This is a genomic window from Kitasatospora papulosa, assembly GCF_000717245.1.
In the GTDB taxonomy this organism is placed as follows: Bacteria; Actinomycetota; Actinomycetes; order Streptomycetales; family Streptomycetaceae; genus Streptomyces; species Streptomyces papulosus.
Genome location: NZ_JNYQ01000001.1, coordinates 284,502 through 399,844, shown reverse-complemented (window position 1 = coordinate 399,844; position 115,343 = coordinate 284,502). Strand labels below are relative to the sequence as shown.

At 72.6% G+C, this 115,343-nt stretch carries 89 protein-coding genes, 1 tRNA gene and 1 pseudogene (2 of these 91 cut by a window edge); 50 read left to right on the top strand and 41 right to left on the bottom strand.

Annotated features, from left to right (window positions below):
- From IA22_RS0101695 to IA22_RS0101675, 5 genes are all read left to right on the top strand, one after another.
- Positions 1-443, top strand: the 3' end of a protein-coding gene (locus IA22_RS0101695) for an FHA domain-containing protein (RefSeq protein ID WP_030122535.1). 931 nt of this gene lie to the left of the window's left edge; 443 of the gene's 1,374 nt are visible here — the last part of the coding sequence; its start codon lies beyond the left edge, outside the window; its stop codon occupies positions 441-443.
- An 83-nt stretch (positions 444-526) separates the two neighbouring features.
- Positions 527-931, top strand: coding sequence for a globin (locus IA22_RS0101690; protein WP_015577180.1), 405 nt, complete (start codon positions 527-529; stop codon positions 929-931).
- 149 nt (positions 932-1,080) lie between these two features.
- Positions 1,081-4,407 carry an FtsX-like permease family protein gene (locus IA22_RS0101685; protein WP_030122534.1) on the top strand — a complete coding sequence of 1,109 codons (3,327 nt, stop codon included), beginning with the start codon at positions 1,081-1,083 and terminating at the stop codon, positions 4,405-4,407.
- A 1-nt stretch (position 4,408) separates the two neighbouring features.
- Entirely contained in the window at positions 4,409-7,180 is a 2,772-nt protein-coding gene (locus IA22_RS0101680) for an FtsX-like permease family protein (RefSeq protein WP_030122532.1), read from the top strand.
- Positions 7,177-8,133 carry an ABC transporter ATP-binding protein gene (locus tag IA22_RS0101675; protein ID WP_015577183.1) on the top strand — a complete coding sequence of 319 codons (957 nt, stop codon included), beginning with the start codon at positions 7,177-7,179 and terminating at the stop codon, positions 8,131-8,133. Before IA22_RS0101680 ends, IA22_RS0101675 begins: the two co-directional genes overlap by 4 nt.
- A gap of 82 nt (positions 8,134-8,215) precedes the next feature.
- Here IA22_RS0101675 and IA22_RS0101670 read toward each other — a convergent pair whose 3' ends face one another.
- The 7 genes from IA22_RS0101670 to IA22_RS0101640 all read right to left on the bottom strand — a co-directional run bounded on the left by IA22_RS0101670 (position 8,216) and on the right by IA22_RS0101640 (position 17,033).
- Entirely contained in the window at positions 8,216-8,911 is a 696-nt protein-coding gene (locus IA22_RS0101670; RefSeq protein ID WP_014156230.1) for a DUF8010 domain-containing protein, read from the bottom strand.
- Positions 8,908-9,330, bottom strand: coding sequence for an acyl-CoA thioesterase (locus IA22_RS0101665; protein ID WP_014156229.1), 423 nt, complete (start codon positions 9,328-9,330; stop codon positions 8,908-8,910). Before IA22_RS0101665 ends, IA22_RS0101670 begins: the two co-directional genes overlap by 4 nt.
- Positions 9,331-9,335: 5 nt before the next feature.
- Positions 9,336-11,000: an energy-dependent translational throttle protein EttA gene (ettA, locus tag IA22_RS0101660; protein WP_014156228.1), complete on the bottom strand. Its 1,665-nt coding sequence runs from the start codon at positions 10,998-11,000 to the stop codon at positions 9,336-9,338.
- Positions 11,001-11,207: 207 nt separating this feature from the next.
- Entirely contained in the window at positions 11,208-12,626 is a 1,419-nt protein-coding gene (locus tag IA22_RS0101655) for a Cys-Gln thioester bond-forming surface protein (RefSeq protein ID WP_030122530.1), read from the bottom strand.
- Between the two features lie 248 nt (positions 12,627-12,874).
- The gene (locus IA22_RS0101650; RefSeq protein ID WP_015577187.1) at positions 12,875-13,300 is read right to left on the bottom strand and encodes a single-stranded DNA-binding protein; all 426 of its coding nucleotides are present in this window, start codon (positions 13,298-13,300) and stop codon (positions 12,875-12,877) included.
- Positions 13,301-13,443: 143 nt separating this feature from the next.
- Positions 13,444-15,393, bottom strand: a complete 1,950-nt coding sequence (locus IA22_RS0101645) for a YfjP family GTPase (protein ID WP_030122529.1) — start codon at positions 15,391-15,393, stop codon at positions 13,444-13,446.
- Positions 15,390-17,033: a GTPase domain-containing protein gene (locus IA22_RS0101640; protein WP_014156224.1), complete on the bottom strand. Its 1,644-nt coding sequence runs from the start codon at positions 17,031-17,033 to the stop codon at positions 15,390-15,392. The genes IA22_RS0101645 and IA22_RS0101640 overlap by 4 nt, the downstream gene beginning before the upstream one ends.
- Before the next feature lie 319 nt (positions 17,034-17,352).
- Here IA22_RS0101640 and IA22_RS0101635 point away from each other — a divergent pair.
- Positions 17,353-17,425 (top strand) — tRNA-Arg (locus tag IA22_RS0101635).
- Between the two features lie 132 nt (positions 17,426-17,557).
- On the opposite strand, the gene IA22_RS0101630 is transcribed toward IA22_RS0101635, so the two are convergent.
- On the bottom strand, positions 17,558-18,358 hold the full coding sequence (locus IA22_RS0101630; protein WP_030122528.1) for an HAD-IIA family hydrolase: 801 nt from the start codon (positions 18,356-18,358) through the stop codon (positions 17,558-17,560).
- 120 nt (positions 18,359-18,478) lie between these two features.
- On the opposite strand from IA22_RS0101630, the gene IA22_RS0101625 reads away from it, so the two are divergent.
- From IA22_RS0101625 to IA22_RS0101595, 7 genes and pseudogenes are all read left to right on the top strand, one after another.
- Positions 18,479-19,744, top strand: a complete 1,266-nt coding sequence (locus IA22_RS0101625) for a phosphoribosyltransferase family protein (protein WP_030122527.1) — start codon at positions 18,479-18,481, stop codon at positions 19,742-19,744.
- Positions 19,745-19,947: 203 nt separating this feature from the next.
- A pseudogene (locus IA22_RS37430) lies at positions 19,948-20,412 on the top strand (GNAT family N-acetyltransferase); the annotation flags it as partial.
- A gap of 292 nt (positions 20,413-20,704) precedes the next feature.
- Positions 20,705-22,228 (top strand): sugar ABC transporter ATP-binding protein, encoded by a 1,524-nt coding sequence (locus IA22_RS0101615; RefSeq protein WP_030122526.1) that lies wholly within the window; start codon positions 20,705-20,707, stop codon positions 22,226-22,228.
- Positions 22,225-23,277 carry an ABC transporter permease gene (locus tag IA22_RS0101610; protein ID WP_030122525.1) on the top strand — a complete coding sequence of 351 codons (1,053 nt, stop codon included), beginning with the start codon at positions 22,225-22,227 and terminating at the stop codon, positions 23,275-23,277. Before IA22_RS0101615 ends, IA22_RS0101610 begins: the two co-directional genes overlap by 4 nt.
- Positions 23,261-24,313: an ABC transporter permease gene (locus IA22_RS0101605; protein WP_030122523.1), complete on the top strand. Its 1,053-nt coding sequence runs from the start codon at positions 23,261-23,263 to the stop codon at positions 24,311-24,313. The genes IA22_RS0101610 and IA22_RS0101605 overlap by 17 nt, the downstream gene beginning before the upstream one ends.
- Positions 24,314-24,366: 53 nt before the next feature.
- Positions 24,367-25,452 (top strand): rhamnose ABC transporter substrate-binding protein, encoded by a 1,086-nt coding sequence (gene rhaS / locus IA22_RS0101600; RefSeq protein WP_030122521.1) that lies wholly within the window; start codon positions 24,367-24,369, stop codon positions 25,450-25,452.
- Between the two features lie 18 nt (positions 25,453-25,470).
- Positions 25,471-25,785 (top strand): L-rhamnose mutarotase, encoded by a 315-nt coding sequence (locus IA22_RS0101595; RefSeq protein WP_014156217.1) that lies wholly within the window; start codon positions 25,471-25,473, stop codon positions 25,783-25,785.
- A gap of 82 nt (positions 25,786-25,867) precedes the next feature.
- Here the strand turns inward: IA22_RS0101595 and IA22_RS0101590 are convergent, their stop codons facing one another.
- From IA22_RS0101590 to IA22_RS33880, 10 genes are all read right to left on the bottom strand, one after another.
- The gene (locus IA22_RS0101590) at positions 25,868-27,454 is read right to left on the bottom strand and encodes a vWA domain-containing protein (protein ID WP_030122520.1); all 1,587 of its coding nucleotides are present in this window, start codon (positions 27,452-27,454) and stop codon (positions 25,868-25,870) included.
- Positions 27,455-27,580: 126 nt separating this feature from the next.
- Positions 27,581-28,468, bottom strand: coding sequence for an ABC transporter permease (locus IA22_RS0101585; RefSeq protein ID WP_030122519.1), 888 nt, complete (start codon positions 28,466-28,468; stop codon positions 27,581-27,583).
- Positions 28,465-31,224: an alpha/beta fold hydrolase gene (locus IA22_RS0101580; RefSeq protein ID WP_030122518.1), complete on the bottom strand. Its 2,760-nt coding sequence runs from the start codon at positions 31,222-31,224 to the stop codon at positions 28,465-28,467. Before IA22_RS0101580 ends, IA22_RS0101585 begins: the two co-directional genes overlap by 4 nt.
- Before the next feature lie 185 nt (positions 31,225-31,409).
- Positions 31,410-32,024 carry a DUF4291 domain-containing protein gene (locus IA22_RS0101575; protein ID WP_038271612.1) on the bottom strand — a complete coding sequence of 205 codons (615 nt, stop codon included), beginning with the start codon at positions 32,022-32,024 and terminating at the stop codon, positions 31,410-31,412.
- Between the two features lie 120 nt (positions 32,025-32,144).
- Positions 32,145-33,185 (bottom strand): aminoglycoside phosphotransferase family protein, encoded by a 1,041-nt coding sequence (locus IA22_RS0101570; RefSeq protein ID WP_030122516.1) that lies wholly within the window; start codon positions 33,183-33,185, stop codon positions 32,145-32,147.
- Between the two features lie 73 nt (positions 33,186-33,258).
- Positions 33,259-34,758, bottom strand: a complete 1,500-nt coding sequence (locus IA22_RS0101565; protein WP_030122515.1) for a CoA-acylating methylmalonate-semialdehyde dehydrogenase — start codon at positions 34,756-34,758, stop codon at positions 33,259-33,261.
- Positions 34,759-34,772: 14 nt separating this feature from the next.
- On the bottom strand, positions 34,773-36,686 hold the full coding sequence (gene iolD / locus IA22_RS0101560) for a 3D-(3,5/4)-trihydroxycyclohexane-1,2-dione acylhydrolase (decyclizing) (protein ID WP_030122514.1): 1,914 nt from the start codon (positions 36,684-36,686) through the stop codon (positions 34,773-34,775).
- A complete protein-coding gene (gene iolB / locus IA22_RS0101555; protein ID WP_030122513.1) occupies positions 36,683-37,570 on the bottom strand; it encodes a 5-deoxy-glucuronate isomerase in 888 nt (295 codons plus the stop codon). Before iolB ends, iolD begins: the two co-directional genes overlap by 4 nt.
- Positions 37,571-37,601: 31 nt before the next feature.
- The gene (locus IA22_RS0101550) at positions 37,602-38,492 is read right to left on the bottom strand and encodes a Cgl0159 family (beta/alpha)8-fold protein (protein WP_015577203.1); all 891 of its coding nucleotides are present in this window, start codon (positions 38,490-38,492) and stop codon (positions 37,602-37,604) included.
- Positions 38,489-39,673 carry a 5-dehydro-2-deoxygluconokinase gene (locus tag IA22_RS33880; RefSeq protein ID WP_038271610.1) on the bottom strand — a complete coding sequence of 395 codons (1,185 nt, stop codon included), beginning with the start codon at positions 39,671-39,673 and terminating at the stop codon, positions 38,489-38,491. The genes IA22_RS0101550 and IA22_RS33880 overlap by 4 nt, the downstream gene beginning before the upstream one ends.
- A gap of 168 nt (positions 39,674-39,841) precedes the next feature.
- Here IA22_RS33880 and IA22_RS0101535 point away from each other — a divergent pair, with 168 nt between their 5' ends.
- Positions 39,842-40,768 (top strand): sugar phosphate isomerase/epimerase family protein, encoded by a 927-nt coding sequence (locus tag IA22_RS0101535; protein ID WP_030122512.1) that lies wholly within the window; start codon positions 39,842-39,844, stop codon positions 40,766-40,768.
- A gap of 70 nt (positions 40,769-40,838) precedes the next feature.
- Here IA22_RS0101535 and IA22_RS0101530 read toward each other — a convergent pair whose 3' ends face one another.
- Positions 40,839-41,891, bottom strand: coding sequence for a zinc-dependent alcohol dehydrogenase family protein (locus IA22_RS0101530; RefSeq protein WP_030122511.1), 1,053 nt, complete (start codon positions 41,889-41,891; stop codon positions 40,839-40,841).
- A 141-nt stretch (positions 41,892-42,032) separates the two neighbouring features.
- Positions 42,033-44,294 carry an MMPL family transporter gene (locus tag IA22_RS0101525; RefSeq protein WP_030122510.1) on the bottom strand — a complete coding sequence of 754 codons (2,262 nt, stop codon included), beginning with the start codon at positions 44,292-44,294 and terminating at the stop codon, positions 42,033-42,035.
- A 158-nt stretch (positions 44,295-44,452) separates the two neighbouring features.
- Here IA22_RS0101525 and IA22_RS0101520 point away from each other — a divergent pair, with 158 nt between their 5' ends.
- The 3 genes from IA22_RS0101520 to IA22_RS0101510 all read left to right on the top strand — a co-directional run bounded on the left by IA22_RS0101520 (position 44,453) and on the right by IA22_RS0101510 (position 48,305).
- The gene (locus IA22_RS0101520) at positions 44,453-45,229 is read left to right on the top strand and encodes a TetR/AcrR family transcriptional regulator (RefSeq protein WP_030122509.1); all 777 of its coding nucleotides are present in this window, start codon (positions 44,453-44,455) and stop codon (positions 45,227-45,229) included.
- Positions 45,230-45,325: 96 nt separating this feature from the next.
- Positions 45,326-45,631 carry a heavy-metal-associated domain-containing protein gene (locus IA22_RS0101515; RefSeq protein ID WP_030122508.1) on the top strand — a complete coding sequence of 102 codons (306 nt, stop codon included), beginning with the start codon at positions 45,326-45,328 and terminating at the stop codon, positions 45,629-45,631.
- 238 nt (positions 45,632-45,869) lie between these two features.
- Positions 45,870-48,305: a heavy metal translocating P-type ATPase gene (locus IA22_RS0101510; protein ID WP_030122507.1), complete on the top strand. Its 2,436-nt coding sequence runs from the start codon at positions 45,870-45,872 to the stop codon at positions 48,303-48,305.
- A gap of 512 nt (positions 48,306-48,817) precedes the next feature.
- Here IA22_RS0101510 and IA22_RS0101505 read toward each other — a convergent pair.
- Together IA22_RS0101505 and recD2 are read right to left on the bottom strand one after the other, a co-directional pair.
- The gene (locus IA22_RS0101505) at positions 48,818-50,116 is read right to left on the bottom strand and encodes a citrate synthase (protein ID WP_014156200.1); all 1,299 of its coding nucleotides are present in this window, start codon (positions 50,114-50,116) and stop codon (positions 48,818-48,820) included.
- 197 nt (positions 50,117-50,313) lie between these two features.
- The gene (recD2, locus tag IA22_RS0101500; protein WP_030122506.1) at positions 50,314-52,545 is read right to left on the bottom strand and encodes an SF1B family DNA helicase RecD2; all 2,232 of its coding nucleotides are present in this window, start codon (positions 52,543-52,545) and stop codon (positions 50,314-50,316) included.
- A 146-nt stretch (positions 52,546-52,691) separates the two neighbouring features.
- On the opposite strand from recD2, the gene IA22_RS0101495 reads away from it, so the two are divergent.
- Both IA22_RS0101495 and IA22_RS0101490 read left to right on the top strand, forming a co-directional pair.
- Entirely contained in the window at positions 52,692-53,327 is a 636-nt protein-coding gene (locus IA22_RS0101495) for an SMI1/KNR4 family protein (RefSeq protein ID WP_015577214.1), read from the top strand.
- A 243-nt stretch (positions 53,328-53,570) separates the two neighbouring features.
- Positions 53,571-54,323 carry a class I SAM-dependent methyltransferase gene (locus IA22_RS0101490; RefSeq protein ID WP_030122505.1) on the top strand — a complete coding sequence of 251 codons (753 nt, stop codon included), beginning with the start codon at positions 53,571-53,573 and terminating at the stop codon, positions 54,321-54,323.
- Between the two features lie 51 nt (positions 54,324-54,374).
- On the opposite strand, the gene IA22_RS0101485 is transcribed toward IA22_RS0101490, so the two are convergent.
- Complete coding sequence (locus IA22_RS0101485; RefSeq protein WP_030122504.1) at positions 54,375-55,748, bottom strand: hydrogenase expression protein HypA; 1,374 nt, start codon at positions 55,746-55,748, stop codon at positions 54,375-54,377.
- A 217-nt stretch (positions 55,749-55,965) separates the two neighbouring features.
- On the bottom strand, positions 55,966-56,373 hold the full coding sequence (locus IA22_RS0101480; RefSeq protein WP_015577217.1) for a RidA family protein: 408 nt from the start codon (positions 56,371-56,373) through the stop codon (positions 55,966-55,968).
- Positions 56,374-56,499: 126 nt separating this feature from the next.
- Between IA22_RS0101480 and IA22_RS0101475 the strand changes: the two genes are divergently transcribed.
- Complete coding sequence (locus IA22_RS0101475; RefSeq protein WP_015577218.1) at positions 56,500-56,883, top strand: winged helix-turn-helix transcriptional regulator; 384 nt, start codon at positions 56,500-56,502, stop codon at positions 56,881-56,883.
- A gap of 248 nt (positions 56,884-57,131) precedes the next feature.
- Here the strand turns inward: IA22_RS0101475 and IA22_RS0101470 are convergent, their stop codons facing one another.
- The 3 genes from IA22_RS0101470 to IA22_RS0101460 are packed head-to-tail and all read right to left on the bottom strand — an operon-like array spanning position 57,132 to position 60,252.
- Complete coding sequence (locus IA22_RS0101470; protein WP_015577219.1) at positions 57,132-57,965, bottom strand: sugar phosphate isomerase/epimerase family protein; 834 nt, start codon at positions 57,963-57,965, stop codon at positions 57,132-57,134.
- Positions 57,962-59,104, bottom strand: a complete 1,143-nt coding sequence (locus tag IA22_RS0101465) for a dihydrodipicolinate synthase family protein (protein ID WP_030122502.1) — start codon at positions 59,102-59,104, stop codon at positions 57,962-57,964. Before IA22_RS0101465 ends, IA22_RS0101470 begins: the two co-directional genes overlap by 4 nt.
- Positions 59,101-60,252 (bottom strand): Gfo/Idh/MocA family protein, encoded by a 1,152-nt coding sequence (locus IA22_RS0101460; RefSeq protein WP_030122501.1) that lies wholly within the window; start codon positions 60,250-60,252, stop codon positions 59,101-59,103. The genes IA22_RS0101465 and IA22_RS0101460 overlap by 4 nt, the downstream gene beginning before the upstream one ends.
- Before the next feature lie 111 nt (positions 60,253-60,363).
- Between IA22_RS0101460 and IA22_RS0101455 the strand changes: the two genes are divergently transcribed.
- The 5 genes from IA22_RS0101455 to IA22_RS0101435 all read left to right on the top strand — a co-directional run bounded on the left by IA22_RS0101455 (position 60,364) and on the right by IA22_RS0101435 (position 69,978).
- On the top strand, positions 60,364-61,428 hold the full coding sequence (locus tag IA22_RS0101455) for a LacI family DNA-binding transcriptional regulator (RefSeq protein WP_014156188.1): 1,065 nt from the start codon (positions 60,364-60,366) through the stop codon (positions 61,426-61,428).
- Between the two features lie 205 nt (positions 61,429-61,633).
- Positions 61,634-64,702: a type 2 lanthipeptide synthetase LanM family protein gene (locus tag IA22_RS0101450; RefSeq protein ID WP_030122500.1), complete on the top strand. Its 3,069-nt coding sequence runs from the start codon at positions 61,634-61,636 to the stop codon at positions 64,700-64,702.
- Positions 64,699-64,896: a hypothetical protein gene (locus tag IA22_RS0101445; RefSeq protein WP_014156186.1), complete on the top strand. Its 198-nt coding sequence runs from the start codon at positions 64,699-64,701 to the stop codon at positions 64,894-64,896. The genes IA22_RS0101450 and IA22_RS0101445 overlap by 4 nt, the downstream gene beginning before the upstream one ends.
- Positions 64,897-64,973: 77 nt before the next feature.
- Positions 64,974-67,889: a helix-turn-helix transcriptional regulator gene (locus IA22_RS37970; protein WP_030122499.1), complete on the top strand. Its 2,916-nt coding sequence runs from the start codon at positions 64,974-64,976 to the stop codon at positions 67,887-67,889.
- Positions 67,890-68,100: 211 nt separating this feature from the next.
- Complete coding sequence (locus IA22_RS0101435; RefSeq protein WP_030122498.1) at positions 68,101-69,978, top strand: AfsR/SARP family transcriptional regulator; 1,878 nt, start codon at positions 68,101-68,103, stop codon at positions 69,976-69,978.
- Here IA22_RS0101435 and lanKC read toward each other — a convergent pair.
- The 3 genes from lanKC to IA22_RS37015 all read right to left on the bottom strand — a co-directional run bounded on the left by lanKC (position 69,965) and on the right by IA22_RS37015 (position 74,279).
- Positions 69,965-72,580: a class III lanthionine synthetase LanKC gene (gene lanKC / locus IA22_RS0101430; RefSeq protein WP_030122497.1), complete on the bottom strand. Its 2,616-nt coding sequence runs from the start codon at positions 72,578-72,580 to the stop codon at positions 69,965-69,967. The genes IA22_RS0101435 and lanKC overlap by 14 nt on opposite strands.
- Positions 72,581-72,654: 74 nt before the next feature.
- On the bottom strand, positions 72,655-73,950 hold the full coding sequence (locus tag IA22_RS0101425) for an MFS transporter (protein WP_015577226.1): 1,296 nt from the start codon (positions 73,948-73,950) through the stop codon (positions 72,655-72,657).
- Positions 73,951-74,123: 173 nt separating this feature from the next.
- On the bottom strand, positions 74,124-74,279 hold the full coding sequence (locus IA22_RS37015) for a hypothetical protein (protein WP_015577228.1): 156 nt from the start codon (positions 74,277-74,279) through the stop codon (positions 74,124-74,126).
- 361 nt (positions 74,280-74,640) lie between these two features.
- On the opposite strand from IA22_RS37015, the gene IA22_RS0101415 reads away from it, so the two are divergent.
- From IA22_RS0101415 to IA22_RS0101385, 7 genes are all read left to right on the top strand, one after another.
- Complete coding sequence (locus IA22_RS0101415; protein ID WP_014156180.1) at positions 74,641-75,726, top strand: radical SAM protein; 1,086 nt, start codon at positions 74,641-74,643, stop codon at positions 75,724-75,726.
- Positions 75,723-76,457 (top strand): iron-containing redox enzyme family protein, encoded by a 735-nt coding sequence (locus IA22_RS0101410; protein WP_015577230.1) that lies wholly within the window; start codon positions 75,723-75,725, stop codon positions 76,455-76,457. The genes IA22_RS0101415 and IA22_RS0101410 overlap by 4 nt, the downstream gene beginning before the upstream one ends.
- Entirely contained in the window at positions 76,454-76,699 is a 246-nt protein-coding gene (locus tag IA22_RS0101405; RefSeq protein ID WP_030122496.1) for an aroma-sacti cluster domain-containing protein, read from the top strand. Before IA22_RS0101410 ends, IA22_RS0101405 begins: the two co-directional genes overlap by 4 nt.
- Positions 76,700-76,786: 87 nt before the next feature.
- Positions 76,787-79,906: an adenylate/guanylate cyclase domain-containing protein gene (locus IA22_RS0101400; protein ID WP_030122495.1), complete on the top strand. Its 3,120-nt coding sequence runs from the start codon at positions 76,787-76,789 to the stop codon at positions 79,904-79,906.
- Between the two features lie 3 nt (positions 79,907-79,909).
- On the top strand, positions 79,910-80,791 hold the full coding sequence (locus tag IA22_RS0101395) for a S8 family peptidase (protein WP_014156176.1): 882 nt from the start codon (positions 79,910-79,912) through the stop codon (positions 80,789-80,791).
- Positions 80,792-80,795: 4 nt separating this feature from the next.
- Positions 80,796-81,377, top strand: a complete 582-nt coding sequence (locus tag IA22_RS0101390) for a GAF domain-containing protein (protein WP_030122494.1) — start codon at positions 80,796-80,798, stop codon at positions 81,375-81,377.
- 110 nt (positions 81,378-81,487) lie between these two features.
- Entirely contained in the window at positions 81,488-82,276 is a 789-nt protein-coding gene (locus tag IA22_RS0101385) for a sugar phosphate isomerase/epimerase family protein (RefSeq protein WP_030122493.1), read from the top strand.
- Position 82,277: 1 nt separating this feature from the next.
- On the opposite strand, the gene IA22_RS0101380 is transcribed toward IA22_RS0101385, so the two are convergent.
- Positions 82,278-83,180 (bottom strand): EamA family transporter, encoded by a 903-nt coding sequence (locus IA22_RS0101380; protein ID WP_030122492.1) that lies wholly within the window; start codon positions 83,178-83,180, stop codon positions 82,278-82,280.
- A gap of 99 nt (positions 83,181-83,279) precedes the next feature.
- Here IA22_RS0101380 and IA22_RS0101375 point away from each other — a divergent pair, with 99 nt between their 5' ends.
- The 3 genes from IA22_RS0101375 to IA22_RS0101365 all read left to right on the top strand — a co-directional run bounded on the left by IA22_RS0101375 (position 83,280) and on the right by IA22_RS0101365 (position 86,888).
- A complete protein-coding gene (locus IA22_RS0101375; RefSeq protein WP_014156172.1) occupies positions 83,280-84,188 on the top strand; it encodes a LysR family transcriptional regulator in 909 nt (302 codons plus the stop codon).
- 148 nt (positions 84,189-84,336) lie between these two features.
- The gene (locus tag IA22_RS0101370) at positions 84,337-86,175 is read left to right on the top strand and encodes a glycoside hydrolase family 3 protein (RefSeq protein WP_030122491.1); all 1,839 of its coding nucleotides are present in this window, start codon (positions 84,337-84,339) and stop codon (positions 86,173-86,175) included.
- A gap of 110 nt (positions 86,176-86,285) precedes the next feature.
- Positions 86,286-86,888 carry a membrane protein gene (locus IA22_RS0101365; protein ID WP_030122490.1) on the top strand — a complete coding sequence of 201 codons (603 nt, stop codon included), beginning with the start codon at positions 86,286-86,288 and terminating at the stop codon, positions 86,886-86,888.
- Between the two features lie 45 nt (positions 86,889-86,933).
- Here IA22_RS0101365 and IA22_RS0101360 read toward each other — a convergent pair whose 3' ends face one another.
- The 3 genes from IA22_RS0101360 to IA22_RS0101350 all read right to left on the bottom strand — a co-directional run bounded on the left by IA22_RS0101360 (position 86,934) and on the right by IA22_RS0101350 (position 92,851).
- The gene (locus tag IA22_RS0101360) at positions 86,934-88,406 is read right to left on the bottom strand and encodes a S28 family serine protease (protein ID WP_030122489.1); all 1,473 of its coding nucleotides are present in this window, start codon (positions 88,404-88,406) and stop codon (positions 86,934-86,936) included.
- Positions 88,407-88,483: 77 nt separating this feature from the next.
- Positions 88,484-88,936, bottom strand: coding sequence for a hypothetical protein (locus IA22_RS0101355; protein ID WP_030122488.1), 453 nt, complete (start codon positions 88,934-88,936; stop codon positions 88,484-88,486).
- 108 nt (positions 88,937-89,044) lie between these two features.
- Complete coding sequence (locus IA22_RS0101350) at positions 89,045-92,851, bottom strand: ABC transporter ATP-binding protein (RefSeq protein WP_030122487.1); 3,807 nt, start codon at positions 92,849-92,851, stop codon at positions 89,045-89,047.
- 226 nt (positions 92,852-93,077) lie between these two features.
- Here IA22_RS0101350 and IA22_RS0101345 point away from each other — a divergent pair, with 226 nt between their 5' ends.
- Both IA22_RS0101345 and IA22_RS0101340 read left to right on the top strand, forming a co-directional pair.
- Positions 93,078-93,467, top strand: a complete 390-nt coding sequence (locus IA22_RS0101345) for a type II toxin-antitoxin system RelE/ParE family toxin (RefSeq protein ID WP_030122486.1) — start codon at positions 93,078-93,080, stop codon at positions 93,465-93,467.
- Entirely contained in the window at positions 93,467-93,874 is a 408-nt protein-coding gene (locus tag IA22_RS0101340; RefSeq protein WP_014156165.1) for a helix-turn-helix domain-containing protein, read from the top strand. Before IA22_RS0101345 ends, IA22_RS0101340 begins: the two co-directional genes overlap by 1 nt.
- A 12-nt stretch (positions 93,875-93,886) precedes the next feature.
- Here IA22_RS0101340 and IA22_RS0101335 read toward each other — a convergent pair whose 3' ends face one another.
- From IA22_RS0101335 to IA22_RS0101325, 3 genes are all read right to left on the bottom strand, one after another.
- Positions 93,887-95,569, bottom strand: coding sequence for a thiamine pyrophosphate-binding protein (locus tag IA22_RS0101335; RefSeq protein ID WP_030122485.1), 1,683 nt, complete (start codon positions 95,567-95,569; stop codon positions 93,887-93,889).
- Positions 95,566-96,534 carry an agmatinase gene (speB, locus tag IA22_RS0101330; RefSeq protein ID WP_030122484.1) on the bottom strand — a complete coding sequence of 323 codons (969 nt, stop codon included), beginning with the start codon at positions 96,532-96,534 and terminating at the stop codon, positions 95,566-95,568. Before speB ends, IA22_RS0101335 begins: the two co-directional genes overlap by 4 nt.
- Before the next feature lie 101 nt (positions 96,535-96,635).
- Positions 96,636-98,099: a sodium:solute symporter family protein gene (locus tag IA22_RS0101325; RefSeq protein ID WP_014156162.1), complete on the bottom strand. Its 1,464-nt coding sequence runs from the start codon at positions 98,097-98,099 to the stop codon at positions 96,636-96,638.
- A gap of 125 nt (positions 98,100-98,224) precedes the next feature.
- On the opposite strand from IA22_RS0101325, the gene IA22_RS0101320 reads away from it, so the two are divergent.
- On the top strand, positions 98,225-99,694 hold the full coding sequence (locus tag IA22_RS0101320; RefSeq protein ID WP_030122483.1) for a PucR family transcriptional regulator: 1,470 nt from the start codon (positions 98,225-98,227) through the stop codon (positions 99,692-99,694).
- A gap of 119 nt (positions 99,695-99,813) precedes the next feature.
- On the top strand, positions 99,814-100,812 hold the full coding sequence (locus tag IA22_RS0101315) for a hypothetical protein (protein ID WP_038271719.1): 999 nt from the start codon (positions 99,814-99,816) through the stop codon (positions 100,810-100,812).
- Between the two features lie 60 nt (positions 100,813-100,872).
- Here IA22_RS0101315 and IA22_RS0101310 read toward each other — a convergent pair whose 3' ends face one another.
- Positions 100,873-101,493, bottom strand: a complete 621-nt coding sequence (locus tag IA22_RS0101310) for a DUF7691 family protein (protein ID WP_030122481.1) — start codon at positions 101,491-101,493, stop codon at positions 100,873-100,875.
- A 131-nt stretch (positions 101,494-101,624) separates the two neighbouring features.
- On the opposite strand from IA22_RS0101310, the gene IA22_RS0101305 reads away from it, so the two are divergent.
- Positions 101,625-102,035 carry a RidA family protein gene (locus IA22_RS0101305; protein WP_030122480.1) on the top strand — a complete coding sequence of 137 codons (411 nt, stop codon included), beginning with the start codon at positions 101,625-101,627 and terminating at the stop codon, positions 102,033-102,035.
- 13 nt (positions 102,036-102,048) lie between these two features.
- Here the strand turns inward: IA22_RS0101305 and IA22_RS0101300 are convergent, their stop codons facing one another.
- Complete coding sequence (locus IA22_RS0101300) at positions 102,049-102,357, bottom strand: hypothetical protein (RefSeq protein ID WP_030122479.1); 309 nt, start codon at positions 102,355-102,357, stop codon at positions 102,049-102,051.
- Between the two features lie 362 nt (positions 102,358-102,719).
- Between IA22_RS0101300 and IA22_RS0101290 the strand changes: the two genes are divergently transcribed.
- The 8 genes from IA22_RS0101290 to IA22_RS0101255 all read left to right on the top strand — a co-directional run bounded on the left by IA22_RS0101290 (position 102,720) and on the right by IA22_RS0101255 (position 112,615).
- Positions 102,720-103,514: a helix-turn-helix domain-containing protein gene (locus IA22_RS0101290; protein WP_015577246.1), complete on the top strand. Its 795-nt coding sequence runs from the start codon at positions 102,720-102,722 to the stop codon at positions 103,512-103,514.
- Positions 103,504-103,728: a DUF397 domain-containing protein gene (locus tag IA22_RS0101285; RefSeq protein ID WP_015577247.1), complete on the top strand. Its 225-nt coding sequence runs from the start codon at positions 103,504-103,506 to the stop codon at positions 103,726-103,728. The genes IA22_RS0101290 and IA22_RS0101285 overlap by 11 nt, the downstream gene beginning before the upstream one ends.
- 335 nt (positions 103,729-104,063) lie before the next feature.
- A complete protein-coding gene (locus IA22_RS0101280) occupies positions 104,064-105,356 on the top strand; it encodes an ABC transporter substrate-binding protein (protein WP_015577248.1) in 1,293 nt (430 codons plus the stop codon).
- Between the two features lie 31 nt (positions 105,357-105,387).
- On the top strand, positions 105,388-106,329 hold the full coding sequence (locus IA22_RS0101275; protein WP_030122478.1) for a carbohydrate ABC transporter permease: 942 nt from the start codon (positions 105,388-105,390) through the stop codon (positions 106,327-106,329).
- Between the two features lie 14 nt (positions 106,330-106,343).
- On the top strand, positions 106,344-107,171 hold the full coding sequence (locus tag IA22_RS0101270) for a carbohydrate ABC transporter permease (protein WP_014156150.1): 828 nt from the start codon (positions 106,344-106,346) through the stop codon (positions 107,169-107,171).
- Positions 107,168-108,220 carry a LacI family DNA-binding transcriptional regulator gene (locus IA22_RS0101265; protein WP_030122477.1) on the top strand — a complete coding sequence of 351 codons (1,053 nt, stop codon included), beginning with the start codon at positions 107,168-107,170 and terminating at the stop codon, positions 108,218-108,220. Before IA22_RS0101270 ends, IA22_RS0101265 begins: the two co-directional genes overlap by 4 nt.
- A 52-nt stretch (positions 108,221-108,272) precedes the next feature.
- Entirely contained in the window at positions 108,273-110,207 is a 1,935-nt protein-coding gene (locus IA22_RS0101260) for a glycoside hydrolase 5 family protein (RefSeq protein ID WP_030122476.1), read from the top strand.
- An 80-nt stretch (positions 110,208-110,287) separates the two neighbouring features.
- The gene (locus tag IA22_RS0101255; RefSeq protein ID WP_030122475.1) at positions 110,288-112,615 is read left to right on the top strand and encodes a glycoside hydrolase family 3 N-terminal domain-containing protein; all 2,328 of its coding nucleotides are present in this window, start codon (positions 110,288-110,290) and stop codon (positions 112,613-112,615) included.
- A gap of 22 nt (positions 112,616-112,637) precedes the next feature.
- Here IA22_RS0101255 and IA22_RS0101250 read toward each other — a convergent pair whose 3' ends face one another.
- Both IA22_RS0101250 and IA22_RS0101245 read right to left on the bottom strand, forming a co-directional pair.
- Positions 112,638-112,979, bottom strand: a complete 342-nt coding sequence (locus IA22_RS0101250) for a DUF5713 family protein (RefSeq protein ID WP_014156146.1) — start codon at positions 112,977-112,979, stop codon at positions 112,638-112,640.
- A gap of 107 nt (positions 112,980-113,086) precedes the next feature.
- On the bottom strand, positions 113,087-113,524 hold the full coding sequence (locus IA22_RS0101245; RefSeq protein ID WP_030122474.1) for an Asp23/Gls24 family envelope stress response protein: 438 nt from the start codon (positions 113,522-113,524) through the stop codon (positions 113,087-113,089).
- Positions 113,525-113,801: 277 nt separating this feature from the next.
- On the opposite strand from IA22_RS0101245, the gene IA22_RS0101240 reads away from it, so the two are divergent.
- The gene (locus IA22_RS0101240) at positions 113,802-114,959 is read left to right on the top strand and encodes an acyl-CoA dehydrogenase family protein (protein ID WP_014156144.1); all 1,158 of its coding nucleotides are present in this window, start codon (positions 113,802-113,804) and stop codon (positions 114,957-114,959) included.
- Between the two features lie 21 nt (positions 114,960-114,980).
- Positions 114,981-115,343, top strand: the start of a protein-coding gene (gene tesB / locus IA22_RS0101235; protein WP_015577256.1) for an acyl-CoA thioesterase II. The gene runs 513 nt beyond the window's last position; 363 of the gene's 876 nt are visible here — the first part of the coding sequence; it begins with the start codon at positions 114,981-114,983; its stop codon lies off the right edge, out of view.

The following is a 115,343-nucleotide window of genomic DNA, read 5'->3' as shown; positions in this document are numbered from 1 at the left end:
GTCAAGGCCCCGCCCAGGGCGGACCGGAGCAGGGTCCGGGCAGCTGGACCGCCGTGATCGCGCCGGATCGTGACTACTTCCTGGCCATGATGCAGCGCAGCGGTCCCGAGGCGACGGGGCTCAACCTGCCCGCGTACTCCCCGGAACAGCGCCTCGCCCTCACCGGCGGCCAGATCACCATCGGCCGCCGGCGGCACAGCACCGGCGAGTCCCCCGACATCGATCTCGCCGTACCGCCGGAGGACCCGGGTGTCTCGCACCAGCACGCCGTGCTGGTGCAGCAGCCGGACGGCGGCTGGGCCGTCGTCGACCAGAACTCCACCAACGGCACCACGCTCAACGGTGCCGAGGACCCGATCCAGCCGTACGTCCCCGTCCCGCTCCAGGACGGCGACCAGGTGCACGTCGGGGCCTGGACGACGATCACGGTCCGTCGCGACTGATCTCCGGGCGCCCGGTGCACGTCCGTACGGACCGGGGTCCTAGGACCCCGGTCCTCGGCCGGTGCGTCTGCGACGATGGACGGGTGACTGAGATTCCGCGCGACACGCTTCAGGAGCAGACCTTCTACGAGCAGGTCGGCGGCGAGCAGACGTTCCGGCGCCTGGTGCACCGCTTCTACCAGGGCGTCGCCGACGACCCGCTGCTGCGTCCGATGTATCCCGAGGCCGATCTGGGCCCGGCGGAGGAACGGTTCGCGCTGTTCCTGATGCAGTACTGGGGCGGTCCGCGCACCTACAGCGACCGGCGGGGGCACCCCCGGCTGCGGATGCGGCACGCCCCGTTCCAGGTGGACCGGGCGGCGCACGACGCCTGGCTCGGTCACATGCGGGTGGCGCTCGACGAGCTCGGGCTCTCCCCCGAGCACGAGCGGCAGTTGTGGGACTACCTCACCTACGCCGCCGCCTCCATGGTCAACACCGCGGACTGAACCTGTGTGCGGAATCCGGTACTCCCCGGCCGCATAACGGTCACGATCCCATCAAGGTGCGCCCACGGGCGGTTTCCAGCAGCAGGTGCACTCTGAAAGCATCTGTTGTACGCCGGGGGGCGTGCGGCTGCTGAGGTTCGGGGGATCAGGTGACGGGGTTCGTCCTTCTGCGGGTGCGCGCGCACCGGCTCCTGCTCACCGCAGCCCTGCTGGCCGTCCTGCTGACCACCTGTGTGCTGGCCGGGCTCACCGCGTTCTCCGGCTCGATGGGTGACGCCGCCCTGCGGCACACGCTCACCCACCGCTCCGCCGAACAGGCCGCCCTCCATGTCTCCGCCGACGTGGACCGCGAGGAGCGCGCGGAGGCCGACTCCGCGGTGCGCCGTGCGGCCCGCGACACCTTCGACGGACTGCCGGTGACCGTGCGGAAGCTGGAGAGCTCGGGTCCGTACGCCCTGCCCCGCGAAGTCCGGGCGCCCGCCGCGCGGCGCGGCCAGCCCGACCTGACACATCTCGCCTCGCTGGACCGCAGCCGGGTCCGCCTGGTGGCGGGACGCATGCCGGACGCCGGGGCCGGGGACGCCGAGAAGCCGGTGCAGGTGGCGCTGCCGCGTACCGCCGCCGAGGCGCTGGACCTGGAGCCGGGTTCCCGCCTCACGCTCACGGACCGGCTGAGCGAGACCCCGCTCCGGGTCGAGATCACCGGTCTCTACGAGGCGTCCGACCTGGACGACCCGTACTGGCGGCTGGACCCGCTCGGCGGGCGCGGCGCCCGCAAGGTCGTCTTCACCACGTACGGACCGCTGCTGGCCGACCCGGCCGTCGTGGGTTCCGGGCGGGTGAGCGCCGGACCGGTGTCCTGGCTGGCGTCCGCCGACTTCCGCACCGTGACGACGGACCGGACCGAGGCGCTGCGCCGGGCGTCGGCGGACGGCCCGGGGAAACTGTCCGACTCGGCGGTGTTCGGGGACGGGGCCACGGTGCGGACCTCGCTGCCGACCGTCCTCGACCAGATCGAGCGGGCGCTGCTGGTGTCGCGTTCGACGATCATGATCGTCGCCGTGCAGCTGGTCCTGCTCGCCGCGTACGCCCTGCTGCTGGTGGCCCGGCTGCTGAGCAGCGAGCGCGGCGGTGAGACCGAACTGCTGCGGGCCCGGGGCGGGTCCAGGGGCCGGATCGCCGGGCTGGCCGCGGTCGAGGCCCTGCTGCTCGCGGTGCCCGCCGCCGTCGTCGCGCCGCTGCTGGCCGGTCCGCTGACCCGGCTGCTGGCGGACCGGAGCACGCTCGGCCGGATCGGGCTGCGGCTCGACGGCGGGGTGGACGGCACGGTCTGGCTGGTGGCCGGCGCCGTCGCGCTGGCCTGTGCGCTCGCCGTCGTCGCCCCCGCGCTGGCGGCGGGTGCGGGAGAGCGCCGCGGCGCCCGGGCGGCCGCGCTGCCCACCCCGGTACGGGCGGGCGCCGACATCGGCCTGCTGCTGATCGCCGGGGTGGCGTACTGGCAACTGGACCGGCGGACCGGGGCGTCCGGCAGCGGTGCGCTCAGCGGCGACCGCGAGGGCGAGCTCGGCATCGATCCGCTCCTGGTCGCCGCTCCGGCGCTGGCGCTGCTCGCGGGCACCGTGCTGACCCTGCGCCTGCTCCCGCCGGCCGCCCGGCTCGCCGAGCGTCGTGCGGCGGGCGGCCGGGGGCTGTCCGCGGCGCTGGCCGGCTGGCAGTTCAGCCGCCGGCCGCTGCGCGGCGCGGGCCCGGTGCTGCTGCTGGTCCTCTCGGTCGCGATGGGCATGCTGGCCATCGGCCAGAGCGCGTCCTGGGACCGTTCGCAGGGCGACCAGGCGGACTTCAGGTCGGGCGCCTCGGTGCGCATGGTGGGCACGCTGTCCGGCGATCCGGCGAAGGCGGCGGCGTACTCGGACCTGCCGGGCGTACGGAGCGCGGCCCCGGCCTACCGCACGACGGCCGATCTGTCCGGCGGCCGGACGGCCGAGGTGCTCGCCCTGGAAACCGCGCACGCGGACGAGCGGATGCTGATGCGCGCGGACCTCTCCGGTACGGCGCCGCAGGAACTGTTCGACGCGATCGCTCCACGGAGCACGCCGCGGACCGGGGTCGTCCTGCCCGAGGGCAGTGAGCGGGTGCTGTTCGACGTGCGGGTCCGTGACACCACGGCGCCGGACGGGAGGTCACCGTCGGGCGCGAAGGGCATGGTCAGTGTGGTGCTGGAGGACCGTTACGGCCTCGGCTACCGGGTGGGGGCGGGCAGCGTCCCCGTCGACGGCCGTGCGCACGGTCTGTCCTTCCCCGTCTCGGCGTCGGGCGGCCTGGCGGTGACGGGCTTCGAGCTGGACAGCGACGTGCCCGAGGGCCGCGCCGAGACACGCGTGGTCTCCCTGACCGGGCTCCGGGCCCTCACCGCGCGCGGGGACGAGCAGTCGGCCGCCGCCTCGGACGGGGTGCGCTGGCAGGCGAAGGCGACCATGGCGGCGGCCGGGGAGGAGCAGGCCGCGGAGCCGCCGGGGGCGGTGACGGGCTCGGGTGCCTCACCGGCCTTCCGGTACGAGACCGGTTCCGTCCCCGCGGACGGCGGTTATCACGGCGACCCGGTCAGCACGCTCCGCGTCACCGCGGTACGCCCGGCGGCGCCCGCGCTCAACGCCGTGGCCACCGACGCGTATCTGAGGTACGCGGGCGCCGGGACGGGCCAGGAGGTCGACCTCACGCTGGCGGGCAACACGGTCCGGGTCACCCTGGTGAAGGCCGTGCGGGAGCTGCCGACCACCGGCCCCGGGGCGGTCTCCGGAGCGCCCGGGGGCGTCTCGGCGGACTCGTCCGCGAAGCCGGGCGGCGGTCTGCTGCTGGACCTCAGGGCGGTGTCGGAGGTGCTCGCCCACCGGGAGGGCGCCGCGCTCGCCCCCACCGAGTGGTGGCTGAGCACCGCACCCGGTGCCGCTGCGCGGGTGGCGGCGGAGCTGCGGGCGCTGCCCGGCACGGATCCCGCGCAGGTGCGGGTGCGGGACGAGGTGGCCAGGGAGCTGGCGGACGACCCGCTGGGGGCCGGGCCGCAGGCCGCGCTGCTGGCCGTCGCCGTGGTGGCCGCGGCACTCGCGGCGGTCGGGTTCGCCGTCGGGCTCGTGGGCGCGCAGCGCGAACGGGCCGCCGAGTTCGCGGTGTTGCGGGCGCTGGGTGCCCCGCGCCGACGGCTGGCGCGGATGACGGCCGCCGAACAGGGCGTGCTGATCACGCTGGCGCTGCTGATCGGCCTCGCCCTCGGGGCGGTGCTCACCAGGGCCGTCGTACCGCTGGTCGTGCTGACCGGGCAGGCCGCGCGGCCCGTGCCGGACGTGCTGGTGATGCTTCCGGCGGGCCAGGTCGCGGTCCTGCTCGCCTCGGTCGCCGCACTGCCGCTGCTGATCGTCGCGGTGCTCACACTGCGCCGCGGCGATCCTGCGGTGTCGCTGCGCCACCAGGGGGACAACTGACATGAACGCCGCCAAGATCCAGGCCGCCTGCGCCCCTTGGGTGCGTACGCGGCTGCGCACCGCCCCCGGTGTCTCCGCCGCCCTGGCCGTCCTGGTGTTCCTGACCGCGTTCCTCGCCGCAGTCTTCCCGCGCTCCGTGGACGCGTACGAGACGAGGGCGCTGCGCCACGACGTCACGGCCGCCTCCCCGGGACAGAGCGTGCTCGAGGTGACGACACTGCCGCCCCCGCTCGGCCTGGCTCCGTCCGTGCGTGAGTCCGCGATGCGGGAGAAGGTGCTGGCCCGGGCCCACGGTGAGCTGATCGGGGCGCTGCCCGCCCCGGTGCGCGCGGACGTGCCCGCGTCCTCGTACGGGGTGCACACCACGAAGCCCCTCGTCGCGGACGAGCCGTGGCTGCCCCGTCCCGACGCGGTGCCGCCCCGGCTCACCTATGCCGCGCCCTCGGCGCTGCAGGAGCACAGCACCCTGCGTTCGGGGCGCTGGCCCGTCGCCCGGGACGCGGTGACGCTGGAGACCCGCGAGGTGGAGGCGGCCGTCACCGAGGAGACGGCGGGCGAGCTGAAGATCGAGCCGGGCTCCACCGTCGCGGTGCCCACCACCACCGGTACGCCGCTGACCGTGCGCGTCACCGGCATCGTCACCCCGTCGCAGCCGAGGAGCGGCTACTGGGCGGTCGACCCGCTGTTGCGAGCCCCCTCCCTGGTCAGGGACCCCGGGTCGCCGACGCCGGTCTTCTACTGGCGGGCCACGCTGCTCCTGGCCCAGGACACCGGCCCGGCCCTGCTCGCCACGACCGGTGAGCCGGAGATGTACTGGCGGCTCGCCCCCGACGCCACGGGGCTGACCGCCGCCGACGTGCCCGCTCTGGAGAGCGGCATCGCGGCCGTCGAGAACGGCCCCGGACTGCTGGAACTGCGCGACATCGCCGGGCCGAACACCACGCTCACCACCGGCCTCGACGCGATCCTCGGCGCCTACTCCTCGACGCGGGCCGCCATCGGGCCCGTCGTCACCGTCGCCGCCGTGGGCATCGGGGCGGTGGCCGCCGTCGTCCTGCTGATGACGGGCGGTCTGATCGGCACCCGCCGCCACCACGAGCTCGCCCTGCTGCGGTCCCGTGGCGGGTCCCTGCGGGGCATCGGCGGGCGGCTGCTGGCCGAGACGGCGGTGTCCGCCGTTCCGGCGGCGGCGCTGGGGCTGGCGGCGGCCGTCCTCCTCGTCCGGGAGGCGCGTTTCCTGCCGGCGCTGGTCGGCGCGGCGGCCGTCGGGGTCCTCGTCTGCGTGGTGCTGCCGCTGCGCACGACCCTGAACCACCGCAGGCCGGTGCTGCACGGCGCCCGCGACGACGTGACGCACGCCAGGCCCTCCCGCCGCCGTACGGTGGCCGAACTGACCGTCCTCGTCCTGGCGATCGGCGCCGTCGCCGCGCTGCGCCGCCGCGGCACGTCGACGGGATCGGGGGCGGATCTGCTGGTCAGCTCCGCACCCGTCCTGGTGGGGCTGATCGCCGCCCTCGTCCTCGTGCGGCTGTACCCGCTGCCGCTGCGGCTGGCGGCGCGCCCCGTGGCCCGGATGCGCGGAGCCGTCGGATTCCTGTCGCTGGCCCGCGCGGGCCGCGCCTCGTCGAGCGGCACCCTTCCCCTGCTGGCCCTGCTGATCGCCCTGACCACGGCGGCGTTCGGCGGCTCGGTGATCGCGGGGGTCGCGGACGCGCGGGACGAGGCGGCGCTGCGGGCGGTCGGCGCGGACGCCAGGATCAGCGGGGAGGGCGCGCTGTCCCCGGTCTCCGACGGCTTCCTGCGACAGGTGCGGGACGCGGACGGGGTGAAGGACGTCGCACCGGTGCGCATCGAGTACGGGACGCCGCTGGCGGCCTCCGCGGACGTCCGGTCGGACACGAAGCGCGCCGCGCTGGTGGGGGTCGAGCCGGATTCTTACGCGCGCCTGGCTCGCGGTACCGGGCTTCCGGCCTTCCCCGTCGCCTCGCTGGGGAGCGGGCCGGGGCGGGACGGGGCGCTTCCCGCGGTGGTCTCGCCCGGGCTGGCGGAACGGTTCGGCGACCGGCCGCACACCGTCCGGTCGGAGGCGGGGGACATCACGGTGCGGGTCGCCGGGGTGCTTCCGCGCACCTCCGCGGTGACCGACTCGGAGTTCATGGTCGTCGACGCGCGGAAGCTCGCGAAGCCGGGCGCCACGACGCTGCTGGTCACCGGTTCCTCGCTCGACGGACGGCAGCTGCGGGCCGCCGCGCGGGAGGCCGGACCGGAGTTCGGCGTGCGGCTGCGGTCGGCGGAGCGGGACAGGTTCGTCGACACCCCGATGCAGTCGGGCGCCGAACGGATCTACGGAGCGGCAGTCGTGGCGGGTGCGGGATACGCGCTGCTCGCCGTACTGCTCTCCCTGTTGCAGACCGCGCCGGAGCGCACCACGCTCCTGGCCCGGCTGCGCACCATGGGGCTCACCACCCGGCAGGGGCGGCGCCTCCTCGCGTTCGAAGCGATGCCCCAGGCGCTGCTGGCGGCGTCCGGCGGGCTCCTCGTCGGCTGGGCGACCATCGCCCTGCTGGCGCCGGGTATCGACCTGGGGGCGCTGGCGCTGGCCGGCGGCGACCCCTCGGCGCAGCACACCGCTTCGCTGCGGGCCGACCTCCCGTCGCTCGCGCTTCCGGCGGTCGGCGTGGTCGTCCTCGCCGCCGCCGTCGCCGGCGTCCAGGCGTGGTGGGCGAGCCGCCGTGGCTCGGTCAAGGAACTCAGGGCAGGAGACACCCGGTGACATCGTCGACAGAGACCACGCTGGCGGAACTCGAGGAGCGCGCCGCCGCGCGCCGGGACCGGCCTTCCTACGGGCACGACGCCCTGATCGCCTGCGACCGGCTGGTCCGCATCTTCTCCACGGACGGCGTGGAGGTGCAGGCGCTCCAGGGTCTCGACCTCCTGGTCACCGAGGGCGAGCTGATGGCCCTGGTGGGCGCCTCCGGCAGCGGGAAGTCGACGCTGATGAACATCCTGGCGGGTCTGGACGTCCCGACGGCGGGGTCGGCGAAGGTGGCGGGCTGCGACCTGCTGGCGATGGGGCAGAAGGAGCGGCTGCGCTACCGCAGGGACGTCGTCGGTTTCGTCTGGCAGCAGACCTCCCGCAATCTGCTGTCGTATCTGACCGCCGCCCAGAACATCACGCTCCCCATGCAGCTGCGCGGCGGCGGCCGGAACCGTGAACGGGCGGCGCGCGCCGAGGCGTTGCTCTCGATGCTGGACGTCGCGGACTGCCGCGACCGCCGCCCCGCCCAGATGTCCGGCGGTCAGCAGCAACGGGTGGCGATCGCGGTGGCGCTCGCCAACAACCCTTCGGTGCTGCTCGCCGACGAACCGACCGGTGAGCTGGACTCCGCGACCGGTGAGCAGGTGTTCGCCGCGTTCCGCCGGGCCAACGAGGAGCTCGGCACGACGATCGTGATCGTCACCCACGACCAGGCGGTGGCGAGCGAGGTGCGCCGTACGGTCGCGATCCGCGACGGGCGTACGTCCTCCGAGGTCCTGCGGCGCACCGAGGTGGACGCGGCGACGGGGCAGGAGTCCCAGGTGGCACGGGAGTACGCGATGCTCGACCGGGCGGGCAGGCTCCAGCTGCCCGCCGACTACACCGAGGCGCTGGGGATGGAGCACCGGGTGATGCTGGAGCTGGAGCAGGACCACATCGGGGTGTGGCCGGACGCGCCGAAGGAGTAGGCCCGGCGGCCGGACGCACCGAAGGAGCAGGGGCGACCACGGAGGCCCGTGGCCGGTTGCTCCGGCGGGAGGGAGCCGGTCCTCAGACGGTCCCGACCGTCACGGCGAGCGTGCCGAGGCCGCTGCCCGTGCCCCGCAGGGCGATCGAACCGAACGGCGTACGCAGCCGGAGCCAGGCGCCCGCGGTGAGCAGCGCGACCGGGAGATCGGGGGCCGGGCGGAGGAAGCCGAGGGACTGCGCGGCGTGCACCGCGCGGAGCGGCAGCTCCGTGTCACCGACGGTGCGGGACCAGATGTCGCGGCCTATCAGGTCGCGCTCCTCCCGGGTGCGCCGGTCCTCGGGCAACGCCGCGTCGCGGGACCGGAACTCGGCCACGGCGTCGGCGAGCCGGGTGCGGAGGTCGACCGGTCCCGGCAGCCCGGGGCGTTCCCGCCAGCCGCCACGCGGCGGCAGCATCCCCGCCCACGGCGGGCCGGTCACGGCGGACGGGAGGGCGCGCACGCCGGCCCCGCCGTCGGCGTCCTCCGTGTCCAGTGATTCGAGGAGTTCGCCGGCCGAGACCGTGACGTCGAACTCGTGGGTCTCCGACAGCCGGGCCGTCCGGATCGCGAGGACCTCGAACGACGGCGGCCTGCCGAAGACGGCCAGTGCGCCGCCGCCCGCCTGGAGGCGGACGGCGGCGGCCCGGTCGTAGTGCAGCAGCCGGCGGAGGAAGGCGGCGAGATCCACCGCCTCCCTCACGTCGGCGAACCGCGGGGACCGTACGGGCACTGTCATGCGACGGCGGGCTCCTGGTCGAGGTACTCCTGCAGGAAGAGCTTCTCCTCGGCCGTGATCCGCCGGGGCCGTCCCGCCGCCAGGTCGTAGGGCACGACGACCGTCGACGCCCTGACGTAGACCTGCTCGGGGTCCTTCACCTCGTAGGCGATGGTGAGTGACGCGGCGGTCATCTTCGTGACCCAGGACTCGATGGTCACCGGCGCGTGCCGGTGCACCAGCGGGCGCACGTAGTCGATCTCGTGCCGGGCCACGACGGAGCCGCCCGAGAAGGACGGCGAGCCGTCCCCCGGCGCCAGCCGGAACATGAAGTCGATGCGTGCCTCCTCCAGGTAGCGGAGGAAGACCACGTTGTTCACGTGGCCGAAGGCATCCATGTCCGACCAGCGGAGCGGGCAGCTGTAGATGTGACGGGCCAAGTCGATCAGCCTCGCGTGAGCTTCTTGTAGGTGGCACGGTGCGGGCGGGCCGCGTCCGCGCCGAGGCGCTCGACCTTGTTCTTCTCGTACGACTCGAAGTTGCCCTCGAACCAGTACCACTTGGAGTCGCCCTCGTACGCCAGGATGTGCGTGGCGACGCGGTCCAGGAACCAGCGGTCGTGGGAGATGACCACGGCCGCACCGGGGAACTCCAGCAGCGCGTTCTCGAGCGAGGACAGGGTCTCGACGTCGAGGTCGTTGGTGGGCTCGTCGAGGAGCAGCAGGTTGCCGCCCTCCTTGAGCGTCAGCGCGAGGTTCAGGCGGTTGCGCTCACCACCGGAGAGGACACCGGCAGGCTTCTGCTGGTCCGGGCCCTTGAAGCCGAACGCGGAGACGTACGCCCGCGAGGGCATCTCGACCTGGCCGACGTTGATGTAGTCCAGCTCGTCCGACACGACGGCCCAGAGGGTCTTCTTCGGGTCGATGTTGGCGCGGGACTGGTCGACGTAGGAGATCTTGACCGTGTCGCCGACCTTGATGGCGCCGGAGTCGGGGGTCTCCAGGCCCTGGATCATCTTGAACAGCGTGGTCTTGCCCGCGCCGTTCGGACCGATGACGCCGACGATGCCGTTGCGCGGCAGCGTGAACGACAGGTCGTCGATGAGGACCTTGTCGCCGAAGGCCTTCGAGAGGTTCTCGACCTCGACGACGATGGAACCGAGCCGCGGGCCCGGCGGGATCTGGATCTCCTCGAAGTCCAGCTTCCGCATCTTGTCCGCCTCGGCCGCCATCTCCTCGTAACGGGCGAGACGTGCCTTGGACTTGGTCTGCCGGCCCTTGGCGTTGGAGCGGACCCACTCGAGCTCTTCCTTGAGCCGCTTGGCGCGCTTCTCGTCCTTGCGGCCCTCGACCTTGAGGCGGGCGGCCTTCTTGTCGAGGTACGTGGAGTAGTTGCCCTCGTAGGGCAGGGCGCGGCCGCGGTCGAGCTCGAGGATCCACTCGGCGACGTTGTTCAGGAAGTACCGGTCGTGCGTGACGGCGACGACGGCGCCCGCGTACTTCGAGAGGTGCTGCTCCAGCCAGTTCACCGACTCGGCGTCGAGGTGGTTGGTGGGCTCGTCGAGGAGGAGCAGGTCCGGGGCCTCGATGAGCAGCTTGCAGAGCGCCACACGGCGCTTCTCGCCGCCGGAGAGGTTGTTGACGGGCCAGTCGCCGGGCGGGCAGCCCAGGGCGTCCATGGCCTGCTCCAGCTGGGCGTCGAGGTCCCAGGCGTTGGCGTGGTCCAGGTCCTCCTGGAGCTTGCCCATCTCGTCCATGAGCGCGTCGGAGTAGTCGGTCGCCATCAGCTCGGCGACCTCGTTGAAGCGCTTGAGCTTGCCCATGGTCTCGGCGGCGCCGTCCTGGACGTTCTCGAGGACGGTCTTGCTCTCGTCGAGCTTCGGCTCCTGCATGAGGATGCCGACGCTGAACCCGGGCGAGATGAAGGCGTCACCGTTGGACGGCTGCTCCAGGCCCGCCATGATCTTCAGCACCGTGGACTTACCGGCACCGTTGGGCCCCACGACACCGATCTTCGCGCCGGGCAGGAAGTTCAGGTTGACGTCATCGAGAATCACCTTGTCGCCGTGCGCTTTGCGCGTCTTGCGCATGGTGTAGATGTACTCAGCCAAGAGAAACCGTCCGGCAGCAATAGAGGTGTGGGCAGATACACCCATCTTGCCTGACGTCCGTGCCCGGATGGAAACCCGTCCGGTCCCCGGTACGGGCCGGGCCCCTTTCCGCGGCCCTGCCGGAGAGGCCCGGGACACACGAAGGGCCTGGTACGGAGGTCCGTACCAGGCCCTTCACCGGCGCATTCCCGCTGCGCCTGTGCTCAGTCACTCACCGCTGGTCTGCGGCTTCTTCCGGCGGAGGAGGAAGACCGCGCCGCCGCCGAGGACGACGAGGGCGATGGCGACACCCGCGATGACGGGGGTGGCGCTGGAACCGCCGGTGGCGGCGAGGTCACCCTCGGTGGCCGGGGTGCTCGCGGCAGGCGCGGGCGACGGCTCGGAACCGGTCTGCGTCGTGGTGTCGTCACCCGGGGCGGGGGTGCCGGCGGTCTCGCAGTCCAGGACGCCCTTGAAGTTCTTGGTGAAGCCGCCGGGGCCGGTGATGGTGAAGTCGTAGGCCTCGTCCTCGCCGACCGGGACGGTCACCGTGCGGGTCTCGCCGGCCGGGATGGTGTGCTCGGTGCCGGCGAGCTCGAAGGTGAACGCCTCGTCACCGGTGTTGCTCGCGGTGATGTCGACGCCGCCCTTGGCGCAGTTCTTCTCCGCGGTCACCGCCGGGACGGCGCCCTTCTCGGCCCAGGTGGCGGTCGCCGTCGCGGAGACGGTCGACTCGCTGGAGCCGGCGAGGATCATGGTCTGGCTCTTGATGAGTCCGGCGAAGACCCGGCCCACGGGCACGGACGTGGTGGCCTGGACGGTCAGCGAGGCGGAGCCGTCGGTGGCGTCGTCCGGGACCGAGAAGTAGAGGTCGGAACCGTCGGCGGCCTCGGTGAGGGGCTTGCCGTCCTTGTCGGTGACCTGGACACCGCTGGCGGCGGCGTCGGCGGGCGGTGCCACCGAGACCTGGCCGGCGTCGGTGTGGACGGTGATCGGACCCAGCTTCTCACCGGCCTTGCCGGAGACGGCGGCCGGAGACAGTCCCACGGACGCCTTGGGCTCCGCGACGTTCTCGGCGTTCGCCTCCAGCCAGTCGGCGAGCTTCTCGGCGTTCTCGTCCTTGGCCGTCACGTCGGCCTTGTCCGAGAAGCGCCAGATGGCGACCTGGGTGCCGGCGGCAGCGGTCTTCGCGTCGAGCTGACCGGTGCCGGCCTCCTTGGCGAGCGCATCGAAGTCGTTGACCTGGGGGTAGGAGTGCTGCAGGATCCAGCGCACCTTGCCGGCGTCCGAGTTGGCGCCGAGCGAAGACTGGTCCCAGGGGGTCTCCAGGTACTTCGCGCCGTCCTTGGTGGGCGTGTGGAAGTCGATGCAGTACGTCTGGATCGTGCCGCCGCCGTCGACCTTCATCTCGAACAGGCCGGCGGGCAGCTCCTGGGGCTTCTTGCCCTTACCGGTGTTGAGCTGCGCGGTGCCGTAGGTCTTCAGACCGTCCAGTGTGGCGACCGCACCACCCTGGTGCTGACCCGACTCGTCCCCCGGCGCGGCCGAGGCGGCCGTCGCTCCGACGATCGTTCCCGCGGCGACCAGCCCGGTGGCCAGCATCGCGGCAGCCGCCCTGGCGAGACCGCGGCCCTTGCTCCGGCCCACTGGGGAGCCCTCCGTCGCCGCCGTCGACGACGCAGTGAACGCTGAAGACACAGAAATCACAGAATTCCCCTCCGGGCGAGGCCTTCACGCGTGGTGTGCGTGTGGGAGGTGCCTCGCCAGCAAACTCAAGTGCCGCATGAGTACGGGGGAATCGTAAGGAGCAAGTGGAGGCGAATCCCCCGTCATGCCGTCAGATAAGCATTCCGACTCGTAATCGTTATAGCCCTCTTCGGCGCGCCCCCTCCCCTTCAGGACACCGATGCCATTTCCGTGGCCGGTTTCTGACGGTGCGTAGGCGCAGTCAGAGCGGGATCGCCTCTGACCACCCGCCGGAACGCGGCCGTGCCCCTCGCCAGGTCGTGTCCCACCGCCACGGCGTCGATGTCCACGGAGGTCCGCCACACCCCGTCCCGCTCCTCCTCCCGCACCTTCAGACGGCCGTGGACGACGAGCGGCTCCCCTACGGAGACCGAACCGGAGAGGTTCGCCGCGAGTGTCCGCCGTGCCCACACCGTGTAGAAACCGGTGCTGCCGTCCGTCCAGACCTGCTGCTCCCGGTCCCACCGCCGGGGTGTCACCGCCAGCCTGAACCGCGCGGTCGACCCCGTCGCCGTCTCCCTGAAATCCACCGGAGTCGCCGCGTTTCCCACCAGCGTCACCATGGTCTCGTTCATTTCCCGTCCCCCGATTCCCCGCCGCATTCCGTCCGCTTCACCTCCCCGCGCCGACGCGGTACGGGGAGGTGCGGTCCCGCGCCTGAGCCCGGCCCGCCGGGACCATGCTGGACCGAATCGTGGAATCCCGCCGGGCCTGTGGATCACGCACCGGTTGTGGAAAACTCCGTCACCGCCACATAACGCTCCCGCACCTCCCGGTAGCGCGCCAGTTCCGCCGCCACCGGATCGAGGACCCTGGCCCTGCCGCAGCCTGCCGCCGCCTCGCGCAGGCGCCGCTCGGCCTCCTGCCCGTACCGGCGTGCCGGCCCGCGCGCCGCCGCCGCGCACGACCACTCCACGAGCGGTCCGCCGACCACTCCCGCCAGCATGACCAGCGCCGGGGTGAGCAGACCCGGTTCGATCACGCCCACGATCTGGCCGAGCAGCCACAGGCCCCCGAAGATCTGGAGCAACGTCATCGAGGCCTGCGCGAACACCGCCGCCGGCCACCACGCGGGGCGCGGCGGCCTGGTGCCCCGGCCCGCCGGGGCCCCGGCGACGGGCGCGGACTTCCCGCCCCCCGACGTGGAACCACGCTTCCCCAGCCCCGCAGCCGTGGCGTGTCCGCCCGGACCCACCGGAGCGGACCCGGTGTCCGTGTTCCCTCCACGGCCCCGGCCGCCTCCCGTCTGCGCGCTCCGTGACAGGTCGTCCAGTGCCTCGGGCAGCCCCTTCGCCCCGTTCACCGCCGCCTCGCGCACGGCCTGCGCCCAGGGTCCGGGCAGCCCGTCGACGGCGTCGTCCGCCAACTGCCGTACGGCCTGCTCCACCCGCTGGCGGGCGGTCAACTCCTCCTCCGGAGGGGCGAGTACCTGCGCCATCAGGTCGAGGCCTCCGAGCTGCCGGGTGGACTCGTACCAGCGCCAGAGCCGCAGCCAGGGCGTACCGCAGGCCCGGTTCGCGTTCCTGCGCCACTCGCGCTCCGCCGCCTGCCCGGCCGCCGCCGCGCCGACGGCCTCCGCGAGGCGCTCGGTGAACTCGTCACGGGCCCGCTCGCCGAGTCCGGGCCGCCCGTCGGCGACGTACACCGACCGGAGCCGCGCGGCGGCCGCGTCCACGTCGGCGGACAGCCTGCGCGCCGCCGCCGTGCGGTCCTGGACGAACCTGCCGAGCAGTTCGCGCAGGTCGCCCACCCCGGCCCCGGTGAGAGCGGACAGCGACATGACCGTGGCGCCGGGTTCACCGTGCTCCCCCACCGCCATGCCGTCCTCGTCGAGCAGCCGGCGCAGATCGTCCAGGACCAGGTCGGCGGCCTCGCCGGACAGCCGGTCGATCTGGTTGAGCACGACGAAGGAGATCTCGGCGTGTCCGGCGAGCGGCCGCAGATAGCGTTCGTGGAGGGCCGCGTCGGCGTACTTCTCCGGGTCGACCACCCAGATCACCGCGTCGACCAGGGCCAGCACCCGGTCCACCTGTTCACGGTGGCCGGTCGCCGCCGAGTCGTGGTCGGGCAGGTCCACCAGGACGAGACCCTGGAGTGCCTCGTCCACGGCCGTACCGCCCTGCACCGGCCTGCGCCGGAGCCGTCCCGGGATGGCCAGCCGGTCGAGCAGCCCCGCCGCGCCGTCGGTCCAACTGCAGGCGATGGGCGCCGAGGTGGTCGGCCTGCGCAGCCCGGTGTCGGAGATCTGGACGCCCGCCAGCGCGTTGAACAGGGTGGACTTCCCGCTGCCGGTGGCACCCGCGACGGCGACGACCGTGTGCCGCGCCGAGAGCCGCTGGCGGGCCGACGCCTCGTCGAGCACGCGCCCCGCCTCGGCGAGGGTGCTCCCGTCCAGCCGGGCGCGGGAGAGCCCCACCAGCTCGCGCAGCGCGTCCAGCCGGGGCCGGAGTGAGCTGCCGGACATCGCGTACGCCTCGGCCTCGGGCCCCGGTTCGTCCTGCGGGGGCCGCTCGGCCTCCAGCCGGTCCTGCGCGGCCTCGGCGGCGCGGCGGGCGATGAGCCCGTCGTCCCAGCGCCGCACGTCGCCGGCCGGGACCTCCACCGGCCCCTCGCCCTCGGGTCCGTGTCCTTGTCCGTGGTCCCGGCCCTGGTCAGTGACGGCAGTCATCGCTGCCACCTCTCCTTCTGCAGTAGGGACAGCGCGGCGATGAGTTCCGCCTGGGGTTCGGGGGCGACCTCGAGTGCGTCCAGCGGGGCGAGGCGGCGGTCGCGCTCACCGTGCATGACCTGGTCCAGGCAGCCGGTGAGCAGCGCCCCGCCCTTGTCGCGGAGACGCAGCGCCCCCTGGGCGCCGATCCGTTCGGCGAGCTGCTCCCCCGCACCCCTGGCGCGGCGGCCGCCGAGGAGGGCGGCGGCCAGGAGCGCCGCCACCGTCTCGGCGTCGGGCGCCGCATTGCGTTCGAGCAGCCGGGCCTCCTCCTCGGCGAGTTCCTCCAGGACCCGCCGCCAGCGCCGTACGGCCATGCCGATCCGGCCGTGGACGTCCTCGGCCGGGCCCCACCCGCCGGCCTCCCGGCCGGCGTCCTCGAACCGGAAGACCCCCGCGGCGGGCTCGCGCTGCCAGGTCGCGCGGATCTGCTCGTCGGAGGCCGCCACGGCGCACTGCAGCAGGGCCACCAGGCTCTCCACCAGCGCGTCGAGGAGTTCCCCCGCGGTGCTGTACAGCGGGTATCCGCGCCACCGGGTCCGGGCGCCGCCGGCCAGCACCGCGCCGTTGCCGAGCCGCCGCCGCACGCGCGCGAGCTCCTTCCCGTACGCCTCCTCGACCACGCCGGTGAGCCGCACGGCCGCCGCGTACTGCGCGGCCACCGCCCCGGCCAGCTCGGGCATCCGTACGTTGAGCGAGTCGATGACCCCGGTCGCGGTGCGCCCGACGGCCTGCTGGCGGGCCGCGGGGTCCTGCGCCCGGTGGGTGAGCCAGGCGCGCAGGGGCGCGACCGCCGTGGTGGGCAGCAGGCCGCTTCCCCCTCCCGCGGACTCGGGGAGCTCGGGGATGGTGAAGCGGGGCACGTCGCCGAGGCCGGCCCGGGTGAGCAGGGCGGCGTACTGCCGGGACACCTCGGCGATCACCTGGTGAGGCACCCGGTCCAGGACGGTGACCAGGGAGGCGTCGTACTCCTTGGCGGTGCGCAGCAGGTGCCACGGCACGGCGTCGGCGTACCGGGACGCGGTGGTCACCATCACCCAGACGTCGGCGGCGCAGATGAGCTCGGCGGCCAGCACGCGGTTCCGCACGACCAGGGAGTCGATGTCGGGTGCGTCGAGGAGCGCGAGCCCCCTGGGCAGGGTCGCCGCCGTCTCGACCCGCAGCACGGTGTCGTCCCGGTCGCCGTCGATCCCCAGGTGGTCGAGACCGTCCGGGTCCGGGACCTGCCCCGGCGGCAGCCACACCCGCGTCAACTGGGGCAGCACCCGTACCCCGGCGAACCAGTGGTGGTCGTCCGGGTGGCAGACGAGCACCGGGGTGCGTGTGGTGGGGCGCAGCACCCCGGCCTCACTGACCCGGCACCCCACCAGCGAGTTGACGAGCGTGGACTTGCCCGCGCCGGTGGATCCGCCGATGACCGCTAGCAGGGGTGCCTCGGGGTCCTTGAGGCGGGGGACGAGGTAGTCGTCGAGCTGGGCGAGCAGTTCGGTCCGCGTCTGCCGGGCGCGCGGGGCGCCCGGCAGGGGAAGTGGAAGACGCACGGCGGCGACACGGTCGCGCAGGGCGGAAAGTGCGTCGATGAGCTGGGGCCGTACATCCATGGTTACCACATGTGAAGAATGCCCAATTTTGAAGCCTTTTTGAAGCGTATAGGCCCCTCTGCGCGGCGAATCCATCCCGGGGGACAGAGGGGACGAGTGGGGCGCAGGCATAACGAGTGCACAACACCCGGGGCGCTGGGCGCGAAAAGCGATGCACGAATCGCACCTACCTGCGATTATCGGTTCGCTTCACCGAACCTCCACATCGTGCCACGCAGGTGAAGCAACCGGGACGGGGTGATCTGAGCCCTATCCTTGTCCCGGCAAGGTCCGCGGATGGCTTGAACCAGCGCCCTCCGGGGCACCAGGCCGACACCCGGCCCCCGTAGCTCAGTGGATAGAGCAGGCGCCTTCTAAGCGCTTGGCCGCAGGTTCGAGTCCTGCCGGGGGCGCTCCTACCGCAGCACGTCAGGCCCTCCCTCGGGAGGGCTTTCACGTGGCCCGCAGCACCGTAGCGAGCGCGGCGTAGCGACCGCGTAAGTAGCGCGGCCCGCAGACGCGTTCGGCCTCCGGAGCGGGCGGCGTCAGCTCCCCGGCAGGCCGAGCAGGGCGGGTATGTCCGCGAAGGAGTCGACCACGTGGTCCGGGGCACCCTCGGCGGCCGCGTGGGTCTCCGGCCGGTACTTGCCCGTCCTGACCAGTACCCCGGTGATGCCGTGGTGCTGGGCGGCCAGCACGTCCGTCTCGATGTCGTCGCCCACCATCAGCGTCCGGGCGGGGTCGGCGCCGAGGTGCGCCAGCGCCGCGACGAAGAAGGCTCCGGACGGCTTTCCGGTGACGACGGCCTCGGTACGCGCGGCACGCTCCAGGCCGAGGAGGAAGGCGCCGGAGTCGAGGTCGAGTCCGTCAGCGGTGCGCCAGTACAGGTTGCGGTGCATGGCGACGAGCACGGCGCCCTGCTGGACGAGGTGGAAGGCACGGTTGAGCGCCGCGTAGGTGAAGGCGGCGCCCGCGCCGCCGAGGACGACGACGTCGGGCACGGCGCCCTCGCCGTCCTCCTCCTCGACGAGGGGCACCCCGGACAGGTCGCCCCGTACGTCGCCGGTGTTGATCAGCAGGCAGCGGGCTCCGGGGTGCCGCTCGCGCAGATGGGCCGCGGTGACGGCGGGGGCCGTGAGGATGTCGTCGGGGCCGACGGGGAAGCCCGAATCCGCGAGCCGCCGGGCGATCGCGGCGCGTGTACGGGACGTCGTGTTGGTGACCAGCGCCAGCGGCACCTCCGCGGCCCGCAGGGCTTCCATGGCCTCGACAGCGCCCGGCAGCGGCTCCCAGGACACGGTGAGCACGCCGTCGATGTCGATCAGGACCGCGCCGATTCGCTCCATACGACCGACCGTCCCCGACTTGCCGAACCAGCGCAAATGGGATTGTTTCGAAGGTGGGGAATGTGCGTGCGTGTACCGCGCTCCCCCGCGGACGGAAACCTCTCCTGGAGGTGAGGGACCGTGCAGTTCACCGACCGCACGGACGCCGGGCGCCGGCTCGCCGTGGCTCTGCGGCACCTGGGGAGGCGCGACCCCGTCGTCCTCGGGCTGCCGCGCGGCGGTGTGCCGGTGGCGTACGAGGTCGCGCAGGCCCTGGGCGCCCCGCTCGATGTGATCGTGGTCCGCAAGCTGGGGGTGCCCTACCACCCCGAACTGGGGTTCGGAGCCATCGGCGAGGGCGGGGTGCGGGTCATCAGCGAGGAGATCGTCCGCCGGACCGGGGTCGGCGAGAAGGACCTCGTGACCGTGGAGCGCGCCGAGGCGGCGGAGCTCGTCCGGCGCGCGCATGCCTACCGGGAGGGGCGGCCCCGCCTGCCGCTGGAGGGGCGCGCGGTGGTCGTGGTGGACGACGGGGTCGCGACCGGGGCGACCGCGAGGGCCGCCTGCCAGGTGGTGCGGGCCCAAGGCGCCGCGTATGTCGTCCTGGCCGTGCCGGTCGCGCCGCCGGACGCCGCCGCCCGACTGCGTGAGGACGCCGACGAGGTCGTCTGCCTGTCCGCACCGGTCCTCTTCTCCGCCGTGGGTGAGTGGTACCGGGACTTCTCCCAGACCTCCGACGAGGAGGTGGTGGCCCTGCTGGCGCGGGCTTCCGCGGATGCCGTCACGGCCGAGGAGGTCGAGGTGGACGCGGGCGGGGTACCGCTCTCCGGGGATCTGGTGCTTCCCGCGGACGCCGGGGCGGTCGTGGTGTTCGCCCACGGTTCGGGCAGCAGCCGGCACAGCCCGCGCAACCGCTCCGTGGCCGCGGCCCTGAACCGCGCGGGCCTGGGGACGCTGCTCTTCGACCTGCTCACGCCCGGCGAGGAGGTCTACCGCGCCAACGTCTTCGACATCGGCCTGCTGGCAGGGCGGCTCGCGGACACCACCGACTGGCTGAGGCGACGCGTCCCCCTCCCGGTCGGCTCGTTCGGGGCGAGCACGGGGGCGGCCGCCGCGCTGCGGGCCGCCGCGGCCGCGGAATCGGGCGTCGGCGCCGTGGTCTCCCGCGGCGGGCGCCCCGACCTGGCGGGGGCCGACCTGTCCGGGGTACGCGCACCCACCCTGCTCGTCGTCGGCGGTGACGACACCACGGTGATCGATCTCAACCGGCAGGCCCAGGCCGCGTTGCACTGCGAGAACCGGCTGGAGATCGTCCCGGGCGCGACCCATCTCTTCGAGGAACCGGGCGCCCTGGAACGTGTCGCGGACCTGGCACGGGACTGGTTCACGGCGCATCTCCTGCGCTGACCGATCCGAGCCGGAAGCACCCTCCGGCGAGGCCGACGGACCTCGCCCCGCGGCACCTTCGGCGCTCCGGTACCGCGGCCTGTCCTCTCCGGAACGGTCAGGGACGGTCAGGGACGGGGAGCGGTGCGGTGACGCGGGTCCGGCTGATCGAGGGCACCGACCTCGCCGCGCACGCCGAGGGGATCCGGTAGGGGTACGCCCACGTGTTCGCGGCGCCGCCCTGGAACGAGGACCCGTCGGCGGGCGCCCTGTACGTCGAGCGGCTCGCCGACGACGCCGCGCGCCCCGGGTTCACCGCCGCTCTGGCGCTCGACGGGGCCACGGTCGGCGGCTTCGCCACCGCCTGGACCACGCCCGTCGTCTTCCCTTCCGGCCGCAGCTACGGGCATGCCGCCCAGGCGCTCGGACCCGACCGCGTCACGGCGTGGCTGTGCGGGGCCCTGGAGGTGGACGAACTGGCCGTCTCCCCCGGAGCGCGCGGCGCCGGACTGGGCGCGGCGCTGCTGTCCGCGGTCACCGGGGCCGCACCGGATGGGCGGTGCCGGCTGCTCACCTCCGTGCGCGCCGGGGCGGCGCTGCGTTTCTACCGGCGCGCGGGCCGGTACCAGGTCCAGGTGCCGGTTCCCGGCAGGGCGGGACTGGCCGTCCTTCCCGGACCGGCCCATCCGGCGGCCCCGGGCCTCGCCGACCGGGCCGAACGGGCGTACACGCGTATGAGTACAGCGATACGCGACCGTTATATGAATCGATTCAAGAGCCGAGAAGATAGTGGAACGCTCCGAAGACTGTCAAGGGTGCCCACCCATTCCCCCCATTCAGGTCGCGCAGGGCGCCCACTTCTGGAACTTCCCGCCATCAACCCATTGACTGTGCTCGCAAACCCCGTTTAGCTTCCGAGCAACCTGATTGAAACCTTTCACGGCGGGTGGTGCGGAACGGTCCCACCGCTGAGGAGCTCCCATGAACCAGTCCGCCCCGGACCCGGCCCCGGTCCTCGCCCTGAAGGGCGTGAGCAAGTCGTTCGGTGCCGTACGGGCCCTGCAGGACGTGTCCCTGCAGCTGTTCGCCGGCGAGGCGCACGCGCTCGCGGGTGAGAACGGCGCAGGCAAGTCGACCTTGATCAAGGCCCTCGCCGGAGTGCACCGGCCGGACGGTGGCGAGGTGCTCCTCGACGGCGAGCCCGTCGTCTTCCACGGCCCGGCGGACGCGCGTGACGCCGGCATCGCCGTCATCTACCAGGAGCCGACGCTCTTCCCCGATCTCTCCGTCGCGGAGAACATCTTCATGGGCCGTCAGCCCCGGCGGTCCCTGGGACGTATCGACCGCGGGGCCGTGCACGGGACCACCGCCGCGCTGATGCGGAGGCTCGGGGTCGATCTCGCCCCGGACCGGCCCGCCCGCGGGCTGTCCATCGCCGACCAGCAGATCGTCGAGATCGCCAAGGCGCTCTCCTTCGACGCCCGCGTCCTGATCATGGACGAGCCGACGGCCGCCCTGACCGGCAGCGAGACCGCCCGGCTCTTCGCCGTCGTCCGCGCACTGCGCGCGGAGGGCGCGGCGGTGCTGTTCATCTCCCACCGCCTGGAGGAGATCTTCGCGTTGTGCCAGCGCGTCACGACCCTGCGTGACGGCCGGTGGATCTCCTCCGAGCCGCTCGAAGGGCTCACCGAGGAGGACCTGGTGCGCAGGATGGTGGGGCGCGACCTCGACGACCTCTACCCCAAGCAGGACGCCGAGGTCGGCGAGGTCGCCCTGTCGGTGCACCGGCTGACCCGCGAGGGTGTCTTCCGCGACGTGTCCTTCGACGTCCGCCGCGGCGAGATCGTCGCGCTCGCCGGGCTGGTCGGCGCCGGGCGCACGGAGGTCGCCCAGGCGGTCTTCGGTGTGGACCGCGCCGACGCGGGCGAGGTGAAGGTCGCGGGCACGGTGCTGCGGCCCGGTTCGCCGACCGCCGCGATGGACGCCGGACTCGCGCTCGTACCGGAGGACCGGCGGCAGCGCGGTCTGGTCATGGATATGTCGATCGAGCGCAACATCGGACTCACCGGTCTGGGCGAGGTCCGCAGGCGCGGGCTGGTCAGCCGGGCCCTGGAGCACGACCGGGCCGCCGACTGGGCGGTGCGTCTCCAGCTCAAGTACAACCGGCTGGCCGACACCGTGGGCGTGCTGTCGGGCGGCAACCAGCAGAAGGTCGTGCTGGCCAAGTGGCTGGCGACCGGCCCCGCCGTGCTGATCGTCGACGAACCGACCCGCGGGATCGACGTCGGCACCAAGGCGGAGGTCCACCGTCTGCTGTCCTCGCTCGCGGCGGAGGGTCTCGCCGTACTGATGATCTCCTCCGACCTCCCCGAGGTCATCGGCATGGCCGACCGGGTGCTCGTGATGCACGAGGGCCGTCTCGTCGCCGAGATCCCGCGTGGCGGCGCCACCGAGGAGTCGGTCATGGCGGCGGCCACCGGACGCAAGGGAAGGGCAGCGGCATGACCACCACCGTCCAGAGCCCCCCGGACACGGCGAAGGCGCCGGAACGCGGTGCGTCCTCGCTCGTGGACGCGGTCTTCCGGGCCCGCGAGATCTCCATCGCCGGGGCGCTGGTCCTGCTGATCCTCGGCACCTACCTGGCCAACCCGCTCTTCCTGTCCGACCAGGGCATCAAGGACCTGCTGCTCAACGCCTCGATCCTGGTACTGCTCGCGGTCGGCCAGTCCGCCGTGGTGATCACCCGGAACATCGACCTCTCGGTCGGATCGGTGGTGGGCCTCTCCGCCTTCGCCTGCGGCAAGTTCGTGGCGGGGACCGACCACGGGGTCCTGACGGTGATGCTCCTCGGCATCGCCATCGGCGTGGTCTGCGGACTGGTGTCCGGCGCCCTCGTCAGCTTCGGCGGGGTCCCGGCGCTCGTCGTGACCCTGGGCATGCTCTACATCATCCAGGGCGTCGACTACTGGTGGGCGCAGGGCGAGCAGATCAGCGCCTCCGAGGTGCCCGAGGCGGTCCTGGGCCTCGGCAGCGGCAGCGTCCTGGGCGTTCCCTACCTGCCGTTGATCGCGCTCGCCCTGCTCGCGGCGACGGCGTACTTCCTGCGCTCCTACCGTTCGGGACGCGAGCTGTACGCCATCGGGTCGAGCCCCGAGGCCGCCCGCCTCGCCGGTATCCCGATCCGCCGCCGGGTGCTCGCGGCGTACGCCTTCTCCGGGGCCGTGGCCGGTTTCGCGGGGGCCCTGTGGCTCGCCCGTTTCGGCACGGTCGTCGCGGACAACGCGCACGGCTGGGAGCTGACCGTCGTCAGTGCCGTGGTCGTGGGCGGTGTCGCCATCACCGGCGGCACCGGAACCGTCTGGGGCGCGGCGCTCGGCGCCCTGCTGCTCACCACCATCGGCAGCGTCCTGGTCGTGCTGAAGGTGGACTCCTTCTGGCAGGGCGCCATCACCGGTGCCCTCCTCCTGCTGGCCATCAGCGTCGACCGGATCGTGAACCTGCGGATGACCGCCGCACTGAGGAAGAGGAACGCCCGTCATGACCACGGCGCCTGACACCAAGGCGGCTCCCTCGCCGCGGGCCGCGACCAAGTCCTCCCTCGTGCGCGGTCTGGCGCTGCGCTGGGACACCGCGGTCGGTGTCCTGCTGGTGGCGGTTCTCGTCGTCGGGCTCGGGACCACCGAGGGCTTCGGTTCGGCCGAGAACCTCGCGTTCGCCTTCAACGACATCGCCGAGGTCGCGATCATCGCACTGCCGATGACTCTCCTGGTCGTCGCCGGACAGGTCGATCTGTCGGTCGCCTCCATGCTGGGTCTGGGCAGCGCGCTGACCGGTGCTCTCTGGGAGGCCGGCTGGGCGTTCGAGACGATCGTCCCGGTGGTGCTCCTGGTGGGCGTCGCCGGAGGTCTCCTCAACGGCTGGCTGGTCACCAGGGTGGGGCTGCCGTCGCTGGCCGTCACCATCGGCACGCTGGCGCTCTACCGCGGGCTGGCCTCGGTGGTGCTCGGCAGCGACGCGGTGACGGACTTCCCGCAGGTCTACGCGGACTGGGCCGTCGACACCACGACCGCCCCGGGCACCTTCCTCACCTATCCGGTACTGCTCTTCATCGTCCTGGCCGCGGTCACCGCGGTGGTGCTGCACGCCACCGGTCCGGGCCGCTCCCTCTTCGCGATCGGCTCCCAGGAGGAGGCGGCGTACTTCGCCGGCATCCGGGTCAAGCGGATCAAGCTGCTGCTCTTCGTCGCGACCGGGCTGTTCTCCGCGTTCGCGGGTGTCCTCTTCACCCTCCGGTACGGAAGCGCCCGCGCGGACAACGGTCTCGGCTTCGAGATGCTCGTCATCGCGTCCGTCCTGCTCGGCGGCATCGACTTCGACGGCGGGAAGGGCACGCTCTTCGGCGCGGTCGCCGGTGTCCTGCTCATCGGCGTACTGAAGAACCTGCTCACGCTCAACGACATCGCCAACGAAGTACAGGTCATCGTGACCGGGCTGCTGCTCGTGGCGTCCGTGCTGACCCCGCGGGTCATCGCCGCGGTCGTCGAACGACGGCACCGGCGGGCCGCGAACGCCCCCGCGCCCCAGCCGTGACTCCCCGCTCTCCCCGTCCTCGTCCGCTCCTTCCTCGAAAGGCACACGCCGCCATGATGCTCCGCACTGCCGCTGGGCGCCGCGCCGTCGCGACCGCAGCCGCCGCCGTCTCCCTCACCCTCGCCCTGACCGCCTGTTCCGGCACCACGAAGGACAGCGCGGGGAGCGGGGGCGCGAAGGCCGCCGGCTCCGCGAAGGCGGACCCGGACGCCCCGTTGAAGAAGGGCCTGAAGATCGCCTTCCTGCCCAAGCAGATCAACAACCCGTACGAGAAGATCGTCGACGAGGCGGGCATCGAGGCGGCGAAGGAGTACGGCGGCACGGGCAAGGAGGTCGGCCCGTCCGACGCGAACGCGTCCTCGCAGGTCTCCTACATCAACACCCTGATCCAGCAGCGCCAGGACGCGATCCTCCTGGCGGCGAACGACCCCAACGCGGTGTGCGGCCCGCTCAAGCAGGCGATGAAGAAGGACATCAAGGTCGTCGCGTACGACTCCGACACGGCGAAGGACTGCCGTCAGCTGTTCATCAACCAGGCCAGTTCGGAGGAGATCGGCCGCAGCCTCGTCCAGCACCTCGGGAAGCAGATCGGCTACAAGGGCAAGGTCGCGATCCTGTCCGCCACGCAGAACGCGACGAACCAGAACACCTGGATCGAGTTCATGAAGGAGGAGCTGAAGCTCCCCGCGTACAAGGAGATGGAGCTGGTCAAGGTCGCGTACGGCGACGACGCGGACCAGAAGTCGTTCCAGCAGACGCAGGGCCTCATGCAGGCCTATCCCGACCTCAAGGGCATCATCTCCCCCACGACGGTCGGCATCGCCGCCGCGGCCCGCTACCTGAGCGACTCCTCGTACAAGGGCAAGGTCGTGCTGAACGGTCTCGGCACGCCGAACCAGATGCGCAAGTACGTGAAGGACGGCACGGTCGAGCAGTTCTCGCTCTGGAACCCGGAGGAGCTCGGCTACCTCGGCTCGTACGCGGCCGCAGCGCTGGCGTCGGGGCAGATCTCCGGCGCGGAGGGCGAGAAGTTCAAGGCAGGCAAGCTCGGGGAGTACACGATCGGCAAGGACGGCGAGGTCATCCTCGGCGAGCCGACCGTCTTCGACTCCGGGAACATCGACACGTTCGACTTCTGATCGGGGGGTGACGGCTCCATGCAGCGCGTCTGCTTTCTGCTGAAGGTCCGTGAGGACCGCAAGGACGAGTACCGCGAGCGCCACGCCGCGGTGTGGCCGGACATGCTCGCCGCGCTGTCGGAGGCGGGCTGGCACAACTACTCGCTGTTCCTGCGTGAGGACGGCCTGCTGGTCGGCTATCTGGAGACCGAGGACTTCGACGCGGCCCGGGACGCGATGGCCGCGACGGAGGTCAACGCGCGGTGGCAGCGGGACATGGCCGGGTTCTTCGAGCAGTCGGAGGCCGCCGACGAGGCCATGGTCCCGCTGACCGAGGTGTTCCACCTGGCGTAGTCCGCCCGGCTCACCGCCCCGGCTGTCCGTGACAGCCGGGGCGGACGACGGCCGGCTCGCACGGACCGCTCCCCCGGCCGTGTCAGCCGACCTCGCCCTCCTCACCCCGTGGCCGGGAGGCGCCGTTCCTGATCCGGTCGGCCTGCTCGATCATCGTCGCCAGCTTCTCCACCGAACTGTCCTCGGTGGCGGCCGCCAGCTTCCGCGCACGGCTCGCGAGTTCGCCGAGCGGGGGCGTTCCCGGCAGGTCACCGCCGCGCAGCGTGTCCGCGAAGTACGCGGCCACCGCGGTCACCTGGAGCCGCGTGGCGGCGCCGTCCCAGAGCTTCCCGCCGACCGCGCCGGTCTCCACCGACCCGGTCTCCTCGTGGGGCTTGCGCGTCTTCGGGTCCAGCCATCGCACGGTGGCCGTCGCGACGCGGCCGGAGGCACCCGTGCGCAGCCGTACCGCGTAGAGCGCGGTCACCGTGTGGCCGGGGCCCACCTCGCCGCCGTCGACGCTGTCGTCACGGAAGTCGTCGTCGGCGACCTTGCGGTTCTCGTAGCCGATCAGCTCGAACTGCTGGACGGTTCTGCGGTCGAAGGCCACCTGGGCCTTGGCGTCGCGGGCCCGGAGTTCGACGTGGGCGGGCAACTGGTCGACGAAGACCTTCCTGGCCTGGGCCTCGTCGGCGATGTAGGTGGTGTTGCCGTCGCCCTTGTTGGTGAGGCGTTCCATCAGCTCGTCGCCGTAGTCGCTGCCGACCCCGACGCCGAAGAGGGTGATGCCGTACTCCTGGCGGGCGTCCCCGACGCGTTCCAGGATCGCGTCGGCCTCGGTCTCGCCGGTGTTGGCGAGGGCGTCGGAGAGCAGGACGACCCGGTTGGTGGCGCCCTTGCGGTGGCCCTCGACCGCCTCCTCGTAGCCCCGTTCGACGCCGGCCGCCACATTGGTGGAGTCGGCGGGCTCCATCTCCTCGATGGCGTCGCGGAGCTTGGTGCGGTTGCCCCGCAGACGGGTCATCGGCAGCCGGGTCTCGGCCTTCTCGCTGAAGGTGACCAGCGACACGGAGTCGTCGTCGCGCAGTTCGTCGGCGAGGATGCCCAGCGAGGTCTTCGCGAGGTCGAGCCGGCCGGGTTCGGCCATCGATCCGGAGATGTCGACGACGAAGGTCAGGGCGGCGGGCGGGCGTTCGCCGGTGTTCGACGCGGCCCTGGTGGCGAGCCCGACCCGGACGAGCGACCAGCCGGCGGCGTCGGAACGGGCACCGTCGACGCTCACCGCGAAGCCGTTGCCCTTCGGCCGCTCGTACCCCTGGCGGAAGCTGTTGACGAACTCCTCCGGGCGCACGGTGTCCGCCGCCGGGAGCTGCCCGTCGCCCAGGGTGCGTCGCGCGTACCCGTATCCGGCGGTGTCGACGTCGAGAGCGAAGGTCGACAGGTAGTCGGGCGCGGCGCTCTCCCGGGCCGGGCCGTCCCCCTCCTGCCGGCTCGCCCCGTCCTCCTCCTGCTGCGGTGCGGCGGACCGGGCGCCGGAGGGCTGCCTCCCTCCGGCGGGTCCACCGCTGCCGGTGGAGCGGTCGACGGCGGAGTCGGCCGTCGTCCCCGGCCCGCCGCAGCCGGTCATCAGGATCCCGCCCGCCAGGAGGAGCGCCAGCGCCCCCCGATACGTCCTTGCCCTGCGGTCCATCGGTACCCCCCACGTCGTGGACATCTGTGACTGTGACGTGCGGGACGGCCGGGCGGAGTCGTCAGAAGCGTTGCGGAACCGTCTCGATGGGGCAACAGCGGGCGGTGGCGGGGCGGAACGTGAAGGTCAGGACACGATGTCCTTACGACTGAACCCGCGGAAGGCGAGGGCGAACAGGATCAGGGCATACGTCACGGACACGGCCGCCCCCTTGGCCATCCCGCCCCACTCCAGATCGGGCTGGAGGGCGTCGGCCCAGGCGAACTGCCAGTGCGCGGGCAGGAACTCACGCCAGTCGCCGAGTGCGGTGACCGCGTCCAGGACGTTTCCGACGATCGTCAGCCCGACGGCGCCGCCCACCGCGCCGAGCGGCGCGTCCGTCTTCGTGGAGAGCCAGAAGGCGAGTCCGGCGGTGACGAGTTGCGAGACGAAGACGAACGCGACGACCAGCGCGAGCCGCGGCACGGTGTCCGAGGAGGCGAGCGCGCCCCCGGTGGGCAGCTTGAGGGGCCCCCAGCCGTACGCGGCGGCGCCCGCCACCAGGGCGACGAGCGGCAGCAGCACCATCGCGGCGAGGCTGAAGCCGAGTGCGACGACGAGCTTGCTCCAGAGCAGCCTGGAGCGGGGCACGGGCGCCGCGAGGAGGTAGCGCAGCGAGGACCAGCTCGCCTCGGAGGCCACGGTGTCCCCGCAGAACAGGGCGACCGGGACGACGAGCAGGAAGCCGGCGGAGACGAAGAGGCAGGTCGCCGCGAAGTTCGCGGCGGACTCCGTCGCGACGTCCATGAGGTTGATGCGCGAGCCGCCCCCGCCGCCGCCGTCCCCACCGCCGGGCGTACCGCCGATGGCGAAGGCGATGATCAGGATGAACGGCAGGGCCGCCAGCACCCCGCCCATCAGCAGGGTGCGGCGCCTGCGCAGCTGCCTCATCGCCTCGACGCGCAGCGGCAGGGTCCGGCGCGCGTGGTAGCCGGGGGCTTCGGCGAGGGCCTGGATCTCTGGTGCGGAGCTCATGCGGATCCTTGGGAGATGAGGGTGAGGAAGGCGTCCTCCAGGCGTCGGTGCGGGCCGACGCCCGTCACCGGCACGTCGAGACGCACCAGTTCGGCGACCAGCTGCGCCGCGGTGGCACCGTCGAGACGGATCAGCAGCCCGTGGCCGTCCTCCGTGCGGACGGCGGAGCCGATGCCCGGGAGGGCGGCCGCCTTGTCCACGAGTGCTTCGGTGACCTCGGTGCCCGTGGTGACGAGCAGCATGTCCCCGGAGCCGGTGATCTCGGCGACCGGTCCGGCCTGGACGAGCTGTCCGCGGTCCATGACCACCAGGTGCGTGCAGGACTGTTCGACCTCGGAGAGGAGGTGGCTGGAGACGATCACGGTGCGGCCGCCGGCCGCGTACCGGATCATCACGTCCCGCATCTCGCGGATCTGGGGCGGGTCGAGCCCGTTGGTCGGTTCGTCGAGGATGAGGAGGTCCGGCATGCCGAGCATGGCCTGGGCGATGGCGAGACGCTGCCTCATGCCCTGGGAGTAGGTGCGCACCGCGCGGGCCAGGGCGTCGCCGAGCCCGGCGATCTCCAGGGCCTCGTCGATGTGGGCGTCCTCGGCGGGCCGCCCGGTCGCCTGCCAGTAGAGCTCCAGGTTGGAGCGGCCGGACAGGTGCGGGAGGAAGCCTGCGCCTTCGACGAAGGAGCCCACGCGGGACAGCACGGGCGCCCCGGGCCGGATGGCGTGCCCGAAGACCCGGATCTCGCCGGCGTCGGGGGTGATGAGCCCCATCAGCATGCGCAGGGTGGTGGTCTTCCCGGCGCCGTTGGGTCCGAGGAGGCCGAGGACCTGCCCCTTCTCGACGCGGAAGCCGAGATCGCGCACCGCGTACCGGTCGGTGGACTTGGCGTACTTCTTGGACAGGCCCGTGATCTGCAGCGGAACACCGCTCAGGGCCGGGTCCGGGGCGGGGGTGGCGGTGCGCCTGCGGGCGGTGAGCAGCAGGGCGGCGGCGATGACCACGGCGGCTGCGGGGAGACCCCAGGTCCACCAGGGCAGGGTGGCCGCCGCGGTCTTCACGCCGGGTGCGGTGGGCACGGTGAGCGCACCGTCGAGGGTGACGGTGTACGTCGCGGGCTCGGCGGGCGAGGCGTAGGCGAGGTCGGTCGCGGAGAGGACGAGCCTGAGCCGGTGCCCGGCGTCGACCTCGTGGTCGACGGCGGGCAGGGTCAGCTCGACCGGCTTGCCCTGCTCGGCGGGGGTCACCCGGTAGGGGGCGACCAACTGCGAGGGCAGCACCTGCTGCTTCCCGTCCGGGGAGACGTCGTAGACCTTGCCGAACAGCACCGCGTCACCGTGGTCCGCCTTCACGTCCACGGTGACGGTGGGGGAACCGGTGACGTGGACGGAGCGCTCCAGCGGGGCGGACTCGAAGCTCGCGTACTGCCCGGGGAAGTCGAGGGAGAGCCCGACGCCGAGCGAGGACAGCTGGGAGAGCCCGCCCCCGATGCCGGGGAGGGCGGAGACGGAGGGCGGGGCGGCTCCGGCGGGGTTGCGGAAGGTCTGGGTGAGACCGTCCGGTGCCTTGCGTCCGCTGCCACCGCCGCCGGTCGCCGGGGCCTCCTGGCCCCCGCCGGTGGTGGCGTCCTGGCCGCCGCCCGTGCCGGGCTGCTGGCGGGCACCGGTGAGGGGGATCTTCCGTCCGCCGCTGGTCAGCCCGGGGTACGTCTCGCTGCTCGCACCCCGCTTGAGGGCGGCGCCGTCGGTGGAGTCGACGCCACCGGTCCGGGTCACGCGGAAGCCCGGCCCGGTGTCGGCGCCCTTGTCCTTCTTCAGATAACGGTCGAACCAGTCGCCGACCCGGCCCTCGACCCGGTCGCCCTCGTCGTCCCCGCCGTCGTGTCCGCCGGAGATCCAGTCGACGGAGACGGGTGCGCCGTTGGCCTTGACGGCCTCGGCCATGGCGTCGGCCTGGCCGAGCGGGAAGAGGGAGTCGCTCTGGCCCTGGAGGATGAGCGTCGGTACGTCGATCCGGTCGGCCACGGCCTCGGGGGAACGTTCCGTCAGCAGGGCGCGTGCGGCGACGTCCGGCTTGCCGCTGACCGCGACCCGCTCGTACATCTCGCACAGTTCCTTCTGGAACCTCTGGCAGCCGCCGCCGGAGCTGACGAAGATCCCGGCCCAGAGCTTCTTGAACACCCCGTCGGGGAAGAGCGCGTCGGCGAGGTTCCAGTAGCTGATCACCGGTGCGACGGCGTCGACACGCCGGTCGTAGCCGGCGGCGAGCAGGGACACGGCGCCGCCGTAGGAGGCACCGGTGACACCGACGCGCGGGTCGCCCTTCGCGTCGAGCTCCACCTCGGGCCGGCCGGCCAGCCAGTCGATGAACCCGGAGACGTCCTTGACCTCGCCGTCGGGGGCGTTGAGCGTGATCTCCCCGGTGGTCCTCCCGAATCCTCGGGCGGACCAGGTCATGACGGCGTACCCGTCGGCCGCCAGCTTCTCGGCCTGCGCGCGTACGTCGTTCTTGCTGCCGCCGAAGCCGTGCCCGATCAGGACGGCAGGCCGGCGCCCGGTGCCTCCGGACGTGAAGTACGAGGTGTCGACCGACACCCCGTTCATCTTCAGCATCTGGTCCTGCCGGTGCACGGACGGCGCACTGTCGTCGGCGGTGGCGGTCCAGGTACCGGCGCCCACGAGCACGGCGAGGGCGGCGACGCCCGCGGCCCACCGGCCTCGGGTACGGGGCAGCCGGTGCCGCCACCGGGAAGTCGGGTTCTCCATGACTCGACCCTAAACGGAACGGCCCGGGGGCCGGGGTGCCCCCGGGCGGAGGTGCACGGCATCCCTGGGAGGTACGCCCGGTCCTCCCCGTACTCCGCATGCGGTACACCCGGCCTCACAAAAAGGGGACATACGTGCACATCCGCCGGAAGGCGTCCCCGGGATCGCGGTGGAGGTGCCGGTCCCTACCGGTCCGCCGGAACCGGAGCCTGGAGGCCGGTGAGGGGTTCCTCGACCGGGAGCAGAGCGGATGCCCTGTCCGTCTCGCCGGCCCTGACGAGTGCGTGGATCTCGTGGGCGAGCGGCGTGACGTCGGTGACGGAGACCAGCCACTCGTCCGCGTAACGCCGCGCCGCCTCGCCGCTCAGTCCGAGCTGGAGGGAGCGGTGGGGCAGCGCGTTCAGGTGGAGGTCGCGTTCCGGGTCCCACTGGACGCGCGTGGGACTGCGGCGCAGGTCCCGCTGCCAGGTGGCCCGGTCGGCGTGCACTCCCCTGACGTAGTGCGAGAGTTCGGCGTTCTCCAGGGCCCAGCCGAAGCCCTCGCGGCTGATCTCGACGGCGAGCACGGTCTCCTGGCCCTCCTTCGCGCCCCAGCCGCAGCGGTACATCATCCACAGGAAGCTCGGCTTGATCCAGGTCATGCGGTCGCGCTTCCACTCGGACGGGAAGCGCCCGTCCCGGGCGGCGGCCAGTCCGATCGCGGGCCGATATGCCTGGTACACCGTGACGGTGGAGTCGGTGTGGCGCGCGCGGATCTCGTGACGGGGCGGGCCGGTTCGGTCGTTCATGCGCCTCAGCATGAGGGGTCCCCGCACGTCGCAGCACCTGGATTTCGCGGCCGGACCGCGCCCGGGCCGGACGGGTCGGACCACGCCGGGCCGTTCCGGACGCGCCGGGCCGTTCCGGACGTGGGACCTCCGCTAGGGGCGGCGCGTCGGCACCGGGCGGAGCGCCGGCCAGCGGTCGAGGAGCGCGCGGCGCAGGTCTGCCGCGAGAACCTGGAGTCTCCGCAGCTCCCCGTGGTCCGCGGTCGCGGCGACCACGCCGAGCCGGTGGACGAGGCGTTGGCGGGCGGTGGCCGTGCCCCATTCCCAGTCCTCGTGCGGAAGCCGGGCCAGGTGGTCGGTGCTGCCCCGGTGTGCGCGCTGGACCAGGGCGTCGCCCCGGATCAGCCAGCCCGCGCAGGCGTCGGCGAGACCGGCGTCCGGGAGCGGGGTGCCGGTCCCGGCGTGCCAGGCCGTGCGGTAGGCGGTCTCCGCGCGCTCCAGCAGGGGGCCCGCCGCCCTGGTGACGCACCAACAGGTCGGGAAACCGACGCGGAGATAGGAGAGTTCCATCAGGCCACTGCCGAGGGATGCCTGCTCGAAGTCGATGAACCGGACACCGTCGGGGGTGTGCAGGTCGTTGCCGGGGCACGGGTCGCCGTGGAGCAGGGCGGTGCCCTCCGCCCGGCCGAGGCGGTCCACGAGGGCGTTCAGCTCGTCGCGCACCCCGGGCCCCTCGGAGATCCCGAAGGTGGCGGCCAGGGTAAGAAACGAGCTGACGTCGGCGGCGGACGGGCCCTGCCACCGGGGAAGGCTTCCGGCGTCCTCGGGGCCGCCGGTGCTGTGCAGCCGGGCGAGGGCCGTGGCGTAGTCGACGATCCACTCGGCGGCGGGACGCCGGTGGTCCAGGTGTTCGAGGACGAGGACCCGCTCGGCGGGGTCGGTCCCGAGGAGGGCGGGCACCACGGGGGACCCGGACGCCCGGCCGGCGATGCGCAGGGCCGCCACCTCGCGTGCGTACCGCTCGTCGGCCTCGGGGGCTTCCACCAGTTGTTTCAGCACGGCCGGACGCCCGCGCAGCTCGATGCGCCAGACCCGTGAGCGCGGGCTGCTCTCCAGGAGGGACGGGCCCGGGGCGGGCTCGCCCAGGGTCTCCCTCAGGGCCTCACCGAACGGAAGCTGCGACGCCGTCTCCATGGGGCCAGTGTTCCACTGCGGGCTCCCGCGTCCCCCTGGATTTCCAGGGGGACGCGGGACACCTGAGGCCGGGTCAGTGGTTGCGGGGGAGACCGAGGTCCACGCCGGCCGGGGCGTCGGCCGGGTCGGGCCAGCGGGTGGTGACGACCTTGCCGCGGGTGTAGAAGTGCACGCCGTCGTTGCCGTAGACGTGGTGGTCGCCGAAGAGGGAGTCCTTCCAGCCGCCGAAGGAGTGGTAGCCCACCGGCACCGGGATCGGGACGTTGACGCCGACCATGCCGGCCTCGATCTCCAGCTGGAAGCGGCGGGCCGCGCCTCCGTCACGGGTGAAGATCGCGGTGCCGTTGCCGAAGGGTGACGCGTTCATGAGGGCGACGCCGTCCTCGTACGTCTCGACGCGCAGGACGCACAGGACGGGGCCGAAGATCTCGTCGCGGTAGGCGTCGGAGTCGGTGGAGACGTGGTCCAGGAGGGACAGCCCGATCCAGTGGCCGTCCTCGAAGCCCTCGACGGTGTGGCCGGTGCCGTCGAGCACGACGTCGGCGCCCTGCGCGGCCGCGCCGGTGACGTAGGAGGCGACCTTGTCGCGGTGGGCGGCCGTGATGAGCGGGCCCATCTCGGAGGCGGGGTCCGTGCCGGGGCCGATCTTGATCTTCTCGGCGCGCTCGCGGATCTTCGCCACCAGCTCGTCCGCGACGGAACCCACGGCGACGACGGCGGAGATGGCCATGCAGCGCTCACCCGCGGAGCCGTACGCGGCGGAGACGGCGGCGTCGGCCGCGGCGTCCAGATCGGCGTCGGGGAGGACCAGCATGTGGTTCTTCGCCCCGCCGAGGGCCTGGACGCGCTTGCCGTGCGCGGAGGCGGTGGCGTGGATGTACCGGGCGATGGGGGTGGACCCGACGAAGGAGACGGCGGCGACGTCGGGGTGGGCGAGGAGCCCGTCCACGGCGACCTTGTCACCGTGCAGGACGTTCAGCACGCCGTCGGGCAGGCCGGCCTCGGCGGCGAGCTCGGCCAGCAGGTTGGCGGCCGACGGGTCCTTCTCGCTGGGCTTCAGGACGAAGGTGTTGCCGCAGGCGATGGCCAGCGGGAACATCCACATCGGCACCATGGCCGGGAAGTTGAAGGGCGTGATGCCCGCGACGACGCCGAGCGGCTGCCGGATGGAGGAGACGTCGACCCGGCTGGAGACCTCGGTCGACAGCTCTCCCTTGAGCTGGGTGGTGATGCCGCAGGCCAGTTCGACGATCTCCAGGCCGCGGGCGACCTCACCGAGCGCGTCGGAGTGCACCTTGCCGTGCTCGGCGGTGATCAGTGCGGCGATCTCGTCACGGTGGGCGTCGAGCAGGGCCCGGTAGCGGAAGAGGACGGCGGTGCGGGCGGAGAGCGAGGAGGTGCCCCAGGTCTCGTACGCCGTCCTCGCGGCGGCGACCGCGGCGTCGACCTCCTCCAGGGAGGCGAGCGCGACCTGGGTGGTGACGGCGCCGGTCGCGGGGTCGGTGACCGGACCGTGGTGACCCGACGTGCCCTCGACGGTCTTGCCACCGATCCAGTGGTTGACGGTCTTCATGAACGGGGTCTCCTTCACAGGTGGCGGCGTCGGGCTGCGATCTGCCGGTCGTACTCTTTTCTGGCCTCGACCGCCGACGGGCGGGTCGCGGTCTCGGCCACGGGAACATCCCACCACGCCTGCGCCGGGGGAGGCCCCGACACTGTGTCTGCCGTTTCGGTCTCGACGTAGACACAAGTGGGACGGTCCGCGCCGCGCGCCTTGGCGAGGGCCCGGCGCAGCTCCCCCACCGACGCGGCGCGCAGCACCCGCATGCCGAGCGAGGCGGCGTTGGCCGCGAGGTCGACGGGCAGCGGGGCGCCGGTGAAGTCCCCTTCCGCGGTGCGGTGCCGGTAGGCGGTGCCGAGGCGTTCGGCGCCCACGGACTCGGAGAGGCCGCCGATCGACGCGTACCCGTGGTTCTGCAGGATGACGAGCTTCACGGGAAGCCCCTCCTGCACGGCGGTGACGATCTCGGTGGGGTTCATCAGGTACGTGCCGTCCCCGACGAGTGCCCAGACGGGCCGGCCGGGCGCCGCCAGCTGGACCCCGAGGGCGGCGGGGATCTCGTATCCCATGCAGGAGTAGCCGTATTCGACGTGGTACTGCTGCGGGGAGCGGGCCCGCCAGAGCTTGTGGAGGTCGCCGGGGAGGGAGCCGGCGGCGTTGATCAGGATGTCGTCCTCGGTGACCAGTTCGTCGAGCAGTCCGAGGACCTGGGCCTGGGTGGGACGGGCGTCGGGGTCCGTGGTCGAGAAGGCCGCGTCGACGCGCCGCTCCCAGTGGCCCTTGGCGTCGGTGTACTCGCTCTCGTAGGCCGGGTCCACACGGTGTCCGTGTGCGCCGAGGGCCTCTCCGAGTGCCCCGATCGCGGTACGGGCGTCCGCGACGAGGGGCAGCGCGGAGAGCTTGTGGGCGTCGAACCCGGTGATGTTGAGGTTGAGGAAGCGGACGGCCGGGTCGGCGAAGAGGGTCGCGGAGGCGGTGGTGAAGTCGGTGTAGCGGGTGCCGATGCCGATGACCAGGTCGGCGTCGCGGGCGAGCGCGTCGGCCGTGGCGGTGCCGGTGTGGCCGATGCCTCCCACGTCGGCGGGGTGGTCGTGGCGCAGGGAGCCCTTTCCGGCCTGGGTGGAGGCGACGGGGATGCGGGTGGCGGCGGCGAAGGCGGCGAGGGCCTCCTCGGCGGCGCTGTGGTGGACCCCGCCGCCCGCGACGATCAGGGGGCGGCGTGCGGTACGCACGGCACGGACGGCCTGGTCGAGTTCGTGGGGGTCGGGGGCCTGCCTGCGGACGTTCCAGACGCGGGGCGCGAAGAACTCCGCCGGCCAGTCGTACGCCTCGGCCTGCACGTCCTGCGGCAGCGCGAGCGTGACGGCACCGGTCTCCGCGGGGTCGGCGAGGGTGCGCATGGCCTGCAGGGCGGCCGGAATCAGCGCCTCGGGGCGGGTGATCCGGTCGAAGTAGCGGGACACGGGGCGCAGGCAGTCGTTGACCGACACGTCGCCCGAGTGGGGCACTTCGATCTGCTGGAGCACGGGGTCGGCGGGCCGGGTGGCGAAGGTGTCCCCGGGCAGCAGCAGCACGGGCAGGTGGTTGACGGTGGCGAGCGCGGCGCCGGTGACGAGGTTGGTGGCGCCGGGGCCGATGGAGGTGGTGACGGCGTGGGCGGACAGCCGGCCGGACTGGCGGGCGTATCCGACGGCGGCGTGCACCATGGCCTGTTCGCTGCGGCCCTGGAGGTACGGCATCGCGGGTCCGGCTTCGACGAGCGCCTGCCCGACCCCCGCGACGTTGCCGTGGCCGAAGATGCCCCAGGTGGCGCCGATCAGACGGTGGCGGCGGCCGTCGCGCTCGGTGTACTGACGGGCGAGGAAGGCGATCAGGGCCTGCGCGGTGGTGAGCCTGCGGGTGGACGCGGTCGTGCCGGAGGCACGGCGTGGTGGGGTCACCGGGCGGCCTCCGGACCGTGCAGCGGCAGTCGTGGGTCGACGGGCCGGCCGGGCCAGGTGTCCCGGATCCAGCGGTGGTCCGGGTGGTCGCGGATGAGCCACTCCCTCTGCTCGCCCGGGCCCGCCATGACGTTCAGGTAGTACAGGGTGCGGCCGGGCGGGGCGATGGACGGGCCGTGCCAGCCGTCGGGGATGAGGACGGCGTCCCCGGTGGCGACTTCGGCGAGGACGTCCGTGCCGCCTTCGCGGGACGGGGACACCCGGTGGTAGCCGAGGCCGTCGTCCTCGACCTCGAAGTAGTAGATCTCCTCCAGCACGGATTCGGCGCCGGGGTGGTACTCGTCGTGCTTGTGCGGCGGGTACGAGGACCAGTTGCCGCCGGGGGTGAGGACCTCCACGGCGATGAGCCGGTCGCAGTCGAAGGTGTCGGCGGCGGCGAAGTTGTTCACCTGGCGCGAGCAGGTTCCGGCGCCGCGGAGTTCGACCGGTACCTCCGGCGCGGGACCGTAGCGAGCGGGGAGTCGTCGCTCGCACTTCGCTCCTGCCAGGGCGAAGCGGCCTCCTGCGCCGGAGGCGATCTGGGCGCCGGCGTCGCGTGGGACGTAGGCGAAGTCGGTCACGGCGCCGAACACGTCTTTCCTGCCCAGCAGTTCAAAGATCTCACCTGCTGTGCGCACCGTACAGCCACCGGACAACGGCAGGATGATCCATTCGCTCTCCCCGGTTTCCAGCGTGTGAACGCCACCCGGTTCGAGTTCCAGGACGCGCAGACTCGACCGCTCCCACCCGGCCCGCTCGGGACCGATGTCCAGGGCGTAGGGGCCGCTCGCCGCGTGCCCGGCCCTGAGGTGGTACCTCTGCTGCTCGTCGGACGTCGTCGTCATGACACCATCCCTACCCGTCGTCAGGCCTCGTTCACAGAAGTCCTACGGCCGTGTCGACCGCTCCCGCGACGTCACCGTCGGCGGGGTAGAGCAACGAGCGTCCGACGACCAGCCCCTGGACGGTCGGCAGCCGCAGCGCGCCGCGCCACCGCTCGTAGGCCGTGTCCGGGTCCTCCGCGAGGTCTCCGCCGAGCAGGACCGCGGGGAGGGTCGAGGTCCGCATCACCCGTTCCATGTCCTCGGGGTCCTCGGTGACGGGGACCTTGAGCCAGGTGTACGCGGAGGTGCCGCCGAGCCCCGAGGCGATGGCGATGGACGTGGTGACGGCGGCGGCCCCGAGGTCGGTGCGGATTCCCGCGGGGGTGCGGCGGCAGAGGAAGGGCTCGACGAACACGGGCAGCCGGTGGGCGGCCATGGCGTTCACGGTGCGGGCGGCTGTGTGCAGGGTGTCCAGGGAGCCGGGGTCGTCGTGGTCGATCCGCAGGAGCAACTTGCCGGCGTCGAAGCCCTGCTGGGAGAGATCGACGGGGCGGTGGCCGGTGAAGCGGTCGTCCAGTTCGAAGGAGGCCCCCGCGAGTCCGCCCCGGTTCATGGAGCCGATGACGATCCTGTCCTCCAGCGCACCGAGGAGCAACAGGTCCTCCAGGACGTCGGCACCCGCGAGCACCCCGTCGACGCCGGGGCGGGCCAGGGCGAGGCAGAGGCGTTCGAGCAGGTCGAAGCGGTCGGCCATGGCCAGGCCGTCGTCGCCGACGGCGAGGGCGCCGCGGGCCGGATGGTCGGCGGCGATGATCATCAGCCGTCCGGTGGGGCCGAGGAGCGGGCGTCTGCGGCGGGCCCCTGCGGCCTCGGCGACGGCCTCGGGGTGGTGGGCACGGAGCCTGACGAGATCGGCGACGCCGCCCGCGGCGGGCGGGGTCACGGGGCGTCCCCCGTGGCCGGGGCCACCAGGCCTTCGGCGAGGGCCTGTTCGACCTCGTGCGGAAAGGGCATCGCGGAGGAGCAGGCGAGCCGGGAGGCGACGATGGCCCCGGCCGCGTTGGCGTAGCGCATCACGTGCCCGGTGTCCCAGCCGGCGAGCAGACCGTGGCAGAGGGCGCCGCCGAAGGCGTCCCCGGCGCCCAGGCCGTTGACGACGTCGACGGGGAGGGGCGGGATCTCGGCGGTGGTGCCGTCGCGGTGGACGGCGAGGACGCCTCCCGGCCCCTGTTTGACGACGGCGAGTTCGGGTCCGGCGGCGAGGAGGGCGGCGGCCGCGGCACGGGGGTCGCGCTCCCCGGTGGCGATCTCGCACTCGTCGAGGTTGCCGACGGCGACCGTGGCGTGGGCGAGCGCCTCGCGGTAGTGGGCGCGTGCGGCTTCGCCGTCGCCGTCCTTCTGCTCGCCCCAGAACATGGGGCGCCAGTCGAGGTCGAAGACGGTGATGCGAGGAGGAGGGCCGGGCGACTCCGGTGGCCGGCTCCCGGCCGGCCCGGCGGCCGGAGCCCCGCCGTCGGCGCGACCGCCCGGGGTTCCGTCGTGAGCAAAGGTGCCCCCGGTCCCGGTCCGGGCCCTGCTGCCCTCGGTTTCCGCGCGACGGGCCCTGCTGTCCTCGGTCTCCGCGCGGGCCCGGCGGTACGGGCGCTCGGCGCGGGCCCGGAGTGCGGTGAGGGTGGCGGTGCGGCTGGGTTCGGCGCAGAGGCCGGTCCCGGTCATCCAGAAGACCCGGGCGGCGCGTACCGCGTCCAGGTCCAGCTCCTCGCCCCGGATCTCCAGGTCGGGGGCCTTGGGCTGCCGGTAGAAGTAGAGGGGGAAGTGGTCCGGCGGGAAGATCTCGCAGAAGGTGACCGGGGTCGGGTACTCCGGCACGGCACTCACCCACCGGTCGTCCACGCCGAACTCCCCCAGCGCCTGGTGGAGGTAGTCACCGAAGGCGTCCTGCCCGGTCCGTGTGATCACAGCCGTACGCCGTCCCAGCCGGGCGGCGGCCACGGCGACGTTGGACGGTGAGCCGCCGAGGAACTTCCCGAAGGTCTCGACCCGGGCCAGTGGTACACCGGTCTGCAGCGGGTAGATGTCCACCCCGATCCGCCCCATGGTGATCACGTCGTACGGCTCAGGCATACGCATCCCTTCGACCCGGTGCTCCGGCCCGGCGCACCGTCCCCGGAGTCGGCCACGGCCGGACGGCCGCTCCCAGGTCTAGCCCTCGCCCTGGACCCTGTCAACACTTTGTCCGGACATTCGGACGAACTCTTGACACTGTTTCCCGAGGACTGGAGGGTGGGCGATATGACCTCCTCCGTACCCTCTTCGGCCCGCATCCGCATCGGCTCGGCACCCGATTCATGGGGGGTGTGGTTCCCCGACAATCCACAGCAGGTGCCCTGGGAGCGATTCCTCGACGAGGTCTCCGAGGCGGGCTACGAGTGGATCGAACTCGGCCCCTACGGCTACCTGCCGACCGACCCCGCCCGCCTCGCGGACGAGACCGCCCGCCGGAATCTCGCCGTCTCCGCGGGCACCGTCTTCACCGGATTGCACCACGGTCCGGCGGTCTGGGACCGGACCTGGGAGCATGTCGCCGGTATCGCGGCACTCACCCGGGCGATGGGCGCCGGGCATCTCGTGGCCATCCCGTCGTTCTGGCGGGACGACAAGACGGGTGAGGTGCTGGAGGACCGGACACTCACTCCCGCGCAGTGGCGCGACCTCACCACCCAGACCGAACGTCTGGCGCGCGAGGTGCGGGACCGCTACGGGCTGCGGATCGTGGTGCACCCGCATGCCGATACGCACATCGACAGCGAGGAGAACGTCAACCGCTTCCTCGACGCCACGGATCCCGAACTGGTCTCCCTCTGCCTCGACACGGGCCATTACGCGTACTGCGGCGGCGACAGCGTCGAACTCATCCGGACCTACGGCGAGCGGATCGGCTATCTGCACCTCAAGCAGGTCGACCCGGCGGTGCTCGCCGATGTCGTCGCGAACGAGGTGCCGTTCGGACCGGCCGTGGCGCGCGGTGTGATGTGCGAGCCGCCGGGCGGGGTGCCCGCGCTGGAGCCGGTGCTGGATGCCGCGCGCGCTCTGGGCACCGACCTGTTCGCGATCGTCGAGCAGGACATGTACCCCTGTCCGCCCGACAAGCCCCTGCCCATCGCGCGCCGTACCCGCGAGTTCCTCCGCATCTGCGGGCCCGCGCGTCCGTCCTCCTGAGCCGCCTGGAACCTCTCCCGTCGCAGCAGTCGCTACAGCCACTGCAGCTACCGCAGCCACTGACCGGTGGTCAGGCCTCCCTCGCCGGTTCGATGATCGTGACGCCCGCTCCGGGCGCGGTGCCCATCGCGGCGAGGGCCGCCGGGGCGGCGTCCAGGGTGATGGTGGAGGTCACCAGGAGGTCCGGTCGCAGGGTCTCGGCCCGGACCATGTCCATCATCGGCGGGTAGTCGTGGGCGGCCATGCCGTGGCTGCCGAGGATCTCCAGCTCCAGGCCGATCACCCGTGCCATGGGAACCACCGGGTCGCCGGTGGCCGAAGGCAGCAGCCCGACCTGGACATGACGGCCCTGCCTGCGCAGGCTCCGCACGGAAGCGGAGCAGGTGACCGGGGAGCCCAGGGCGTCCAGCGACAGATGGACACCGCCGCCGGTCAGTTCGCGGACCGCCTCGTCCGCACCGGCGGGGTGCGCGGAGGCGTCCACGCACTCCGCGGCGCCGAACGCCCGCGCCAGCTCCAGGGCCCGCTGCGAGACGTCGACCGCGACGACCCGGGCTCCGCATGCCACCGCGATCATCACGGCCGACAGCCCGACCCCGCCGCAGCCGTGTACGGCCACCCACTCCCCCGGCGCCACCCGCCCCTGCCCCACGACGGCCCGGAACGCCGTGGCGAAGCGGCATCCGAGCCCTGCCGCCGTGGCGGACGACAGCCCGTCGGGCACCGCGACCAGGTTGACGTCGGCCTGCTCCAGCGCCACGTACTCGGCGAAGGATCCCCAGTGGGTGAAGCCAGGTTGGGTCTGGTGTTCACACACCTGCTGGGCGCCGGACGCGCAGGCGGGACACCGGCCGCAGGCGCAGACGAAGGGCACGGTGACCCGGTCGCCGACGCGCCAGTTCCGCACGCCGGGGCCCGTCTCCTCGATGACCCCGGCCAGTTCGTGCCCGGGTACGTGCGGGAGAACGATGTCCGGGTCGTGGCCCATCCAGCCGTGCCAGTCGCTCCGGCAGAGCCCCGTGGCCTCCACCCTGACCACCACCCCCGCACCGGAGGGCGCGGGGTCCGGAAGGTCCCGGACCCGGGCCGCCTGACCGAACTCCTCGAAGACCACTGCCCGCATCGCTTCCGCCTCCCATGATCCGGCCGTCTCGGCCGGCCGCTGTCATCCACTGCCGTGGACCGGCCGCCGGCCGTCACCATCCCGCTCGCGATCCGGCTCGTGATCCCGCGATCCCGTGATCCCGCTCGTGATCCGGCGAATCTACGCTCCGGCGGTGATCTTGTCCCGCTCCCGCCCGGTCACCCCGGGCCGCTCCTCGGCGTCCTGACCGGCGGTGGGGGCCGACTCCCCCTCGCTCAGCCCGAACCGACGGTGGAAGGCGCGCAGCGGCGCGGGGGCCCACCAGGTGACCCTGCCCATCAGCTTCATCACGGCCGGCACCAGCAGACTGCGCACCACCATGGCGTCCATCAGCACGGCCAGCGCGATCCCGAGCCCGAGCATCTTGGTGTTGGTCACCCGCGAGGTGCCGATGGCAACCATCACCACGGCCAGGATCACGGCGGCCGCGGTTATCAGTCCGCCGGTGCGGCGGAGTCCGAACGTCACCGCGTGCTCGTGGTCACCGGTGCGGTCGTACTCCTCCTTGATCCGGGAGAGCAGGAACACGCCGTAGTCCATGGAGAGACCGAAGGCCACACAGAACATCAGCACGGGCAGTGTCGTCTCTATGTCACCTGTGCTGGTGAAGGAGAGGATCCCGGAGAGGTTTCCGTCCTGGAAGACCCAGACCACCGCTCCGAACATCGCGGTCAGGCTGAGTGCGTTGAGGACGACCGCCTGGAGGGGGATCAGGACACTCCCGGTCAGCAGGAAGACCAGCAGCAGTGTCACCACGACGATGATTCCCACCGCCCAGGGCAACCGGTCCGCGATGGCGTCCTTGGAGTCGACCAGGACGGCCGCCGTGCCGGTCACCGAGGTGTCGAACGGCGCCGGCTCGGCTCGCAGCTCCCGCACCAGATCCTGGGCCTGCTCTCCGACCGGCTCTCCCTCGGGCAGCACGTCGTAGTACGCGAAGCCGTCCCCGGTGACGGGGCCGTTCACCTGCCGCACCCCGGGGAGCGCCTCGATCCGCTCCTTGAAGTCGGCATACCGGCCGGGGCTTGCCGCGCCCTCCGCAAGGACTTCGAGTCCGCCGCCGGGGCTGCCGGGGAAGCCTTCCCGTATGTGTTCCTGGACGATGCGCGACTCGGCCGTGGCCGGCAGCTGGCGGTCGTCCGCCGTGCCGAACTTCACCCCGAGGAACGGGAGCCCCAGGAGCACGAGTCCGACCGTGGTGACGACCGCGAAGACCGGAGCCCTTCGCATCACGAGCACCGAGAGGCGGGCCCATCCCCTGCCCGAGTCCTCGGGCGCGTCCGGGGAAGCGTCCGGTCCGGCGGCCGGCGTCGCCCGGCGTCGGCGGAGCAACCGGCGAAGGTCGAGCGCGTTGACCCGTGGGCCGAGCAGCATCAGGGCGGCCGGCAGCAGGATCAGGGCAGCGGCGGCCGCCAGCAGCACCACGGCGATACCGGCGTAGGCGAAGGAGCGCAGGAAGTACTGGGGGAACACCATCATCGCGGCCAGCGACACCGCCACCGTCAGCGCGGAGAAGAGCACCGTGCGTCCCGCCGTGCGCAAGGTGGTGCCGATCGCCGTCCGGGGATAGGCCCCGGCGGACAGCTCCTCGCGGAACCGGCGGACGATGAACAGCGCGTAGTCGATGGCGAGCCCCAGCCCGAGGGCCGTGGTGAGGTTCTGGGCGAAGACGGAGACATCGGTGAACTCGGTGATGCCGCGCAGCACCGCGTTGGTCCCGAGGATCGCGACGATCCCGACACCGAGCGGCAGCAGGGCGGCGACCGCGCTGCCGAAGACCATGACCAGCAGCACCAGCGTGACCGGAAGAGCGATGAGCTCGGCCCGCAGGAGGTCCTCCTGGATGATGCTCTGCATCTCGTGCCGGACGGCGACGGGCCCTCCGACCGAGATCTCCACCGGGCCGTGCACGCCCTGGTAGTCGGGGGCTATGCGGTCCAGGATCTCGCCGGCGCCCTTCTCGTCCCCTGTGATCCGGGCGGCGACGATCGCTTCGCGTCCGTCCGAGGAGCGCAGTGCGGGGGACTTCGTCTGCCAGTACGAACCGACGCCGGTGATCCCCGGCTCGGCGGACAGCCGTTCGGTGAGCCGGACGGCCTCGGCTGCCACCTCGGGGTCGTCGACCGGGACGTCGCCGCTGTCGACGAGCAGGAGCAGATTGGGCTGCGACGCGGGGAACTCCCGCTCCAGCACCCGGGTCGTCCAGGTCGACTCGGCGTCGGGCGCCTCCCAGCCGCCGCTGCCCATCCGGTCGGCCACCCCACTGCCCGCGAAGACGGCGAGCGCCGTGATCACGAGGGCGGCCAGCAGCGCGAGCCGTGGCCGCGCGGTGACGAAGCGCGTCCACCCCCCGACGCGCTCCGATCTGTTGACTTCCGACATGGTGCGGTGTCCCCTTCACCGGGACCCGGGCCGCACAGGGCAGCATGGGTCGGCCATTGCCCCGTACACTGGCAAACACGAGTCCTCGCTCGTGTTTCATCAGAATGCGAGTGCCCACTCGTGTTTGTCAACCGCGTCTTGAGAGCTGAGGATCGACCGTGCCGGAGGCCAGAGCGGAAGAAAGCGCCGGAACACCCGAATCGAGCGGCAGGGCCAGGACCGGAGCCGACAATGCAACCGGCGGCGGAACCGGCACAGGAGTCGGCACCGGAGCCGGACAGGGCGCCACGACCGGCCGGCCGCGCCGCCGTCAGGCGCGCGGCGAGGCCCGCATCGCCCAGCTGCTGAAAGCAGCCGCCGACGTCTTCTGCGCCAGCGGATACAACGGCGCCAGCACCAACGCCATCGCCCGCGAGGCGGGCGTCTCGCCCGGCACGCTCTACCAGTTCTTCCCCAACAAGGAAGCCATCGCCATCGAGCTCGGCGAGCAGCTCATGCAGCGCTGGCGGGAGACGTACGGCGCCGCCTTCGTCATCAGCCGCATCGAACTGCCGCTCGACAGACTGCTGGACGCCGTCCTCGACCCCCTGATCGCCTTCAACTGCGAGAACCCGGCCTTCGCCGTACTCACCCACGGCTCCGAGATCCCGGGCGTGATCACCCAGGAGCACGACGCGCTCCACGCCACCATGCTCACCCGGACGGAAGCACTCCTGGCCGCCTACCTGCCGGAGCTCCCCGCGGACCGGGTGGCCCGCACCGCGGAGATGTCCTTCGTCCTCTTCAAGGCCGGACTCGACCTGATCATGGCGCACGAGGGTGCCGAACGGGAGGCGTACTCGGCGGAGTTGAAGACCGTGATGTACCGCTACCTGGAACCCCTGGTGTGCGACACACCCGACAGGACGGCCGAACGGAGCATTGATACCCCCTAGGGGTATAGTTGGAGCTGCGGGCAGGCTCACCGGCCTTCCGGTGCGCCCTCGCGCCACATCCGTCACACCACGTGTGCCTGCGAAGAGGAGAACGCCATGACCACCGAGACAGACACGCCCCAGGCCGCCGGCTCCTGCTGCTCGTCCACCGGCTCCTGCGGCGAAGGTGCGGCCGGCGCGCAGGCGGGGGGCGTCACCACGGTGTACGAGGTGAAGGGCATGACCTGCGGCCACTGCGAGGGGGCGGTGTCCGAGGAGATCTCCGGAATCGCGGGAGTGACCTCGGTGAAGGCCGAGGCGGCGACCGGCCGGGTGACCGTGGCCTCCGCGGCGGCCCTGACCGACGAGGCGGTACGCGCCGCCGTCGACGAGGCGGGCTACGAGCTCGTCGGCCGCGCCTGAGACCGGCGGGCCCAGCGCCCGGCGGAGCACGTCCGCCCGGGCGCGCACCCCAGGAGCCCACGCCCCGGCACGGGACCACGGCCCCGCGGGAGCCCTCGCCCGGCGCCACCGCACACCACCCCGCGCGATCCGCGCCCGGCTCGCCCCGCCCGGCGCCTCCCCCCGGGCCGGTTCCGCCACCAGGAAGCAGATACTGGTGGGGAAACGGCCCGACTGCTCGACCCAGGAGTCCGCTCACATGGCCAGCACCACGGCAGCCGAGACCCCGGCGGCCGAGACCTCCGACGCCGAACTGACGATCGGCGGGATGACCTGCGCCTCGTGCGCGGCCCGCGTCGAGAAGAAGCTCAACCGGATGGACGGGGTGACCGCCACCGTCAACTACGCGACCGAGAAGGCCCGCGTCTCCTACGGCGCCGGCATCACGCTCGGCGACCTCGTCGCCACGGTGGAGAAGACCGGCTACACCGCCCAGCCCGTCGCCCGCCCCGCCCCCGCACCATCGGCACCGGCACCCGCGACGGAGTCCCCGACGCGTACCCCGACGTCGGCCGAGGCCGCCGGGGGCGGGCTCCCGACCGGCACCCCCCGTGACTCCGCCGGGGACGGAGCCGCGTCCTTCCGTGAGAGCGGCGAGCTCAGAGGCGACGACCCCGGTGAGGCCGCCGAGCGCCGGGCCGACGCGGCCCTCGCCGCGCTCCGGCAGCGCCTCCAGGTCTCGGCGGTGCTCGCCGTGCCGGTGGTCCTGATGGCCATGGTCCCCGCCCTCCAGTTCGACAACTGGCAGTGGCTCTCCCTCACCCTCGCGGCCCCCGTGGTCGTCTGGGGCGGGCTCCCCTTCCACCGCGCCGCCTGGACGAACCTGCGGCACGGCGCCGCCACGATGGACACCCTGGTGTCCATCGGCACGCTGGCGGCCTTCTGCTGGTCGCTCTGGGCCCTCTTCCTCGGCACGGCGGGCATGCCGGAGATGCGCCACGGGTTCGAGATCACCGCGTCCGGATCCGACCCCTCCTCCACCATCTACCTGGAGGTCGCGGCCGGAGTCGTCGGCTTCATCCTGCTGGGCCGCTACCTGGAGGCGCGGTCCAAGCGGAAGGCGGGTTCCGCCCTGCGCGCCCTGCTCCGCCTCGGGGCGAAGGACGTCACGGTCCTCCGTCCGGGCACGGGGCCGGGGCCGGAGGTCACCGAAGTACGCGTCGCCGTCGACGGGCTCCAGGTCGGAGACCGGTTCGTCGTACGGCCCGGCGAGAAGATCGCCACCGACGGCACCGTCGTCGAGGGCTCCTCGGCCGTCGACACCTCCATGCTCACCGGGGAGTCCCTACCCGTGGACACCGCTCCGGGCGACTCCGTCACCGGCGCCACCCTGAACGTCTCCGGCCGGCTGGTCGTCGAGGCCACCAGGGTCGGCTCGGACACCCGGCTGGCACGGATGGCCAGGCTCGTCGAGGACGCGCAGAGCGGCAAGGCCGCCGCCCAGCGCCTGGCGGACCGGATCTCCGCGGTCTTCGTCCCCGTGGTGCTGCTGATCGCCCTGGGGACGCTGGTCGCCCAGCTGCTGGCCACCGACGACGTGACCGCCTCGTTCACCGCGGCCGTGGCCGTGCTGATCATCGCCTGTCCCTGCGCCCTGGGGCTCGCCACCCCCACGGCCCTCATGGCGGGTACCGGGCGGGGCGCGCAGCTCGGCATCCTCATCAAGGGACCCGAGGTCCTGGAGACCGCGCGGAGGATCGACACGGTCGTCCTGGACAAGACCGGGACGGTCACCACCGGCCGCATGACCCTGGGACGCGTCCACACCGCCCACGGGACGGCCGAGACCGACGTACTCCGCCTCGCCGGCGCCCTGGAGCACGCCTCCGGGCATCCGGTGGCCCGCGCGGTGGCCGCGGGGGCGGCCGCCCGGACGGGCTTGGCACTGCCGGCACCGGCGGACTTCACCGACGTCCCCGGCCTGGGGGTGCGCGGCACCGTCGAGGGGCACGCCGTGCTGGCGGGCCGGGCGAAGCTCCTCACCGACGCCGGGATCGCCCTCCCGGCCTCACTGGAGGACGCCCTGGCGCAGGCGGCGGGTCAGGGAAGCACGACGGTCGCCGTGGCCTGGGACGGCGAGGCCAGGGGTGTCCTGGAAGTGGCCGACAGCGTGAAGGAGAGCAGCGCGGAGGCAGTCGCGGAGCTCCGATCGCTGGGCCTCGACCCGATCCTGCTGACCGGCGACAACCAGGCTTCGGCGGACTCCGTGGCCCGCGCGGTCGGCATCGACACGGTGCACGCGGAGGTGCTCCCGGAGGAGAAGGCGCAGGTCGTACGGCGTCTCCAGGAAGCGGGCCGGTCCGTCGCGATGGTCGGTGACGGCGTCAACGACGCCGCCGCGCTCGCCGTGGCCGATCTCGGCCTGTCGATGGGCACCGGTACCGACGCGGCGATCGAGGCGGGCGACCTCACGCTGGTTCGTGGAGATCTCAAGGTGGCCCCTGCCGCCATCCGGCTGTCGAGGCGTACTCTGTCCACCATCAGAAGCAACCTCTTCTGGGCTTTCGGCTACAACGTGGCCGCACTGCCTCTCGCCGCGTTCGGGCTGCTCAGCCCCATGATCGCGGGTGCGGCAATGGCGTTCTCGTCGGTCTTCGTCGTGACCAACAGCCTGAGGTTGCGCTCCTTCACATGATTTCCACAAAGAGACTTAGATCACACCGATTCGAGGGTAACCATCTGATGGGTTGGTGAGTCTAAGAGTGCGATGCCAAGGATGTCTTGGGGGACGTCCGATGGAGTGTCTTGGGGGACGCTCCTGGCAAGTGTTGGCCGGGGCACGTGCACCGGGGAGCTTTGAGCGGCCCTCCTGTCCGTACGTACCCCGGCAGCCGCACAGCAGGACCGAACTGAATAGGCACCACCGCACAACAACGGGAGTTCAGGCTCCCTGCAGACGCCCGGCCGGATCCCGTGGGGGGAATCCGCTCCGGGATATGGGAAGCGCCCTGTCCGTCGACCCGTGGGGGGATCGGCGGCGGGGCGTTTCTCGCTTTCGCCACAGCCCGTCGGCCGGCATCGGTCCCGGGCAGTCCCCGGAACGCCGAAACGCCCCGGACACCGCGCTCCGGAGTGGGCGAGCGCGGTACGCGGGGCGAAGGATGCCGGCCGCGAGCGGCCGGGGGTGGAGCGGTGGTCCTACAGGTTTCAGCGGCCCTCGACCGGGACGAAGTCGCGCAGGACCTCGCCGGTGTAGATCTGGCGCGGGCGGCCGATGCGGGATCCCGGCTCCTTGATCATCTCGTGCCACTGGGCGATCCAGCCGGGGAGGCGGCCGAGCGCGAACAGCACGGTGAACATCTCGGTCGGGAAGCCCATGGCGCGGTAGATCAGGCCCGTGTAGAAGTCCACGTTGGGGTAGAGGTTGCGCGAGACGAAGTACTCGTCGGAGAGCGCGTGCTCCTCCAGCTTGAGCGCGATGTCGAGCAGCTCGTCGGACTTGCCGAGCGAGGACAGGACGTCGTGCGCGGCAGCCTTGATGATCTTGGCGCGCGGGTCGAAGGACTTGTACACCCGGTGGCCGAAGCCCATCAGGCGGACGCCGTCCTCCTTGTTCTTCACCTTCTGGATGAAGGAGTCGACGTCGCCGCCGTTGGCCTGGATGCCCTCGAGCATCTCCAGGACCGACTGGTTGGCGCCACCGTGCAGCGGGCCCCACAGGGCGGAGATGCCCGCGGAGATCGACGCGAACATGTTCGCCTGCGAGGAGCCGACCAGACGCACGGTGGAGGTCGAACAGTTCTGCTCGTGGTCCGCGTGCAGGATGAGCAGCTTCTCCAGCGCGGAGACGACGACCGGGTCCGGCACGTACTCCTGGGCCGGGACGGAGAAGGTCATGCGCAGGAAGTTCTCGACGTAGCCGAGGTCGTTGCGCGGGTAGACGAACGGGTGACCGATCGACTTCTTGTACGCGTACGCCGCGATCGTCGGGAGCTTGGCCAGCAGCCGGATCGTCGAGAGGTGACGCTGCTCCTCGTCGAACGGGTTGTGGCTGTCCTGGTAGAAGGTGGACAGCGCGCTGACGACCGAGGACAGCATGGCCATCGGGTGGGCGTCGCGCGGGAAGCCGTCGAAGAAACGCTTGACGTCCTCGTGCAGCAGCGTGTGCTGGGTGATCTCGTTCTTGAAGGCCGACAGCTCGTCGGCCTTGGGAAGATCGCCGTTGATCAGCGTGTAGGCGACCTCGAGGAACGTCGAGCTCTCGGCGAGCTGCTCGATCGGGTAACCGCGGTAGCGCAGGATGCCCTGCTCGCCGTCGAGGTAGGTGATGGCGGATTTGTACGCGGCCGTGTTGCCGTAGCCGCTGTCCAGCGTGACCAGGCCTGTGTTGGCCCGGAGCTTCCCGATGTCGAAGCCCTGGTCGCCGACGGTGCTGTCGATCACCGGGTAGGTGTACTCGTCGTCGCCGTACCGCAGTACTACAGCGTTCTTGGTGTGCTCGCTCACGTCATCCCTCACCGACGTAGTGCCTCTTCTTCGAGGTGCCCTGACTGTCTCCACCCTCCCCCATTTGGCTCAGGAGAGTGCACTCGGGGTCGTCCATTGGACCTACTGACGGCACTGAGTGCCGTCAACTTTCTCATCCTGCCCCCTGGACCGCGGTTCCGGAAGAGCTCAGTGATGTTTCCCACCGTTTTGATCGATCATTTTTCCGGGAAGTCTTCCGCCGTACCGCCGCTGAGCCGGAAATCCAGTGCCGTACAGCGCCTGCCTGCGGAAACGGTACGGACCGCCTGGCCGATGGCCTTGCGCGAGCCGACCAGCACGACCAGCTTCTTGGCCCTGGTCACGGCGGTGTAGAGCAGGTTCCGCTGGAGCATCATCCAGGCGCTGGTGGTGACCGGGATGACGACCGCCGGATACTCGCTGCCCTGCGAGCGGTGGATGGTCATGGCGTACGCGTGGGCCAGTTCGTCCAGCTCGTCGAAGTCGTACGCGATCTCCTCCTCCTCGTCCGTGAGAACGGTCAGCCTCTGCTCGTCCGCGTCGAGCGCGGTCACGACACCGACCGTGCCGTTGAAGACTCCGTTCTCCCCCTTGTCATAGTTGTTCCTGATCTGTGTCACCTTGTCGCCTACCCGGAAGACGCGGCCTCCGAACCGCTTCTCGGGCAGGCCCGGCCGTCCGGGGGTGATGGCCTGCTGGAGCAGTCCGTTGAGATGGCCGGCGCCCGCGGGGCCGCGGTGCATCGGGGCGAGGACCTGCACGTCGCGGCGGGGATTCAGGCCGAACTTCGCGGGGATGCGGCGGGCGGCGACATCGACGGCGAGCACCCCGGCGTCCTCCGTCTCGTCCTCCACGAACAGGAAGAAGTCGTCCAGCCCCTGGGTCAGCGGCGGTACCCCGGAGTTGATGCGGTGGGCGTTGGTGACGACGCCGGACTTCTGGGCCTGCCGGAAGATGGTGGTCAGCCGGACGGCGGGGACGGGTCCGCCCTCGGCCAGCAGGTCGCGCAGCACCTCCCCCGCGCCGACCGAGGGCAACTGGTCCACATCGCCGACCAGGAGGAGGTGGGCACCGGGCGCCACGGCCTTGACGAGCTTGTTGGCGAGCAGCAGATCGAGCATCGACGCCTCGTCGACGACGACCAGATCGGCGTCCAGCGGCCGTTCGCGGTCGTACGCCGCGTCCCCGCCGGGTTTCAGCTCCAGCAGCCGGTGCACGGTGGAGGCCTCCGCACCGGTCAGCTCCGAGAGCCTCTTCGCCGCCCGCCCGGTGGGCGCGGCGAGCACGACCTTGGCGTTCCGCGCGCGGGCCAGCTCGACCACGGACCGGACGGTGAACGACTTGCCGCAGCCGGGGCCGCCGGTGAGGACGGCGACCTTCCGGGTGAGCGCGAGCCGGACGGCGGCCTCCTGCTCGGGGGCGAGCGTGGCCCCCGTACGCCCCGCGAGCCAGCCGAGCGCCTTGTCCCAGTCGACGTCCTGGAAGCCGGGCATCCGGTCCTCCGGGGTGCGCAGCAGGCGCTGCACCTGGGCGGCCAGGGAGATCTCGGCGCGGTGGAAGGGGACCAGGTACACGGCGGTGACCGGCTGACCGTCCTCGGGGCCCGGCACCTTCTCCCGTACGACGCCCTCCGGGTCCTGCGCGAGCTCGGCCAGGCAGTCGATGACGAGCCCGGTGTCGACCTGGAGCAGCTTCACCCCGTCGGCGATCAGCCGCTCCTCGGGCAGGAAGCAGTGCCCCTGGTCGGTGGACTGCGAAAGGGCGTACTGGAGCCCGGCCTTGACCCGCTCGGGGCTGTCGTGCGGGATGCCGACGGCCTGCGCGATGCGGTCGGCGGTGAGGAATCCGATGCCCCAGACGTCGGCGGCCAGCCGGTAGGGCTGGTTCTTCACGACGGAGATCGAGGCGTCCTCGTACTTCTTGTAGATGCGGACGGCGATGGAGGTGGAGACGCCGACGCTCTGGAGGAAGACCATGACCTCCTTGATCGCCTTCTGTTCCTCCCAGGCCGCGGCGATCATCTTCGTCCGCTTCGGGCCGAGTCCGGGCACCTCCACGAGGCGCTTCGGGCGCTGCTCGATGATGTCCAGGGTGTCGACGCCGAAGTGGGTGGTGATGCGGTCGGCCATGACCGGCCCGATGCCCTTGATCAGGCCCGATCCGAGGTAGCGGCGGATGCCCTGGATGGTCGCCGGGAGGACCGTCGTGTAGTTGTCGACCTGGAACTGCTTGCCGAACTGCGGGTGCGAGGCCCAACGCCCCTCCATCCGCAGGGACTCGCCGGGCTGGGCACCGAGGAGCGAGCCGACGACGGTGAGCAGGTCCCCCGCACCGCGCCCCGTGTCGACGCGGGCCACGGTGTAGCCGTTCTCCTCGTTGGCGTAGGTGATGCGCTCCAGGACGCCTTCGAGCACGGCGGAGTTGGACATGGTGCCGACCGTACCGCCCGGGTCGGACAGCGTGTGCCGCGATCATGGTTCCCGCCTTCCGGCCACGCCGGCCTGACACAGCTGGGCGCCGGAGCAGGCGCGGTGCAGGACGCCCCGCTGTCAGTGCCGGCCTCTAGCGTCGGCACATGACACCTGGGGACACCGCCGCGTTCGATCACGAGTGGGCTCGCTTCGAGTCGTGGCTTTCGGCGCATTCGCCCGCCGACCGGGCGGCTTTGAGAGGACCGGCGGCCCCCGAAGGGATCGCCGCACTGGAATCGCGGCTGGGCTTCGCCCTGCACCCGGAGCTCCGGAGGCTCCTGGAACTGCACGACGGCGCAGCTCATCCTGTTGCCCCACCGGGTTCGTCCCCTCTGCCCGCCGGAGCGTTCCTGCCGCTGGGGCACCGTCTGAGCGGCCTGGACGACATCGCGATGATGCACAAGATCCTCGTGGAGGTCGGTGAGGACCTCATCGAGACCGGCCTGTGGAACGACGAGGACGTGGCCGGGCATCTGCACATGTGCGTGCCGATCGCCCTGCCCAACGACGGAGGCGTCGCGTTCGTCGATCACCGTCCGGGGCCTTCGTACGGGCACGTGTACGAGATGGGAATAGGCTCGGGCGATCTCGACGGCACACTCTGGGCGACCGGGCCGGCCGAGCTCTTCCGGTCCCTGGCCGACTCCCTGGAGACGGGCTCGCTCTTCCTGTACTACCGGCCGTCGACCTACGCGGGCGGGTCGGGGCACCAGTGCGTCGAGTGGGACATCGAACACTGACGGCCGTCCGGCACCAGGCCCGCGAAAGTCTCCGCGAAACACACCTCGGCCGCGCCCGGAAACGTGCCGCGACGGGCCTGGGTCGGGCCGTGGGCAGGGGAACGAGCGGTGTCCCGGGGACCGGGCCCGGGTGCCTGCCGGACGCTGCCCAGCGGAGCGCCCGGCGCGCTCCCAAACCTGCTCCGACCTGCGGAAACGGTCGCTGCGGGACTAGAATCGGGCCCTCGGGAAGGGGGCTTTCGGATGCACCGGAACATACGCTCGGTGGACGACGTACTGAAGCTCATGGACAGCCTGTTCGCGCCGGAGGCCGACCGGTGGACCGGTGACGCGAGCGGCTGGTGGGACGGTTTCTACGCGGACCGGTCGAAGCCCGTACCGTTCTTCGTGGCGAAGCCGGACGAGAGCCTCGTGTCCTATCTCGGCCAGGGTCTGATCGCCCCCGGCCGCGCCCTCGATCTCGGCTGCGGGCCGGGGCGCAACGCCCTGTACCTGGCGTCACAGGGCTACGAGGTGGACGCCGTCGACCTGTCGCCGGGGGCCATCGCCTGGGCCGAGGAGCGGGCAGCCGAGGCGGGGGCGGACATCCGCTTCCACCGCGGGGACGCCTTCGCCGACGACGCGCCCGCCGGGCCCTACGACCTGATCCACGACTCGGGCTGCTTCCACCACCTGCCGCCCCACCGTCGCATCAGCTATCTCACGCTCGTGGAGCGCACCCTCGTCCCCGGCGGGCATCTCTCCCTCACCTGCTTCGCGTCCGGCGCTATGGGGTCCGAGCAGCCCGACGCCGACCTCTACGGCGGTACGGGGCTTCAGGGCGGCCTCGCCTACACGCCCGAGTCGTTGCGCTGGATCTTCTCCGGGATGGAGGAGATCGAACTGCGGCGGATGCGTGACGAACCAGCAGAATCCCCGCACTTCGGCGAGGACTTCCTCTGGACCGCTCTGTTCAGGAAGCCGGACGGGCACGGGACGGGGCCCTCGGCCGGGTGAGCCCCCCGGTGACGGCCGGGGGGCTCCACCTCGCGGGCCGGAGCCCTCTGGTCACACCGTGAGCTTCACGGCCTCGAACCACCGCTTGTTGTCGGTGGTGCCGACGAACATGTACTCGGGCCGGCCGTTCTTGCAGTACTGCGGCCCCCAGCCACCGTCGCCCATCTTGGCCGTGTGGCAGACGCTGCCCTTGCCGACGTTCATGGCGAAGCCCGTCAGGAACGGGGCACCGCTCTTCGAGCTGCCTATGTAGTTGTTCTTGCCGTCCGCGATGGTGGCCGTCCAGCTCGGGGCCCACTTGGCGTTGCCGCTCGTCGAACCCGGGTCGTGCAGCAGGGCGTTGGCGGAGGAACCGCCGACGTTCCACACCGCGATGTTGAGGGCCGTGATCCGCTTGCCCTGGCCCGCCGTGCCGGCCATCGTCCCGTCACACACCGGTGTCTGCCAGCCGCTCCCCGACACGAAGGCCCGGTAGCAGATGTGCCGCCCCTCGGGGTCACTCGCGGCGAGGCCGCTCAGCGCGCTGGCAGCCGTGTTCGCCGGCGCCGCCGCCACCCTGGCCGCGGCCGTCGCCTTGGGCTTGGGCTTGGGCTCGGGCTTGCTCTCAGGCGTGACCGACGGCGATGCCTTCACCGGCTCGGGGGCCGGCTGCACGGCCGGCTTCTCCTTCTCCTTCTCCTTGCTCGGAGTCGCGGAAGGGCTCGGCGACTTGCTGGTGTAGGCCTCCGGCTGCTCGGAGCGATCGGCGCCCAGGACCGTGCCCGCCGCGTTCTGTGTGAGGTCCTTCTCCGGCTTGCGGTCGTCCTGGCCCATCACGAGGAACGGTACGGAGACCAGGAGCGCGCCGACGACCGCCGCCGCGGCCAGCACCGATTTTTTCGGCCGGCTGCCGAGCAGCTCTCCGGCCGTCCGCGTTCCCGCGCCGCCACCGTCCGCCACCGTGGCCACCGCCACCGCAGCGCCGGGGGATCCGTCGACGGTGCCGGTCGCCGTGCGCGCCGCGGCCGGGCCGGAGGCGGACGCCGCCGACGCCGACGCCACGGGGGTCGCACCGGAGTCGGCCGTCGACGGGCCGGGCTCCTCCTCCGTCGACGGCTCGGAGGCGCCGGCGCCGGGGGCAGGAGCAGCCGCCTCGGCGGCAGCCGCCCGCCCGGCCGTCCGTGCCCGGGGGTCCGCACCCTCCTGAGCCTCGTTCCCGGCACCCTCGCTCGTCAGGCGTCCACCGGCGTCCGGCCCCGCCCCGGCGGACGACGTGTCGCCACGCCGGTCGCCCGTCCCCGGAACGCCCCCGGAGCCTCCGGCCGCCTCCTGCGCCGGCACCGTCGGGCGGACCGGCGCCGGCGACGTCCCGGACGCGTCGGAGGAGCCGGAGGACGTGCCCGGACTCGGCGGTACGGGGCTGGAAGGATCATGCTCACGCGCCATGCGACTTCCTTACTCATATGGGGGGCCGGCGTCGTTCCACGCTCCGCGGCCACGCACGACCGGGCCCCACCCTCCTGGACCGCCGGTTGAGCGAAGTCCTCTACATACCAGGTGCCTTGACGGGCAGTGAGGGCTGAAACGCCTCAACGGCCCGGACCTGGGACGACGGTACAGGAACCGTGTCGGCCGTGGTCGGCCGACGGGCGCCCCTCCGCGCTCAGTCGAGGACCGCCGTGGCCTCGACCTCGACCAGGTGCTCGGGGACGTCCAGCGCGGCCACGCCCAGCAGGGTGGCCGGCGGTACCGGGGTGGTCCCCAGCCGGGCGGACGCCCGGGCGATCCCCTCCAGGAGCAGGGGCATCTTGTCCGGGGTCCAGCCGACGACGTGGACGTTCAGCTTCGCCACGTCGGCGAAGGAGGCGCCGGCACCGGCGAGGGCGGTGGCGACATTGACGTAGCACTGCTCGACCTGGGCCGCCAGGTCACCTTCGCCGATCGTGACACCGTCGGCGTCCCAGGCGACCTGTCCGGCGACGAAGACCAGCTTCGAACCGGTGGCGACGGACACCTGACGGTAGACGTCGATCTCCGGGAGTCCCATGGGGTTGGTCAGGGTGATGGCCATGCCGTCCGCCTCCTTGCCGTGCGGCCCGGCGGGCCGTCACGTGCTCTCTTGTGGTTACTGGGAAACCGTAGGAGAGTGAGCGCTGACGTGGAAGAAAGCACTTTTAAGTGACAGGGGAACCCGAAGGTGACCAAGCAGTTCAGCGGCTCGCCCGAGCAACAGGCGGACCTGAGGCGCGCGGATTCGCTGGCGCGGGAGATCTTCTCGGACGTCGCCAACAAGTGGGCGCTCCTGATCATCGAGGCCCTGGGCGACCGCACGCTGCGCTTCAGCGAGCTGCGGAACGCCGTGGAGGGGATCAGCCACAAGATGCTCACCCAGAACCTGCGCATGCTGGAGCGCAACGGGCTCGTCGAGCGGACCGTGTATCCCACGGTCCCGCCGAAGGTCGAGTACACCCTCACCGGACCGGGACAGGGGCTGCGGAAGACGGTCGACGTGATGTGCGACTGGACCCACCGGAACCTCGGCCACATCGAGGCGGCCCGCCGCCGCTCCGAGGCGGGCTGAGCCGGCCCCCCGGACGCGGCTCGCGCGGCACGTCCCGCGATGCCCTCCCGGCATGCCCGGACCACGGCCCAGGAAAGCGGAATGGGGCCCGGCCATCTGGCCGGACCCCCCTCGCTTTCCCCCTCCGTCGGGCTTCCCGATCCCCCCGGACCCCTCCCCGGAAGTCCCGACGCAGAGTACGACCGGGGAAGGTACGCAAAGGTTGCACGCCTTGACGATCTCTTTACCTTCGCGTCCCGGACCCGCTCTCAGCAGGCGTGTTCCAGGTAGCGCGCGGCCACTTCACCGATCACTTCGGCGCCGTCACGCGCCCAGAGCCCCTCGTTGAAGATCTCGACCTCGATCGGCCCGTCGAAGCCGGTGGCCTCGACCTGGCGGCGCATCCCGCGGAAGTCCACGCATCCGTCGCCGAGTTGGCCTCGCCCCACCAGAACACCCGCCGGGAGCGGGGTGATCCAGTCCGCGAGCTGGAAGGAGTGGATCCGGCCGCCGGCGCCCGCCCGGGCGATCTGCGCGGCGACCTGGTCGTCCCACCAGACGTGGTACGCGTCGACGACCACCCCGACCTGCTCGGCCGGGAACCGCTCCGCGAGGTCCAACGCCTGGGAGAGCGTCGAGACCACGCAGCGGTCCGAGGCGAACATCGGGTGCAGCGGCTCGATCGCGAGCCGGACGCCCCGCTCGTAGGCGTACGGAGCCAGCTCGGCCAGGGCGTCGGCGATCCGCTCACGTGCCGCGTGCAGGTCCTTCTCCCCCGCGGGCAGACCGCCGGAGACCAGGACCAGGGTGTCGGTGTTCACCCCCGCGGCCTCGTCGACGGCCGCACGGTTGTCGTCCAACGCGCGTGCGCGCTCGGCGGGTTCGGTCGCGGTGAGGAAACCGCCGCGGCAGAGGCTGGTGACGGTGAGACCGGCGTCCTCCATCAGCTGCCCGGCGCGCTCGACGCCGTACTCCTGGACCGGGGCGCGCCACAGGCCGACGCTGCCGATGCCCGCCTTGGCGCAGCCCTCGACGAGCTCGGGCAGGGACAGCTGCCGGACCGTCTCCTGGTTGAGGGAGAGGCGGGACAGTTCGGCGGTCATCGGCTTCCTCCGTGGACGGTCAGCAGGGCGCGCATCCGGGACTCGGCCAGCTCCGGGTCCGGGAACAGGCCGAGCCGGTCGGCCAGTTCGTACGCCTTCGCCAGGTGCGGCAGGGAACGGGCCGACTGCAGGCCGCCGACCATCGTGAAGTGGTCCTGGTGTCCCGCCAGCCAGGCGAGGAACACCACGCCGGTCTTGTAGAAGCGGGTCGGGGCCTGGAACAGGTGCCGGGACAGTTCGACCGTGGGGTCGAGGAGGTCCCTGAACCCCTGTACGTCCCCGGTGTCCAGGACCCGCACCGCGTGCGCGGCCAGCGGGCCGAGCGGGTCGAAGATGCCGAGCAGGGCGTGGCTGAAGCCCCGGTCGTCCCCCGCGATCAGGTCGGGGTAGTTGAAGTCGTCACCGGTGTAGCAGCGCACCCCGCTCGGGAGTCGGCGCCGTACGTCGATCTCGCGCTCGGCGTCCAGGAGCGAGATCTTGATGCCGTCGACCTTGTCCGGGTGTTCGGCGATGACCTTGAGGAAGGTGTCCGTGGCGGCGTCGAGGTCGGCACTGCCCCAGTAGCCCTCCAGCGCCGGGTCGAACATCGGGCCGAGCCAGTGCAGGACGACCGGCTCGGTGGCCTGGCGCAGGAGGTGGGCGTAGGTCTCCAGGTAGTCCTCGGGGCCGTTCGCCGCGGCGGCCAGGGCGCGGGAGGCCATCAGGATGGCCTGCGCCCCGCTCTCCTCGACCAGGGCGAGCTGCTCCTCGTACGCGGCGCGCACCTCGGGCAGGGTCGCGGGTCCGGTGAGCTGGTCGGTGCCCACACCGCAGGCGATCCGGCCGCCCACGGATTTCGCCTCGGCGGCGGAGCGGCGGATCAGCTCGGCCGCTCCGGCCCAGTCCAGGCCCATGCCGCGCTGTGCGGTGTCCATGGCCTCGGCGACGCCCAGGCCGTGGGACCAGAGGTGACGGCGGAAGGCGAGGGTGGCGTCCCAGTCGACGGCGACGGGGTCGTCGGGGCTGATGTCGGCGTACGGGTCGGCGACGACGTGGGCGGCGGAGAAGACCGTGCGGGAGGCGAGCGGCGCCCCGTCCGGCGTCAGGTCGAGCGGCGTGGTCCGGGGTTCGTACGGGCCCTGCGGGAGGTGGATGGTCACAGGCTCAGCTCCGGTACGTCGAAGCGGCGGCCCTCGGCCGAGGACTTGAGGCCGAGCTCGGCGAGCTGGACGCCTCGGGCGCCCGCCATGAGGTCCCAGGTGTAGGGCTCGTCGAGGACGATGTGGCGCAGGAAGAGCTCCCACTGGGCCTTGAAGCCGTTGTCGAACTCCGCGTTGTCCGGGACTTCCTGCCACTGGTCGCGGAACGGCTCGGTGACCGGGAGGTCGGGGTTCCAGACCGGCTTGGGTGTGGCGGAGCGGTGCTGGACACGGCAGTTGCGCAGTCCCGCGACGGCGGAGCCGTGGGTGCCGTCGACCTGGAACTCGACGAGCTCGTCGCGGTTGACGCGGACGGCCCAGGAGGAGTTGATCTGGGCGACGGCGCCGCCGGCCAGCTGGAAGGTGCCGTAGGCGGCGTCGTCCGCGGTGGCGGCGTAGGGCTTGCCCTGCTCGTCCCAGCGCTGCGGGATGTGCGTCTGGACGTGCGCCGAGACGCTGGTGACCTGGCCGAACAGCTCGTGCAGGACGTACTCCCAGTGCGGGAACATGTCGACGACGATGCCGCCGCCGTCCTCCGCGCGGTAGTTCCACGAGGGCCGCTGGGCGTCCTGCCAGTCGCCTTCGAAGACCCAGTAGCCGAACTCGCCGCGCACGGAGAGGATCTCGCCGAAGAAGCCGCCGTCGATGAGGCGCTTCAGCTTGAGGAGGCCCGGGAGGAAGATCTTGTCCTGGACGACGCCGTGCTTGATCCCGGCGTCGCGGGCGAGGCGGGCCAGGTCGAGCGCGCCCTCGACGTCGGTGGCGGTGGGCTTCTCGGTGTAGACGTGCTTGCCGGCGGCGATGGCCTTCTTGATCGTCTCGACGCGGGCCGAGGTGACCTGGGCGTCGAAGTAGATGTCGATCGACTCGTCGGCGAGCACCGCGTCGAGGTCGGTCGACCACTCGGTCAGGCCGTGCTGTGCGGCGAGCGCCTCCAACGCGTGGGCGCGGCGGCCGACGAGCACGGGCTCCGGCCAGAGCACCTGGCCGTCGCCGAGGTCGAGGCCGCCCTGTTCGCGGATCGCCAGGATCGAGCGCACCAGGTGCTGCCGGTATCCCATGCGTCCCGTGACGCCGTTCATGGCGATGCGCACTGTCCTGCGTGTCACGAAAGTTCCCTCCATACAGCCGTAGCAAGCGCTTTCTATTCGGTATGACGCTAGCCTGCCGACAGCGGCCCGGACAAGGGGGCCCGCTCCACAACTCCTCGGAGGAGAGCCATGACAGTCACCCTGGCGGACGTCGCGGCCCGCGCCCGGGTGTCCCCGGCCACCGTGTCCCGTGTCCTGAACGGCAACTACCCGGTGGCGTCGTCCACCCGCGAACGGGTCCTGCGCGCGGTGGACGACCTGGACTACGTGCTGAACGGCCCGGCCAGCTCGCTCGCCGCCGCCACCTCCGACCTGGTGGGGATCCTGGTCAACGACATCGCCGACCCGTTCTTCGGCATCATGGCCGGGGCCGCGCAGAGCGAGATCGGCGGGCCGGGCGACGGATCGGGCCGCGGCGGCGGGGAGAAGCTCGCCGTCGTCTGCAACACCGGCGGTTCCCCCGAGCGCGAACTCACCTACCTCACCCTGCTGCAGCGCCAGCGCGCCGCGGCCGTCGTCCTCACCGGCGGCGCACTGGAGGACCCGGCCCACCAGGCCGCGATGGCCGCGAAGCTGGCCAGGCTCGCGGACGCCGGGACCCGGATCGTCTTCTGCGGGCGCCCCCCGCTGCCGGACACCGACGCGGTGACCGCCGCGCTGGCCTTCGACAACCGGGGCGGCGCCCGGCGGCTCACCGAGCACCTGATCGGCCTGGGGCACCGCCGGATCGGCTACGTCGCCGGGCCCCTGGAGCGCACCACGACCCGGCACCGGCTGGAGGGCCACCGCGAGGCCATGAAGGCGGCCGGGCTGTACGGCGACGAGGAGAGGGTCACCGTGCACGGCCCCTACGACCGCGGTTCCGGCTACGACGCCACCCTCGAACTCCTGCGCCGTGAGCGCGAGGTGACGGCCGTCGTGGCCGCCAACGACACGGTGGCCCTGGGTGCCTGCGCGGCGGTCCGGGATCTGGGGCTCCGCATCCCCGAGGACGTCTCGGTGGCCGGCTTCGACGACCTGCCGTTCTCGGTGGACGCCGTACCGGCTCTGACGACCGTGCGGCTGCCGCTGTTCGAGGCGGGGGCGCGCGCGGGCCGGCTGGCCATGGGCAAGGAGACACCGCCGCCCGGCGGGATCGCGACCATCGCCGCCGAGCTGATGGAGCGGGGATCGACGGCGGCTCCGGCCCGCTGACCCGAGGATCCCGTGCCCCCGGGGACCCGGCGGGCCGCGGTTCCCCCACGTGGGGGCCCGGCTGACCTGGTGTTTCCGTACGGGCCGGGCGCCGCACCCCTAAAGATGGGGGCGACTCCCCCATGTGCGTGACCCGGGGGGCCCTCCAGGATGGGGCACGGGAGAACCGCTGGGGCCTCCCTGGACCGGGGAGGTGAACGCGGTGATGGAGAAGGAAGCGATCGACGGTACGGCGTCGTCGGACGGCACGGCCGACGAGGACCACGCCCCCGTACCGGACACCGACGGCCTCTTCGGACTCCGGGAGCACGGCGAACCGTGGTGGGTTCCCGGCACGGTCGGACCGCGCCCGGCTGCCGAGCCCGAGTGGGCCGGCTTCGCCCGGGAGGCGGTCGCCCGGGCGCCGCGCTCGGCGCGGATCGCGGACCGGGCCTACCCGGACCTCACCGGCTTCGTCCTGGTGGTCGCCCCGTTCGCGGCCCGGGCGGCCGACCGGGTGGTGTGCGCGGTGTCGGGGGACGGCGGCACGCGGCCGGGACCGGCCGCCTGCTCCGCCGGTGTGCTGGACGGCTTCCGGCGCGACGTGCAGAGGCGCCTGGCCGTGCTGGCCGCGCGGACCCTCGTGTCGGAACTGCACGACGCGCGGGTCGGCGGCAGGCTGACGGGATCCGGGCCGCGTGAGCGCTTCCGGGACTTCCTGCGGCTGACCGCGAGCCGGGCCGGCTTCGCCTCGCTGGTCACCGCCTACCCGGTCCTCGCCAGAGTCCTCGCGCAGACGGCCATGAACGCGGCGGACGCCTTCGCCGAGATGCTCGGCAGGCTCGCGGCGGACGGCGGACCCCTCGCCTCCTCCCCGGTGCTCGGCGCCCCGGGTCCGGGGCGGCTCACCTGCTACGGGCCGCACACCCTGACCGAGGTCGAGGCGGGCACGGGCGACAGCCACCGCGGGGGCAGGTCGGTGATGCTGCTGCGGTTCACCGACGGCACCAGGCTGGTCTACAAGCCCCGCCCGCTCGCCGCGCACCGGCACTTCGACACCCTGGTGCAGTGGTTCAACTCCCTGGAGGGGACGCCCGGTCTGCGGGCGCCCCGGGTGCTGGACCGGGGTGCCTACGGCTGGGCCGAGTTCGTCGAGGACGCCCCCTGCCGCACGGCGGACGGGACCGCGCTCTTCTACCGCCGCCTGGGTGCGCTGCTGGCGCTGCTGCACGTCCTGGACGGGACGGACCTGCACCACGAGAACCTCATCGCCTGCGGGGCGCATCCCGTCCTGGTCGACGTGGAGACGCTGTTCCATCCGCCGCTGACCCAGGTCCCGCCCGCCGATCCGGCCGCCCGCGCCCTGTACGGCTCGGTGCACCGGGTCGGCCTGCTCCCCCAGCTGCTGGTCGGGGATACCACCGCGCTGGACATGTCCGCCGTGGGGGGCGGCCGGGCGGCGTCCTCGCCGCTGGAGACGGCCTCCTGGGCGGCGGCGGGCACCGACACCATGCATCTGGTGCGCACGACCGGCCGGTTCGCCGGATCGGCCAACCGGCCCACTCTGGACGGGGCCCTGGCGGAACCCTTCCGGTTCACCGACGCGCTCTGCGAGGGTTTTCGCTCCGCGTACACCGCCGTCAGCGACTCACGCGACGAACTCCTTGGCCCCAAGGGGTTGTTGCGGATCTTCGCGGACGACGAGACCCGCTTCGTACCCAGGCCGACCTGGACGTACGCCACCCTGCTGCACGAGTCCACCCACCCGGATCTGATGCGGGACGCCGCCGAGCGCCAGCAGGTGTTCGCGCTCCTGCGCACCGGCGCCCTCGGCGCCCCCGCGCTGGCCGGTCTGGAGGACGAGGAGATCGCGGAGCTGTGGCAGGGCGACGTTCCGGTGTTCACCACGCGCCCGGACCTCACCGACGTGTGGAGCGGCACCGGGCTCAGGATGCGGGGCCCGGCCGGGCCCACCGGGCTGGCGCGGGTGGAGGAGAAGGTCCGGGCCCTGGACACCGTGGACCGGCTGGACCAGGAACGGATCATCCGCACGGCCATGGTGAGCACCTCCACCGAGCCCCCGCACGCCTCCGCGGGGTCCGCGCGCCCCAGGACCGAGGCCACCGCGCCGGAACCGGAGCGGCTGCTGTCCGCCGCCCGTTCGGTGGGTGACCAGCTCGTCTCGCTGGCCTACCACAGCGGCAGCCGGACCAACTGGATCGGCCTGGAACTGCTCGGCGAGCGCTACTGGCGCCTCACGCCGCTGGCGGCCGACCTCGCGGGCGGCTACACGGGGCCGGCGCTGTTCCTCGCGCAACTGGCGTCCGTGACCGGGGCCGCCCGGTACGCCGACGCGGCACGGGCCGCGCTGGCCCCCCTGCCGGGTCTGCTGGACGCGCTGCATCTGCGCGGGGACGACCTCGGGGTGCTCGGTTCCGGCGCCTTCGCCGGCCTCGGGGGCATCGCGTACGCGCTGACCGAGGTCGGGACGCTGCTGGACGACAGCCGGATCCTGGACTGGACGGGGCCCGCCACCCGGCTGGCCTGCGCGGCGAGTTCGGCCGAGGAGGGGCTCGGGGTGCGCGGCGGCGCGGCCGGAGGGCTGGTGTCACTGCTCGCCGTGCACCGCACCACCGGCCGGACCGAAGCCTGGCGCGGTGCCGAGCGGTGTGCCGAACGGCTCGTCGCGGCGGCACCGCCCTCCTCCGCGGGCTTCGCGGACGGGGCGGCGGGGATCGGCTGGGCGCTCCTGCGGTTCGCCGGGGCGGGGGGCGGCCCGCGCCACCGGGACGCCGGACTGGACGCCCTGCGCGGTGCCGTACGGGGAGCAGGCGCCGGCCGGTCCTGGTGCGAGGGGACGTCGGGGGTCGCGCTCGCGGTCGCCGACAGCCCCGAGGCGCTGGCCGATCCGGAGCTCCGCGACTGGCTCGCGGAGCGGGCCGGTGACGTGGCCACGGCCGAACCGCAGGCGGACGACAGCCTGTGCCACGGCGAACTGGGCGTACTGGAACTGCTCGGTCACGCCGCCGTGCCCCGGCTGCGCCCCCACTGGCTGCGCCGGACCGGCACCCTGCTGGCCGCCGCCGACCGGGCGCAGTCGCACTGCGGGACGCCCGGACACATACCTCACCCCGGGCTGCTCACCGGCCTGTCGGGCATCGGACACGGGCTGCTGCGGGCGGGTTTTCCCGACCGGATCGGCCCGGCACTGCTCATGCGCAACTCCACGGGGGCCGACCGGACCCACGTGCCCATGACGTTCTCGACCAACGACCAGAAGAAGAGGCAGAGATGACGCAGATCAGCGAGTCGGCCGGATACGTCGACGTCACCGCGGCACACGAGGGCGCCTTCGAGCACCCCGCGGGCCGGATATCGCTAGGCAGCAACGGAGGCCTGGGTCTGCGGAGCAGACTCCTCAGCGCCTCGGACGGGGACGCCGTCAACGGCCCCGACCTGCCGTGGACGACGTTCACCGTGCCGATGTAACCCTTTCCCGCCCCGTGCACGTCATGACGGTAATGTGCCTACTGCCGCACTCTGTACGGCTCCAGTAGCCTGCGGCCATGCGTGCGAATTCGCCGGTCGTCGTCGGCCGCGACGAGGAGATCGGTCTGCTGAGCAGCGCCCTGGACGCCGCACGACGGCGTTCGGGGCGCGCGGTGTTCCTCGTCGGAGAGGCGGGGATCGGCAAGTCCCGGCTGGTGGGCGAGTGTGCCTACCGGGCCTACGGGCTGGGGATGCCGGTGCTGCGCGGGCGGGCGGGCTCCACCGGCCTGGTCGTGCCGTTCCGCCCCCTGGTGGAGGCCCTGTCCTCCCACTTCCGTGCCGCGGGCACGCCGAAGGATCCGGAACTCGCTCCGTACCACCCGGCGTTGGCGAGGCTGGTGCCGGAGTGGCGGAGCAGCGCGTCGGCCGGTTACACGGAGACCGTGGTCGAGCTGGCCGAGGCCCTGCTGCGGCTGCTGTCGGTCCTCGGCCGGGACACCGGCTGCGTGGTGCTGCTGGAGGACCTCCACGACTGCGACACGGAGACCGTCGCGGTCGTGGAGTACGTCATCGACAACCTGGCGGACCTTCCGGTCCTGCTGCTGGGCACCCTGCGCCCGGAGCAGGGGACCGCCCTGGACCTCGTACGCTCCGCCGAGCAGCGTCACACCGCGACGGTGGTGGAGTTACGCGGGCTCGACGACGCGGACGTGCGGACCCTGACCGGGGCCTGCCTGGAGACACCGCCCGAGCTCATACCCGAGGCGGTCCAGCGGCGTCTGGCCGAGCGCGCGGCGGGCAACCCCTATCTGGTCGAGGTGCTGCTCGACGACCTCCTCGACACCGGCAGGCTGCGGCGCACGGAGACCGGCTGGGAGGCGGCGGACCAACCGGACGGCACCCTCCCGTCGCGCATCCTGCGCAGCTGGGCCAACCGGCTGGACCGCATGGACGAACCGGTGCGTGACCTGCTGCTGACGGCGGCGACCCTGGGCGGCCAGTTCTCCGTGGCGGTGCTCCAGACCGTCACCGGACTGGAGGACCGGGCCCTGTTCACCCATCTCCGGTCGGCGGTCGAGACCGGTGTGATCGCCCCCGACGGGGCGGCCCCCGACCGCTACACCTTCCGTCACACCCTCACCGCCGAGGCGCTGGTCTCCTCGCTCGCACCGGCCGAGCGCGCCGCACTCGCCCGGCGTGCCGCCGCCGCGGTGGAGCAGTCGGGGGAGCCGCTCGACGAGGACCGACGGCAGCTGGTGGCCTCGCTGGAGCTCGCGGCGGGCAATCGGGCGCGGGCCGCGCTCCAGTTCGCGGAGGCGGGCCGGCGGATGCTCGCGTCGGGGTCGCACGGTTCGGCCGTGGTGCTGCTGGAACGTTCCATCTCCCTGGCGGCGGACGCCGATCTGGCTGCCGTCACCGAATCCCTGGCGGTGGCCCGGGCCGAGGGCGGCGACCTCGACGGGGCCCTGGCGCTGGCCGACGGCCTGCCGCCGCTCCCCGCGCGCTCGGAGGCGGCCGCCCGGCGCGGGGACGCCCACATCAAGATCGCCTGGGTGGCGGTCATGGCGGAGCGCGCCGAGGACACGGCACGTCAGATCGCTGCCGCACGCGCCCTGTTCGGGCCGGAGCCGTCCCCCGCCCGCCGGGCATCGCTCGCGGTCGTGGACGGGCATCTGTCCCTGCTCCCCGGGGAGGACCGGCGGGAGCCGGAGGCGGCCGAACGGGCCGCCCTGGAGGCAGCCGGGACCGCCGAGGCGGAGGGGCTTCCGGTCGTCGCCTGCCAGGCCTGGCAGTTGCTCGCGCTGCTCCACCGGGAACGGGGCTTCGACGCCGCGGACGACTGCCTGGAGCGGATGCTCGCCCTGTCAACCGAGCACTCCCTGTCGCTCTGGCGGGTGGAGGCACTGGTGCGCCTGGGGGTGAACGCCTTCATGCGGACCGGTGACGCGGCCCGTCTGCACTCGGCGCGGGCGGCCGCGGCGGAGCTGGGTTCCCTGCTGCTGGCGCAGACCGTCGACGGGCTGCTCGCGATGAACGCGGTGATGTGCGCCCGGTGGGACGAGGCGGAGGAGATCACCGCACGGTCGGTGGAGGCGAGCGCCAGGATCGGCAACCACGGCGCGCACCGTTATCTGCTGCTGGCCGGAGCGGCCGCCGCCGCGCACCGGGGACGGCGGCGGGAGACGGACCGGGCCCTCGTCGCGTTCCGCCGGGCGGGCGGGGAGCAGTCCGCACTCGTGCCCCTGCGGCTGGGTTTCTGCGGGGCGATCGGGGCGCTGCTGGAGGAGGACCGCGCCGCTGCCGTGGAGGCGCTCGACGCCGCCCTGGCCTGGGAGCGCGACCACCCCAGCTACTACTACCTGAGCGGCCGTTACGGACTGCGCCCGCTGCTGCGGGTGCTGTCGGGCGACGCGGCGCGCGGGGAGTACGAGGAGGTGGCCGGGGCCTCCGGCGCCGCCCTGGCCTGGAACCGGCAGTTCCTCGAACTGACGGAGGCGGTGCTGCTCGGCAGGGAGGGCGACCCCGCCGGTGCCGTGCGGCGGATGGAGTCCTTCCACGCCCGGTCCGAGACCTTCCCGGTGGCCCGCCATCTCGGTCTGCGGCTGGTCGCGGACGCGGCGCTCGCCGACGGATGGGGTGAGCCGGTCGTGTGGCTGCGCACCGCCGAGGAGTTCTTCCACTCGGCCGGGGTGCAGCCGGCTGCCGCGGCGTGCCGGGCGGCGCTGCGGCAGGCGGGGGTGAGCGTGACCCAGCACCGCGACGGACGGGACCGGATCCCCCCGCCGCTGCGGACCAGCGGGGTGACCCCGCGCGAGTACGAGGTGTTCGTCCTGCTGGCGGAGCGGCCGGGCAACCAGCAGATCGCCCGGCGGCTGTCCATCTCGCCCCGCACGGTGGAGAAGCACCTGGCCAGCCTGCTGAGCAAGACGGGCCGGGCGAACCGTACGGCCCTGTGCGAGTTCGCCGCGGAGTGCGTGGTCGACCTCCCCTGAGCGGGCGGTCCCCCGTCCGGCCGGCGGGCTCGCCCCCGTCCGGCCCCGCGGATGGGGGGACAGCCCCTCAACATGGGGGCATCGGGCGGCGGGGGTCGGGGGCGTCACCCGGAAGATGCGGGGCCGTCACCGATGTGCCCCCTGCCGGATCGCGGCAGCATCGGCGGAGTACGGCAGCTCGTCGCCCCTCCCCCGGCCAGGAGGCCCGCTGATGCCCCTCACCCCCGTCCGCCCCGGCTCCCCCGGCACGGTGTACTTCTCCCTGCTCGGGCCGCTCTCGGCAGTGATCGACGGCAGGCCGCTGCCGCTGGGACCACGCAAGCAGAGGCTGGTCCTGGCCATCCTGCTGTCACGGCCCAACACCCCCGTTCCGGTGGACGTGCTCACCGACGTGGTGTGGCCGGAGGCCCCACCACGGACCGCGCGCAAGAACCTCCAGGTCTACGTCAGCGCCGCCCGGTCGCTGTTCGGGGCCGGCGACGACCGCGGCCGGGTGGTGCACGACTGCGGCGGCTACCGGCTGCGGGTGGAGGAGGGCGAGCTGGACACCCTGCGCTTCCGGACGCTGGCCCGGGCGGGCCGGGCGGCGGGCGAGCGGGGCGATCTGCGCACCGCCGCCCGGCTGCTGCGCGAGGCGCTGGACCTGTGGGGGGAGCGTCCGCCGCTGCACGACCTCCGGGACTCCGCCGGGGTGGCGGAGGAGGCCGAACGCCTGGAGGCCCGCTGCCTCACGGTCTACGAGGACTGGGCCGAGGCCGAGATCGAGACGGGCCGGGCGGGCGTCGCGGTGGACGGACTGCGGGACCTGGTAGAACGCCACCCCTTCCGCGAGCGTCTGCGGGCCGCGTGGATGAACTCCCTCCACCAGACCGGGCGTCAGGCGGAGGCGCTGGCGGTGTACGACGACTACCGGCAGCTGCTCGCCCGGGAGCTGGGCCTGGAGCCCAGTCCGGCGATGGCGGGCCTGTACCGGGCGATGCTCGGCGAGGGCCGGGCCGCCCGGGCAGCCGCTCCCCGGAGCGCGGCGGGCGGTGCGTCGCTGCCCGCGGACAGCAGGCACTTCACCGGCCGCGAGGACGAGTTGGCCCGGCTCCTCGACGTGTCGGGGAGCCCGGAGGGCGCCGTGCTGGTCGTGTCCGGTCCGGCCGGTGTGGGGAAGTCGGCGCTGGCCGTCCGGGCGGCCCACCTGCTCGCCGGCAGCTTCCCCGACGGACGGGTCCACGTCCGGGCGCGCCGGGAGGACGGGGCTCCCCGGACCCGGAACGACATGCTCGACGAGCTGGGGCGGCTGTGCGGGGTGAGCGGTCCCGGCAGGCCGGACCCCGCGCAGGCCGGCGACGCCTGGCAGGACTGGTTGTCGCGGCACCGGGCGCTGATCGTGCTGGACGACGTGGCGGACGAGGCTTCGGTGCGCGGGCTGCTGCCCCGGACCGGGCGGAGTTCGGTGCTGCTCACTGCCCGGGGCCAGCTCGCCGGTCTCGAGGCCGTGCACCGGACGGCGCTCGCCGCCCCCGGCGAGGACGAGGCGCTGGAGCTGCTGGGGACGCTGATCGGCGGGGACCGGCTGCGGACGGACCGGGCCGCCGCGGTGCGCATCGTGCGGGCCTGCGGGAGCCTGCCGCTGGCGGTGGCGGTGAGCGGGATGCGGCTCGCGGTGCTGCGGCACCTCCCGCTGGCGGAGTACGCGGACCGGCTCGACGACCCGGCGGCGGCCCTGGACGAACTCGTGGCCGGGGACGTGTCGGTACGCTCCCGGCTCGCCGCGGGCTGGCGGGACCTGGGGCCCCGCGACCGGGGGGCCCTGGCCCGTGTCGCGGGGCTCGCGTGGGACGGCGGATTCACGCTGGAGCGGGCGATGGCGGCACTGGACCGCGACGAGCGGGGCACGATCCGCGCGGTGGAGTCACTCATCGACACCGGTGCCGTGACCTCGCCCTCCGGCGAGGTCACCGCACACGCCGCGCTCTACGAAGTGCCCCGGCTCCTCTGTCTGTACGTCCGAGAGGCCGCGGGCCCCGAGGAGACCGGCCTACGGGAGCCGGCGCTCTCCTTCGGGGGCGGCGCCCCCCGTCTCCTCAGCCGAGGGTGAGCAGGTCCAGCAGGCCGGGAAGCGCCTCCCCGACCTGCCGGCCGTCGTGGCTCAGCCCCGGAGCGCCACCGTCGCGGCCTCCGGACAGGAAGTGCAGGGCGAGCAGCAGACCCGCCGCTCCCGTGCCGAGGTCGGCGGAGAAGCGCCGCAGCGTCGCCCCCGGGACGAGCAGCCGGTCCTCGTCGGCGACGAGGTGCCAGGTGAGGTTGCGTACGGAGGCCAGGACGCCGGGCCCGGTCCGGGTCACCGGGTCGAGCTGGCCGGCGGCGGCCGCGAGACCCGCGCGGCCGGTGAACAGCCCCGGTTCACGGACGAATTCCATGGCGCAGCCCTGGGCGACGCCCGGGATCAGCGCGCTCAGTTCCTCGTCCTCGTACCGGCCGGTGTACGCCTGGGCGACCAGCGCGACGCCCGAACTGCCCTGTCCCAGGTAGAGCAGATGGCGCCGGCCGTCCTTCACCTGGAGCGAGCCGTCGTCCATCGTGACGAGGTGCCCGGCGTCGCGTCCCAGGGCGGTGCGGGCGGCCCTGCGCAGCCACTGTTCACCGGTCAGCGCGTGCAGTTCGAGGAAGAGCAGGGCGACTCCGCTCAGCCCGCGCAGCAGTCCGGCCGACTCCGGCAGCCGTATGCCGTCCACCTGTTCGCCCCGGACCAGCCGGTCCAGGTCCCCGGCGGTGCGCAGGGCGCTGCCGACCAGCCGGTAGCCGGGGTCGCCGCCTTCCTCGCGGGCCATGCGCAGGGCGGCGAGCGCGGTCCCCGCCCGTCCGGTGAGCAGGTCGGCCGAGGCCGTCACCGGGGCGAGGGACGTCGCGCGCTCCCAGACCTCCCGTCCCTGCTCCGTGCGGCCCAGGAGGGACAGCACCAGCGCGGCGCCGGGCAGCCCGTCGTAGAGGCCGCCGGCCCCGGCGGGGTTCCGGCGCAGCGCGGCGGCCGCGAGCCAGTCGGTCCATTCGTCGGGGACGGGTGCACCGGTCCGGTGCAGGGCGTACAGGACCCCCGCCGCGCCGTTCACGAGGTCGGTACCGCCCGTGGCGAAGAGGTCGGGGCCGCCCGGGAAGAGGCGGTCGGCGCGTCCGGGGGTGGCTCCGGCGTGGATCCCGGCCAGCAGGCGGGTGCGGATCCCGGCCCAGTCCACCTCCGGCCCCTCGAACAGGGCGGCCACCTCGTCCTCGCGCCGTCGCGAGGCCTCCAGGCCGTGCAGCAGTCCCGGCCTGCGGGGACCCGCTCCGGCCGGGAGCGAGTACCGCCGCCGGGCCCAGCGCTCCAGGGTGAGGGCCTTCGCCCGCTCCAGTCCGGCCATCTCCATGACCGGCATCAGCATGCTGAGCCAGGTCGCCCAGAGCGCGTAGGCGTCGGCCTCCGTCCCGGGGGTGCCCTGCGGTGCCTGGAGGCCCTGGGCGCCGGCCAGCGGGACGTCCGCGTCGTCGAGCGCGGTGGCGTACTCGAAGTCGACGAGCGCGATCCGTCCGTCGGGCCGGACGATGATGTTGGAGGGGTGCAGATCGCCGAAGCGCAGGCCGCGCGCGTGGATCGCCTCCAGTGCCCTGGAGAGTTCACGGGTCACCGACTCGGTCCAGGCGACGTAGGGGGCGAGTTCGTCCGCCGAGTCCGCCCCGCGTACGAGGGCGAAGCGGGCGACGATCTCCTCCAGCAGGGTGTTCCCCTCGATGTGCTCCTCGATCAGGAAGTGGTGCTCCCACACGGTCCGCACCCCGTACACCCGGGGTACGCAGTCGAGCCCGGCCAGCGCCGTCAGCGCCCGGTGCTCGCGGTGCAGGCGGGTGACGGCGTCGTCGCCCGCGCCGTCGAGTCCGCAGTGCGGCCGCGCCTCGCGCAGCACCACGCGCTCTCCCGTCCCGGTGTCCTCGGCGAGGTAGATCCCGCCGGCGTTGGAGAACTGGAGGGCTCCGGTGACCTTGTACGGGAAGGTGTCGTCGCGGGCGGCGGCACGTGCCGCGAGGTGCGGTCGCAGTGCCTCGGGGGCCTCGACCCAGGAGGGCATCCGGAACACCACACCGCGCTCGTCGGGGACGAGCCTCCCGGACGGGTCCCGCAGGGCGAGGACCCGGCGGCCCTCGGCGTCGTCGCACCAGCGGGGGACGAAGGCGCCGTAGCGCGTGTAGACCGGTGCGTCGCCGATCCGCAGGTCGCTGAGCACGTAGGGGCCGCTGCGTCCCGCCAGCGTCCGGGACAGCTCGTCGGCCAGCGCGAGGAACACGGTCTCGTCGGGCGGGTAGGCCGCGATGAACTTGCCCGCGCCGCTGCGGTTCATGTGCTTGCCCGCCACCAGCAGCAACGCCTTCTCGCTGCGCAGGAACTTGAAGGGGACACCGTGGCGGACGCAGATCCGGGCGGTGTCGCGCAGGGTGGCCTCGGCCTCGCCGGGGACGGTGGACACATGGATCTTCCAGCCCTGCTCGGCGGGTTCGACGTGTTCGGGCACCAGCGAGGTCCACAGGCCCACGGCCGCGCGGCGCCAGCCCTCCGGAGGCGGATCGGTGTCGAGCCGGTACCGCGACTCCTCGTCGGGCAGCCGGGCCGGGGTGTCGAAGTACGTACGGTCGGCGAGGCAGTACAGCTGGGTGTCCTGGATGCCTGGCACGCTCGGCTCTCTCTTCTCGAAGCCCGCGGGAAGCACGGACGGTGGCGGTGGGCGGCGGACCGCGGGTGCGCGGATCAGTCCCCGGTGACGGTGGGGTTCGCGCCCGCGGGTGCGCGGGCCGGTCCCGCCCCGGGCTCCTGCCGGCCGGTGGGCTCCTCCGCCGGGGGCGGGGACGGCTCCGTCCGCGCCGAGCGGGCGAAGGTGACCACGAGGGCGGAGACGGCCAGCACGCAGCCGGTCAGGGCGAAGGCCCAGCGGGCGCCGAAGGCGGTCAGCAGGGCGCCTCCGGTCAGCGGCCCGAACGGCTGGACCATGGAGGACAGGAATCCCGCCGCGCTCTGGACCCGGCCCACCTTCTCCTCCGGGGTCACGACGAGGAGCTTCGAGAGGAATCCGATGCTGGCGACCGTCGACAGGCACATGGTGAGCGCGCACATGATCCCGGCCACCACCGGCCGGCTGACCCAGGCCATCACCCCGGCGGCGGCCACACAGGTCCAACAGGTGGCGACGATCAGGACCCGGGAGTGCCGGGCGGGGCTGATCCGCGGCGCGAGCAGCGCCCCGGACAGCGCCCCGGCGGAGACACAGGTGAGGACGAAGCCGCCGCCGACCCCCGACGTGCCCCCGTCGGAGAACGCGGTCAGGGCGGTGAAGGTGAGCGCCCCGAACGCGAAGTTCATGCCCAGCCCGAACACGAGGAGGACCGTACGGAGGTAGGGCAGGCCCCACAGGAAGGTCAGGCCCGCGAGGAGTTCGCGCCGGCTGAACACGGCGCCCGCCTTCGCCCTGGCCCGGGAGCGGGTGCGTACGAGGGCCACGCAGACGGTCGACAGCAACAGGCCCAGCGCCTCGGCCGCGAACGGCAGGGCCGGGTGGACGCCGAACAGTGCTCCGCCGACGAGGGGGCCGACGAGCCGGGCGGTCTGGGTGCGTGCCTGGAGCCGCGCGGTGGCGGTGCCCATCTGGTCGGCCGGGACGACCGCGCGCATGAGGCCGAAGACGGCCGGCCCGTAGACGCTGCCGATCACCGCGCCCGCCGCGGCGCAGAGCAGGACGAGTGGCATGGGGACGTGTCCGGACCAGACGGCCGCGGTGAGGGCGGTGACGACGATCAGGCTGCCGACGTCGCAGACCCGCATCAGCCGGCGGCGTTCGACACGGTCGGCCATCACCCCGCCGGGCAGCATCGTGATCAGCACGGTGCCCACGGACACCGTCCCGATGGCTCCGGCCTGCACGGCCGATCCGGTCTCCTTGAGCACCAGCAGCGGAAGGGCGAGGGCGCTCATCTGCCCGCCCAGGACGGCGAAGAGGCCGCTCAGCCAGAGCAGCCGGAAATCCCTGTTGCCGCGCAGCGGCGTGGTCATCGTGAACTCCCGGGGGCGGTACGGGTCGTGACGAGGGGTGCGGGCCCGTCCGGGCCGCGGAAGCGACGGTGGGGCGGCTCCGTCAGACGGAACCGCCCCACATCACCGGCCGGCCGGGCGCCACGGCGGGAGCTCCTGCAGCCGCCCGCCGCGGCGCCGCCCGGTGCGTCCGGCTAGTCCGCCAGGACGACGCTGATCACGCTGACGCAGCTGCCGCCCGGGGCCTCGATCTCCTTGTTGGCCGTCTCCTGGAGGTCCAGCACGGAGTGCGCCTCGACCTCGGGGGTCTCGTCGTTGTTGTCGTCGGCGGGCTTCGTGTTCTCGGCCATGGTGGTCTCCGTCCACTCGTGACTGCACTGGTTCCGGGGGCCCTCGAGGTGCCGGGTTTCCGGTGCGGCGGGCCGTTGCCTGCCGTTGCCGAGAAAGTTAGGAGGGCCGGCCTGGCGATCGCTTCGGCGGCGGTATGGCCCCGGTATCGGACCAGTTCAGGGCCGCTCCGTGCGCCGCGGCAGGCTTCCGTGGCGGGTCCGGTACGCCGCCTGAGCTGCGCCCATACCGCTCCTGAAGCATCGGTGGACCGTCGTCGAACCGTCGCCCCGCAGCCTGGGTGCACGTCCGCGCACGCCGGTGGGCCACGGGAAACGGTCCCCCGGCACGCACGCTCCGGCCCCGAGAAGGAGGCGGCCCCGCATGGAACTCGGCGAACTCGTCGGCCGGCGGCCGTTCCCGGCCGCCGGCCTGCTGCTCGGACTCACCCGGCGCTGCCCGCTGAGCTGCGCCCACTGCTCGACCGGCTCGTCCCTGACCACACGGGAGGAACCGGACGCGGACCGACTGGTGCGTTTCGTCGGCTCGTTCACCCGGGAGAACCGTCCCGACGTGGTGATGCTGACCGGCGGCGAACCGCTGCTGCTGCCCGCGCTCGTCGAGGAACTGAGCGCCCGGGCCCGCGCCGCCGGATCGCGTACGGCGCTGCTCAGCGGCATGTTCTTCGCCCGCTCCCGGGAAATCCCGCCGCCGGTCCTGCGCGCGATCAGGGGCGTGGACCACTTCTCCGCGAGCCTCGACGCCCACCACGAGCGGGAGATCCCCCGGGCCGACGTATTCCGCGCGGTGCACCGGATCCGGGAGACGGGGGTGGCGGTGAGCTTCCACCTCACCGGGACGGGGGCCGACGACCCCTACCTGGCGGACATCACCCGCGCCGTCGACACGGAGTTCGGCGGCCAGGTCCCCTCCCTGGTCAACGAGGTGCGGGCGTTCGGCCGGGCAGCGTCCTGGGCCGCCCCGGCCCGCACCGGTCCGGAGGCCGGAGCGGTGTCCCCGTGCGCCATGGCCGCCTGGCCGGTGGTCGCCTTCGACGGCGCGGTGCTCGCCTGCTGCAACCAGGACACCGTGGACCTGCGACCGGCCCCCGCCCATCTGTACCTCGGGCACGTCGACACCGACGACTGGGCGACCGTACGCGGCCGGGCCCTGGAGTCACCGGTGCTGCGCATGATCCGCACGGTCGGTCCCGCCCATCTGGCCGCGCGCGCCGGCGCGTTCTCCGACGGTGCCTCGTACTGCCACGGCTGCCGGGCCCTGGGGGCGGACGACAGGGTCGCGGACGAGGCGCGTTCCGTGGCGGCGGGGGCCGTGGGCGCGCTGCTGGACCTGACGGCGGCGCGCCGCGGGGCGGCGGAGGGGCCGGTGGGCGTCGTACGGCACCACGGCTGTGCCTCCTACGCCCCGCTGGTCGTGGCCCGCGTGCCCGCCGGGGACGGCTCCAGGTGAACGCCCCCGGGCCGAGTTCCTCGGCGCGGCTGCGGGTCACCCTCCGGCTGCTGGACGCGGAACTACTGGGCGCGATGGAGCACATGTGGCGCCCCGACGGGCTGCTGCCGCGCTACCGGCGCTACCTGTGCGCCATGCACGCCGTGGTGCGGGCGTCCGTCCCGCTGATGCGACGCGCCCTGGAACGGGCCGTGCTGCTGGACGTCTGCGGCGACCCGCTGGCCGGCCCGCTGGCGGCGTATCTGCGCGAGCACATCCAGGAGGAGGAGGGCCACGACGCCTGGCTGCTGGAGGACGTCCTGGCTGCGGGCTCGCTTCCGGGGGAGGCGCTCGGGCCGATGCCCCCGCCGGTCGTCGCCGCGCTGGCGGGCTCCCAGTACTACTGGGTCGAGCACCACCACCCGGTGGCCCTGCTCGGCTACATCGCGGTGCTGGAGGGGTACGCCCCGGCCGCGGACCTGACGTCCCGGATCGCGGCGGCCACCGGCCTGCCGGACGCCGCGCTGCGCACGGTACGGGAGCACGCGGCGCTGGACACGGGGCACCTGGACGAGCTGTACGCACTGCTGGACCGGCTGCCGCTGACCCGCGGCCAGGAGTCCGACGTGACGATCAGCGCCATGCACTCCCTCGACGCGCTCACCCGGCTGTTCGTCCGGCTCGGGCGCTCCGCGGCGGCATCGCTGCCGCGGGGGGCCGGACCTTCCACACCGACGGGAGTCACCACATGACCCGACCATCCGAGGACAACGGCAGCCCCCGGGCGCCCGGAGCAGGTGAACGGCCTACGCTGCCGGACGCGTTGTACGAGGCCGGTCTGCCGGTGGACATGCTCACCGACGAACAGCGCCTGGTGCTCAGCGAGCTCACGGAGGAGGAGCTCGCCGTGCTGCTCGACATCAAGGGCCGGCTGGACGCGGTGGAACCCGAGGTCCAGGCCCACGGTGAGATCGCCGGCGGCGCCCTGTTCTGAGCGGTTCCCGGGCGGGGGCGGGGCCGGTTCGCCGGCCCCGCCCTCCCGGCAGCGGCACGGCCCCACCCCTGGAGAGAAGGGAACGTCATGAACTGCACCACGTGCCGCCAGGACCTGCCGGAGGACGCCAGGTTCTGCTCGTCCTGCGGAACGCCGTGCGCCGTCGCGGCCGCGCCCGCGGAGGACGAACGCAAGCCGGTGACGGTGCTGTTCTGCGATCTCGTCGGCTCCACCGCACTGTCCGGGGTGCTGGACCCCGAGACCCTGCGGACGGTGACGCTGCGGTACTTCGAGGCGATGAGCGCGGAGATCGTGGCCCGGGGCGGCACTCCGGAGAAGTTCATCGGCGACGCCGTGATGGCGGTGTTCGGTGTGCCGGTGGTGCGGGAGGACGACGCGCGTCGGGCGCTGGCCGCCGCTCTGGGCATGCGGGACGCGCTGGCCGCGCTCAACGAGGAGCTGCACGCCACGCTCGGCATCACGCTCGCCACCCGGATCGGCGTCAACACCGGCCAGGTGGTGGCCGGCGGCGACGCGTCGGCCCGTCAGGCGCTGGTGTCCGGGGAGACCGTGAACATCGCCGCGCGCCTGGAGCAGCACGCCGGGGCCGGTGAGATCCTCCTCGGCCCCGACACCCTGCTCGCCGCGGGGCCGACGGTCTCCGCCGAGCCCACCGGACCGCTCCGGCTGAAGGGCAAGCAGGACAGTGTGGAGGCCTACCGGCTGCAGGCCCTGGGAGCGGACGATCCGGAGCTGCTGCGCCGCTTCGACGTGCCCTTCGTCGGGCGCCGTGCCGAACGGGACGCCCTGGACGCGGCCCTGTCGGACACCGTGCGCGCGGGCCGGACCGGCTTGCTGCGCGTCGTCGGCGAGCCCGGCATCGGCAAGACCCGGCTGGTCCGGGAGTGGCTGGCCGGGCGGTCCGCCTCGGGAACCCTCTCGTACGGCGCGGGCCGGTGCCGCGGACACGGGGACCAGGGCACCCTCACTCCTCTCGCCGACGCGCTGCGCGGCCTGCCGGCCATCGCCGCCGGCCAGGAGGCCCCGGCGGCCGGCGACGCGATGGCCCTGCTGTCGGCGGGGCTGCTGCGCGACGGTACGCCGAACGCGCCCTTCGAGGACATGTGCGCCGCGCTGGCGACGACGCTGGGCGGGGCGGCCCGGGAGAGGCCCTTCGTGCTGGTGCTCGACGACACGCACGAGGCGGCGCCCCTGCTGACGCGCACCCTGGAACGGCTGGCGGACGGCTCGGGACCGGCCGGTGTGCTGATCGTCTGCGTGGGCCGGCCGGACGGGACGGCCGGCGCCGGGGACTGCCTCCCGCTCACGGGGCTGCCGCGCGAGGAGAGTGTGCGGCTCGCGGGCCTGCTGGCGCGGCTCGACGGTGGCGCGGGGCCGGTGGACGAGCGGCTGCTGTCCCGTGCCGAGGGCAATCCGCTCTATCTGGAACAGCTCCTGGTCGGCGGCCGGATGGACGGCGCCGGTTCGGGGCTGCCTCCCACGCTCCAGGCCCTGCTGGGCGCCCGGATCGGGGCGCTGGCCCGGACCGAGCGGACCATGGTCGGCCTCGCCGCCGTGATCGGCCGCGAGTTCACCTCGGCGGAGCTCCTGATGCTGGAGACGTCCGCGCGGCTGGCGGAACTGCGCGGGCCCACGGCGGTGAACGTCTCCGCCGCCGACCGGGCGCACCGTCTGGGGCTCATCGAGGAGGTGCTGGTGGCGCTGGCCGGTCGGCGCCTCGTGGAGCCGGGGACGGGTCCGGAGCCGGCGGCCTACCGGTTCAGCAGCGGGCTGGTGCACGAGGTGACGTACGCGTCGTTGTCCAAGCGCGCCAAGGCGGACCGTCATGCCTGGGCGGCCGAGCTGCCCGGGGTGCTGCGGGCCGGTGACGGCGCCGTCGGCGGCCACCTCGAACGGGCCTGCCGCTACCGGACGGAGCTCGGGCTGCTCGACGACCGGACCGGACGGCTGCGCGGCCGGGCCGCCGCCGCGCTGGGCCGCGCCGGGGCCCAGGCGGTGTCCCGGTCCGACCTCGCCTGGGCGGACGACCTGCTGGAACGTGCGGTCGAGCTGGATCCGGACGACGCGGGCTCGGTCCGCAGGCTCGGCGAGGTCCGGGTGGCACTGGGACGGACCGCGAGCGGGGCGCGGTTGCTGCGCCGGGTGGCCGAGCTGGACTCGGCGTCGGTGGAGTCCGCGCACGCCAGGCTCGCGCTCGCGGTGCTGGACCCCTCGGGTCCCGGCCCCGGGCTCACGGCGACGGCACGGGCGGTGCTGCCGGTCTTCGAGGCGGCGGGCGACGCGGTCGGCCGGGCCAGGTCCCACCTGCGGCTCGCCCAGCACCTCCAGCAGGCCGGCCGGCACGAGGAGGCGGAACGTGACCAGGCGTGCGCCCTGGAGCAGGCGGTCCTGGCCGGGGCCGAACCGGAACGGGCCGCAGCGCTCGGCGCCATCGGCATCTCCCTGTGGCGCGGTCCGGTGCCCGCGCCCGAGGCGGTGGCCCGCTGCCTGGGGCTGCTGGCCGCGCACGGGGAGGGCCGCCCGACGGTCAGGCTCACGCTGAACTGCCCCCTGGCGGTGCTGTACGCGCTCCAGGACCGGCCCCGTGAGGCGTACGCCTGCCTCGCCGAGGCACAGGGGCTGGCGGGGAAACTGCGGTTCGCCGAGGCCGAGGTGTTCCTGCCGGTGTTCCGGGCCGCCGTCGAGGCGCTGCTCGGGCACGGAGGCACGGCGCTGGAGCTGCTGGCCGGCGCCGACGAGGCGGCCCGGCGCGCCGACGCCGCGGGGCTGCGGACCGCCGTGGCGCTGGACGCGGCCCGGATCGAGCTGGACGAGGGCCGGACCGGGCGGGCGACGGCCTGGATCGCGGGCATGGGTGAGGCGTCGGGGCTGAGCCCCGCGGACGCCGTCGACCTGAACGGGCTCCGGGGCCGGCTGGCCGCCGCGGACGGGCGTCCGGCGGAGGCGACCGGTCACGCGGACCGGGCCGTGCGGGCGTCGCTGCTCACGGACTCCCCGCTGGTGCGGGCGACGGCCGAACTGGACCGGGCCCGCACGCTGTTCGCGCTGGGGCGGCAGGCACCCGCGCTGGTCTCGGCGCGTGCGGCGCGGGAGCACTTCGTGAGCAAGGGCCATCTGCCGGGGGCCCGCAGGGCCGCCGGCTGTGTGCCGGACGAGGCCATGGTCACCACGACGGAGAGGAGCTGACCGATGGGAACCGTCGGAACAGGCACGGTCCCGGGGCAGGGACTCACCTGGAGCCTGCGCGGACGTGGCCCCGACGACGTACCGGTGCCCGCGGATGAGGGGCCGCCGGGCGGCCTGCCCGCGCGGCAGGCCACCGGGCGCGGGGTGCGGGTGTGCGTCGTGGACTCCGGTGTGGAGCTCGACCACCCGCTGGTCGGCCCGGTGGAGAGTTCCTGGGTGGTGGTCAAGGACCCGGAGAGCGGGGCGGTCACGGTCGAGCCGACCGACACCGGCGACACCTGCGGACACGGCACGGCGTGCGCGGGGATCATCCGGCGCACCGCGCCCGACTGCGAGATCCACAGCGTCCGGGTGCTGGGCGAGCGGTTCTCCGGTACCGGCGAGGTGCTGATGGCCGGGCTCCGCTGGGCCGTGGAACAGCGCTTCGACGTGGTGAACCTGAGCCTGTCGACCACCCGCGCCCGGTTCGCCCCCGAGCTGCACGGCCTCGCCGACCGGGCCTACTTCGGCCGTACGGTGATCGTCGCCTCCGCGCACAACACCCCGGTGGAGAGCTACCCGTGGCGGTTCGCCTCGGTGATCTCGGTGGGCAGCCACCAGGAGGACGACGAGCTGCACCTCTACAACCCGCAGCCCCCGGTGGAGTTCTTCGGTCCGGGACAGAACGTGTCCGTGCCGTGGCTGGGCGGCCGGACGATCCGCACCACCGGGAACAGCTTCGCCACCCCGTACGTCGCGGGGCTCTGCGCCCGCGTCCTGTCCGGGCATCCCAGGATGACGGCCTTCCAGCTCAAGAACGCCCTCTACCTCTCCGCGGCCAACGTGCACGCGGACCCGCGTCCTTCCACAGCGGCAGGAGACACCCGTGACGACTCCGAGAACTGACGCCATGCCCACGTCCGCGTCCCCGTCCTTCCACGCCCCGGGTGACGCCGCCCGGCACGAGCTGCTCCAGTCGGTCGTCGACGTGGCGCGGGCGATCTTCGGGGCGGCCGCCAGCTCCGTCTGCCTGCTGGACGAGGAGGCGGACGAGCTGGTCTTCCAGGCGGTCTCCGGCGAGGGCGAGGCGTTCCTGGTGGGGCGCAGGTTCCCCGCGGGGCGCGGTATCGCCGGCTGGGTGGCGACCTCGGGTGAGCCGATGGTGGTGGACGACCTGAGCCGGAACGCGTCGTTCGACCGCTCGCTCGCGGAGTCCACCGAGTACGTCCCGGACGCCCTGATGGCCGCCCCGCTGATCAGCGAGTCGCGGGTCCTCGGGGTGCTGGAGGTGCTGGACCCCTCCCCCCAGGCGCGGTCGGGCGTCCGTGAGCTGGACCTGCTGGCGATGTTCGCCCGGCAGGCCGCGGCGGCGCTGCGGGTGCTCACTCCGCACGCGGCGGCCACCGGCGGACGGGGGCTGGAGGGCGAACGGCGGGAGGACGCGCTCCAGTTGCTCGGCAGTCTGGAGCGACTGCTGCGGGGCACGGGCTGAGGGGGCCGTACGCCGGGCGGGGCGCGGGAGTGACGGCCGGTTCCGGAGGGCAGGAGCCGGTGGAGTGCCGGGCCGTTCCCGCTCCGGCCCCCAGCGGAAGGACACAGACCGTGAAGCTCGCTTTCTCGACCCTCGGAGTACCGGGCATGCCCGTCGCGGACGTGGTACGGCTCGCCGCCGGGCAGGGGTACCAGGGCGTCGAACTGCGCGCCCACCCGGAGGAGCCGGTGCACCCCGGCCTCGGTTCGGCGGAGCGGGCCGCAGTGGTCGAGGAGTTCGACCGGGGCGGTGTCGAGATCCTCACCGTCGCCGGTTATGTGAAGGTCGCCGCCGCGGGCGAGGACGAGCCGGTGCTCGCGGAGCTGGCCGGGCTGGTGGAGCTGGCCCGCGACCTGGGCGCCCGGTACGTCCGGGTGTTCCCCGGTGGCGGGGACCAGGACACCGCCGAGTCCGACGCGATCGCCGCCCGGCGTCTGGGGGCCGCCGCACCGCACGCCGCCGACCTGGGCGTACGCATCCTGCTGGAGACCCATGACTCGCACCGGGGCGGTGCCGACGTCGCGCGGGTGGTGGGCACCGTCGGACACGGGCAGATCGGCGCGCTCTGGGACGTCATGCACACCTGGCTGGCCGGTGAGGAGCCCGCGGCCAGCCACGCGGTGCTGGCCCCGCACCTGGGATACGTACAGGTGAAGGACGTCGCCTCCGCCGAGGACACCACCCCGCTGGCTCTCGGTGCCGGGGTGCTGCCGCTGCGGGAGTGCCTGGACACGCTGGACCAGGACGGCTGGGTCTGCTGGGAGTACGAGAAGCGGTGGTACCCCGAGGCCGCCGGGCTGCCGGAGCTGCTGGCGGCGGGGCGGGAACACCTCCTGCGGCTGGGCTCGCCGAAGCAGTAGGTCAGACGGCCGCCTCCCGGGCCTCCGGCACCGGGGGCACGACGGCGGGGCGGGGCCGGGCGAGTGAGGTCAGGGCGACCCCGCCGGCCAGCAGCGCGGCGGCGCACCACCGCAGCGGACCGACCTCCTCACCGAGGAGGAGCGCGGCCGAGGACATCCCGAAGACGGGGACGAGCAGGGTGAACGGGGCCACGGACGAGGCCGGGTGGTGGCGGAGCAGGAAGCCCCAGGCGGCGAAGCCGAGGACGGTGGAGATCCAGGCGACGTAGACGACGGTCCCGGCACCGGTCGGGTCGAGCGCCGCGAGGGCCTCGACGTCACGGTCCCAGCCCTCGAACAGCAGGGACAGACCGAGCAGGGGCAGCACCGGGACGGTCGAGACCCACACCATGAAGTTCAGGGAGTCCCGCGGGGCGGCCTTGCGGGTGAGCACGTTGGACACACCCCAGCAGGCCGCCGCCAGGACCACCAGGACGAAGGCGAGCACGGGGCCGCCCGCCCCCTCGTCGACGGCGGCCACCCCGATGCCGGCGAGCGCGATCCCCATGCCGAGGACACGTCGTCCGCCGGGCCGTTCGGACAGGAACAGGGCCGCGAACAGGGCGGTGAAGACGGCCTGGACCTGGAGGACGAGGGAGGAGAGCCCGGCGGGCATCCCCTGGTCCATCCCGACGAAGAGCAGCCCGAACTTGGCCACTCCGAGCGACAGGCCGACGCCGACGATCCACTTCCAGGCCACCGTGGGCCGGCCGACGAGGAACACGGCGGGCAGGGCGGCCACGAGGAAGCGCAGGGCGGAGAAGAGCAGGGGCGGGAAGTGGGCGAGACCCAGCTCGATGACGACGAAGTTCACACCCCAGCCGGCGGCGACCAGCACGGCCAGGGCGATGTGGAGGGGACGCATGCACCGAGCATCCGACGCGAGGACCGTGTAGCACCAGCGCGGATTCCTTCATGGTTGGATTGAGCACCGCTTACGTTTCCTGCTCGCCCGGAGGTCCCGGTGCTCGACCTGTCCCGGCTGCGCGCCCTGCACGCGGTCTCCGTCCACGGCTCCGTCGCGGGCGCCGCCGCCGCACTCGGCTACACCGCCTCCGCGGTCTCCCAGCAGATCACCAAGCTGGAGCGGGAGACCCGCACGACCCTGCTGGAACGCCGTGGGCGCGGGGTGGCGCTCACCGAGGAGGCGCTCCATCTCGCCGCCACCGCACAGCAGTTGCTGGCCATCGTGGAGCAGGCGGAGACGACGCTGGAGCAGCGCAGGGGGCGTCCGACGGGGCGCCTGTCCATCGCCGCGTTCGCCTCCGCCGCGCGCGGGCTGCTGCCGGGCGTGCTGGCGGAGCTGGGACGTGAGCACCCGGCGCTGGACGCGCGGCTCACCGAGGTCGATCCGCACCTGTCGGTCGACCTGGTGGCGAAGGGCGTGATCGATCTCGCGGTCGCCCACGACTGGGACATCAGCCCGCTGCCCGCGCCGGAGGGCGTCGCCCAGGCGGTGCTCGGTGACGACCGGTGCGATCTGCTGGTGCCCGAGGGGCACCCGCTGGCCGGCCGGGAGGCTGTGCGGCGGGAGGAGCTCGCCCAGGAGCGGTGGGTGTGCCAGCCGCCCGGCACGGTGTGCCACGACTGGCTCGTGCGGACCCTGCGCGCGGCCGGTTGCGAGCCGGACATCCGGCACCGGGCGGAGGAGAACCACACACAGCTGGCCCTGGTCGCCGCCGGGCTCGGCGTGGCGATGATCCCGAGGCTGGGGCGGGGTCCACTGCCGGAGGGCGTGGTCGCGGTGCGGCTGGACCCCGTGCCGGTCAGGCGGCTGTACGCGCTGTGGCGGACGGAGGCGGCGCGGCGCCCCGCGATCACCGCGGCGGTGTCGGTCCTGCGCGAACGGGGCGCGGGAGCGGGTCTGACCTGAGCGCAGGAGACCGCGCGTCCCGCCCCTCCGCGCCACCGCTCACCCGTCCCGGTGTCGCGACGTTCTCGGATCACCCTCTTGACTGGTAGTTACTTTCCATATATCCGTACCTTCTTGGAAGTTTCTTTCAGCACCGGAAGGGGCTCACGTGCACCACCGCACCTCCAGACGCACCCTCCTCACCGCCACGGCGGCGGCCGCGGCGGCCGCGGCGACCGGCGTCGTCGCTCTTCCCGGCAGCGCGCAGGCAGCCGCCTCCGCCGCCTCCACGGACAGCCGCCTCAAGCGGCTCATCGCCCGGATGAGCCTGGAGGAGAAGGTCGGCCAGCTCTTCGTGATGCGGGTGTACGGGCACTCCGCCACCGAGCCCGACCAGGCGGACATCGACGCCAACCTCGCCGAGATCGGGGTGCGCGACGCCGCCGAGCTGATCTCGACGTACCACGTCGGCGGGATCATCTACTTCGCGTGGGCGCACAACACCCGCGACCCGCACCAGATCGCCGACCTCTCCAACGGCATCCAGCGGGCCGGGCTGGCCGGCCGCACCCCGCTGCCGCTCCTGGTCTCCACCGACCAGGAGCACGGCATCGTGTGCCGGGTCGGTGAACCGGCGACGCTGCTGCCGGGGGCGATGGCCCTGGGGGCGGGCGGTTCACGCTCCGACGCCCGTACGGCGGGCCGGATCGCCGGGGCCGAGCTGGCGGCGCTGGGCATCAACCAGAACTACGCGCCGGACGCGGACGTCAACGTCAATCCGGCCAACCCCGTCATCGGGGTGCGCTCCTTCGGCTCCGACCCGGAGTCGGTCGCCGGGATGGTCGCCGCGCAGGTGAAGGGGTACCAGAGCGCGGGGATCGCCTCCACCGCGAAGCACTTCCCGGGGCACGGTGACACCAGCACCGACAGCCACACCGGTCTGCCCGTCATCCGTCACACCCGGGAGCAGTGGGCCGAGCTGGACGCCCCGCCGTTCCGGGCGGCCGTGGCGGCGGGCATCGACTCGATCATGACGGCGCACATCGTGGTGCCCGCCCTGGACCCGTCGGAGGACCCGGCGACCCTCTCGCACCCGATCCTCACCGGCATCCTCCGCGAGGAGCTCGGCTACGACGGCGTCGTGGTCACCGACGCCCTGGGCATGGAGGGCGTCCGCACGAAGTACGGCGACGAGCGCGTGCCCGTCCTCGCGCTGCTGGCGGGCGTCGACCAGCTGCTCAACCCGCCGGACCTCAAGGTCGCCTGGAACGCCGTGCTGGGCGCGGTGAGAAGCGGCGAGATCAGCGAGGCCCGCATCGAGGAATCGATTCTGCGCATCCTGCGGCTCAAGACGAGGCTCGGGCTGTTCCGCGATCCGTACGTCACCCACCGGGGTGTCGACCGCACCGTGGGCGTCCGTTCGCACCTCGCCACCGCCGACCGGATCGCCGAGCGGACGACCACGCTGCTGGCCAACACCGGCTCGCTGCTTCCGCTGTCCCGCAGGTCCCACAGGAACCTCCTGGTGGTCGGCGCAGATCCGGCCTCGCCCTCCGGCACGACCGGCCCGCCGACCACCACGCTGGCCGGGGCCTTCGAGGAGCTGGGATTCGCGGCGACCGCGCTGTCCACCGGCACGGCACCCACCCAGGCGAAGATCGCCGAGGCGGTGGCCGCCGCCGCGGGCAAGGACGCGGTGGTCGTGGGCACGTACAACGTGTCGGCGACCAGTTCGCAGCGGACCCTGGTCAGCGCCCTCGCGGCCACCGGCGTCCCGGTGATCACGGTCGCGATCCGCAATCCGTACGACATCGCCCAGCTGGCCGGAACGGGCTACGCGGCGAGCCTCGCCGCGTACTCCTGGACGGACGTCGAACTGAGGGCCGCCGCACGGGTGATCGCGGGGCGGGCCCGCCCCGAGGGCAGGCTGCCGGTGCCGGTGCAGCGGGCGGACGCCCCCGCACAGGCGCTCTACCCCGTGGGTTACGGGCTGTCGTACCGCATGTAGGCCGGTAACCACCCGATGAGCTGAAAACACCCCGTGCACCTGGCGTGCGCCCGCCCCGGCGGGTCACGCTGGGTGCACGTCCCTGTGGGCGTACAGGGGGGTCGTCGTCCATGCGAGAGTGCCGTGCCGTGCGGATGCCGCGCGTCCTGCTGACCGTCGTCGCGGCGCTCGTGCTGAGTGCCTGTCGGCAGCCGGTGACCGGCACGCCGGGCACGCCCGCCGGGAGTCCGCGCGGCGGTACGGCTGCCACCGGGCAGGGGCCGGAGTTCCTGGGGCCGGCCGAGTGCAGTTCGCGCGGGGGGACGGTCCGCGAGGTGTCGTGCGGCAGTGAGAGGGCGGCGGCGCGGGTGCTGGCCCGGTACACCGGCACCCCGTCGGACGGTCCCGCGTGTCCGCCCACGACCGACTTCGTCCTGCACATCTCCCGAGGCGGTCCTTCCGCTCCCCGGGGCTACGCGTGCATGCGCAATCTGGAGTCCCCGCATCCGGGCGATCCGGGACAGGGCGGCGGTCCGCGCACCGTCGTCGGGGACTGCGTCCAGGGCCTCCGCGACGGCGAGGTCAGGGAGACCGCCTGCGACGGATCGGGCGAGCGCCCGCCGGAGTTCGAGATCGGGTCGGCGGCCGCACGCCGCGCCCTCTGCCCGGACAGCACGGATCTGTATGTGCGGCTGGGCGGGGACAGGCCGGTGGGCTGCGCCCACCGGGTGTGATCAGCACCCGGCGGACGCAGCCCACTTCGAATCCGGGCCGGCCTGTTACGGCCTCAGCGTGCCCCGGTTGCGCTGGAGTTCGTCGTCCCGCTTGTCGAGGCGGGCGTCGAACTTCGCGAGGGGCTTCGCCTTCGCCGGGTCGGCCTCGACGGCCGCCGGCGCGACCCCGGCCCAGCGGAGGACGGCGGCGGTGGCCTTCGCCTTCTCGTCGGCCGTGAGACCGGCGATCTTGGAGCCGTGGTTCCCGCCGTCCACCGTGTAGACGTAGCTGTCCCTGGCGCCCTTGCCGAGGCGGAAGGGCTCCGCGCCCCACGGGTCGTTCCCGCCGTAGACGTACATCATCTGCCGGGCGTTGTTCCTGACCCAGCTGTCCACGTCGCGCATGGCCGAGTGCTGGAACTTCATCGGGATGGAGCGCGGCACGAAGTTGCGCGGCGGCTGGTAGCCGTAGCGGCTGAGGTTGCCGAGCCAGGGCTGCTCGATGTCGGGCGATCCGAGCTGCGTGCCGGCCTGGTAGTAGTACGGCGTGTACGTCGCCAGGCCCTGGTCCGCGTAGGCCGAGAAGCCCGAGATGCCGTCGACGGAGTCCCAGATCTCCTGGTCGGTGGCGTTCTTCGCGTCGGCCGGGACGGACGCGCAGTCGGCGAGCAGGCTGTACTGCCAGAACGCCCAGACGTAGTCCATGACGACGGCCTCGTACGCCTTGTCGAGCGTGCCGACCGTGTCGAAGGTGAGGTTGTTCTCGGCGGCGTAGGCCGCGAACTTCTTCTCCAGCGGCTCCCGGCGGACGAGGGCCTCACGCTGGACGCCGCTCAGCCGGTCCCGGCACTCCTTGGTGCCGACGCGGGCGAAGAACCGGTCGTACGCGGAGTCCTCGTCATTCACCACGTCGTTGGGGGCGACGTAGGCGACGACGCCGTCCATGTCCTTCGGGTAGAAGCGCTCGAAGTAGGTGGCGGTCATACCGCCCTTGGAGCCGCCGGTGGCGAGCCAGTTCTGGGAGTAGATCCTCTTCAGCGCCTTGAAGACCCGGTGCTGGTCGCTGGCGGCCTGCCAGATGTCCAGCTTCGACCAGTCGGCGGGGGCCGGGCGGGACGGCGTGAAGAACCGGTACTCCAGGGACACCTGGTTACCGTCGATGATCTGAGTCGGCTCGCTGCGGCTCGGGTTGGTCGAGACGTTGTAGCCGCTGGTGAAGAAGACCGTGGGCCGGCTCGTGTCCTTGTGCAGCAGGGTGACGCGCTGCTGGAACGTGCCCTTGGACGGGTGCTTGTGGTCGATCGGCTGGGTGTAGTTCAGGACGAAGTAGCGGTACCCGGGGTACGGCTTCTCCTCGATCAGACTCATCCCCGGGATGGCCAGGATGCGGTCCTTGATGTCCTCACTGCTGCGGCTGTGGCCGCTGCCCTGCTTCGCGGCCGGTTCCGCGGCGGTGGCCGCACCGGCCGAGGCCCCGGTCGCACTCACTGTGCCTATGAGCACCGCGAGCGACAGAACGCCTCTGAGCACCTTGCGCATGCACCCTCCCCTTGATTCACGACATTCGCCGTGAACCTAGCGGGGGTCACACCCGTCACGCCAGGCCTACTCGCACCTCAGCACAAGATCCACCCGGTGGAGCCGGACGAGCCTCCGACGGAACCCGAGGCACGGACACAGCGGTTCAGCGCGTGGACCGTGACCGGGCCGGCCAGCTTCGTGAACTTCCCGCTGTCGACGACCGCCCGGCCGCCGCGCGGCTGCAGCGACACCCGCATCGCGCGGCGGGCGCCCGGCTTCTTGGCGACGCTCACGGCACACGCGTAGGCACGGCTCTCGTAGACGCGCAGCGAACCGGTGGAGAAGGTCACCGTTTTGACCAGCCGCCCGGAGCAGGCCGACGCGGCGTGCGCGGGGGCCGCCCCGGTGGGGCCCAGCACCAGGCCGAGGGCGCCGAGCAGCGGGAGGACGAGCAGCGCCGCGGCCGCACGCCGGCCCGCCCCCGGCCGCTGTCGTCCCGATGACCTCAACGGGCTCGCCACACCGTTCACCTCATCCACCCCGCCCATTCCGTAGAACGCTTGGCCCCTTCTCGGGCACATGTACGCACCGGTGTACGACGCGGGAAGAGGGCCGTCGGGTTCCGCGGTGGCGGAGGGCCGTCCGCCCACCGGGCGTCACACGCCTGCCGGGGTCTCCTCGCCCATGTCCTCCCCTATGAAGGTGCGCCACAGCCGCGCGTACGCGCCTTCCCTGGCCAGCAGCTCCTCATGCGTACCGTCCTCGGCGACCCTGCCCCGGTCCATCACCACGACCCGGTCGGCCCGGGCCGCCGTGGTCAGCCGGTGGGCGACCACCAGGGTGGTGCGCCGGCCCGCCAGCCGGTCGGTGGCCTGGTTGACCTGCGCCTCACTGGCGAGGTCGAGGGAGGCGGTCGCCTCGTCGAGCAGCAGGACGTCGGGGTCGACCAGCTCGGCACGCGCGAGCGCGATCAGCTGGCGCTGGCCGGCCGAGAGGTTGCGGCCCCGCTCGGCGACCCGGTGGAGGTAGCCGTCCTCCAGGGTGGCGATCATGTCGTGCGCGCCGACCGCGCGTGCCGCAGCCTCCACCTGGGCGTCGGTGGCCTCCGGCAGCCCGTACGCGATGGCGTCGCGGACCGTCCCCTCGAAGAGGTAGGACTCCTGCGGCACCACTCCGAGCCGGTGCCGGTACGCCGTCCTGTCGAGCTTGCGCAGGTCGGTGCCGTCCGCCGTCACCCGCCCGCTCGTCGGGTCGTAGAAACGCGCGACGAGCTTGACCAGGGTGGACTTGCCCGCACCGGTCTCCCCGACGAAGGCGACCGTCTGGCCGGCCGGGATCCGCAGATCGATGCCGGTGAGGGCCTCCTCCTCGCCCGTGTACGCGAAGGACACGTCCTCGAACGCGATCTCGCCGCGCAGCGACGTCACCGCCTGGGGCTCGTCGTGGTCGGCCGTGGACGTCGGCTCCCGCAGCAGCTCCTGGATGCGTCCGAGGGACACGCTGGCCTGCTGGTAGCCGTCGAACACCTGGGACAGCTGCTGCACCGGGGCGAAGAACAGGTCGATGTAGAGCAGGTAGGCGACCAGCGCACCGGTGGTCAGCGTCCCGTCGTCGACCCGGCCGGCTCCCACGATCAGCACCGCGGCGGCCGCGACCGACGCCAGGAGCTGCACGAACGGGAAGTAGACCGAGATCAGCCACTGCCCTCGCACCCGGGCCTGGCGGTAGTGGTCGCTGCGCGCCGCGAAGCGCTCGGCGCCGTCGGTCTCGCGCCGGAATGCCTGGACGATCCGCAGCCCGGCGACGGACTCCTGGAGGTCGGCGTTGACGACGCTGATGCGTTCACGGGCGAGTTCGTAGGCCTTGACGCTCTTGCGGCGGAAGAAGAACGTGCCGACGATCAGCGCGGGCAGCGTCGCGAAGACGACCAGGGCCAGCTGCACGTCGAGGACGAGCAGCACGACGGTGATGCCGAAGAAGGTGACGAGGGAGACGAAGGCGGTGACCAGACCGGTCTGCAGGAACGTCGACAGCGCGTCCACGTCCGTCGTCATCCGGGTCATGATCCGGCCGGTCAGCTCCCGCTCGTAGTAGTCGAGACCGAGCCGCTGGAGCTGCGCGAAGATCTTGAGGCGCAGGGAGTACAGCACGCGTTCGCCGGTGCGGCCCGTCATCCGGGTCTCACCGATCTGCGCCAGCCACTGCACGAGGACGGCGAGCAGCCCCAGCCCGGCAGCCGCCCAGACCGCGCCGAGCGCCATCTTCGTGACGCCGTCGTCGATGCCGTGCCGGATCAGCACGGGCAGGAGCAGCCCCATGCCGGCGTCGACGGCGACCAGTCCCAGGCTCACCAGCAGCGCGGCCCCGAAGCCGTGGAGCAGCCTGCGCAGGCCGTACGACTTCTCCGGGCGCACCGCGCTCGCCTCGTCGATGGCGGGGACGTCGGTGGCCGGGGGCAGCGCGTCGACCTGGGCCAGGAGCTCGGGGGTGGCGGGCATCCCGGCGGCCGCCGTGTCGCGCTGCTCCTCCTTGCGGATCCACAGGGCGGGGGTGACCCCGCGCTCCGCGTCGAACTCCGCGTCGAGCTCCTCCAGGAGCGCGCGGTCGTCCTCCGGCTCCGCCACGACCGCCTTGGGCCGGTGGCCGGGCGAGGTGCCGCCCAACTCGTCGGGGTCGGTGAGCAGCCGGCGGTAGAGCGCGGAGCGGCGCTCCAGCTCCGCGTGCGTCCCGATGTCGGCGAGCCGGCCCCGGTCGAGGACGGCGATGCGGTCGGCGAGACCGAGCGTGGACCGGCGGTGGGCTATCAGCAGGGTCGTGCGGCCCTCCATGACCCGGGCCAGGACCTCGTGGATCTCGTGCTCGACCCGGGCGTCGACGGCGGAGGTGGCGTCGTCGAGGATCAGCAGGCGGGGGTCGGTGAGGATGGCCCGGGCCAGGGCGACGCGCTGGCGCTGGCCGCCGGAGAGGGTGAGCCCGTGCTCGCCGACCTTGGTGTCGTAGCCCTCGGGCAGCTCGGAGATGAAACCGTGCGCCTGGGCGGCGCGCGCGGCCCGCTCGATCTGCTCCTGGGTGGCACCCGGGTATCCGTACGCGATGTTGGCGCCCACGGACTCGGAGAAGAGGAAGCTGTCCTCCGGCACGAGGCCGATGGCGGCCCGCAGCGAGTCCTGGGTGAGCTCGCGGACGTCGTGGCCGCCGACGAGGACGGCGCCGTGGGAGACGTCGTAGAAGCGGGGCAGCAGGAGCGAGACGGTGGACTTGCCGCTGCCGGAGGCGCCGACGACGGCGACCGTCTCGCCCGGGTCGATCGTGAGGGAGAAGCCGTCCAGGACGGGGCGGTCCTCCTCCGCTCCGCTTCCGGGGGTCTCTTCACGCGCGTAGCCGAAGCGGACGTCGTCGAACTCGACGCTCGCGGGGGCGTCGGCCGGGAGCGTCCTGGTGCCGTCCGTCATGGACGGCTCGGTGTCGATCAGCTCCAGGACGCGCTCCACACCGGCCCTGGCCTGCTGGCCGACGGTGAGGACCATGGCGAGCATCCGGACCGGGCCCACGAGCTGGGCGAGGTAGGTGGAGAAGGCGACGAACGTGCCGAGCGTGATCTCGCCACGGGTGGCGAGCCAGCCGCCGAGCGCCAGCATCGCGACCTGGCCGAGCGCGGGGACGGCCTGGAGCGCCGGGGTGTAGCGGGAGTTCAGCCGGATGGTGCGCAGCCGGCCCGCGAAGAGCTTGCGGCTGACCTCGCGGAGCTTGCCGGTCTCCTGCTCCTCCTGGCCGAACCCCTTGACGACCCGGACGCCGGACACGGCCCCGTCGACCACTCCGGCCACGGCGGCGGCCTGGCTCTGGGCGTACCAGGTGGCGGGGAAGAGGCGGGCCTTGGAGCGGCGGGCGATGAACCACAGGGCGGGGGCGACGGCGAGGGCGATCAGGGTCAGGGGCAGCGAGAGCCACGCCATGATCACCAGGGAGATGAGGAAGAGCAGGATGTTCCCGATGGTCATCGGGAGCATGAACAGCAGCCCCTGGATCAGCTGCAGGTCACTGGTGGCGCGCCCGACGACCTGGCCGGTGGAGAGCTCGTCCTGCCGCTTCCCGTCGAGCCGGGTGAGGGTGCCGTACATCTCGGTCCGCAGGTCGTGCTGGACGTCGAGGGCCAGCCGGCCGCCGTAGTAGCGGCGGATGAAGGTCGCGACGTAGACGAGGACGGCCGCCCCGACGAGGAGGCCGGTCCAGACGCCGAGGGACCGGGTGTGACTGCCGACGACGTCGTCGATGATCACCTTGGTGATCAGCGGGACGAGGGCCATCACGCCCATGCCGGCGAGCGAGGACCCGAGGGCCAGGACGACGTTGCGCCGGTAGCGCCAGGCGTACCCGGTCAGCCTCCGTCCCCAGCCGGGCTCCTGGGCGCCCTGCTCCCGGGTGTCCCGCTCCTCCGCGCCCTGTTTCTCCGCGCCCGCCACCCGTGCCTCCTGATTTCGCCCCGTTGCCCCGCCTGACCTACCGCATCTCACCAACGCGGCCGGCAGCGGATTTCATCCTTCCGCAACAATTCCCGGCCGATGGGCGGAGGCGTGGGGGGCGGTGGACCTAGGACTCGTGGTCAACAGGACGGGAGGTGCCACCCGTACGCGCGATAGCGCAACAACTATCCGCGTTATACCTTGAAGTATCTATACCTTCCAGAATATGGATAGCCCCTACACCGTCGAGATCGAACCCGAGGTTCGACTGTGGCTGATGAATCTGCGCGACGACGACTACCTCGCGGTCGAGCACATCGCCGACCTGCTGCGCGACCGTCCGACCACCCTGGGAGAGCCGTACTCCCGGCACCTCGGCGAAGGAGTCCGGGAGCTGCGCTTCTCACTGGGCTGCAACCGGGACGCCACAAGAATTTCCTACTGGCTGGCGCCCGGCCGGAGAATCGTCCTGCTCACCGTCTTTCGCAAGACGCGGCAGAGGGAGAGCGCGGAAGTGGCACGCGACAAGCGAACAAAAGCGCTCTGCGAGGCTGCGCACGAAGCCACGCTCGACGTGTACACCCGCACCACAGAGGCAGAGACGAAGGAGTGGTAATGGTCAGCCACGCCCACTGGAAGATGGCCCGCGACAGGAAGGTCGCCCAGGGAATCGCGGAGGACCCCGCGACGGAGAAGCTCCGCGCGGCGATCGCCCTCCGGTACGACGTGGGGCAGGCCGTCCACGACCGGCGGGCCGAGTGCGGTATCTCGCAGACCGAACTGGCTCGACGGGCGGGAATGACGCAACCGCAGGTCTCCAAGCTGGAGATCGGCGGCACCCTGCCCACCGTGGCGCTGCTTGCCCGGCTGGCACGGGCGATGGATGCGACGTTCAGCTTGGAGGCCGACGGAGAGGGTTTCCGGATGGCGTTCACCGCGGCCGGATCATCGGATGCGGGTCCGTCCGTGTCCGCAGCCGTCGAGGCCACGGACACGGACGCGAAGCGGACGGCCGCCGGCTGAGGCGCTCTTCCACTACAGGTGCGTCGGCTCGAACATCCTGAGCAGCGCGGGGAGCACCACGACCGACGGGCCGGGGGCCGCGAGGGCCTTGGCGAGGTCGGCGGCCAGGGACTCCGGCGACGTACGCACCGCGGGTACGCCGAAGGACTCGGCGAGGGCGACGAAGTCCGGGCGGGAGAGCTCGGTCGCGGTGGCCTCGCCGAAGGCGCCCGTCATGTACTCGCGCAGGATGCCGTAGCCCCCGTCGTCGACGATCAGCCAGGTGACGGGCAGGTCGTACTGCCGCGCGGTGGCGAGCTCGGCGATGGAGTACATCGCGCCGCCGTCACCGGAGACGGCCAGCACCGGCCGGGTGCGGTCGGCGGCTGCCGCGCCGAGCGCAGCCGGGAAGCCGTAGCCGAGGCCGCCCGCGCCCTGCGCCGAGTGCATGGTGTTCGGGTGGCGGGCGTCGAAGGCGGACCAGGCCCAGTAGGCCAGGATCGTCATGTCCCAGAAGCTGGGGGACGTGTCGGGCAGCGCCTCGCGCACGGAGGCCAGCACCTGCTGCTCCAGCGTGAGGTCCTGCGCCGCGATGCGGTCGTGGACCCGCTCCAGGAGCTCGCGCACCCGGTCGGTCGCCGTGGCGTCCTCGCGGGGCTCCACCGCCTCCAGGAGGTCGGCGAGTGCTTCGCGGGCGTCGGAGTGGATGCCGAGTGCGGGGTGGTTGGACTCCAGCTTCCCGGCGTCGGCCTCGATCTGGATCACCCGGCCGCGCGGGGCGAACGTGTGGTAGTTCGACGAGAGCTCGCCGAGCCCGGAGCCGACGACCAGCAGCACGTCGGCGGACTCCAGGAAGTCCGTGGTGTACCGGTCCTCCAGCCAGGACCGGAGGGAGAGCGGGTGCTCCCAGGGGAAGGCGCCCTTGCCGCCGAAGGTCGTGACGACCGGGGCGTCGATCTTCTCCGCGAGCGCGCGCAGCTTGCCGGCCGCGTCGGACCGGACGACCCCGCCGCCGGCGATGATCACCGGGCGTTCGGCGTTCGACAGCAGGTGGGCCGCGACGAGGGTGAGCTCCGGGCGCGGGTACAACGCGCGGGGGGTGGCGTCGAGGGCGCTGACGACGGGCAGGACCGTCCCGGCGAGCAGGACGTCCTGCGGGATCTCCACCCAGACCGGGCCGTGCGGGGCGGTCAGCGCGGACTCCCAGGCGGCGGCGATCGCGGAGGGGATCTGTGACGCCGTGCGGACGGTGTGCACGGACTTCACGATGTCGCGGACGGACGCCTTCTGGTCGCGCAGCTCGTGCAGGTATCCGTGACGTCCGCCGCCGAGCCCCGCGGTGGGGATCTGGCTGGAGATCGCCAGCACGGGTGCCGACGCGGCGGCCGCCTCCTGGAGCGCGGCCAGGGAGGTCAGGGCGCCGGGACCGGTGGAGAGCAGCAGGGGCGCCACCTCACCGGTGATCCGGCCGTAGGCGTCGGCGGCGAAGCCCGCGTTGTTCTCGACGCGCAGCCCGACGTACGAGAGCGAGGAGCGGCGCAGCGCGTCGAACATGCCGAGCGCGTGCTGGCCGGGCAGCCCGAAGACGGTGGTGGCGCCGAGGCCCTGGAGGGTCTCGACGACCAGGTCACCGCCGTTGCGGCCGGGCGGCACGTGCAGCGCCGCCTCCGCCTGCGCGGCGGTGAGCCGCGGCCGGTCGTCGTGGTCGTGGCTCACTTGGTGCGGCCCTCCGCGATCTGGCGGGACATGATCGTCGTCAGCTCGTACGCCGTGTGGGAGGCGGCGACGGAGGTGATCTCCGCGTGATCGTACGCCGGGGCGACCTCGACCAGGTCGGCCGAGACCAGGTGGCAGGAGGAGAGTCCGCGCAGGATCTCCAGGAGTTCGCGGGAGGTGAGGCCGCCGGCCTCGGGGGTGCCGGTGCCGGGGGCGTGCGCGGGGTCCAGGACGTCGATGTCGATGGAGATGTAGAGCGGGCGGTCGCCGATGCGCTGCCGCAGCTGGTCGGCGATCTCGTCGACACCGCGCCGCATGACGTCGGCGGAGGTGACGATGCCGAAGCCCATCTTGGCGTCGTCGGTGAGGTCCTGCTTGCCGTAGAGCGGGCCGCGGGTGCCCACGTGGGACAGGGCCTCCGTGTCGAGGATGCCCTCCTCGACGGCGCGGCGGAACGGGGTTCCGTGGGTGTACTCCGCCCCGAAGTAGGTGTCCCAGGTGTCCAGGTGCGCGTCGAAGTGCAGCAGGGCGACGGGCCCGTGCTTCTTGGCGACGGAACGCAGCAGGGGCAGCGCGATGGTGTGGTCGCCGCCGAGCGTCATCAGCCGGGCGCCGGTCGCGAGCAGGTCGTCGGCGGCGGCCTCGACGGTCTCGACGGCCTCGTTGATGTCGAAGGGGTTCGCGGCGATGTCACCGGCGTCGGCGACCTGGGCGAGGGCGAAGGGCGAGGCGTCCTGCGCCGGGTTGTAGGGGCGCAGGAGGCGCGAGGCCTCCCGGATGGCGTTGCCGCCGAAGCGGGCGCCGGGGCGGTAGGAGACACCGGTGTCGAAGGGCACGCCGACGACGGCGACGTCGGCGGAGCCGACCTCGTCGAGCCGTGGCAGCCGGGCGAACGTCGCGGGTCCGGCGTACCGCGGGATGCGGGAGGAGTCGACGGGGCCGCGCGGCGTCTCGTTGCTGCTCATGGGTGCGGGTGCCTTTCGTTCGGTGATGCACGCCTTGTGGGCGTTCATACGGTATTCAGTCTGCCAGGGCCCGTTCGGGGCCCGGTTTCGGTGGCCGCCGGTCAGACGGTGACCGGGTCCGGGGTGGCCGGCTCCTCGGCCCCGCGCCCGGCAAGCCGTTCGCGCCAGGCGCTCAGCACGGCGGCGTCGGTCGGCTTCGTCGCCAGGGACACGACGACGTACACCGCGAGCGAGGCGAGCAGCCCGTAGTAGACCGGCTCGTTGGCGAGGATCCCGAATCCCGCCATCAGCCCGATCACCGAGGCACCGCCGACGGCCACCGCGGCGAGCGCGCCCGCCGCCGTGCCCCGGCGCCAGAGCAGACCGCCGAGGATCGGCACGAGCAGCCCGCCGACCAGCAGGTTGTAGGCGACGGTCAGTGCCTCGACGACGTTGTTGAGCGCGATGGCGATCACGATGACGGCGACGCCCATGAGGAGGATGAAGGCGCGGTTCCCCTTCACCTCGTCCCGCTCCCCCTCGCCCTCCTTGGCGACCACGCCCCGCAGCCGCGACCAGATGTCGTTGTTGGCCACGGTCGCGCAGGCGATGAGCGCTCCGGAGGAGGTCGACATCACCGCGGCGAGCGCGGCGGCCAGCACCAGGCCCCGCACACCGACCGGCAGTTCGTCCTTCACGATCGTCGCGAACGCGGCGTCGGCGCTGGGCAGCTTCGGGTACATCACCTTGGCGGCGGTGCCGATGACGGCGCCGGCGAGCGCGTACACCAGGCAGTAGGTACCGGCGACGGTCCCGCCCCAGCGGGCCGTGCTGTCGCTGCGGGCGGTGAACACGCGCTGCCAGATGTCCTGTCCGATCAGCATGCCGAAGGTGTAGATCAGGACGTACGTGAAGATCGTCTCGCCGCCGATGCCCAGCGGGTCGAAGTACTCGGTGGGCAGCTTCGCCTTCATCTCGCTGAAGCCGCCGGCCTTGACGACGGCGATCGGCAGGAGCAGGAGCAGCACGCCGATCGTCTTGACGACGAACTGCACCATGTCGGTGATCGTGATCGACCACATGCCGCCGAGCGTCGAGTACGCGACGACGATGGTGCCGCCCAGGACGATCGCGACAGTCCGGTTCACGTCGAACAGGACGTCGAAGATGGTGGCGTAGGCGATGGTCGAGGTGACCGCGAGCATCAGCGTGTACGCCCACATGACGACACCGGAGATGACCCCGGCCCTGCCGCCGTAGCGCAGGTCGAGCATCTCGGAGACGGTGTAGACCTTCAGCCGGGCGATGCGGGCGGAGAAGAAGACGGACAGGGCGAGCAGTCCGAGGCCGATGGTGAAGACCATCCAGGCGCCGGAGAGCCCGTACTGGTAGCCGAGGCCCACGCCGCCGATCGTCGAGGCACCGCCGAGGACGATCGCGGCCATGGTGCCGGAGTACATCCAGGGGCCGAGCCGCCGTCCGGCGACCAGGAACTCGCTCTTGGACCGGGCGCGGCGCATGCCCCACCAGCCCATGGCGAGCATCCCGGCCAGATAGACGACGATCACCGCGTAGTCGACAGCCATGGGCTTCCTCCGTCTCGTTTTCCGCTCAGGGGCCGGATGTGGTGTTGGAGACGGTAGGTGGCCGGAAGCCGACGCTGAAGTGTACGTTTCCTCCATCCTCACTCCGCAGAGTGGATGGAACATCCATGCCGGACTCCCCCGCCGGGCCCCCCACCCCGCCCATCCCGCTGACCGAACTGCTGGCCCGGGAGGAGCTGGGCCTGCGCCGCATCGCCGGCCCGGAACACGCGGACCTGCTGTGGGTGCACACCTCGGAGATGGCCGACCCGTACCCGTACCTGCTCGGCGGCGAACTGCTGCTCACGGCGGGGGTGCAGCTGGCGGACGCGGACACCTACGTCGCCCGGCTCGCGCAGGCGGGGGCGTCGGCGCTGGGCTTCGGGGTGGCACCGGTGCACGACACGGTGCCGCGCGCCCTGGTGGAGGCGTGCGAGCGCCACGGCCTGCCGCTGATCGAAGTGCCGCCCGAGACCCGGTTCACCGCGATCGCGCGGGCGGTCTGGCGGCTCATGGCGGAGGCCCGGCACCGCGAACTGCGCCGGGTGACCCGGGCCCAGCAGGCCCTGGCGACGGCCGCGGCCCGCCCCGATCCCGTACCGGCGGTGCTGCGGCAGCTCGCCGTGCAGCTGGACGCCCGGGCCGAGCTGCTCACGGCGGACGGCGGGGTGCTGCACGCGGCGGGCGGGCACGCGGCACCGGACGTACGGACGGCGCTGGCCCGACTGGCCCGGGTGGTGTCACCGGCGGCCCCCTCGTCCCCCTCCCGGAAGCCGAGCCCGTCGTCCGCGACCGACACCCGAGGCGGCACCCATCTGTTCGCCTACGCCCTCGGCGGGGGCCAGGGACTGGTCCTCACCCTGGCGACACCCCGCCGCGACTCCGGTGACCACACCGTCGCGGGGATCGCCGTCGTGCTGCTGTCCCTGCTCACCGCCCCCCACCAGGGCGCAGACGCGGCGGGCCGTTCGGCCGCGCTCGTACGCCTCCTCCTGGGCGCGGCACCGCAGGACGTCGCACCGCTGCTGGGCGACGGGGACAACGACGACTGGACGGTGGTCCACGCCCGGCGGGCCGACGGCACCCCGCCCGGCTCGCTGAACGCGGGAGCCCTGGGCGCGGCGCTGGGTTCGGCGCTGTCGGACTTGGACCGGGAGACCGTACGGGTGCTGCTCCCCGGTCACCAGGGGGCGGTTGCCCCCCAGCCCGGCTGGACCCTCGGCGTCTCGGGCCCTTCCACGGTCGCCGCCCTGCCCGACGCCGACACCCAGGCGTCCCGCGCCCTGGGCCACGCGGAGGCGACCCGCACCCCGCTCGGCAACCACCGGCCGGGCGCCGGGGGCCTGGCCGACCTCGTCCCCGCCGACCGCGCCGAGGCCCACGCCCGAGCCCTGCTGGCCCCGCTCACCGAACCGCTGGCCGAGACGCTGCGCTGCTGGCTGAGCCTGCACGGCAGCTGGGACCGCACGGCGGTGGCGCTCAAGGTCCACCGCAACACGGTCCGCCAGCGCATCGCGCGGTGCGCGGCGCTGCTGGACGTGGACCTGGACGACATGGACGTGCGGACCGAGCTGTGGTTCGCGCTGCGGCAGGGATGACCGGCCGGACGCGTCCCGAGCCCTGGCGCCGGGATCGGCCCGGGATCCCCCGGCCCGGCGACCTGATCATCTATTAGAATGAGATCACGTACGTGGGCATGTACCTCGGAGGCGCACTTATGGTCCACGTTCCACGACCCGGGCACACGACGGCACCGGCCGACTCACCGCCGGTCATCGGCGCGGACACGGAGTCCGAGCGGATCGCTCAGGCACTGGCACCCCGTGACAGGGGAAACCTTCCCGCACTCAGCGCACAGCCACTCATCCGCCTCGACGCCTACGTGGCGGAGGACGGCTCGACGGTGGTCAACGGCCACCTCCTGACGATGGGCGGCACCCGCCCGCCCAACGAGGCGATCCTCGACGCCGTGGCCATGTTCGCCCGCACCCTGGGGACGCCGGTGGCGGCGACCGTCATCGACCGCAGCGTGCGCCAGGTCGCGCGGCTCCGGGTGCATCCCGACGGCTCCAGCCGGACCATCGCCGAGGAGGAGGACCTGCCTCCCGGGCGCGAGCGAACCACCGCCGAGGAGCGGACGTTCCCACCGCTCGCCCGGGTCGAGCGGATCATCCAGCACGCGAAGCGCGAGGAACTGCACGCCGCGTTCGTCCTCGCCGGCGCGCTGCGGGAACACCTGACCCTGCGCCGGGGCGCGGAGGACGAACTGTCGCTGGAGGCACGGGCGATCGAGGCGTACATCGCCTTTCGCCGCGGCGACTACTCGACCTCCACAGGACTCGCGTTGACCGTCGCACGCATCCGCTGCGGCAGCGATCTGCACCGGGCCGTGCCCGAGGTGGCCCGCGCCACCGCGGCGTGGCAACGGCTCCAGGACCAGACTCAGGTGGCGACCAGAGGACAGGAACTGCTGCACATGTGGGAGAAGTTGTCCGCGGAGGGATTACTGCGGGAACCGTCCCACCGCGCCATGGCCCAGGCCGTCCGCAGCCGGATGGAAAGGGGCACTCAGTACCCGGAGACCCCGGCCACCGCCCCTGCTCCCGCAGCCCTGCCCGCGGCACCGGAGGCCGTCGCCCCCGAGGACGCACCTCTCGCACCCACTCGGAGAGGACTGCGGCGCTTCACCAGGCTGATAGGGCGATCGGAGGGCTGAACCCGGACCACGACGCGTGAACGTCCGAGGAGCGACCGCCTCGGCGCACCCTCTCCGGCTTCAGGAGCGGAAGCCGATGACGCCGTATCCAGGTCGTGCTTCCGCCTGCCGCATCCAGTCGAGGCACTGCATGACGGCGTCCACGACCTCGGGTTCCAAGGGCGGGGCCTGCCCCGACTCGTCCACCGCGCGCTTGGTGGCCTCGAACTGCCGGAGCGCTTCGGCGATCGCCTCCGGCGCCCACTCCCCGCAGCCCGGCGTGTAGGCGTACGGCAGGGGTGCGGGCGGAGCGCCATGGCCGAAGTCGTCCACGGACACGGCGGTGACACCCAGGGCTCGCAGACCCTGATCGACGACCGACAGCCAGTCGCCCCTGTGCGGAGTGAAGCAGTCGTTGGGCAGGAACGAACCGCTGAGCTCGCAAAGCCGCCGGTAGGCGTAGCCGTACTGGAAGGCGTGGTTCCGGTCCTCGCTGAAGGGCCCGCCGTAGATGACCGCGCGCAGCGCCTCGTCCGCGGTGGGTGCGCCTTTCTCTATCTCGTGACGGTGATAGTCGTCGTCACGAGCCAGGTCATCCCTGAATCCACCGCGTACCGCCGTCAGGAAGTCGTCGTCACGGCAGCCGATCAGGGCGTTCGTAGCGGCCACGTCGAGCAGGTAGAGACTCAGGGAGGAACTCATGGGGCCACGCTAAGCGATGCCCGGGGCCGTCCCGCGAGAGGTACCGGCCACGCGGAGAAAATGGGGAGGATGCCCCGGCAGGAGTCTGCTAGACATACGAATTCACTCCCAGCCTCCAGGATTTGGATGCCATGCCCCGCGCCGTCACACTCATCCGTTCCACCTCCCTCTCCGACGTGGCCGAGTACGCCTACGCCGCCACCGCCCCCGCCGAGGCCCGGCTTATCTTCCTCGCCGGTGCGTGCCCGCTGAACGAGGACGGTTCGACGGCGGCGGTGGGCGACTACGCGGGCCAGGCCGCGAAGGCGTTCGAGAACATGCGCACCGCCCTCACCGACGCGGGCGCCTCCCTGGAGGACGTCATCAGCACGCGGGTGCTCGTCGCGTCCTCGCGGCAGGAGGACCTGGTGGCCGCATGGGGCGTGGTCCGGGCCGGCTTCGGCGACCACGACGCCCCGAGCACCCTGTTGGGCGTCACGGTCCTCGGGTACTACGACCAGCTCGTGGAGATCGAGGCGGTCGCAGCGGTGCTCGACGACTGAGAGCCGTCGCCGCTCAGCGCTCGGGGCCGGCACCCGGAGCCGCGAGGCGCGCACCCCGGCTCCGGGCGATCCGGTGCACGTCGCGCAGCGACTCGGCCAGGCGCGCCACCACGTAACGGAGTTGCGCTGCGGTCACCTGCCGGTCGTCGAGCATGTCGGCGGCGTGGGCGAGGAGTTCGGCCGCCATGTCGAGCTGAACGCTCTCGACGTCGTCCGCGACCCGGGAGACGTGCCCCGTGCCGCCGCCGAGGACGTAGCAGGGCTTGCCCTCCGGACCGGCCCACGGCAGCAGTCGTGCCGACTCGGGGATGCGGCGGGTCATACGATCCGCCCCAGACCGCACCCCGGGCAGGGCCTGATGTCGATCCCGTACATCGCGAGCCACAGCGGGCGCTCCCGCAACGACTCGGACGACACAGGCGCGGGAGGAGGGGGCACCCGGAAGTCCGCAGGGACCGGCGGGACCGGCTGAAGGCGACGCAGCAGCGCCTCAAGGATGCGGATGGTGCAGTGCAGCACGTCGTCAACTCCGTTGCGTGGACGGGCGATGCGCGAGGTCGCGTCCTGGGGCCGGGACCTGGCCATCTGTCGCTGAGTAGCGACCCACTCACAGAGTGGGACGGGCGACGCTAGGCTCGCCAGGGGGTCGTTGGTGACAAATGGTTCGTCACACTGGAGCTGACGTTGAGTAACAGCTATGGGGACTGGTTCAAGGAACAGCGCGTAGCCGCAGGACTGACCCAGCAGGAGTTGGCGGACGCGGCAGTCATGACGCGTTCGCACATCGCGCACATCGAGGCGGGACGTCGTATGCCGTCGAAGGAGGACGCGCGACGGCTGGACAAGGCTCTGAACACGGGGAATGTACTGAGCAACTTCCTGCCGGAGGACGACGCGGCGGTAGCCGACTACTTCGAGGCGGCCCGGCAGTTCGAACGCCAGGCAACAATGATCCGCGAATACGCCCTGACGTTCATGCCTGGCATCCTGCAGACGGAACGCTATGCCAGGGCAGTTCTCAGCACCGCGTTCCCTCCCAGGAGTGAAGCGGAATGTGACAGGCACGTTGTCACACGCCTGGAACGAGCCAAGATCCTCACCGATTCGGTGGCACCCGTGGTCTGGGCACTGCTCGACGAGGCGACGCTACGACGTCCGGCCGGCGGCCCGGAGGTCATGGCCGAACAGATCATGCACATGGTCCACCTGGGCGAGTGCGGCCGGGTTCGCGTACACGTCCTGCCCCTGGGCGTCGGCATCCACCCCATCAGCCAGGGCATGCTCTCGCTCATGTCCTTCGAGGATCAGCCGCCTGTCGCGTACAGCGAGGGCCTGTCGACGGGGAAGATTCACGAATCTCCGGCCGTTGTCGCCCGGTTGCAGGACATCTACGCTCTCGCATTGAGCGACGCACTTCCACAGAGAGAGTCACTCGCCATGTTGCGAGCGGCGGCTAAGGACTATGGACATGAGGATTGAACGCGCGATCCCGGACGCGTCCGCGCTGCACGGATGGCGGAGGTCGACGCACAGCGGTCCGGAATCAGGCAGCTGCGTAGAGGTCCTGGACGGCCACCCCTCCGGCGTCCCCGTCCGCGACTCCAAGACGCCCCAGGGGCCCGCCCTGTTGATACCGACCGCAGGCTGGTCGTCCTTCGTCGCCGCCGTCAAGGCCGAGCACTTCTCCGCCTGAGCCGCACTCCCCCGCCCCGGCTGGAGTCGCGGGCAGGCAGGGTGTCCGAGTGGTCCCGATCGGGGGCACGTCGAACGTCGGGGAGCCGGCCGTCGCCCAGGCCGGACCGCGTAAGCCTCGCGGCCGCCTGAACCGCTCACCACGCCCGGGCGGGCCCGCAGCACACAGCCCGGTCGGGCCCGCAACGGACAGCGCGCGGCCCGCCCGAAATGTCGCCCTTTCCAGCATGCGCAACCGGGGGTTGACCATTCCTTCTCCCGCCCCTAGGTTTCTCGCAACCCGCTGGTACATCGATTAACCATTCTGGTTAACGTCCTGGTTGGAGACATCCCGCTGTGCGCTCACCCCTGAGTCGGCGCGGTTTCCTTGCCGCTGGTTCCGGCCTCGCCGCCGCTGCCGCGCTGCCCGCAATGTCCGGCTGTTCCACGCTCGCCTCGGCCGATTCCGACCCCGGCACGCTCGTCGTCCACACCCAGCTCGGCACCACCGCGCCGGGCTCGCCCACGTACACCGCCGCCGTGAAGGACTTCGAGAAGGAGAACCCGGGACTCCGGGTCAAGAACCTCGTCAACGGCGACGACCTCCCCCAGGTCTACGAGACCTCACGGCTGGCCCGTAAGGAGCCGGACGTGGTCATGGTCAACCTGTACGACAAGACGCTCGCCTGGACCGACGTCGGCGCCACCGTCGACGTGAAGGACTACCTGGACGACTGGGGCCTGCGCGACCGCGTCCTGCCCGCCGCACTCACCGAGTGGACCGACGACGAGGGCAGGATCCGCGCCTTCCCCTACTTCGCCGCCAACTGGCCGGTCGCCTTCAACACCCACCTGCTCGACCGCGCCGGTGTCGGCGCGATCCCCACCACCGGGGACCAGCTCATCGGTGCCGCGCGGAAGCTGCGGGCCAAGGGCATCGCACCGGTGACCGTCGGCGGCAACGACTGGACGGGGCAGAAGCTGCTCGCCCAGATCATCCAGACCTTCCTCACCCCGGAGGAGGCCCGGCAGGTCTACACGACCGGGGACTTCAGCGGGAGCCGGGGCGCCCGTGCGGGCATCGACTACTTCGTGACGCTCCGGGACGCCGGTGTCTTCGCCGACAAGGCGCAGGGGCTGACCTCCGACTCGATGACCACGCAGTACAACACGGAGGCGGCGGCCATCCAGTCCGCGATGTCCTCCGCCCTGGCCAAGGTCCCGGCGAAGACGGCCGGGCACACCGAGATCGGGGGCTGGCCGCTCGCTCCGGGCGCCGCCCACGAGAAGCCGACCATCCTGCGCTCGTTCACCCTCATCGGCTTCTGGATCAGTCCCAACGGCGTCAGGAAGCTGTCCTCGGTCGAGAAGTTCGTCCGCTTCATGTACCGCCCCGACATCGTGTCGCGCTTCATCACCGAGAGCGGCCGGGACATGGCACTGGTGACCGACACGGTCAGCAAGGACTTCCCGCTGGTCGCCGAGGCCCAGCAGCTCGGCGACCGGGTCGGCCAGGCGCTCCTGCCCGACCTCTACGTCCCGCCGACCGCGACCCAGCCGCTGATCACCGCGACCAGCACCGCCTTCACCCGGGGGACGAGCGCGGCCTCCGTGCGCTCCGCCCTGGAATCCGCCTACCGCACGGCCTGATCCGCGCGCCCGAGCCTTTGCGAGTCCTCCTATGACGATGCTCTCGTCCGCCCCGGGCGGCGCCTCGGTCCGCGGACCGGTCACTCCCCCGCCGTCCGCCTCCGTCACGAAGCGCCGTACGCAGGGCGGGGTCATCCTCGCCGTGCCCGCGCTGGCCTGGTACCTGGTCTTCAGGGTCGGCCCGCTGGTCGCCATCTTCGTCATCGCGGCCCTGCACTGGCCGGGCATGCTCCAGCCGGTGTCGTTCGCCGGTACCGGCAACATCAGCGCGGTCCTGGACGACCCGGTCTTCTGGGACGCCGTGCAGAACACCGCCGTGCAACTCGTCGTGGCCGTGCCGCTGATGATCGTCGGCGCGTACATGCTCGGGTACTACGTCGCCCAGAAGCCGCCGGGGCACCGCGTCCTGCGGTACCTGCTCTTCATCCCCGGGCTGATCTCCACCCCCGCCAAGGCGATGGTGTTCTACGCGGTCCTGTCCCCGGACGGCCTGCTCAACGGCGCTCTGGACAAGGTGGGCCTCGGCTCGATGACCGACGCCTGGCTCGCCTCGCCGTCCACGGCGCTCGGCTCCCTCATCCTCCTGGACGTGTGGAGCGGCATCGGGTTCACCGCCGTGCTGTTCGCGGCCCGGCTCGGCAGCGTGCCGGACGAGATCGGTGAGGCCGCGCAGCTCGACGGGGCCGGTCACTGGCGCGCCATGTGGCGCATCCACTTCCCCGTCATCCGCGACTTCGTCGGCGTCGTGACGATGCTCCAGTTCCTCTGGACGCTGTTCGGCTCCGCGCAGAACGTCCTGCTGCTGACCCAGGGCGGCCCGGGGAGCTCGTCGACGACGTTGTCCTTCCTCGTCTACCAGAAGGCGTTCATCGCGGCCGACCTCGGCTACAGCCAGACCGTCGGAGTGGTCCTCTTCCTGGTGGGACTGGCCGGGCTGCTCACCATCCGTCGCGTCTTCCGCCAGAACTACTGATCGGAGCAGGTCCCATGAAGTTCGGAAGGTCCTGGCTGCCGGCGCACATCTTCGCCTGGCTGTACATGGTGCTGCTGGTCGTCCCCCTCTACTACCTGCTGGTCTCGGCGTTCAAGACGAACGACCAGATCTTCGGGAGCCCGTTCTCCCTGCCCACCTCCTTCTCCACCGCCAACTTCACCGAGTCGTTCTCCTCCGCGCACCTCGGGCCGGCGATCCTCAACTCGATGCTCGTGACCGCGCTGGCGCTGGTGCTCACCCTGGCGCTCGCGATACCCGCCGCGTTCGCCATCGCGCGTGCCGAGGGCCGTCTCGGGGCCCTGGTGGAGCGGGTGTTCTCGCTGGGCTTCCTGATCCCCACGTTCGCGGCCCTCTTCCCCACGTTCCTGCTGGCCGCCGCCACCGGGCTGTTCCACACCCGGGCGTTCATGGTGCTGTTCCTGCCGGCCACGGCGATGCCGCTGTCCGTCGTCATCCTCGTGCAGTTCATGCGGACGATCCCGCGCGAGATGGAGGAGGCGGCGCGGATGGACGGGGCGTCCACCTTCGCCGTCCTGCGGCACGTCTACACGCCGATGTGCATGCCGGGCATCGCGACGATCCTGCTGCTGAACTTCCTGACCTTCTGGAACGAGTACCTCTACTCGCTGGTCATCATCGGTCCCGACCCGGACCTGCGGACGGTGCAGGTCGCCCTGCCGACGCTCAAGTCCCTGACGGGGACGGACTACGGCATTCTTACCGCGGGCACGGTGCTGACCCTGGTCCCGGTCTGGGTGGTCTACACCGTGCTCCAGAAGCGGATGCAGCAGGCCCTCGTCAGCGGAGCGGTGAAGATGTGAACAAGCGTCTCGAAGGGCGTGCTCCCGCGCGCCCCACGATCAAGGCCGTGGCCGCCGCCGCGGGGGTGTCGACCGCGGCGGTCTCCCAGGCCGTCAACGGCACCGGCCGGATCTCGGAGGCCACCCGCCGCCGGGTCCTGGACGCGGCCACGGAGCTCGGCTGGTCCCCCAGCGCCTCCGCGACCGCGTTGCGCCGGGCCCGTACGCGCACGATCGCGCTCGTCGTCCGGCGGCCCACCGACGTGCTGGGCTCCGACCCGCACTTCAGCGAGCTGATCACCGGTCTGGAGGGAGAGCTCGCCCCGCGCGGCTACGGTCTGCTGCTCCACCTGGTCGCCGACATGGCCCAGGAGAGCGCGCTGTACGAACGCCTGGTCGCCGAGGGCCGTATAGACGGCGCCGTGCTGACCGACGCCCGCGCCGACGACCCGCGTCCGGACCTGCTGCGCGGCCTCGGGCTGCCCGCCGTGCTGCTGGGCGCCCCCGACGCCGGATCGCCGGTGCCCCGGGTGGGCCTGGGGCAGCAGGGGGCCGGCATACGGGAGGCGGTCGGCCATCTGCTGGAGCTCGGCCACCGGCGGGTCGCGTACGTCGCGGGACCGGCCGAACTGCTGCACACCCGGCTGCGCCTAGCCGCGTTCGAGGAGGCCCTCGCAGGGGCGGGGCTGAGCCCGGTCGCCGTGCGGCACAGCGACTTCACCGAGCGGGCCGCCGTCGACGTCACCGAGGAACTGCTCGCCCTGCCCGGCCGCCCGACCGCGCTCGTGTTCCCCAACGACTCCATGGCCGTCTGCGGCATCGGCACGGCGCAGCGCTCCGGGCTCCGCGTGCCGGACGACCTGTCGGTGGTCGGCTACGACAACCTCTCGCTCGGCCGCTGGGTCCACCCCCGGCTGACCACCGTCGACCAGCAGGTGCAGCGCGTCGGTGCGGCCGCCGCGCGCACCCTCCTCGCCGGCTGCGGCGAGGACGTGCCCCCGCCCGTGCTCGACGGCCGCCCGCGTCTGGTCGTACGCGAGTCGACCGGCCCCGTGCCGTCCCCGACCTGAACCACCGCACCGCACCCTCACCCCCCGCACAGCGAAGAGGACCTGTAGAACCATGCGACGCCACAGCGCCCAGCTCACCCACGACTCCGCCGTCCTCCCGTGGCTCGGCGCCAACTTCTGGTCCCGTACCGGTGGTCCGCTGATGTGGCGGAACTACGAGCCGAGGACGGTGCGCGAGGAGCTGGGTGTGCTCAGGGAGCACGGTCTGAACATGACCCGGTCCTTCTTCTACTGGCCCGACTTCCATCCGGAGCCGGGTCGGATCGACGAGGAACTCTGCGACCGGTTCCGCGACTTCCTGGACGCGCACCACGAGCTGGGCATGGGCACGGTCCCCACCTTCATCGTCGGCCACATGTCGGGGGAGAACTGGGACCCGGCCTGGCGCGGGGACCGGGATCTGTACGAGGACGTGTGGCTCGTCGGCCGGCAGGCGTGGTTCGTCTCGCAGATGACCCGCCGTTTCAAGGACCACCCGGCGGTCACGGGCTGGCTGATCACGAACGAGATGCCCGGCTACGGCCGGATCTACCAGGTCGACCCGCCGTCGAGCGATGTCGTCACCGCCTGGGCGCAGTTCATGTGCGACGCCGTGCGCGCGGCGGGCGGCACCCAGCCGGTGTCGCTCGGTGACGGAGCCTGGGGCATCGAGGTGACCGGCCGCGACAACGGTTTCTCGCTGCGGGAGACCGCCGAGTACGTCGACTTCGTGGGGCCGCACGTCTACCGCTCGGACACGGACCGGCCGCGCCAGCACTACCGGGCCGCGTTCGAGTGCGAGCTGGCCGCCGTCACGGGGCAGCCGGTCGTCCTGGAGGAGTTCGGGCTCTCCACCGACGTCGTCTCCGCCGCGAACGCCGGGATCTTCTACCGGCAGACGCTGCACAACTCGCTGCTCGGCGGGGCGACCGGCTGGATGGCGTGGAACAACACGGACTACGACGACCTGTGGGAGCAGTCGCCGTACGACCACCATCCCTTCGAGATGCACTTCGGGATCACCGACAGCTCCGGGCGCCCCAAGGAGCCGCTGCGCGAGCTGGCGTCCTTCGCGAAGGTCCTGGAGCGGGTCGACTTCCCGCGCTGCCGCCGCACCGACGCGGACGCCGCGCTCGTGGTGCCGTCCTTCCTGGAGCGCGGGTACCCGTACAGCCGGCCCGCTGACCGTCCGCTGATCTTCAGCTCGCTGCACCAGGGCTACGTGGCGGCGCGGGGCGCCGATCTGCCGGTGGCGTTCGCCCGTGAGGCGGACGGGCTGCCGGACGACGCCTCGCTGTACCTGCTGCCCTCGACCCGTCAGCTCACCACCCGCACGCGCCGGGACCTGGAGCGCCGGGCCAGGGAGGGGGCGACGGTCTACCTGTCGTTCTGCTCGGGCGAGTACCCGACGACCCGCGGCCCGTGGTTCCACGACCTGGACGGGCTGTTCGGGGTGGAGCTCCAGCTGTCCTACGGGATCGCGGAGCCGATCGAGGACGACGTCCTGGAGATGACGTTCACCGAGGACTTCGGGTCGATAGCGGCGGGTGAGGTGCTGACGTTCCCGGTCGCGGGCAACGAGGACAGCCGTGCCTATCTGCCCGTCGTCCCGGACGGCGCGCGGGTCGTCGCGACGGACGCGCACGGCCGTCCGGCGCTGCTGCGGTACGAGACGGGCGCGGGCAGGACGGTCCTGGCGACGTATCCGCTGGAGCACATGGCGGCGCGCACCGCGCGCGCCAATCCGGAGCGGACGCACCGGCTGTACGCGGCCCTGGCCGAACTGGCGGGCGCCGCGCGCCCGGTGACGGTCGAGACCCCGTACGTCAGCGCGGACACGCTGGTGCACGAGGACGGTACGCGTTTCGTGTGGCTGGTGAGCCAGTCCGGCGAGGAGCTGACCGTGCGCCCCGCGGCGGACGGGGAGCTGCGCGAGCTGACCGGCGGGGAACCGGTGCGGGACGTGACGCTGGCCCCGTACGGGGTGCACGTGCTCGAACTGCGCTGATCCGCCCCCGCCCTTCCCTGCTTCCCGATCTCTCGACCTCCCGACCTCCCGACCTCCCGACCTCCCGAGGTGAACCGTTCATGTCCGAGCCGCTGTTCCGCGATCCGGGGATGCCCGTCGCCCACCGGGTCCGCGACCTGCTGTCACGGATGACGCTCACCGAGAAGGTGGGCCAGGTCAACCAGCGGATGTACGGCTGGGACGCCTACGAGCGCACCGCGTCCGGTCACCGGCTGACGGACGCGTTCCGGGCGGAGGTGGCGGCCGGTGACGGGATGGGCGCGCTGTACGGGCTCCAGCGCGCCGACCCCTGGTCCGGTGTGACGGCGGAGACCGGGATCGGCGCGGCGGACGGGGCGAGGGTGGCCGACGCGGTGCAGCGGCACGTCGTCGGGAGCACCCGGCTCGGGATCCCGGTCCTGCTGGTCGAGGAGATGCCGCACGGGCTGCAGGCGCTGGACGGGACGCTGCTGCCGGTCAATCTGGCGGTCGGCGCCACCTGGGATCCTGAGCTGTACGAGGAGGCGGCCCGTCTCGCGGCGGCCCAGCTCAGGGCGCGCGGCGGCCATGTCGCCCTGGTCTCCGCGCTCGACCTGGTGCGGGATCCTCGCTGGGGCCGCGCGGAGGAGTGCTTCGGCGAGGACCCGTATCTGGCGGCCCGGTTCACCGAGGCGCTGGTGCGCGGGGCGCAGGGTCCGGCCGGGGAGGCCATCGGTCCGGACCGTGCGGCGGTGGTGCTCAAGCACTTCGCCGGGCAGGGGGCGACGGTGGGTGGCCGGAACAGCGCCGCGACCGAGCTGGGCCTGCGGGAGCTGCACGAGATCCACCTGGTGGCGGCGCGGGCGGGGGTACGGGCCGGGGCCGCGGGCCTCATGGCCGCGTACAACGAGTTCGACGGCGTCCCGTGCGCGGCGAACCCTCGGCTGCTGACCGGGATCCTCCGGGAGCGGTGGGGTTTCGAGGGGCTGGTGATGGCCGACGGGCTCGCGGTGGACCGTCTGGTGCGGCTGGCGGGTGATCCGGTGGCGGCGGGGGCGATGGCGCTGCGTGCGGGGACGGACCTGAGCCTGTGGGACGACTGCTACCCCAGGCTCGGGGAGGCGGTCCGGCGGGGACTGGTCGAGGAGGCCGCGCTCGACCGGGCGGTGGGCCGCGTCCTCGCGCTGAAGTTCCGCCTCGGCCTCTTCGAGCGTCCGTACACCGTCGAGCAGGTCCCGGATCCCGGAGGTCTGGAGCGGCTGAGCAAGCGCATGGCCCGGGAGTGCGTCACCCTCCTCGCACACGACGGGGTGACGCTGCCGCTGGCGGGCCTCCCGTCCGTGACCCTCGCGGTCATCGGGCCGAACGCCGATTCCGTACCGCAGCAGATCGGCGACTACACCGCGCCGCAGCGGCCGGGCACGGGCGGCGGTGTGCTCGCCGGTCTCCGTGCCGCGGCGCCGGAGGGCACCGAGGTCACCTACGCCCGGGGCTGCGGCCTCGTCGGCGGGGACCTGTCCGGTCTTCCCGAGGCGGTGGCACTCGCCGCCGGGGCCGACGTGGCGGTGCTGGTCCTCGGCGGTTCGAGCGCCCGTGAGCGGGACACCCGGTTCGACGCCAACGGGGCGGCCGTCGTCCTGGCCGGCAATCCGGTGGAGATGACCTGCGGCGAGGGCGTCGACCTGGCCGAACTGGGTCTGCCGGAGGGGCAGTCGGCGCTGCTGGACGCCGTCTCCGCGACCGGGACCCCGGTCGTCGTGGTGCTGGTCCAGGGCCGGCCGCACGCACTGCCCGACCTCACCGGAAAGGCGGCGGCGGTGCTGAGCGCGTGGTACCCGGGGCCGTGGGGCGGGAGGGCCGTCGCCGACGTACTGTTCGGCGAGGCGGAGCCGCAGGGGCGGCTGCCCGTCTCCGTGCCCCGCTCGGCGGCGCAGCTGCCCGTCTTCTACAACGGGAAGGACCACGGCTACCGGGGGTACGTCGACCAGCCCGCCACCGCACGCCACCCCTTCGGGCACGGGCTGTCCTACACGACGGTGGAGTACGGGGAGCCCCGGCTGTCCCTGGCGGCGGCAGGAGTGGACGCGTTCGCCGGGGACGGGGACGGCTCCCGCGCGCCCGTCAGCTGCGAGGTGCGGGTGTCGAACACCGGCGCCCGCCCGGTGCGGGAGACCGTGCAGCTCTACGTGCGCCGGGTGCGCGGCGGCACCACGTGGCCGCGGACGCGCGAACTGCGGGGCTTCGTCCAGGTGGAGCTGGCACCCGGCGAGAGCACCGAGGTCACGTTCCCCGTGGAGGCGGGCACCCTGGCCTCGTTCACCTACGCCGGTGAATGGGCCGTGGAGCCGGGTGAGTTCGCGATCGGCACAGGCCCGTCGTCGCACCGCACCCGGGAAGCCCGGTTCACGGTGACGGCGACCCGGCCATGACCCGGGCACGAGGCCGCCGCGGTCACCAGTCCCGGGTCGCGATGAGCTCCTCCACGTCCGCCCCGGTGAAGCCGTAGGCCATGGCGATCGCCCAGAAGTCCTCGGCTATCTCCTCACGGGCGACCGTCTCGATGTCGCTGCCCGCCGCCTCGAACTCGGCTTCCAGGGCGTTGAACTCCTCGGTCGCCGCGTGCGTGAGCACGTACAGCGCGGTCAGGTCGGCCGGGCGTTCCGCCTCTATCCGTGCGCAGAGCCGGACCAGCACGGCCTTGCCCCGGTCGACGACGTGGTCCGGGAAGTAGGGGTCCCGGTACAGCCCGTCGAGGAACGCGTACTCCGCCATGCGCCGGTCGCTGATCGTCATGCCCCGCCCTGCCGTCGGTCCGTCGGATCACGCCCGTGCGGTGATCCACGGAACCGATGGTGCACCACGCCACTGACAGTGGGGCGGGTGCCAGGGCGGGGGCGCCGTCACTGCACGCGTGCGGAGGACCGTCCGCTGTCCTCGTCGTCCTCGTCGTCGTCGCCGGGGATGTGGACGTCGAAGACGTTGATGTTGATCTCGACGACCTCCAGGCCCGTCATCGTCTCCACCGCGTCGGTCACATGGGTCCTGACCCTGTCGGCGAGTTCGTGGATCGGAATGCCGTACTCGACCTCGATGTCGACGTCGACCGCGGTCTGCTTCTCCCCCACCTCCACCTTCACGCCGCGTCCTCCGCCGGAGGATCCGCCCACGCGTCCCGCCACCGCGCCTATCGCCTTGGACGCTCCGCGGCCCACCGAGTGCACTCCCTCGGTCTCGCGGATGGCGATTCCGGCGATGGTGGCCACCACGCCGTCCGCGATGGTGGTCCTGCCGCGCGTCTTCTCACCCGAACTCCCGCCCGAGGTCTCGAACTCAGCCATGACTGCCTCACAGTGGATCGGTGCGGCGAGGCTGCTCGCGTCCTCACCGGCTCTCATTTCACTGTGCGCCCGCCCGCCGCCCCTCGCCATCGAGACGTACGCAGCGCTCGCGGCGGCCACGCTCCGCGACCGACCGCCACCGGCGTCCCGCGCGGGAGGCGGGCGTGCTGCGCATCACCCTGGACAGCCGCCGTGACCGCCGGGTAACTTTTGACCAGGACTGAGCAAGCGCTTAGCCACTGCGACCGAAGCCGAAGCTGACACCAGGAGGCACCCCGTGCGCCGTACGGTTTACAACGAGGACCACGAGGCGTTCCGGGAGACCATCCGCGCCTTCATCGAGGCCGAGGTCGTCCCCGTCTACGACGAGTGGTTCGCGGCGGGCCAGGCGCCTCGCGACTTCTACTACAAGCTCGCCGAGCTGGGCATCTTCGGCATCGAGGTGCCCGAGGAGTACGGCGGCGCCGGCGAGGAGTCCTTCAAGTTCGAGGCGGTCCTGTACGAGGAGACCGCCCGCGCGGGCATCTCCTTCGGCGGCTCCGGCGTGCACGTCCTGCTCTGCCTGCCGTACCTCAAGGCGTACGCCACCGAGGAGCAGAAGAAGCGCTGGCTGCCGGACTTCGTCTCGGGCAAGTCCATGTACGCGATAGCCATGACCGAGCCGGGCACCGGCTCGGACCTGGCCGGCATGAAGACGACCGCCAAGCTCTCCGAGGACGGCACGCACTACGTCCTCAACGGCGCCAAGACCTTCATCACCGGTGGCGTACACGCCGACAAGGTCATCGTCTGCGCCCGCACGGACGCCCCCAAGGCCGACGACCGCCGCCACGGCATCTCGCTCCTGGTGGTCGACACCAAGTCCGAGGGCTACTCGGTCGGCCGCAAGCTCGACAAGCTGGGCCTCAAGGTCTCCGACACCGCCGAACTGGCCTTCGTGGACGTCAAGGTGCCCGTCGACGACCTGCTGGGCGAGGAGAACAAGGGCTTCTCCTACCTCGGCCAGAACCTCCCCCAGGAGCGCCTGGGCATCGCCGTCGGCGCGTACGCGCAGGCGAAGGCCGCCGTGCGGTTCGCCCAGCAGTACACGCAGGACCGCACCGTGTTCGGCAAGACCGTCGCGTCCTTCCAGAACACCAAGTTCGAACTGGCCGCCTGCAAGGCCGAGGTCGACGCGGCCGAGGCCGTCTGCGACCGCGCGATCGAGGCCCTGGACGCCGGCGAGCTCACCCCCGCCGAGGCCGCGTCGGCGAAGCTGTTCTGCACCGAGGTCGCGCACCGCGTGATCGACCGCTGCCTCCAGCTGCACGGTGGCTACGGCTTCATGAACGAGTACCCGATCGCCCGCCTGTACACGGACAACCGGGTCAACCGCATCTACGGCGGCACCAGCGAGGTCATGAAGTCGATCATCGCCAAGTCCATGGGTCTCTGAGAGCGGCTACGTTTCTCCTCCATGAGCGCAGCACTTGAATCCCTGCTCGATCTGCTCGACCTCGAGCGGATCGAGCAGGACATCTTCCGGGGCACGAGCCGCTCGGCGGTCGTGCCCCGCGTCTTCGGCGGCCAGGTCGCGGCACAGGCCCTGGTGGCCGCCGGACGCACGGTTCCCGAGGACCGGGGCGCCCACTCCCTGCACGCGTACTTCCTGCGCCCCGGGGACCCGGGCGCGCCGATCGTCTACAGCGTGGACCGGATCCGGGACGGGCGGTCCTTCACCACCCGCCGGGTGGTCGCCGTCCAGCACGGGAAGCCGATCTTCCACCTCTCGGCGTCGTTCCAGGCCCACGAGGAGGGCATGGACCACCAGGCGGTCATG

Bases quoted from the DNA above. Each gene is read 5' to 3' on its own strand.
- IA22_RS0101680 (WP_030122532.1), top strand. From the start codon at position 4,409: ATGAACGCCGCCAAGATCCAGGCCGCCTGCGCCCCTTGGGTGCGTACG.
- IA22_RS0101670 (WP_014156230.1), bottom strand. From the start codon at position 8,911: ATGACAGTGCCCGTACGGTCCCCGCGGTTCGCCGACGTGAGGGAGGCG.
- IA22_RS0101650 (WP_015577187.1), bottom strand. From the start codon at position 13,300: ATGAACGAGACCATGGTGACGCTGGTGGGAAACGCGGCGACTCCGGTG.
- IA22_RS0101645 (WP_030122529.1), bottom strand. From the start codon at position 15,393: ATGACTGCCGTCACTGACCAGGGCCGGGACCACGGACAAGGACACGGA.
- IA22_RS0101640 (WP_014156224.1), bottom strand. From the start codon at position 17,033: ATGGATGTACGGCCCCAGCTCATCGACGCACTTTCCGCCCTGCGCGAC.
- IA22_RS0101630 (WP_030122528.1), bottom strand. From the start codon at position 18,358: ATGGAGCGAATCGGCGCGGTCCTGATCGACATCGACGGCGTGCTCACC.
- IA22_RS0101615 (WP_030122526.1), top strand. From the start codon at position 20,705: ATGAACCAGTCCGCCCCGGACCCGGCCCCGGTCCTCGCCCTGAAGGGC.
- IA22_RS0101610 (WP_030122525.1), top strand. From the start codon at position 22,225: ATGACCACCACCGTCCAGAGCCCCCCGGACACGGCGAAGGCGCCGGAA.
- IA22_RS0101605 (WP_030122523.1), top strand. From the start codon at position 23,261: ATGACCACGGCGCCTGACACCAAGGCGGCTCCCTCGCCGCGGGCCGCG.
- rhaS (WP_030122521.1), top strand. From the start codon at position 24,367: ATGATGCTCCGCACTGCCGCTGGGCGCCGCGCCGTCGCGACCGCAGCC.
- IA22_RS0101595 (WP_014156217.1), top strand. From the start codon at position 25,471: ATGCAGCGCGTCTGCTTTCTGCTGAAGGTCCGTGAGGACCGCAAGGAC.
- IA22_RS0101590 (WP_030122520.1), bottom strand. From the start codon at position 27,454: ATGGACCGCAGGGCAAGGACGTATCGGGGGGCGCTGGCGCTCCTCCTG.
- IA22_RS0101585 (WP_030122519.1), bottom strand. From the start codon at position 28,468: ATGAGCTCCGCACCAGAGATCCAGGCCCTCGCCGAAGCCCCCGGCTAC.
- IA22_RS0101580 (WP_030122518.1), bottom strand. From the start codon at position 31,224: ATGGAGAACCCGACTTCCCGGTGGCGGCACCGGCTGCCCCGTACCCGA.
- IA22_RS0101575 (WP_038271612.1), bottom strand. From the start codon at position 32,024: ATGCTGAGGCGCATGAACGACCGAACCGGCCCGCCCCGTCACGAGATC.
- IA22_RS0101570 (WP_030122516.1), bottom strand. From the start codon at position 33,185: ATGGAGACGGCGTCGCAGCTTCCGTTCGGTGAGGCCCTGAGGGAGACC.
- IA22_RS0101565 (WP_030122515.1), bottom strand. From the start codon at position 34,758: ATGAAGACCGTCAACCACTGGATCGGTGGCAAGACCGTCGAGGGCACG.
- iolB (WP_030122513.1), bottom strand. From the start codon at position 37,570: ATGACGACGACGTCCGACGAGCAGCAGAGGTACCACCTCAGGGCCGGG.
- IA22_RS33880 (WP_038271610.1), bottom strand. From the start codon at position 39,673: ATGCCTGAGCCGTACGACGTGATCACCATGGGGCGGATCGGGGTGGAC.
- IA22_RS0101535 (WP_030122512.1), top strand. From the start codon at position 39,842: ATGACCTCCTCCGTACCCTCTTCGGCCCGCATCCGCATCGGCTCGGCA.
- IA22_RS0101530 (WP_030122511.1), bottom strand. From the start codon at position 41,891: ATGCGGGCAGTGGTCTTCGAGGAGTTCGGTCAGGCGGCCCGGGTCCGG.
- IA22_RS0101525 (WP_030122510.1), bottom strand. From the start codon at position 44,294: ATGTCGGAAGTCAACAGATCGGAGCGCGTCGGGGGGTGGACGCGCTTC.
- IA22_RS0101515 (WP_030122508.1), top strand. From the start codon at position 45,326: ATGACCACCGAGACAGACACGCCCCAGGCCGCCGGCTCCTGCTGCTCG.
- IA22_RS0101510 (WP_030122507.1), top strand. From the start codon at position 45,870: ATGGCCAGCACCACGGCAGCCGAGACCCCGGCGGCCGAGACCTCCGAC.
- recD2 (WP_030122506.1), bottom strand. From the start codon at position 52,545: ATGTCCAACTCCGCCGTGCTCGAAGGCGTCCTGGAGCGCATCACCTAC.
- IA22_RS0101495 (WP_015577214.1), top strand. From the start codon at position 52,692: ATGACACCTGGGGACACCGCCGCGTTCGATCACGAGTGGGCTCGCTTC.
- IA22_RS0101490 (WP_030122505.1), top strand. From the start codon at position 53,571: ATGCACCGGAACATACGCTCGGTGGACGACGTACTGAAGCTCATGGAC.
- IA22_RS0101485 (WP_030122504.1), bottom strand. From the start codon at position 55,748: ATGGCGCGTGAGCATGATCCTTCCAGCCCCGTACCGCCGAGTCCGGGC.
- IA22_RS0101480 (WP_015577217.1), bottom strand. From the start codon at position 56,373: ATGGCCATCACCCTGACCAACCCCATGGGACTCCCGGAGATCGACGTC.
- IA22_RS0101470 (WP_015577219.1), bottom strand. From the start codon at position 57,965: ATGACCGCCGAACTGTCCCGCCTCTCCCTCAACCAGGAGACGGTCCGG.
- IA22_RS0101455 (WP_014156188.1), top strand. From the start codon at position 60,364: ATGACAGTCACCCTGGCGGACGTCGCGGCCCGCGCCCGGGTGTCCCCG.
- IA22_RS0101450 (WP_030122500.1), top strand. From the start codon at position 61,634: ATGGAGAAGGAAGCGATCGACGGTACGGCGTCGTCGGACGGCACGGCC.
- IA22_RS0101445 (WP_014156186.1), top strand. From the start codon at position 64,699: ATGACGCAGATCAGCGAGTCGGCCGGATACGTCGACGTCACCGCGGCA.
- IA22_RS37970 (WP_030122499.1), top strand. From the start codon at position 64,974: ATGCGTGCGAATTCGCCGGTCGTCGTCGGCCGCGACGAGGAGATCGGT.
- IA22_RS0101435 (WP_030122498.1), top strand. From the start codon at position 68,101: ATGCCCCTCACCCCCGTCCGCCCCGGCTCCCCCGGCACGGTGTACTTC.
- IA22_RS0101425 (WP_015577226.1), bottom strand. From the start codon at position 73,950: ATGACCACGCCGCTGCGCGGCAACAGGGATTTCCGGCTGCTCTGGCTG.
- IA22_RS37015 (WP_015577228.1), bottom strand. From the start codon at position 74,279: ATGGCCGAGAACACGAAGCCCGCCGACGACAACAACGACGAGACCCCC.
- IA22_RS0101415 (WP_014156180.1), top strand. From the start codon at position 74,641: ATGGAACTCGGCGAACTCGTCGGCCGGCGGCCGTTCCCGGCCGCCGGC.
- IA22_RS0101405 (WP_030122496.1), top strand. From the start codon at position 76,454: ATGACCCGACCATCCGAGGACAACGGCAGCCCCCGGGCGCCCGGAGCA.
- IA22_RS0101400 (WP_030122495.1), top strand. From the start codon at position 76,787: ATGAACTGCACCACGTGCCGCCAGGACCTGCCGGAGGACGCCAGGTTC.
- IA22_RS0101395 (WP_014156176.1), top strand. From the start codon at position 79,910: ATGGGAACCGTCGGAACAGGCACGGTCCCGGGGCAGGGACTCACCTGG.
- IA22_RS0101390 (WP_030122494.1), top strand. From the start codon at position 80,796: ATGCCCACGTCCGCGTCCCCGTCCTTCCACGCCCCGGGTGACGCCGCC.
- IA22_RS0101380 (WP_030122492.1), bottom strand. From the start codon at position 83,180: ATGCGTCCCCTCCACATCGCCCTGGCCGTGCTGGTCGCCGCCGGCTGG.
- IA22_RS0101365 (WP_030122490.1), top strand. From the start codon at position 86,286: ATGCGAGAGTGCCGTGCCGTGCGGATGCCGCGCGTCCTGCTGACCGTC.
- IA22_RS0101360 (WP_030122489.1), bottom strand. From the start codon at position 88,406: ATGCGCAAGGTGCTCAGAGGCGTTCTGTCGCTCGCGGTGCTCATAGGC.
- IA22_RS0101355 (WP_030122488.1), bottom strand. From the start codon at position 88,936: ATGGGCGGGGTGGATGAGGTGAACGGTGTGGCGAGCCCGTTGAGGTCA.
- IA22_RS0101345 (WP_030122486.1), top strand. From the start codon at position 93,078: ATGGATAGCCCCTACACCGTCGAGATCGAACCCGAGGTTCGACTGTGG.
- IA22_RS0101340 (WP_014156165.1), top strand. From the start codon at position 93,467: ATGGTCAGCCACGCCCACTGGAAGATGGCCCGCGACAGGAAGGTCGCC.
- speB (WP_030122484.1), bottom strand. From the start codon at position 96,534: ATGAGCAGCAACGAGACGCCGCGCGGCCCCGTCGACTCCTCCCGCATC.
- IA22_RS0101325 (WP_014156162.1), bottom strand. From the start codon at position 98,099: ATGGCTGTCGACTACGCGGTGATCGTCGTCTATCTGGCCGGGATGCTC.
- IA22_RS0101320 (WP_030122483.1), top strand. From the start codon at position 98,225: ATGCCGGACTCCCCCGCCGGGCCCCCCACCCCGCCCATCCCGCTGACC.
- IA22_RS0101315 (WP_038271719.1), top strand. From the start codon at position 99,814: ATGGTCCACGTTCCACGACCCGGGCACACGACGGCACCGGCCGACTCA.
- IA22_RS0101310 (WP_030122481.1), bottom strand. From the start codon at position 101,493: ATGAGTTCCTCCCTGAGTCTCTACCTGCTCGACGTGGCCGCTACGAAC.
- IA22_RS0101305 (WP_030122480.1), top strand. From the start codon at position 101,625: ATGCCCCGCGCCGTCACACTCATCCGTTCCACCTCCCTCTCCGACGTG.
- IA22_RS0101300 (WP_030122479.1), bottom strand. From the start codon at position 102,357: ATGACCCGCCGCATCCCCGAGTCGGCACGACTGCTGCCGTGGGCCGGT.
- IA22_RS0101285 (WP_015577247.1), top strand. From the start codon at position 103,504: ATGAGGATTGAACGCGCGATCCCGGACGCGTCCGCGCTGCACGGATGG.
- IA22_RS0101275 (WP_030122478.1), top strand. From the start codon at position 105,388: ATGACGATGCTCTCGTCCGCCCCGGGCGGCGCCTCGGTCCGCGGACCG.
- IA22_RS0101270 (WP_014156150.1), top strand. From the start codon at position 106,344: ATGAAGTTCGGAAGGTCCTGGCTGCCGGCGCACATCTTCGCCTGGCTG.
- IA22_RS0101260 (WP_030122476.1), top strand. From the start codon at position 108,273: ATGCGACGCCACAGCGCCCAGCTCACCCACGACTCCGCCGTCCTCCCG.
- IA22_RS0101255 (WP_030122475.1), top strand. From the start codon at position 110,288: ATGTCCGAGCCGCTGTTCCGCGATCCGGGGATGCCCGTCGCCCACCGG.
- IA22_RS0101250 (WP_014156146.1), bottom strand. From the start codon at position 112,979: ATGACGATCAGCGACCGGCGCATGGCGGAGTACGCGTTCCTCGACGGG.
- IA22_RS0101245 (WP_030122474.1), bottom strand. From the start codon at position 113,524: ATGGCTGAGTTCGAGACCTCGGGCGGGAGTTCGGGTGAGAAGACGCGC.